The 113784-nt window shown below is 72.8% G+C and carries 96 protein-coding genes and 1 pseudogene (2 of these 97 only partly in view); 50 read left to right on the forward strand and 47 right to left on the reverse strand.

Annotation, left to right across the window (positions count from 1 at the left end; all coding sequences use genetic code 11):
• Positions 1–1317, reverse strand: partial view of a HelD family protein gene (locus ACQPZG_RS19265; protein WP_433546968.1) — the 5' portion only. 870 nt of this gene lie to the left of the window's left edge; 1317 of the gene's 2187 nt are visible here — the first part of the coding sequence; the start codon lies at positions 1315–1317; its stop codon lies beyond the left edge, outside the window.
• 474 nt (positions 1318–1791) lie between these two features.
• Between ACQPZG_RS19265 and ACQPZG_RS19270 the strand changes: the two genes are divergently transcribed.
• Together ACQPZG_RS19270 and ACQPZG_RS19275 are read left to right on the forward strand one after the other, a co-directional pair.
• Positions 1792–2040: a hypothetical protein gene (locus tag ACQPZG_RS19270; RefSeq protein WP_433546969.1), complete on the forward strand. Its 249-nt coding sequence runs from the start codon at positions 1792–1794 to the stop codon at positions 2038–2040.
• An 811-nt stretch (positions 2041–2851) separates the two neighbouring features.
• Complete coding sequence (locus ACQPZG_RS19275) at positions 2852–4156, forward strand: glycosyltransferase 87 family protein (protein WP_433546970.1); 1305 nt, start codon at positions 2852–2854, stop codon at positions 4154–4156.
• 316 nt (positions 4157–4472) lie between these two features.
• Here ACQPZG_RS19275 and ACQPZG_RS19280 read toward each other — a convergent pair whose 3' ends face one another.
• A complete protein-coding gene (locus tag ACQPZG_RS19280) occupies positions 4473–6131 on the reverse strand; it encodes a DNA repair helicase XPB (protein ID WP_433546971.1) in 1659 nt (552 codons plus the stop codon).
• 120 nt (positions 6132–6251) lie between these two features.
• Between ACQPZG_RS19280 and ACQPZG_RS19285 the strand changes: the two genes are divergently transcribed.
• Positions 6252–6923, forward strand: coding sequence for a VanZ family protein (locus ACQPZG_RS19285; RefSeq protein ID WP_433546972.1), 672 nt, complete (start codon positions 6252–6254; stop codon positions 6921–6923).
• A 126-nt stretch (positions 6924–7049) separates the two neighbouring features.
• Here the strand turns inward: ACQPZG_RS19285 and ACQPZG_RS19290 are convergent, their stop codons facing one another.
• The gene (locus ACQPZG_RS19290; protein ID WP_433546973.1) at positions 7050–9926 is read right to left on the reverse strand and encodes a helicase-associated domain-containing protein; all 2877 of its coding nucleotides are present in this window, start codon (positions 9924–9926) and stop codon (positions 7050–7052) included.
• A gap of 208 nt (positions 9927–10134) precedes the next feature.
• On the opposite strand from ACQPZG_RS19290, the gene ACQPZG_RS19295 reads away from it, so the two are divergent.
• Positions 10135–11412, forward strand: a complete 1278-nt coding sequence (locus tag ACQPZG_RS19295) for a hypothetical protein (protein WP_433546974.1) — start codon at positions 10135–10137, stop codon at positions 11410–11412.
• A gap of 230 nt (positions 11413–11642) precedes the next feature.
• Here ACQPZG_RS19295 and ACQPZG_RS19300 read toward each other — a convergent pair whose 3' ends face one another.
• From ACQPZG_RS19300 to ACQPZG_RS19315, 4 genes are all read right to left on the reverse strand, one after another.
• On the reverse strand, positions 11643–12647 hold the full coding sequence (locus ACQPZG_RS19300; RefSeq protein ID WP_433546975.1) for an ABC transporter substrate-binding protein: 1005 nt from the start codon (positions 12645–12647) through the stop codon (positions 11643–11645).
• 212 nt (positions 12648–12859) lie between these two features.
• Positions 12860–13765, reverse strand: coding sequence for an ABC transporter ATP-binding protein (locus tag ACQPZG_RS19305; RefSeq protein ID WP_433546976.1), 906 nt, complete (start codon positions 13763–13765; stop codon positions 12860–12862).
• Complete coding sequence (locus ACQPZG_RS19310) at positions 13762–14853, reverse strand: FecCD family ABC transporter permease (protein ID WP_433546977.1); 1092 nt, start codon at positions 14851–14853, stop codon at positions 13762–13764. Before ACQPZG_RS19310 ends, ACQPZG_RS19305 begins: the two co-directional genes overlap by 4 nt.
• Positions 14850–15914, reverse strand: coding sequence for a FecCD family ABC transporter permease (locus tag ACQPZG_RS19315; protein WP_433546978.1), 1065 nt, complete (start codon positions 15912–15914; stop codon positions 14850–14852). Before ACQPZG_RS19315 ends, ACQPZG_RS19310 begins: the two co-directional genes overlap by 4 nt.
• Positions 15915–16221: 307 nt before the next feature.
• Between ACQPZG_RS19315 and ACQPZG_RS19320 the strand changes: the two genes are divergently transcribed.
• Positions 16222–16854, forward strand: a complete 633-nt coding sequence (locus tag ACQPZG_RS19320; RefSeq protein WP_433546979.1) for an HAD family hydrolase — start codon at positions 16222–16224, stop codon at positions 16852–16854.
• 112 nt (positions 16855–16966) lie between these two features.
• Here ACQPZG_RS19320 and ACQPZG_RS19325 read toward each other — a convergent pair whose 3' ends face one another.
• Together ACQPZG_RS19325 and ACQPZG_RS19330 are read right to left on the reverse strand one after the other, a co-directional pair.
• Positions 16967–17875, reverse strand: coding sequence for an SAM-dependent methyltransferase (locus ACQPZG_RS19325; RefSeq protein ID WP_433546980.1), 909 nt, complete (start codon positions 17873–17875; stop codon positions 16967–16969).
• A complete protein-coding gene (locus tag ACQPZG_RS19330; RefSeq protein ID WP_433546981.1) occupies positions 17872–19119 on the reverse strand; it encodes an FAD-dependent oxidoreductase in 1248 nt (415 codons plus the stop codon). The genes ACQPZG_RS19325 and ACQPZG_RS19330 overlap by 4 nt, the downstream gene beginning before the upstream one ends.
• A 276-nt stretch (positions 19120–19395) precedes the next feature.
• On the opposite strand from ACQPZG_RS19330, the gene ACQPZG_RS19335 reads away from it, so the two are divergent.
• The 7 genes from ACQPZG_RS19335 (at position 19396) to ACQPZG_RS19365 (ending at position 24812) form a co-directional block, all read left to right on the forward strand.
• Complete coding sequence (locus ACQPZG_RS19335) at positions 19396–19803, forward strand: SchA/CurD-like domain-containing protein (protein WP_433546982.1); 408 nt, start codon at positions 19396–19398, stop codon at positions 19801–19803.
• The gene (locus tag ACQPZG_RS19340; RefSeq protein ID WP_433546983.1) at positions 19800–20597 is read left to right on the forward strand and encodes an SDR family NAD(P)-dependent oxidoreductase; all 798 of its coding nucleotides are present in this window, start codon (positions 19800–19802) and stop codon (positions 20595–20597) included. The genes ACQPZG_RS19335 and ACQPZG_RS19340 overlap by 4 nt, the downstream gene beginning before the upstream one ends.
• Complete coding sequence (locus tag ACQPZG_RS19345) at positions 20594–20932, forward strand: antibiotic biosynthesis monooxygenase family protein (RefSeq protein WP_433546984.1); 339 nt, start codon at positions 20594–20596, stop codon at positions 20930–20932. The genes ACQPZG_RS19340 and ACQPZG_RS19345 overlap by 4 nt, the downstream gene beginning before the upstream one ends.
• Positions 20929–21180 (forward strand): acyl carrier protein, encoded by a 252-nt coding sequence (locus ACQPZG_RS19350; protein ID WP_433546985.1) that lies wholly within the window; start codon positions 20929–20931, stop codon positions 21178–21180. Before ACQPZG_RS19345 ends, ACQPZG_RS19350 begins: the two co-directional genes overlap by 4 nt.
• Before the next feature lie 175 nt (positions 21181–21355).
• Positions 21356–22258: a cupin domain-containing protein gene (locus tag ACQPZG_RS19355; RefSeq protein ID WP_433546986.1), complete on the forward strand. Its 903-nt coding sequence runs from the start codon at positions 21356–21358 to the stop codon at positions 22256–22258.
• Positions 22255–23568 (forward strand): beta-ketoacyl-[acyl-carrier-protein] synthase family protein, encoded by a 1314-nt coding sequence (locus tag ACQPZG_RS19360; RefSeq protein ID WP_433546987.1) that lies wholly within the window; start codon positions 22255–22257, stop codon positions 23566–23568. The genes ACQPZG_RS19355 and ACQPZG_RS19360 overlap by 4 nt, the downstream gene beginning before the upstream one ends.
• Positions 23565–24812: a beta-ketoacyl synthase N-terminal-like domain-containing protein gene (locus tag ACQPZG_RS19365; RefSeq protein ID WP_433546988.1), complete on the forward strand. Its 1248-nt coding sequence runs from the start codon at positions 23565–23567 to the stop codon at positions 24810–24812. Before ACQPZG_RS19360 ends, ACQPZG_RS19365 begins: the two co-directional genes overlap by 4 nt.
• Before the next feature lie 131 nt (positions 24813–24943).
• Here ACQPZG_RS19365 and ACQPZG_RS19370 read toward each other — a convergent pair whose 3' ends face one another.
• The 4 genes from ACQPZG_RS19370 to ACQPZG_RS19385 all read right to left on the reverse strand — a co-directional run bounded on the left by ACQPZG_RS19370 (position 24944) and on the right by ACQPZG_RS19385 (position 30808).
• Complete coding sequence (locus ACQPZG_RS19370; RefSeq protein ID WP_433546989.1) at positions 24944–25837, reverse strand: ABC transporter permease; 894 nt, start codon at positions 25835–25837, stop codon at positions 24944–24946.
• On the reverse strand, positions 25834–28452 hold the full coding sequence (locus ACQPZG_RS19375; protein ID WP_433546990.1) for an alpha/beta fold hydrolase: 2619 nt from the start codon (positions 28450–28452) through the stop codon (positions 25834–25836). Before ACQPZG_RS19375 ends, ACQPZG_RS19370 begins: the two co-directional genes overlap by 4 nt.
• Positions 28453–28601: 149 nt before the next feature.
• On the reverse strand, positions 28602–30107 hold the full coding sequence (locus ACQPZG_RS19380; protein WP_433546991.1) for a sensor histidine kinase: 1506 nt from the start codon (positions 30105–30107) through the stop codon (positions 28602–28604).
• The gene (locus ACQPZG_RS19385; protein ID WP_433546992.1) at positions 30104–30808 is read right to left on the reverse strand and encodes a response regulator transcription factor; all 705 of its coding nucleotides are present in this window, start codon (positions 30806–30808) and stop codon (positions 30104–30106) included. Before ACQPZG_RS19385 ends, ACQPZG_RS19380 begins: the two co-directional genes overlap by 4 nt.
• A 110-nt stretch (positions 30809–30918) precedes the next feature.
• On the opposite strand from ACQPZG_RS19385, the gene ACQPZG_RS19390 reads away from it, so the two are divergent.
• On the forward strand, positions 30919–33186 hold the full coding sequence (locus tag ACQPZG_RS19390) for an MMPL family transporter (protein WP_433546993.1): 2268 nt from the start codon (positions 30919–30921) through the stop codon (positions 33184–33186).
• A gap of 42 nt (positions 33187–33228) precedes the next feature.
• On the opposite strand, the gene ACQPZG_RS19395 is transcribed toward ACQPZG_RS19390, so the two are convergent.
• From ACQPZG_RS19395 to ACQPZG_RS19410, 4 genes are all read right to left on the reverse strand, one after another.
• Positions 33229–33567 (reverse strand): TcmI family type II polyketide cyclase, encoded by a 339-nt coding sequence (locus ACQPZG_RS19395; protein WP_433546994.1) that lies wholly within the window; start codon positions 33565–33567, stop codon positions 33229–33231.
• Positions 33568–33696: 129 nt separating this feature from the next.
• Complete coding sequence (locus ACQPZG_RS19400) at positions 33697–34356, reverse strand: response regulator (protein WP_433546995.1); 660 nt, start codon at positions 34354–34356, stop codon at positions 33697–33699.
• A 55-nt stretch (positions 34357–34411) separates the two neighbouring features.
• On the reverse strand, positions 34412–35101 hold the full coding sequence (locus tag ACQPZG_RS19405) for a sensor histidine kinase (protein ID WP_433546996.1): 690 nt from the start codon (positions 35099–35101) through the stop codon (positions 34412–34414).
• A gap of 391 nt (positions 35102–35492) precedes the next feature.
• Positions 35493–35759 carry a hypothetical protein gene (locus tag ACQPZG_RS19410; protein WP_433546997.1) on the reverse strand — a complete coding sequence of 89 codons (267 nt, stop codon included), beginning with the start codon at positions 35757–35759 and terminating at the stop codon, positions 35493–35495.
• A gap of 170 nt (positions 35760–35929) precedes the next feature.
• On the opposite strand from ACQPZG_RS19410, the gene ACQPZG_RS19415 reads away from it, so the two are divergent.
• Positions 35930–36313, forward strand: a complete 384-nt coding sequence (locus tag ACQPZG_RS19415) for a cold-shock protein (RefSeq protein ID WP_185029282.1) — start codon at positions 35930–35932, stop codon at positions 36311–36313.
• A 9-nt stretch (positions 36314–36322) separates the two neighbouring features.
• On the opposite strand, the gene ACQPZG_RS19420 is transcribed toward ACQPZG_RS19415, so the two are convergent.
• The 4 genes from ACQPZG_RS19420 to ACQPZG_RS19435 form a co-directional block, all read right to left on the reverse strand.
• Positions 36323–37174 carry a 1,4-dihydroxy-6-naphthoate synthase gene (locus ACQPZG_RS19420; protein ID WP_433546998.1) on the reverse strand — a complete coding sequence of 284 codons (852 nt, stop codon included), beginning with the start codon at positions 37172–37174 and terminating at the stop codon, positions 36323–36325.
• Positions 37161–37811, reverse strand: coding sequence for a futalosine hydrolase (locus ACQPZG_RS19425; RefSeq protein ID WP_433549468.1), 651 nt, complete (start codon positions 37809–37811; stop codon positions 37161–37163). Before ACQPZG_RS19425 ends, ACQPZG_RS19420 begins: the two co-directional genes overlap by 14 nt.
• 14 nt (positions 37812–37825) lie before the next feature.
• The gene (locus ACQPZG_RS19430) at positions 37826–38314 is read right to left on the reverse strand and encodes a DUF2771 domain-containing protein (RefSeq protein WP_433546999.1); all 489 of its coding nucleotides are present in this window, start codon (positions 38312–38314) and stop codon (positions 37826–37828) included.
• A 397-nt stretch (positions 38315–38711) separates the two neighbouring features.
• A complete protein-coding gene (locus tag ACQPZG_RS19435; protein ID WP_433547000.1) occupies positions 38712–40109 on the reverse strand; it encodes an MFS transporter in 1398 nt (465 codons plus the stop codon).
• A gap of 287 nt (positions 40110–40396) precedes the next feature.
• Here ACQPZG_RS19435 and ACQPZG_RS19440 point away from each other — a divergent pair, with 287 nt between their 5' ends.
• Both ACQPZG_RS19440 and ACQPZG_RS19445 read left to right on the forward strand, forming a co-directional pair.
• Complete coding sequence (locus ACQPZG_RS19440) at positions 40397–41359, forward strand: DUF3027 domain-containing protein (protein WP_433547001.1); 963 nt, start codon at positions 40397–40399, stop codon at positions 41357–41359.
• A 146-nt stretch (positions 41360–41505) separates the two neighbouring features.
• Positions 41506–44640, forward strand: a complete 3135-nt coding sequence (locus ACQPZG_RS19445) for a sacsin N-terminal ATP-binding-like domain-containing protein (RefSeq protein WP_433547002.1) — start codon at positions 41506–41508, stop codon at positions 44638–44640.
• 258 nt (positions 44641–44898) lie between these two features.
• Here ACQPZG_RS19445 and ACQPZG_RS19450 read toward each other — a convergent pair whose 3' ends face one another.
• Positions 44899–47322: an HAD-IC family P-type ATPase gene (locus tag ACQPZG_RS19450; RefSeq protein ID WP_433547003.1), complete on the reverse strand. Its 2424-nt coding sequence runs from the start codon at positions 47320–47322 to the stop codon at positions 44899–44901.
• 133 nt (positions 47323–47455) lie between these two features.
• A complete protein-coding gene (locus ACQPZG_RS19455; RefSeq protein ID WP_433547004.1) occupies positions 47456–47734 on the reverse strand; it encodes a DUF2530 domain-containing protein in 279 nt (92 codons plus the stop codon).
• Positions 47735–47936: 202 nt separating this feature from the next.
• Between ACQPZG_RS19455 and ACQPZG_RS19460 the strand changes: the two genes are divergently transcribed.
• Positions 47937–49406 (forward strand): NCS2 family permease, encoded by a 1470-nt coding sequence (locus tag ACQPZG_RS19460; protein ID WP_433547005.1) that lies wholly within the window; start codon positions 47937–47939, stop codon positions 49404–49406.
• A gap of 42 nt (positions 49407–49448) precedes the next feature.
• On the opposite strand, the gene ACQPZG_RS19465 is transcribed toward ACQPZG_RS19460, so the two are convergent.
• A complete protein-coding gene (locus ACQPZG_RS19465) occupies positions 49449–49646 on the reverse strand; it encodes a ribbon-helix-helix protein, CopG family (protein WP_185029263.1) in 198 nt (65 codons plus the stop codon).
• A 142-nt stretch (positions 49647–49788) separates the two neighbouring features.
• On the opposite strand from ACQPZG_RS19465, the gene ACQPZG_RS19470 reads away from it, so the two are divergent.
• Positions 49789–50226, forward strand: a complete 438-nt coding sequence (locus ACQPZG_RS19470; RefSeq protein WP_185029261.1) for a MarR family winged helix-turn-helix transcriptional regulator — start codon at positions 49789–49791, stop codon at positions 50224–50226.
• Between the two features lie 62 nt (positions 50227–50288).
• Complete coding sequence (locus tag ACQPZG_RS19475) at positions 50289–51626, forward strand: MFS transporter (RefSeq protein ID WP_433547006.1); 1338 nt, start codon at positions 50289–50291, stop codon at positions 51624–51626.
• A gap of 358 nt (positions 51627–51984) precedes the next feature.
• On the opposite strand, the gene ACQPZG_RS19480 is transcribed toward ACQPZG_RS19475, so the two are convergent.
• Both ACQPZG_RS19480 and ACQPZG_RS19485 read right to left on the reverse strand, forming a co-directional pair.
• The gene (locus ACQPZG_RS19480; RefSeq protein ID WP_433547007.1) at positions 51985–52983 is read right to left on the reverse strand and encodes an aldo/keto reductase; all 999 of its coding nucleotides are present in this window, start codon (positions 52981–52983) and stop codon (positions 51985–51987) included.
• A 74-nt stretch (positions 52984–53057) separates the two neighbouring features.
• Positions 53058–53384, reverse strand: a pseudogene (locus ACQPZG_RS19485) (MarR family winged helix-turn-helix transcriptional regulator); the annotation flags it as partial.
• Between the two features lie 104 nt (positions 53385–53488).
• Here ACQPZG_RS19485 and ACQPZG_RS19490 point away from each other — a divergent pair.
• On the forward strand, positions 53489–54649 hold the full coding sequence (locus ACQPZG_RS19490; protein ID WP_433547008.1) for an alpha/beta hydrolase family protein: 1161 nt from the start codon (positions 53489–53491) through the stop codon (positions 54647–54649).
• Positions 54650–55004: 355 nt separating this feature from the next.
• On the opposite strand, the gene ACQPZG_RS19495 is transcribed toward ACQPZG_RS19490, so the two are convergent.
• Entirely contained in the window at positions 55005–55502 is a 498-nt protein-coding gene (locus ACQPZG_RS19495) for a peptidylprolyl isomerase (protein WP_433547009.1), read from the reverse strand.
• A 369-nt stretch (positions 55503–55871) separates the two neighbouring features.
• Here ACQPZG_RS19495 and ACQPZG_RS19500 point away from each other — a divergent pair, with 369 nt between their 5' ends.
• Positions 55872–56147 carry a DUF6199 family natural product biosynthesis protein gene (locus ACQPZG_RS19500; protein WP_433547010.1) on the forward strand — a complete coding sequence of 92 codons (276 nt, stop codon included), beginning with the start codon at positions 55872–55874 and terminating at the stop codon, positions 56145–56147.
• A gap of 17 nt (positions 56148–56164) precedes the next feature.
• Here ACQPZG_RS19500 and ACQPZG_RS19505 read toward each other — a convergent pair whose 3' ends face one another.
• Positions 56165–56371: a hypothetical protein gene (locus ACQPZG_RS19505; protein WP_433547011.1), complete on the reverse strand. Its 207-nt coding sequence runs from the start codon at positions 56369–56371 to the stop codon at positions 56165–56167.
• On the reverse strand, positions 56358–57056 hold the full coding sequence (locus ACQPZG_RS19510) for a GDSL-type esterase/lipase family protein (protein ID WP_433547012.1): 699 nt from the start codon (positions 57054–57056) through the stop codon (positions 56358–56360). The genes ACQPZG_RS19505 and ACQPZG_RS19510 overlap by 14 nt, the downstream gene beginning before the upstream one ends.
• 59 nt (positions 57057–57115) lie before the next feature.
• Between ACQPZG_RS19510 and ACQPZG_RS19515 the strand changes: the two genes are divergently transcribed.
• Positions 57116–58132: a WD40 repeat domain-containing protein gene (locus tag ACQPZG_RS19515; protein WP_433547013.1), complete on the forward strand. Its 1017-nt coding sequence runs from the start codon at positions 57116–57118 to the stop codon at positions 58130–58132.
• Positions 58133–58456: 324 nt separating this feature from the next.
• Here the strand turns inward: ACQPZG_RS19515 and ACQPZG_RS19520 are convergent, their stop codons facing one another.
• Positions 58457–59299, reverse strand: a complete 843-nt coding sequence (locus ACQPZG_RS19520) for a TetR/AcrR family transcriptional regulator (protein WP_433547014.1) — start codon at positions 59297–59299, stop codon at positions 58457–58459.
• Between the two features lie 94 nt (positions 59300–59393).
• Between ACQPZG_RS19520 and ACQPZG_RS19525 the strand changes: the two genes are divergently transcribed.
• Both ACQPZG_RS19525 and ACQPZG_RS19530 read left to right on the forward strand, forming a co-directional pair.
• On the forward strand, positions 59394–60362 hold the full coding sequence (locus ACQPZG_RS19525; RefSeq protein WP_433547015.1) for an ATP-binding cassette domain-containing protein: 969 nt from the start codon (positions 59394–59396) through the stop codon (positions 60360–60362).
• Complete coding sequence (locus tag ACQPZG_RS19530) at positions 60359–61189, forward strand: ABC transporter permease (protein ID WP_433547016.1); 831 nt, start codon at positions 60359–60361, stop codon at positions 61187–61189. The genes ACQPZG_RS19525 and ACQPZG_RS19530 overlap by 4 nt, the downstream gene beginning before the upstream one ends.
• Positions 61190–61192: 3 nt before the next feature.
• On the opposite strand, the gene ACQPZG_RS19535 is transcribed toward ACQPZG_RS19530, so the two are convergent.
• From ACQPZG_RS19535 to ACQPZG_RS19570, 8 genes are all read right to left on the reverse strand, one after another.
• Positions 61193–61810, reverse strand: coding sequence for a Uma2 family endonuclease (locus tag ACQPZG_RS19535; RefSeq protein ID WP_433547017.1), 618 nt, complete (start codon positions 61808–61810; stop codon positions 61193–61195).
• A 160-nt stretch (positions 61811–61970) separates the two neighbouring features.
• Complete coding sequence (gene serC, locus ACQPZG_RS19540) at positions 61971–63089, reverse strand: phosphoserine transaminase (protein WP_433547018.1); 1119 nt, start codon at positions 63087–63089, stop codon at positions 61971–61973.
• Positions 63090–63196: 107 nt separating this feature from the next.
• Positions 63197–64510, reverse strand: coding sequence for a cytochrome P450 family protein (locus ACQPZG_RS19545; RefSeq protein ID WP_433547019.1), 1314 nt, complete (start codon positions 64508–64510; stop codon positions 63197–63199).
• A 187-nt stretch (positions 64511–64697) separates the two neighbouring features.
• Positions 64698–65981: a cytochrome P450 gene (locus tag ACQPZG_RS19550; protein ID WP_433547020.1), complete on the reverse strand. Its 1284-nt coding sequence runs from the start codon at positions 65979–65981 to the stop codon at positions 64698–64700.
• Positions 65978–66550 carry a GTP-binding protein gene (locus ACQPZG_RS19555; RefSeq protein WP_433549469.1) on the reverse strand — a complete coding sequence of 191 codons (573 nt, stop codon included), beginning with the start codon at positions 66548–66550 and terminating at the stop codon, positions 65978–65980. The genes ACQPZG_RS19550 and ACQPZG_RS19555 overlap by 4 nt, the downstream gene beginning before the upstream one ends.
• 79 nt (positions 66551–66629) lie before the next feature.
• Entirely contained in the window at positions 66630–67064 is a 435-nt protein-coding gene (locus ACQPZG_RS19560; protein WP_433547021.1) for a DUF742 domain-containing protein, read from the reverse strand.
• Positions 67061–67519 carry a roadblock/LC7 domain-containing protein gene (locus tag ACQPZG_RS19565; protein WP_433547022.1) on the reverse strand — a complete coding sequence of 153 codons (459 nt, stop codon included), beginning with the start codon at positions 67517–67519 and terminating at the stop codon, positions 67061–67063. Before ACQPZG_RS19565 ends, ACQPZG_RS19560 begins: the two co-directional genes overlap by 4 nt.
• Complete coding sequence (locus ACQPZG_RS19570; RefSeq protein ID WP_433547023.1) at positions 67516–69258, reverse strand: ATP-binding protein; 1743 nt, start codon at positions 69256–69258, stop codon at positions 67516–67518. The genes ACQPZG_RS19565 and ACQPZG_RS19570 overlap by 4 nt, the downstream gene beginning before the upstream one ends.
• Positions 69259–69464: 206 nt before the next feature.
• Here ACQPZG_RS19570 and ACQPZG_RS19575 point away from each other — a divergent pair, with 206 nt between their 5' ends.
• The 10 genes from ACQPZG_RS19575 (at position 69465) to ACQPZG_RS19620 (ending at position 84559) form a co-directional block, all read left to right on the forward strand.
• Positions 69465–72374, forward strand: a complete 2910-nt coding sequence (locus tag ACQPZG_RS19575; protein ID WP_433547024.1) for an FAD-binding and (Fe-S)-binding domain-containing protein — start codon at positions 69465–69467, stop codon at positions 72372–72374.
• Positions 72375–72837: 463 nt separating this feature from the next.
• The gene (locus tag ACQPZG_RS19580) at positions 72838–73785 is read left to right on the forward strand and encodes an EamA family transporter (RefSeq protein ID WP_433547025.1); all 948 of its coding nucleotides are present in this window, start codon (positions 72838–72840) and stop codon (positions 73783–73785) included.
• A gap of 85 nt (positions 73786–73870) precedes the next feature.
• Positions 73871–74665, forward strand: a complete 795-nt coding sequence (locus ACQPZG_RS19585) for a TIGR03084 family metal-binding protein (protein ID WP_433547026.1) — start codon at positions 73871–73873, stop codon at positions 74663–74665.
• The gene (locus tag ACQPZG_RS19590; protein WP_433547027.1) at positions 74662–76512 is read left to right on the forward strand and encodes an acyclic terpene utilization AtuA family protein; all 1851 of its coding nucleotides are present in this window, start codon (positions 74662–74664) and stop codon (positions 76510–76512) included. The genes ACQPZG_RS19585 and ACQPZG_RS19590 overlap by 4 nt, the downstream gene beginning before the upstream one ends.
• Positions 76509–78107, forward strand: a complete 1599-nt coding sequence (locus tag ACQPZG_RS19595; protein WP_433547028.1) for an acyl-CoA carboxylase subunit beta — start codon at positions 76509–76511, stop codon at positions 78105–78107. Before ACQPZG_RS19590 ends, ACQPZG_RS19595 begins: the two co-directional genes overlap by 4 nt.
• Positions 78108–78135: 28 nt before the next feature.
• Positions 78136–80103 carry a biotin carboxylase N-terminal domain-containing protein gene (locus ACQPZG_RS19600; RefSeq protein ID WP_433547029.1) on the forward strand — a complete coding sequence of 656 codons (1968 nt, stop codon included), beginning with the start codon at positions 78136–78138 and terminating at the stop codon, positions 80101–80103.
• Positions 80100–81263 carry an acyl-CoA dehydrogenase family protein gene (locus ACQPZG_RS19605; protein WP_433547030.1) on the forward strand — a complete coding sequence of 388 codons (1164 nt, stop codon included), beginning with the start codon at positions 80100–80102 and terminating at the stop codon, positions 81261–81263. The genes ACQPZG_RS19600 and ACQPZG_RS19605 overlap by 4 nt, the downstream gene beginning before the upstream one ends.
• A 409-nt stretch (positions 81264–81672) precedes the next feature.
• A complete protein-coding gene (locus ACQPZG_RS19610; RefSeq protein ID WP_433547031.1) occupies positions 81673–83247 on the forward strand; it encodes an AMP-binding protein in 1575 nt (524 codons plus the stop codon).
• Positions 83244–83987, forward strand: a complete 744-nt coding sequence (locus ACQPZG_RS19615) for an enoyl-CoA hydratase family protein (protein ID WP_433547032.1) — start codon at positions 83244–83246, stop codon at positions 83985–83987. Before ACQPZG_RS19610 ends, ACQPZG_RS19615 begins: the two co-directional genes overlap by 4 nt.
• Complete coding sequence (locus ACQPZG_RS19620) at positions 83975–84559, forward strand: TetR/AcrR family transcriptional regulator (RefSeq protein ID WP_433547033.1); 585 nt, start codon at positions 83975–83977, stop codon at positions 84557–84559. The genes ACQPZG_RS19615 and ACQPZG_RS19620 overlap by 13 nt, the downstream gene beginning before the upstream one ends.
• Before the next feature lie 218 nt (positions 84560–84777).
• Here the strand turns inward: ACQPZG_RS19620 and ACQPZG_RS19625 are convergent, their stop codons facing one another.
• Positions 84778–85878, reverse strand: coding sequence for a citrate synthase 2 (locus ACQPZG_RS19625; protein WP_433547034.1), 1101 nt, complete (start codon positions 85876–85878; stop codon positions 84778–84780).
• A 365-nt stretch (positions 85879–86243) separates the two neighbouring features.
• Here ACQPZG_RS19625 and pdxH point away from each other — a divergent pair, with 365 nt between their 5' ends.
• Both pdxH and ACQPZG_RS19635 read left to right on the forward strand, forming a co-directional pair.
• On the forward strand, positions 86244–86870 hold the full coding sequence (gene pdxH / locus ACQPZG_RS19630; protein WP_433549470.1) for a pyridoxamine 5'-phosphate oxidase: 627 nt from the start codon (positions 86244–86246) through the stop codon (positions 86868–86870).
• A 382-nt stretch (positions 86871–87252) separates the two neighbouring features.
• Positions 87253–88608, forward strand: coding sequence for a PAS domain-containing protein (locus ACQPZG_RS19635; RefSeq protein ID WP_433549471.1), 1356 nt, complete (start codon positions 87253–87255; stop codon positions 88606–88608).
• A gap of 317 nt (positions 88609–88925) precedes the next feature.
• On the opposite strand, the gene ACQPZG_RS19640 is transcribed toward ACQPZG_RS19635, so the two are convergent.
• Complete coding sequence (locus ACQPZG_RS19640; RefSeq protein ID WP_433547035.1) at positions 88926–89681, reverse strand: SIS domain-containing protein; 756 nt, start codon at positions 89679–89681, stop codon at positions 88926–88928.
• A 152-nt stretch (positions 89682–89833) separates the two neighbouring features.
• Between ACQPZG_RS19640 and ACQPZG_RS19645 the strand changes: the two genes are divergently transcribed.
• Together ACQPZG_RS19645 and ACQPZG_RS19650 are read left to right on the forward strand one after the other, a co-directional pair.
• On the forward strand, positions 89834–90526 hold the full coding sequence (locus ACQPZG_RS19645) for a metal-dependent transcriptional regulator (protein ID WP_433547036.1): 693 nt from the start codon (positions 89834–89836) through the stop codon (positions 90524–90526).
• Positions 90527–91363: 837 nt separating this feature from the next.
• A complete protein-coding gene (locus tag ACQPZG_RS19650) occupies positions 91364–92233 on the forward strand; it encodes an alpha/beta fold hydrolase (RefSeq protein WP_433547037.1) in 870 nt (289 codons plus the stop codon).
• Positions 92234–92539: 306 nt separating this feature from the next.
• Here the strand turns inward: ACQPZG_RS19650 and ACQPZG_RS19655 are convergent, their stop codons facing one another.
• From ACQPZG_RS19655 to ACQPZG_RS19665, 3 genes are read right to left on the reverse strand one after another with little or no spacing between them, the layout of a single operon-like run.
• Entirely contained in the window at positions 92540–94180 is a 1641-nt protein-coding gene (locus ACQPZG_RS19655) for a transporter (protein WP_433547038.1), read from the reverse strand.
• On the reverse strand, positions 94177–95019 hold the full coding sequence (locus tag ACQPZG_RS19660; RefSeq protein ID WP_433547039.1) for an ABC transporter ATP-binding protein: 843 nt from the start codon (positions 95017–95019) through the stop codon (positions 94177–94179). Before ACQPZG_RS19660 ends, ACQPZG_RS19655 begins: the two co-directional genes overlap by 4 nt.
• Positions 95020–95059: 40 nt before the next feature.
• Positions 95060–95758 (reverse strand): bifunctional DNA primase/polymerase, encoded by a 699-nt coding sequence (locus ACQPZG_RS19665; protein WP_433547040.1) that lies wholly within the window; start codon positions 95756–95758, stop codon positions 95060–95062.
• Between the two features lie 362 nt (positions 95759–96120).
• On the opposite strand from ACQPZG_RS19665, the gene ACQPZG_RS19670 reads away from it, so the two are divergent.
• The 4 genes from ACQPZG_RS19670 to purU all read left to right on the forward strand — a co-directional run bounded on the left by ACQPZG_RS19670 (position 96121) and on the right by purU (position 100827).
• Entirely contained in the window at positions 96121–97509 is a 1389-nt protein-coding gene (locus ACQPZG_RS19670) for a transcriptional regulator (RefSeq protein ID WP_433547041.1), read from the forward strand.
• 236 nt (positions 97510–97745) lie between these two features.
• Entirely contained in the window at positions 97746–99305 is a 1560-nt protein-coding gene (locus ACQPZG_RS19675) for a hypothetical protein (protein ID WP_433547042.1), read from the forward strand.
• 89 nt (positions 99306–99394) lie between these two features.
• Positions 99395–99910, forward strand: coding sequence for an SCO4402 family protein (locus ACQPZG_RS19680; protein WP_433547043.1), 516 nt, complete (start codon positions 99395–99397; stop codon positions 99908–99910).
• A gap of 29 nt (positions 99911–99939) precedes the next feature.
• A complete protein-coding gene (purU, locus tag ACQPZG_RS19685) occupies positions 99940–100827 on the forward strand; it encodes a formyltetrahydrofolate deformylase (protein WP_433547044.1) in 888 nt (295 codons plus the stop codon).
• A 22-nt stretch (positions 100828–100849) separates the two neighbouring features.
• Here purU and ACQPZG_RS19690 read toward each other — a convergent pair whose 3' ends face one another.
• Complete coding sequence (locus ACQPZG_RS19690) at positions 100850–102208, reverse strand: zf-HC2 domain-containing protein (protein WP_433547045.1); 1359 nt, start codon at positions 102206–102208, stop codon at positions 100850–100852.
• Positions 102205–102777, reverse strand: a complete 573-nt coding sequence (locus ACQPZG_RS19695; protein WP_433547046.1) for a sigma-70 family RNA polymerase sigma factor — start codon at positions 102775–102777, stop codon at positions 102205–102207. The genes ACQPZG_RS19690 and ACQPZG_RS19695 overlap by 4 nt, the downstream gene beginning before the upstream one ends.
• A gap of 276 nt (positions 102778–103053) precedes the next feature.
• Here ACQPZG_RS19695 and ACQPZG_RS19700 point away from each other — a divergent pair, with 276 nt between their 5' ends.
• Together ACQPZG_RS19700 and ACQPZG_RS19705 are read left to right on the forward strand one after the other, a co-directional pair.
• Positions 103054–103428 (forward strand): STAS domain-containing protein, encoded by a 375-nt coding sequence (locus tag ACQPZG_RS19700; protein WP_433547047.1) that lies wholly within the window; start codon positions 103054–103056, stop codon positions 103426–103428.
• Between the two features lie 126 nt (positions 103429–103554).
• Entirely contained in the window at positions 103555–104085 is a 531-nt protein-coding gene (locus tag ACQPZG_RS19705) for an EF-hand domain-containing protein (RefSeq protein ID WP_433547048.1), read from the forward strand.
• Positions 104086–104134: 49 nt separating this feature from the next.
• Here ACQPZG_RS19705 and ACQPZG_RS19710 read toward each other — a convergent pair whose 3' ends face one another.
• Positions 104135–105709, reverse strand: coding sequence for an AMP-binding protein (locus tag ACQPZG_RS19710; protein ID WP_433549472.1), 1575 nt, complete (start codon positions 105707–105709; stop codon positions 104135–104137).
• Between the two features lie 181 nt (positions 105710–105890).
• On the opposite strand from ACQPZG_RS19710, the gene ACQPZG_RS19715 reads away from it, so the two are divergent.
• The 4 genes from ACQPZG_RS19715 (at position 105891) to ACQPZG_RS19730 (ending at position 110262) form a co-directional block, all read left to right on the forward strand.
• On the forward strand, positions 105891–107096 hold the full coding sequence (locus ACQPZG_RS19715) for an amidohydrolase family protein (RefSeq protein WP_433547049.1): 1206 nt from the start codon (positions 105891–105893) through the stop codon (positions 107094–107096).
• Positions 107096–108238: an acyl-CoA dehydrogenase family protein gene (locus ACQPZG_RS19720; RefSeq protein WP_433547050.1), complete on the forward strand. Its 1143-nt coding sequence runs from the start codon at positions 107096–107098 to the stop codon at positions 108236–108238. Before ACQPZG_RS19715 ends, ACQPZG_RS19720 begins: the two co-directional genes overlap by 1 nt.
• A 10-nt stretch (positions 108239–108248) precedes the next feature.
• Positions 108249–109160: an acyl-CoA dehydrogenase family protein gene (locus tag ACQPZG_RS19725; protein ID WP_433547051.1), complete on the forward strand. Its 912-nt coding sequence runs from the start codon at positions 108249–108251 to the stop codon at positions 109158–109160.
• Positions 109161–109653: 493 nt separating this feature from the next.
• On the forward strand, positions 109654–110262 hold the full coding sequence (locus ACQPZG_RS19730; RefSeq protein WP_433547052.1) for an ATP-binding protein: 609 nt from the start codon (positions 109654–109656) through the stop codon (positions 110260–110262).
• Positions 110263–110520: 258 nt separating this feature from the next.
• On the opposite strand, the gene ACQPZG_RS19735 is transcribed toward ACQPZG_RS19730, so the two are convergent.
• On the reverse strand, positions 110521–111447 hold the full coding sequence (locus tag ACQPZG_RS19735) for a cyclase family protein (protein ID WP_433547053.1): 927 nt from the start codon (positions 111445–111447) through the stop codon (positions 110521–110523).
• 85 nt (positions 111448–111532) lie between these two features.
• Between ACQPZG_RS19735 and ACQPZG_RS19740 the strand changes: the two genes are divergently transcribed.
• Together ACQPZG_RS19740 and ACQPZG_RS19745 are read left to right on the forward strand one after the other, a co-directional pair.
• The gene (locus ACQPZG_RS19740; RefSeq protein ID WP_433549473.1) at positions 111533–112489 is read left to right on the forward strand and encodes an SDR family oxidoreductase; all 957 of its coding nucleotides are present in this window, start codon (positions 111533–111535) and stop codon (positions 112487–112489) included.
• A 291-nt stretch (positions 112490–112780) separates the two neighbouring features.
• Positions 112781–113784 carry the 5' portion of a Zn-dependent alcohol dehydrogenase gene (locus ACQPZG_RS19745; RefSeq protein ID WP_433547054.1) on the forward strand. It continues 49 nt past the right edge of the window, so 1004 of the gene's 1053 nt are visible here — the first part of the coding sequence; the start codon lies at positions 112781–112783; the stop codon falls past the right edge of the window.

Consider the following 113784-nt stretch of genomic DNA (forward strand, 5'->3'; position numbering starts at 1 on the left):
TAGGACCAGCTTCGCCGGGTCGACCGGCGGCCAGATCGCCTTGACCGCCTGCTTCACGGCCGGATTGCGGGCGACCGTGTCCTGCACGCGGTCGTCGGGGGCCTCGCCCGCCTCCTCCATCCGTACGAGGATCTGGTGGGCGATGCGGCGCGGCAGGGCCTCGCGGGCCGCACCGTAACGGATGTCGCGGGTCAGCAACTCACGGACGATCTCCTCCAGTTCGTACGCGGGAACACGCCAGCGGCGGGATCCGCGCACGACGACCACCGGTTCGGTCGGCATGGTCACGTGCGCCCGGACCGCACGGCGCAGCACCTCGGCCATCCGCGCGTCACCCTTGATCACCGACGTGGCGGCGGGCTCTTCGGTGGTGCGGATCTCGATGCCCGCGCCCGCCCCGCTGGTGACGAGGTCGTCCACCGTCGCCTGCTTCACTTCCCACTCGCCCAGGGCGGGGAGGACCTGCTCGATGTAGTGGAGGAACGACCTGTTCGGGCCGATGACGAGGGTGCCGGTGCGGGCCAGGCGCTCGCGGTGCGCGTAGAGGAGGTACGCAACCCGGTGCAGGCCGACGGCGGTCTTTCCGGTGCCGGGACCGCCCTGCACGCAGACCGAGCCGGCGAGTCCCGACCGTACGATCTCGTCCTGTTCGGGCTGGATCGTGGCGACGATGTCCCGCATCGGGCCGACGCGGGGGCGCTCGATCTCCGCCTGGAGGAGCTTGCTGGTCTGCTCGTTCTCGGTGGCGTCGGTGAGGTGCTCGTCCTCGTACGCGGTGAGCTCGCCGCCCGTGTAACCGAAGCGTCGACGCAGCCCGACGTCCTGCGGGTCCTTGCGGGAGGCGCGGTAGAAGGGCTGCGAGACGGGGGCGCGCCAGTCGATGACCATGGGGTCGCCGTGGGCGTCGTGCACGTGTCGGCGGCCGATGTAGAAGTTCTCCCCGGCGGAACCCTCGGTGAGATCGGCGCCGACCGTGTGCAGGTAGTCGAGGCGGCCGAAGAAGAGGGGAGTGTGGGAGAGGTCCGCGAGGGCCTTGATGCGGTCGTCGATCTGGGCGGTGAGGACGGCGGCGTTCACCCAGTTCGCGGTGACGTCTCTGATGTCGAGGTTCTCGACGTCCTCGCGCATGGCGCGGAGCGCGGAACGCGAGGCGGCGAGGTGAGCGCGTTCGCGGGCGAGGGGGTCGTCGGCGAGGTCACGGGTGTGAGGGGTGCTGGTGCTGGTGCTGGTGTCGGTGTTGGGGGGCGTGGGGGTGCGTGTAATGGCAGTGGTGCTGGACGTGGTGCTGGGGTCACTGTCGGGAACGTGCGCGGGCACGGCTTTGCCTCCGGCTGGGTACGCGGGCCGGGCGGCCGGGTTCCTTGCGGCGGCCGGGTCCTGCGCGCGGGGCGAGGACCGGGGCGGCCGGGTGTGCGGCACGGCTCGGCGGGGATCACGTGTGGCTGATCACGCGAATGGATCACGACTTGGCTGCCGCCCGGTTTCCGTCCGGACGGCGCGCTCCACGGAAGGGAGGCGGGCAGACGGGCGAGTGTAGCGGTGGGGAGGGCCGGTGGCGAACGGCTTTATCCCCGGGGCACGGTCGGGATCGGGATCGAGGTCCAGGTGGCGGGGGCGGGCGGGGTGGGGGTAACCCGTCAGCCTCTGGGGTGAGTTCGGGGAGCGGAGTCAGCCTGGGGGTGGAGGAGGAGGCGGGGGAGGCTCACCCCCGGGTCCGATGTGCGGAGGAGGGGCGGCGGACACCATGGAGGTATGAGTACAGCGACGTTCACCCCAGGTGCAGCGACAGGAATGGCAGGAGCCCGACCGACGGGCCACGGGCACTCCGGTGCCACTGCGGTCTCGGACACACCGCACCGCGCGTCCCGCGCGCTGCGCGCCGTCCGGATCTTCGTGGGCGCGGCCGTCGGCGTGGTCCTGCTCGGCGACTACGCGGAGGACTGGAAGGAAGAGAACCGGAACGCGGGCGACCGCACCGGCGAGGACTGGCGGTACGAACGCGACGCGTGGGCGGACGGCCGTATGCACACGGAGCGCTGAGCACCGCGCGACCGGAACCCCGCACGCGGACGCGCGTCACCGGGCGCCGTGCACGGCAGTGCGCGGGAACCGGAGCGATCACGCATGGGGCCGAGCGCGTGCCCTGAGTACGTGCGGCGGCCGAGCGCGTGCCCTGAGTACGTGCGGCGGCCGAAGACGTGCGGGCCGAGTACGTGCGGCCGAGTACGTGCGGCCGAAGACGTGCGGGCCGAGTACGTGCGGGCTGAGTGCGAGCCCTTGGGAGCGGACCGAGTACAGGCTTTCGGGAGCGGACGGAGTACTTGCCTTCGGGACCGGACCGAGTACTTGCCTTCGGGACCGGATCGACGATGGGCGTTCGGGGCCGGACCTGCTACGGGTCGGTGGAAACCGGGCCGAGTACCTGCCACCGGCGCCGGACCGCGACCGAGTACGCGTCGGCCGGATCGGACCGGACCCTGCACGCGCACGCCGCCTCCTTCACGCCCAGGTGTCAGCCGGGCCCTCCACGCGCACGCGCGGGCCGGACCCTGCCCGTCCACGCGCACGCGCGGGCCGGACGAGCTTGCTGCTGGGCGCGTCGGTGTCGAACTGGCCCTGCCCGTCCACGCGCGGCCCGCCTCCTGCCCGTCCACGCGCGAGCCGCCCCCGCCCCCGCCCCCTCCACGCGCGAGCCCGCCCCCCTCCACGCGCCAACCGCTCCCTGCCCGTCCACGCGCCTGTGGGAACCAACCCCCGCACGGCGCTCCCCGCCGGTGCGCCCTGCCTCGGGGGTGGCGCGAAGCGGAGCGGGCGTGGCCCGGCCGGGCGCGTGCCTCATAGGGTTGCCGTCGTGACGACAGACCGGACCGAGAACGCCCGCGCCGTTGACCGACCCGAGGAAGCGAGTCCCCGGGCCGCGCGCACCACGGGTGCGAGCCCCGGGACCGGAGGCAGCCGCCCCGCCCGCCCCCGCGCCCTCCTGGGCGCCTATGTCCTGCTCGTGCTGTCCGTGGCGGCGCTCACGGCCCTCTTCCTCGTGACCCGCATCCCGCTGGGCGACACCCTCGTCTACCGGGCCGAAGGACAGGCCGTCGTCGACGGGACGAGCCTGTACGACTTCGTGACGACGGAATGGAAGCTGCCCGCCACCTATCCGCCGTTCGCCGCGATCCTCTTCGTGCCGACGACCTGGGTGTCGGTCGTGGCCATGAAGGTCTGCTTCTTCGTCGGAAACATCGTCCTGCTCGCCGTCCTCGTACGGCTGTCGTGGCGGTTCGCCAAGCTGCCGCAGCGGCCCGAGCTGGTCCTCGTGGTGACGGCCGCCGCGATCTGGCTGGAGCCGGTCTTCCAGACGTTCGTGTTCGGCCAGATCAACCTCGCGCTGGCATGCCTGGTGCTGTGGGACCTCAACCGTCCCAAGGGCGCCCTGGGCAAGGGCATCGGGCTCGGCGTCGCCGCCGGGATCAAGCTCACCCCGGCGATCTTCATCGTGTACCTGCTGATCACGGGACGGGTGCGGAACGGCCTGACGGCGCTCGCCTCCTTCGTCGCCACCGTCGTGATCGGCATCCTCGTGCTGCCGTCCGCGAGCCTCGACTTCTGGACCCGGCGCATGTTCGAGACCGAGCGGGTCGGCAAGGTGTGGATCATCGACAACCAGTCCCTGCAAGGGATGATCGCGCGGGCGATGAACTCCATGGAGCCGGGGCTCGTGTGGTTCGGCTGCGCGGTGGTCGTCGGCCTGGCCGGGCTGTGGGTGGCCCGCAGGGCGGTCCGCGCCGGGCTGGAGGAGTGGGGCGTCGTGGCCGTCGCGCTCACGATGCTGCTGGTCTCGCCGATCAGCTGGTCGCACCACTGGGTGTGGTGCGTACCGCTGATCGCCCTGCTGTGTGCCGAGCGCCGCCACCGTGCGGCGGCCGTCCTCGTGGTTCTCTTCACCTGCCGCAGCTTCTGGGCGCTGCCCCATCAGGGCGACCTGGACGTGCAGCTGCCGTGGTGGCAGCAGCCGGGCCTCTCGCCGTACGCGATGGCGTCGCTCGTGCTGCTGGGGTGGCTGGCGTGGCGGCTGCGCGACGGCCGGCCGCAGGGGCCGACGGTGTACGGGGCCATGCCGGAGCCGAGGAAGTCCGCGTCGGAGGCACGCTCGGCGACGTGAGGGGGGAGGGCGGGCGGGGCGCGCGGCCCGCGCGTACGGCATACGATGCCGCCCCGGCGCGGTCCGCGCTTACGGTGCCGCCCCGGCGCGGACCGTGCGTACGGCGTACGGTGTCGCCTCGCCTCGCCTCGGCGCGGGCCCTCCTCGCTGGTCGCCGGGCGCCCGCCCCCGGACGCCGTGCCGGTCCCCGCCGCGTGGGACAGGCCCCCCCCAAGGCGCTGGTCCGGCGTGGGGCGGGCCCCCAGGGCGCTGGTCCGGCGTGGGACGGGCCCCCAGGGCGCTGGTCCGGCGAGGGACGGGCGTCCGGACGCGCTGGTCAGGACGGTTGGCGGCCGTCTCCCGCCAGCAGGTCGTCCGCGTCCACGATCCGGTACGCGTAGCCCTGCTCCGCCAGGAACCGCTGCCGGTGCGCGGCGAAGTCCTGGTCGATGGTGTCGCGGGCGACCACCGAGTAGAACCGCGCCTCGTGCCCGTCCGCCTTCGGCCGCAGTACCCGGCCCAGCCGCTGCGCCTCCTCCTGCCGCGACCCGAACGTCCCGGACACCTGGATCGCCACCGTCGCCTCGGGCAGGTCGATCGAGAAGTTGGCGACCTTCGAGACGACGAGAACGTTCAGCTCGCCCGTACGGAAGGCGTCGAAGAGCTTCTCGCGCTGCGAGTTCGGCGTCTCGCCCTTGATGACCGGCGCGTCCAGGTGTTCACCCAGCTCGTCCAGCTGGTCGATGTACTGGCCGATGACCAGGGTCTGCTCGCCCTTGTGCTTGGCGACCAGCGCCTCCGTCACCTTCCGCTTCGTCGCCGTCGTCGCGCAGAAGCGGTACTTCTCCTCCGCCTCGGCGGTCGCGTACGCGAGCCGCTCGGAGTCGGTGAGGTTGACCCGTACCTCCACGCAGTCCGCCGGGGCGATGTAGCCCTGCGCCTCGATCTCCTTCCACGGCGCGTCGAAACGCTTCGGCCCGATCAGCGAGAAGACGTCCGACTCCCGGCCGTCCTCGCGTACGAGGGTCGCGGTGAGCCCCAGCCGCCGCCGCGCCTGGAGATCGGCGGTGAACTTGAAGACGGGCGCGGGCAGCAGGTGCACCTCGTCGTAGATCACCAGACCCCAGTCGCGCGAGTCGAACAGCTCCAGGTGCGGGTAGACGCCCTTCCGGCGGGTCGTCAGCACCTGGTACGTGGCGATGGTGACCGGTCGGATCTCCTTCTTCGTCCCGCTGTACTCGCCGATCTCGTCCTCGGTCAGCGAGGTGCGCTTCACCAGCTCGTGCTTCCACTGGCGGGCCGAGACCGTATTGGTGACGAGGATCAGCGTCGTCGCCTTCGCCTCGGCCATGGCGCCCGCGCCGACCAGCGTCTTCCCGGCGCCGCAGGGGAGGACGACGACACCGGACCCGCCGTGCCAGAAGCCCTCCACGGCCTGCTTCTGGTACGGGCGCAGCGCCCAGCCGTCCTCGGCCAGTTCGATCGGGTGCGCCTCGCCGTCGACGTAACCGGCGAGGTCCTCGGCCGGCCAGCCCAGCTTCAGCAGCGTCTGCTTGATCTGCCCGCGCTCGGAGGGGTGCACGGCGACCGTGTCGGGGTCGATCCGCGCCCCGACCAGCGGCTGGACCTTCTTCGAGCGGAGGATCTCCTCCAGGACCGGCCGGTCGGTGGAGGTGAGGACGAGACCGTGCACCGGGTGCTTGGACAGGGTGAGGCGGCCGTAGCGCGCCATCGTCTCCGCGACGTCCACGAGCAGGGCGTGCGGCACCGGGTAGCGGGAGAACTCGACGAGCGCGTTCACCACCTGCTCGGCGTCGTGCCCGGCGGCCCGCGCGTTCCACAGGCCCAGCGGGGTCAGCCGGTAGGTGTGGATGTGCTCCGGCGCGCGCTCCAGTTCGGCGAACGGAGCGATGGCACGACGGCAGGCGCCCGCCTGGTCGTGATCGACCTCCAGGAGGAGCGTCTTGTCGCTTTGGACGATGAGGGGACCATTCAACGCCGTGAGTCCTTCCGCGCGCGGTCAAACCTCCAGTGTGCCGTACGTGCGCAAGCGCGCCCGGTGTGAGCCGGGCCGGCGGCGGGTGAGTGGGGCCGATGCCGGGGTAGACGACACGCCATGACTGCCGAGCGCGCGACCGCCGCAGAACCCGCCGAGTCCGCTCAACCCGCAGAGCCACCGCGCCCGTTACGGAGCTGGGTCCTGCTGCGCGGAGCCCTGATCGTGCTGGCGTTCCTCGTGATGATCGCCTTCTCCGTCGTCCTGGCGAAACTGACCCTGATGCCGTCACCCGCCTCCGAGGGCATCGTGCACAGCAACCTCAGGCCCGGGGCGTCGCTGCGGCAGTACGCGCAGGACTACACCTTCCTCGCCGCGTGCAAGCAGGTCGGCGGGAACATCGTGCTGGGCATGCCGTTCGGGGTGCTGCTGCCGGTGCTCGGGGCGCGCCGCTGGCGGTTCCTGCGCACGATGCTCGCCACGATCGCGGTGATCGTACTGGTCGAGCTGGCGCAGGGGGCGATCGTCACCGGCCGGGCCTTCGACGTCGACGACGTCATCATGAACGCGACCGGCGCGCTGATCGGGTACCTGGTGCTGGGGCGGCGTCTGGGCCGCGTGGTGCATCGGAAGCGGTACCGGGAGGTGCCGGTGCCGAAGGACGTGCCACCGGGAGAACCCGACCCGGCAACGGAGGGCCGGCCGGGCGCGGACGGCCGGCCGGCGGCGGTGGACGCGCCCTCTGCCGAGGCCCGGGGCCCGGCAACGAAGCGGGTCCTCTGGCGGAAGTGAGGCCGCGATGCGTGAGGGCTCCAAAGGTGAGCGCCGTGACGGCGGCCGAGGCTCCGGCGAGGCCGCCCAGGCCCACACCTTGCAGCACGCACGCGGGAGATTTCCACCCCGTCGGGGTGACGCGACTCACGCGCCGAGGTCGTCCGCCAGTTCCGCGACGCCCGTGATGCGGTGCAGCGGGTACGTCCTCACCTCGTCGGCGGTGTGGTCGTAGGCGGTGACGAAGCCGCCCTCGACGCGAACCGGCGCGATCACGCGCTGGCTCGCCGCGCCGTCCGCGTTGACATAGCCGATCCACAACGCCGAGCCGGTCATGGCGGCCGCCTGGACGGTGGCCAGGGTCTCCGCGGACGAGGTACGGGGCAGCGAGCCGGCGGACGCGGCGGTGGTCGTCTCGGCGGCCGGTTTGCGTACCGCGTTCGCGGCCATGTCTCCGGCCCGGATCGCGTGCAACGCCGCGCCGAGCAGCGTTTCGTCCGGTACCGGAGGGCCTTCCGGCACGGGGGCGGGGGCGGTTCGCGCCGGGGTGCGGCGGGCGTCCGCGCGCGTGATCAGCACATCGCCCGCGGCGGACTCGGCGGCGGGCGCGAAGCCCATCGTGCGCAGTCCGTCGAGGAGGGCGGCCGGTTCGGCGCGGGCGGCCAGCACGGTCGGCGCGAGCCGGCGCAGCCCGAAACCCGCGGATCGCTTGTCGGCCAGGATCTCGCCCAGCACGGTGTCGTCGTCGCAGCGCACGTACGAGGACGCCGAGCCGACCCGGAGGTGCCCGTGCCGACGGGCCACGTCGTCGATCAGGTAGCTGAGCGGCTGCGGCACCGGGGTGCGGCTGTGCGTGGCGAGGAAGGCGTGCAGGTCGGAGGCGGCCTGCCCGGAGTCCAGGGCGCGGCGGACCGACCCCGGGGTGAACCGGTAGACGGTCGCCCCGCCCTTGCTCTCCACGTCCGCCAGCACGGACAGCGTCTCGGCCAGCGGGCGCTGCAACGGTCCGGGGGCCACGGCGGTCAGGTCGGCCTGGAGGAGGACGTGGTCGAGGGGCTCGGGGATGAGAGGGGCCAGGAGGGCGGCGGCCCGCAGTGCGGAGGCGGCGGCCTCGGCCTGCGTGGGGGCGTGGTCCGCGTCCGGACCCGGGCCGGGGGCCGCCGTTCCGTCCAGGTTCGCCAGGGCCCGGCCGTGGGTCGACAGCGCGCCGCGACCCGTGACGCCGAGCAGTTCCGCCTCGTCGAGGGTCCACAGGGCCAGGCGGGTGCGGAGGTCGCCGGTGGTGCCGCGCTGCGGACGCTCCCAGTGCAGGCGGGCGAGGACGGCGCCCGGGTCGGGGGCGGTCCCCTCGGGAAGCGTGGCGAGGAGGGCCAGGACCCGGCGGCGTACCTCCGGGGCGGCCGAACGGTCGAGGTCGGGTCCGAGTGCGGAAAGCGTGCGGCCCTTCGCGTCCTGCCCGCCGACCAGCCCCGCCGTACGGGTGCCGCGCAGCCAGGTGGCGGCGAGGCGGGACCAGCGCTCCTGGGGCGGCAGACCGAGCCAGTCGTCGTACGCGGGAGTCGGGGCGTACCGCTCGTCGCTCTCGCCGTCGGAGGCCAGCAGCCCGGCCGCGTAGGCGAGTTCGAGCCAGAACGCGGCCGTCGGCTCCGGCAGGTCCATGGCGGACGCGGTGCGCTTCAGGTCGCGCACGCTGAGCCCGCCGGAACGCAGGACGGCCGGACCGCCCCTGTCCCAGTCCTTCAGCAGGTCCTCGACGGTCGACAGGGCGGTGAACGCCTGCCCGGCCGCCGTCAGGTCCACCATCTTCGGGGAGTGCGCCGACGTCGTGCCGAGCCGTGGAGGGTGGGGTTCCGGGGTGCGGTGGGCGCGGCCCGCCCGCAGGTGCAGGGCGACCTCCCGGGGGAGCACGACGGTCCGCGCGCTGGTCGGCAGCAGCAGCCCCCGGTCGCGCAGCCAGCGCACCGGAGGCGTCGGATCGGAGCTGACCTCGCCGTACGGCGGCCCCCACACCAGCCGGTCGAGCACGGCCAGCGCGTCCGTCGGGGCGGTGTTCAGCAGGGCGTCCATCCGCGACCGGTCGGTGAACAGCGAGGTCAGGCCGTGCACGGCGGACACCGGGTCGTGCGTGGTGGGCAGCCCGGCCGCCGCCAGGATCGCCTGGAGCCGGGTCGGCGACATTCCGGCGGTGGCCTCCGCCACGGTCGGGCCGAGACCGGTCGGGGAGGGGTGCGCCGTGGACGGCGCGAGCAGCTCGCGGGCGGTCCGTACGAGCCGCAGCCGGTCGTCCGCACCCCACAGCAGCGCCTGTTCGCGCAGCACGTGCACGGCGTGCGGCAGGGCCGCCTCGGTCTCCGGGTCGCCCTCGTCGCCGGTCATCAGGGCCCGGAGCGCGTCGTACGTCGCCGGGTCGGGGGCCACCGCCAGCGCTTCCGCGGCCTGGAGCGTGAAACGGTCCAGGCGCTCCAGGGCCCGTACGACGGAGGCCCTGGTACCGGCCCTGGTGGCGAGCAGCCCGAGGTCGCCGGGCACGGGGGAGAGCAGGTCCGGCCGGGCGCGCAGGAGAGCAGCGAGGGAGTCGTCGTCCCGGGTGCGGAGGGCCTCGGCGAGAGTACGAGGGGGCGTGGTGCCACTGCTGGGGGCGCGCGGGGGCGCGGAACGACCGGGCACGGCGCTGCCGGGCGTGCCGGTGTCCGTTGCGGTGCTGCCGGGTGCTGCGGCGCTGGGCGTGGCGCTGCCGGGCGTGCCGGTGTCCGCGGTGGTGCCGTCGGGTGCTGCGGCGTTGGGCGTAGTGCGGCCGGGTGTGCCGGTGTCCGCCGTCGTGCTGCCGGGCGCTGCGGTGTCCGCGGTGGTGCTGCCGGGTGCTTCGGTGTCGGCAGCGCTGATGCCGGGTGCCGTGGTGCCGGGCAGGCCGGCGGGCCGCTCGGCCGGAGTGCCTGACGGCTCCCTCGGCGTTCCGGCGGTCGTGCGGTCGGTGGTGTTTCCTTCGGGCACGTGCGCCTCCAGGTCGCGCTCGCTGGTCCCCATCCGCCCCACGTTAGCCCCTGCGCGGTCCCCTCCCTCGCGGCAGGCGCTAACGTCGGTCCGGGGCGGGACGGCAACTGCGTGTAGCCGCCGGTCACTTGCGGGGTACGCGAAACGACGACGCAGCCGCGGCGCAGCACGCACACGCAGCAGTGGAACGAAGCAAGCGAAGCAGCAGGGCAGAACAGAGCAAAGGGGACGGGCGGACGCCGTGGGGATCGAGAGCGACCAGTTGGTCTTCGACTATCTGAGCCGGGTCGGCGACCTCGCCCAGCAGCGACAGCTGAACTCCGGCGACCGGATGCGCCTCGTGTCCATGCTGCGCGGCGAGATCGACCGGCAGCGTGCCAAGGCCGTCGGCGGCCCGGACAGCGCGGCCGCCGTGCAGCGCATCCTCGGCCGCCTCGGCACGCCCGACGAGATCGTGGAGGCGGTGGGCGGCGGCGGTGTCGAGGCGGTGCTGTCCTCCCGTACGTCACGCAGGGTGCTGCCCAGGCAGCGCCGCACGTCGTGGACCGGAGGCGGAAGCGGAGGCGAGGGCGGGAGCGACGGTGCGGGCCGGGGCGGACGCGGGCCGGCGCGCGAGGCAGGCCGTGCGACGGAACGCGAGGGCCGCGAGGGGCCCGTGGGGTTCGACAAGGAATCGGTGGGGTCCGACGAAGGGCCGGGCGGCAGTGGATCGGGCGGCAAGGGGCCCTGGGGCGGCAAGGGGCCCTGGGGCGGCAAGGGGCCCGGGGGCGGCGGGTCCGGTGCACACGAGCCCGGGGACGGGGGTGGGCCGGGCGTCCCGTTCGTCCCCGGCCCGCACCTGGCGGGGATGGACGAACTCGGCCCGCACGAGGCCGAGGGCGCCGACGTCGAGTGGTGGCGTACGGACCCCGAGCCCTTCGGCGGTCTCGGCACCTCCGTACCCGGCTTCACCGGCGGAGTGGAGATCCCCGACATACTCAAGCCGCCGCCGAAGGACGAGGACGAAGGGGAGGAAGAGGGCGAGGAAGAGGGGGAGGACGGCGACGGCGGCGGGGCGGGCGGAGGCAGGGGGCGACGACGGTTTGTTCCGGACCGGTTCCGGCGGCGTACTCCCGTGGTGGAGGTCGTCGCGCCGGACGAGGCGGTGGTCGCCGGCCGGGGGCCGCTGATTCCGCCGGGAAGCTTCTTCCTGCTGGTGGCCGCGCTGCTGCTGGTCGTCGGGGCCGTCATGGGGAACCTGCTGGTGCTCGCGGGCGGCTGGTTCCTCGCGTACCTCTCGCGGAAGCTCACCCGTACGGAGGCGAAGTGGGCCGTGCTCGGGCTGCCGGGCCTGGTGGCGGTCGGCGGCGCGGTGTGGTTGTGGGGGCGCACCGAGGGGCGCTGGGGCACGCCGTTGTCCCTCCAGGCCGAGGGTGCGCTGGGGGACGCGCTGACGGGACTGTGGCCGGCGCTGCTGCGGACCGCGGCTGTCGCCTCGGCGCTGTACCTGGTGTGGCGGGCTCGGCGGCTCGGGCGATAGCGCCGAGGTGTGCGGCGTCCGGGGCTCGATGGTCCGGGGTGCGGTGGTCCGGGGTGCGGCGGCCGGGGGTCCGACGCCCGGGGGTCCGACGCCCGGGGGCCCGACGGCCCGGGGCGCGGCGGTCCGGGGTGCGGTGGTCCGGAGCCCGGCGGTCAGGGGTGCGGTGGTCCGGAGCCCGGCGGTCAGGGGTGCGGTGGTCCGGGGTCCGACGCCCCGGCCCCGTGCCGCCGCTACTCGGTGAGGTGGGCCTGGAGTTCGTCCAGGATCTTGTTAGCGGCGGTGTAGCCGATGCCCTGGATCCACAGCTGGTCGTCGACGCCGAAGACCTTGCCCGCCTTGACGGCCGGGATGTTCTTCCACAGCGCCGAGTTGAGGGTCCGGGTCTGCTTGGCCTTGGCCGGGTCGCCGTACGTGGTGTGGAAGACGACGTCGGCGCCCTCGCCCGCGAGGTCGATCTTCTCGGGGCTCACGTCGTACGAGAAGCCGTCCTTGGCCTTGTCGACGACAGGGGGGCGACCGAGGCCGACGTCGGCGAGGACGGTCGCGATGTAGTTCTTCCTGCCGTAGATGCGGATGTCCGCACCTTCCACGAAGCGCACCACGTTGACCCCGATCGCCGCGGCCCCGTCCTTGCCGCCGAGTGCCTCGGTCACCTTCGCGGCGTGCGCGGCGTACTCGTCGGTGACCTTCTTCGCCTCGGCCTGCTTGCCCAGGGCCTGGGCGTGCAGCTGGAAGTTCTCCTTCCAGGGGTAACCGGTGCCCTCCGTCATCACCGTCGGCGCGATGGCCTTCAACTCGCTGTACTTGTCCTCGTGGCGGACCTTGCTGGTGAGGATGAGGTCCGGCCTCAGCTCGGCGACCGCCTCCAGGTTGGGCGTCATCATCTCGCCGACGTCCTTTATCCCCGCGACCTCGTCCTTGGGCAGGTAGTTCAGGAAGCCGGACTCGACGTCGGCGTGCGTGGAGCCGACCGGCTTCACGCCGAGCGTGATCGCGGAGTCCAGCTCGGCGGTGTCCAGGACGACGACGCGCTTGGGGACGGCGGGAACCCGGACGTCGCCCATGGCGGTCTTCACCGTGCGTGTCCCGGAGGCGTCCCTCTCGCTCTTCGTACCGGAACCGGCGGAGTCACCGCCGCCGCACGAGGACAGCGCGAGTGCGCCGACGGCGGCGAGCGAGACGGCGGCTGCGCCCCGGCGGTGACGACGTGCGGTGGCCAGCGGTGCGTTGCTCATCAGGTGACTGCCTTTCGGGGAGGGAAGGCTTTCAAGGGGCGGGCTTCCGGGGCGGGAGACCCTCCGGTGGGGGAAGGCGCTCAGGGGACGGAGACCACGAGGGGACGGAGACCACGAGGGGACGGAGACCACGAGGAGGCGGAGACCACGAGGAGGCGGAGGTGACGAGGGGAAGGAGACGACGAGGGACGGAGGCCACGAGGAGGCGAAGGTCATCGGGGGGCGGAGGAAAAGGGCGCGCCCTCAACGGCAGCAACGGCATCAATGGCCTCTGCGGCTCCGCCGGTCCGGGGCCCTTCGCTCCCCGGCGTCCACGGCGCGCCCGGCACCACCAGCGGCGAGCCCGTCACCGGGTCCGGCACGACGACCGATTCCAGGCCGAACACCTCCCGTACGAGTTCCGCGGTGACGACCTCGTCCGGGGTGCCCTCTGCGACGACCAGCCCCTCCTTCATCGCGACCAGGTGGTCGGCGTACCGGGCCGCCTGGTTGAGGTCGTGGAGCACGACGACCACGGTGCGGCCCTGCTCACGGTTGAGCTGGCGGACCAGATCGAGCACCTCCACCTGATGGGAGATGTCGAGGTACGTCGTCGGCTCGTCGAGGAGCAGCAGCTCGGTCTCCTGGGCGAGTGCCATCGCGATCCACACGCGTTGCCGCTGACCGCCCGACAGCGCGTCCACCGGCCGCTCCGCCAGCGCCGCCACGTCCGTGCGCGCCATGGCGGCCGTGACGGCGCGCTCGTCGTCGGCGGACCACTGCTTCCACCATGCCTGATGGGGCTGCCGACCGCGCGAGACGAGGTCGGCGACGGTGATCGCCTCCGGTGCCACCGGGGTCTGGGGCAGCAGCCCGATCGACTGGGCGATCTTCTTCGTGGGGATGCGGGCCAGCTCCGCGCCGTCCAGGAGGACCGACCCGCCCTTCGGCTTCAGGAGCCTGCCCAGCGCGCGCAGCGTGGTCGACTTGCCGCAGGCGTTCGGGCCGACGATGACGGTGACCCGGCCGTCCGGAATCGCCAGGTCCAGTTCGTGGACGACGGTGCGGTCCTCGTACCCGAGGGTCAGCGAAGCCGCCCTCAGCCGCGTCACGGGCCCGGTCGTCGGGTCGGAACTCATGCCTTGCCTCCTGTACGCCCACGCATGATGAGCCAGATCAGATACGGGGCGCCCACGGCCGCCGTGAGCACGCCCACCGGCAGCTCGGTCGGCGAGAACAGCCTGCGGGCCAGCAGGTCCCCGGCCACCACGACCACCGCGCCGAGCAGCGCCGAGCACAACAGCGGGATCTGTGCGGTGCGCGTCAGCCGGCGGGCGATTTGCGGGGCCAGCAGCGCCACGAAGTCCACGGGCCCGGCCGCGCCCGTCGCCACCGACGCCAGGATCACGCCGAGCGCCACCAGCCCGAGCCGTACCCGGCCCAGCCGTACGCCGAGCGCCACCGCCGTGTCGTCGTCCATCGCGGCGGTGCGCTGCGCCCGCGCGGCCCACGCGACGCCCGGCAGCAGGACCACCAGCACCCAGCCCAGGGTGGCGGCCTCGTCCCAGCCGCGCCCGTTGAGCGAGCCGGTCATCCAGATCTGGGCCTGCTGGGCGACCAGGTAATCGCCCTTCGTCATAAACAGGTGGGTGACCGAGCGCAGGGCGATCGCGAAGCCGATGCCGATCAGCACGAACCGCGTCGCGTGCAGCCCGCCGCGCCAGGCGAAGACGTACACCAGGGCGGCGGCCAGGACGCCGCCGAGGACCGAGAGGTACGGCAGGACGTCGTACGACGTGATGCCGAAGATCATGGCGCCGACGGTCAGCGCGCTCGCACCCTGGCTGATGCCGATGATGTCGGGGCTGGCGAGCGGGTTGCGGGCGACGGTCTGGATGAGCGCCCCGGCGATGCCGAACGCGATGCCGACCAGCAGGCCGACGGTCATCCGGGGCAGGCGCAGGGTGCCGACGACGAGTTCGCTGCGGGACTCCTGGCCGAACAGGACGCGCAGGACCTCGCCCGGGGGCACGAACCGCTCCCCGACACAGAGGTACGCCACGCACACCGCCGCCAGCACCACCGCGAGCGCGGACGCGACGAGGGCGGCCCGGCGGTGCAGCAGGAACGACGCGCTCCCGGCCCGTACGAGCGCGTATCCGGCGGGACGGACGGGACCGGTGGGGCGGGAGGGGCGCGCGTCCTTGCCGAGGGTGGCCGTGCTCATGCCTGGACCGCCTTCCGTCGTACCAGCGCGACCAGGAAGGGCACGCCGATCAGCGCCGTCATCACCCCGGCCGGTACCTCGCTCGGCGGGAACAGCACCCGCCCGACGACGTCCGCCACCAACAGCATCACCGGACCGATCAGCGCAGCCATCGGCAGCACCCACCGGTGGTCGCTGCCGACGACCGCCCGCGCGAGGTGCGGCACCGCCAGGCCGATGAACGCGATCGGCCCGGCCGCCGCCACCGCCACCCCGGTCAGGACGGTCGCGCCGAGGCCGCCCACCACCCGTACGACCGCGACGTTCTGACCGAGGCCCCTGGCCACGTCCTCGCCGAGCGCGAGCGCGTCCAGACCGCGCGCCACCGACAGCACCAGCACCAGCCCGACCAGGAGGAACGGCCAGACCTGGGCGACGACGCCCATGTCACGGCCGGCCACCGAGCCGACGTTCCAGAAGCGGAACTCGTCCAGCGCGGCGGCCTTCGTCGTCAGCACCGCCATCGTCACCGACACCAGCAGCGCGTTGATCGCCGCGCCCGCCAGCGCGAGCTTGACCGGGGTCGCCCCGCCGCGCCCGCCGGACGCGATGGCGTACACCGCGACCGACGCCAGGGCTGCGCCCGCGAAGGCGAACCACACGTAGCCGTTCAGCGTGTGGACGCCCGCGAAGGCGATGGCGAGGACGACGCCGACCGAGGCGCCCTGGCTGATGCCGAGGATGCCCGGGTCGGCGATCGGGTTGCGGGTGATGCCCTGAAGCGCCGTTCCGGCGAGCGCGAGGGCCGCGCCCACCATGACGCCGATGACGGTCCTGGGCACCCGCATCTGACGTACGACCTCGGCGTCCGCGCCGGAGCCGCCGTGCAGCAGCGCGTCGAGCACGGCCGCGGGCGCCACGGTCCTCGCGCCCACCGCCAGGCTGAGCAGCACCGCCACCAGCAGCGCCGCGACGGCGACCGCCGTCCAGCCGAAACGGCGCGTCAGGGTCGCGCCCCGACCACGGGAGGAAGGCGGGGCCGGCCTGGCGGCGGGCGGGGCGGCGGTCGGCATCGGTCCCAATCCGGAGGCAAACAGGCAGGTGGAGCGAGCTGGAGATACGGCAGGTTAGGCGAGCCTAAGTGTACGGCCGGGGCGGGGACGCCGCCCCGGCAGCGGGAACCAGCCCGGGAAGCGCGGCCCCGGCGGGGGAAAGTGCCGCTCCGGCAGGCGGGGACGCTGCTCGGGCGGAGGGAAGTGCCGCCCCGGAAGACAGCGGAGGCGCGGCCCCGGCGGAGGGAAGTTGCGCCCCGGCATGCGGGAACGCCGCCCCGGCATGCGGGAACGCCGCCCCGGCAGACGGAAGTGCCGCCCCGGCACAATGGCAGCCATGACCGCGCACGCACACCTCGCCGTCGGGTTCGACCTCGACATGACCCTCATCGACTCCCGCCCCGGCATCCGGGCCGCCTACCGGCGGCTCTCCGCGGAGACCGGGGTGTGGATCGACGCCGACCTCGTCGTCACCCGGCTCGGCCCGCCGCTGGAGGACGAGATCGCCAACTGGTTCCCCGCCGCGCGCATCGGGGAGATCGCCGACCGATACCGGGCCCTCTACCCCGACTACGCCATCGCCCCCACCACCCCGCTGCCCGGCGCCCGCGAGGCCGTCGAAGCGGTACGGGCGGCGGGCGGCCGGACGGTCGTCGTCACCGGCAAGTGGCAGCCCAACGCCGAACTCCACCTCGCGCACCTGGGCATCGAGGTGGACGCCGTCATCGGCAACGTCTGGGCGGAGGGCAAGGCACTCGCACTGCGCGAGCACGGGGCGAGCGTCTACGTCGGCGACCACCTCGGCGACGTCCGCGGCGCCCGCGCGGCGGACGCACTCGCGGTCGCCGTGACGACGGGCCCGTACGGCGCGGAGGCACTGCGGGAGGCGGGCGCGGACGTGGTCCTGCCGGACCTCACGGCCTTCCCCACGTGGCTCGCGGGGCACGTGACGAAGACGGCAGCCGCCTGACGGCCGACGCCTTCGCGGGGCTCCGGGAGCGCGGGCGGGAGGCTCGGGCGACCCGGGCGGGGTCGGTTTCCTGGAAGGGGCGGACTGCCGTACGGGCCGACCGCCCGCTTGATCAGGCGGCCGGCTTGCGGACCGAGTCGACCAGCCACATCCGGGCGTCGCCGACCTGCCGGGGGTCGGTGAGCTCGGGGACCGGACGGCCGTGCCGGGCGGCCAGCTCGGTCTGCGGGGTTACCCGCGCCGTCCATCCGTGCCCGTCCAGCCAGGCCTGCGGGTTCTCCAGGGTGGCGTGCCAGGACGCGCCGACCTTGCGCAGCCGCTCGTGCACGGTGCGCAGTGGGGGCAGATCGGTGTACGCCTTGTTGACGTGTTCCAGGGCGAGCCTGCTGCCTGGCGCGGAAAGCGCGCCGATGCGCTCCACGAGCAGGTCGTTGTCAGCGGGTTCCAGGTACATCATCAGACCCTCCACCAGCCAGGCGGTCGGTTGCCCGGGGTCGAACCCGGCGGCGGTCAGCGTGGTGGGCCAGTCGTCGCGCAGATCCGCCCGCACCGCGGTCCGCTCGCAGGCCGGGCGGGCGCCCTGGACGCCCAGCACCGCATCCTTGAAGGCGCTCAACCCTGGCAGGTCGATCTCGAACAGCCGGAAGCCCTCCGGCCATTCGAGGCGGTAGGCCCTCGTGTCGAGCCCGGCCGCCAGGACCACCGCCTGACGGCAGCCCTCCCCCGCGGCCACTCGGAACCAGTCGTCGAAGAAGCGGGTGCGAAGCACGAAGTGGCCCTGGTTGAGGCGGCCCGCCTCGGTGACCTGGATCCAGCCGACCGCGTCGACGAAGGCTTGCGCGTACGGATCGGCGAACAGCCTGTCCGCACGGGCGTCCTCGGTGGCGCGGGCCTGGGCGATGATCACCGCCGTCCGGCTGACACCGCTGGTGGGACGGGCCTCGGAGGCGGCGGGCGCAATGGGGTGGAGTGGGGCGGACGCGGCGGGCTGCCGCGTCGGGCGGGAAGGGGCGCGGGTCATGGGCGGGCGTCCTCCGGGATCAGGTCAGTGTCCATGGTGAGTCGGTACGTCGCCCGGTAGACAGGGCGGTCGAAGGCCAGCCGCATGAAGGCGTCGCGCAGCAGGCACACCGTCGGGTTCTGCCAGCGGCTAAGTATCGCGTTGGCACGGGAGCGGCGGGCGATGCGGCGGGTACGGGCGATGCGCACGCGTTCGTACGAGGCCAGGGCGGCGGCCGGGTCGGCCAGGGCGGCATGTCCGGCCGGAGCTGCGGAAGCCAGACTCTGGGCAAGGACCACGGCCCCCTCGATCGCCTGGTTGGCGCCCTGGCCCAGGTTGAAGGTCACCGGCTGCGCGGCGTCGCCGACGAGGGTGACGCGCTCGGTGCTCCAGCGCGGTACCGGGTCCCGGTCGAAGATGTCCACGGGCTGCACGACGTCTTCGGGGGTCGCTTCGATCAGCGCCGGTACGGGGTCCGGCCAGTCGCCGAACTCCCTCAGCAGCGCCTCCCGTACGCCCAGACCCAAAGCGCTCGCACCGAGTCCGATCCGGTGGGCGACCCGGTCGCTGAGCACCGCGTCCCAGTACACGCAGGTGTCGTCGACCCGGTAGTGGACGAACCAGGTGCCCTCGCCGAAGGTGTTGACGAATACCCCCGGCGGCACCCGCTGCGGCGGAAGTTCGACCACGCCCTGACAGGCCGTCATGCCTGCGTACCGGGGCGGCGGTTCGTATGGCATGAGCTGCCGCCGTACGGTGGAACGCAGACCGTCCGCACCGATCAGTAGCGGCGTGCGCACCTCGCGGCCGTCCTCGAAGCGCACGCGCACGCCGTCGGCAGACTCGGTGAAGTCCGTGCAGCGCGCGCCCAGCCGGAGGTCGTCGCCGACGAGTTCGCTGAGCATGCGGTGCAGGGCCGGGCGGGACACCGTATACGCCGGGGCGTTGTGACGGCGGGCTCCGTCCGCGATGGACCAGTCGGCAAGGGCACCGGAGCGCCGAGAGCGGAACCGGTAGTGGAGCAGTTCCGTGCCCACCCCCTCCAGGTGTTTCTCCAGACCTGCGGCGCGCAGCGCGAGAACGGCGTTGTGCCAGATCACCAGCCCGTTGCCGGAGGCGGCGGTGCGCAGGGCGGGGGCCCGTTCGTAGGCCTTGGCGGGGATGCCAGCGGTACGCAGGGCCAGCACGGTGGTGAGCCCGGCGATGCCGCCGCCCAGGACGACCGCCTCGTCGGCCTCGCTGCCGTCACGGTGGGGGTCGGTCATCGCTGCTCCTTTCGCTTCGGGGTGGTGGCCGACGCTAGGCCCGGGGCCCGGTCGCGGTCTTCCCGCGCGAGGACGAACCCGTCGCCACCCGCACGGAGGAGAGACCGGTCCGGCCGGGGGAGGAGGTGTCGCCTCCGGGGGAGAACTCCTCCCCGGTGAGGAGAACGGATCTCGCCCGGTGGCTGGAAGACCCGCGCGGCGGTGGCCCGGCACATTGGCGGCAGCCGGCCCGTCGCCGGCCGTACTCCTCGACACCCCTCGACGAGAGGTTCCGCCATGCAGCGATTCGCGATCAGTTTCCAGGTGAAGCCGGGCACCGAGCAGGTGGTCAAGGACCTGCTCACTGACTACTCGCCGCCGGAATGGACCACCCCCGACGGGGCCCGTCTGCTGGGCACCTCGATCTTCATGAAGGACGGCCTGGTCGTTCGCATGATGGAGATAGACGGCAACCTGCCCCGGGTAATGGCGCACCTGGCCCGGCAGCCCGCCATCCAGGAACTGGAGCGCAAGCTCGACGAGTTCCTGGTCGAGCCGCGTGACCTGTCCACCCCGGCAGGCGCACGTGCCTTCTTCCAGAAGGCGATGATGGAACACGTCACCACCCGCGTCGCGCACTTCGACGACGTACGTTCCGGCGACGTGCACCCCGATGGCGCGGCCGCACAGGAGCGGACCGCGTGAGCTCCCCGCGCACCCTTCTGGTCACCGGCGCCACCGGTCGGCTGGGCGAGGCCACCGTTCGGGCGCTCGCCGAGCGCGGCGACCGGCTGATGCTCACCGGACGCGACGGCGGCAGGCTCGACGAGTTGGCGGCCCGCGTGACGCCGGGCGAGGGCCGGCTCGCCGTTCTGGCACTGGACGCGACCCGTCCGGACGGGGCCCAGCACGCTGCCGCCGAGGCGGTACGGCGGTTCGGCCGACTGGACGGGCTGGTGCATCTGGTCGGCAGCTTCGGCGTCGGACCGGTGATGCTCACCGACGTCACCGCGTACGAGGACCTGCTCCGGGCCAACTTCCTGTCCGCGGTGGTCGCCACCCAGGCGGTCCTGCCGCACCTCGGCGAGGGCGGTCGGCTCGTCTATTTCGGCACCCCGCTGGCCGACGAACCGCTGGCCGCGATGTCGGCGTACGCGGCGAGCAAGGCGGCCCTGGTGGCATGGATGAGGTCCATGGGGCACGAGGTGAAGAAGCGCGGCATCCACGCCAATGCGATCTCGCTGACCCTCGTGGAGACTCCGCAACTGCGCAAGGAGATGCCGCACGTCGACCCCTCCCTCACTGTCGAAGCCGATCTCGTGGGCCGCGCAGTGCGCTTCCTCACCGGGGACGACTCGGAGGGGATGTACGGCAGCGTGGTGCCTGTGGTCGGGAAGTTCGGCTTCACGTCCGCACTGACCGGAGGCCCGCCGCCGGACGTCGGCGGCCCCGGAGGACCCGGAGCGGGCGGCCCGGGAGCCGAAAGGCCCGGCCGGTGAGCGCGCCGGAGGCGCGCGTGGTCTTCCTGATCCGGGTGCCCGAGGCCCGGCGGCGGGACTTCCTCGACGCGTACGAACGGATCCGCTTCCTGGTCGCCGGAGGTGTGCCCGGCCACGTACAGGACCAGGTCTGCCAGTCGGCCACCGATCCCGAGCAGTGGCTGATCACCAGCGAGTGGCAGACACTCGCCGACTTCGAGGCGTGGGAAGCCACTCAGGACCACCGGAACCTGGTGAAACCCATGCGGGACTGCTTCACCGAGGCGCGTTCGCTGCGCTTCGTCATTCGTCATTCGACCCGGGCCACGGCCCGTACCCAGGAGGCGACGTCATGACCGTGCCCACCGACATCCGCATCGAACTCACCGTCATGCTCACTGGCGTGGGCCTCGACGCCGCCCTCGGCGAGAGCGCGTACGGCACAACCTTCGAGGCCCTCGGCCTGGACTCGCTGGCCCGCGTCGAGCTTGCCAGCCGCATCAAGTCCCACTACGGAATCGATATCGAGGACGAGATCACGCCGGAGAGCACCCCCGCCGACGTCGAGCGCCTCGTCGGGGGCCGCCTGGCCGCGACGGTCTGAGTACCGCCCTGCATCGCGCCCGCGGTGCCCCGCAGGCCCCGTCCGCGGTTCGTCCCGCGGGCCCGCAGCGCGACGCCATCCCGCAGACCCCGCAGCACCGCGCGCAACAACGCCCCGCGCAGCGCGCTTCGCACCGCCGCACCTCGTACAAGACCACCGAGACAAGGGCTACGTCATGATCGGTCACACCGACAACTCCATCGACATACAAGCGCCCGTCGGATTCGTCTGGGACCGGACGAACGACCTGGGCAGCTGGCCGGAGCTGTTCTCCGAGTACGCGAGCATCGACATCCTCGACGAGACCTCCTCGTCCTCCACTTTCCGGCTGACCATGCACCCCGACGAGCAGGGCCGGGTGTGGTCCTGGGTCTCCGAACGGCACTGGGACAAGGCCGCCCTGGTGGTGAAGGCCCGCAGGGTGGAGACCGGGCCGTTCGAGTTCATGAACATCACGTGGACATACGAGGCACTGGCCGCCGACCACACCCGGATGCGCTGGGTGCAGGACTTCCGGATGAAGCCGGACGCCCCGGTGGACACGGCGAGGATGACGGACCGTATCAACTCCAACAGCGCCGTGCAGATGCGGCGCATCAAGGAGAGGGTCGAGCGGGCCCGGCAGAACGTGGTGAGGATGGCCGATGTGCCCTCGAACACCAAGCGCGGCGGCGACTTGCGCACCTTGCTCGCGCCGTCGAACGCGGGCACCTCCGCCGGGTTTTGCGGCGCGGTCCGGCTGGCTCCCGGCGAGAGGGTCTCCGAGCACTACCACCCGTACTCCGAGGAGTACCTGTTCGTCGCGGCCGGTGAGTTGCGGGTCGACCTGGACGGCGTGCCGGTCACCGTGTGCGCCGAGGAGGCGCTGCACATCCCGCGCAACGTCCGCCACCGGCTGACCTGCACCGGGGACGAGAAGGCACTGGTCGTCTTCCAGATCGGGCCGCTCGCCCCGGAACCGCACCTGGGTCACGTGGACACCGAGCCCTACCCGGAGCCGGCTGCCGAGGGTGCCGCCGATCCCGCGTCCGCCGCCGTGACCACGGGTGCCGGATCCGAGCCGGTGGCTGCCCGATGACTGCGCCGCGCATCCGGCCCCGCCGCGCCGTCGTCACCGGCATCGGGGTGATCGCCCCCGGCGGCTCGGGCCGCGAGGAGTTCTGGCAGCGCATCACCGGCGGCAAGCCCGCGATCCGGACGATCAGCTGCTTCGACCCGGAGCCGTTCCGCTCGCGGATTGCTGCCGAGGCCGACTTCGATCCCGTACGGCACGGGCTCACCCCCCGGGAGATCCGGCGTACGGACAGGTTCGCCCAGTTCGCGCTGGCCTCGGCGGCAGAGGCCGTCGAGGACTCCGGCCTCGACCTGTCCGCCGCCGACACGGACACCGAGCGGATCGGCGTCAGCCTCGGCTCGGCGGTCGGCGCCTCCATCACGCTGGAGGAGGAGTACGTCGTCGCCAGCGACCACGGTCGCGAGTGGGAGGTGGACGCCGGGCACCTGATGCCCTTCCAGTACCAGGCGCTCGTCCCCTCCAGCGCCGCCGCCGAACTGGCCGTACGGTTCGGTGCGCAGGGCCCGGCAGCGGTGATCTCCACCGGTTGCACCTCGGGCATCGACGCCATCGGGCACGCGCTGCGGCTGATCGAGGACGACGAGGCCGACATGATGATCGCAGGGGCGTCCGACGCCCCCATCACGCCGATCACCGTGGCCTGCTTCGACGCCATCCGGGCCACCAGTCCACTCAACGACGCCCCCGAATTGGCCTCCCGCCCCTTCGACGCCGACCGCAAGGGCTTCGTGCTGGGCGAGGGATGCGCGGTGCTGATCCTGGAGGAACTGGAGCACGCGCGGGCCAGGGGAGCCCGGATCTACTGCGAGGCCACCGGATACGCGGCCCGCGCCAACGGCTTCCACATGACCGGGCTGCGCCCCGACGGGCTCGAACTCGGCGAAGCGATCAAGGACGTGATGAACCAGGCCGGGCTGAACACCGAGGACCTCGGGTACATCAGCGCGCACGGCTCCGGTACCCGGCAGAACGACCGGCACGAGACCGCCGCGTACAAGAGGGCACTTGGCGAGGAGGTGCGGCAGGTGCCGATCAGCTCCATCAAGTCGGTCATCGGCCACTCGCTCGGGGCGATCGGCTCGATCGAGATGGCCGCCTGCGCGCTGGCCATCGACCGGGGCGTGGTGCCGCCGACCGCGAACCTGCACATCCCGGACCCCGAGTGCGATCTCGACTACACGCCGGTGACGGCCAGGGAGACGACCGTGCGGCACGCGCTGTCGGTGGGCAGTGGCTTCGGCGGCTTCCAGTCGGCGATGGTGTTCTCGGCGCTGCCGGGCTCCACGCACTCGGACGGAGGCCGGGCGGCATGAGCGCACGGCGCGGTGTGATCACCGGGATCGGCGTCGTCGCGCCCACCGGTACGGGGGTGCGCACGCACTGGGAGAGCACCCTGCAACGGATCGGCCGGATCGTCCCGATCGAATCCTTCGACACCACGGGCCTGCCCTCGTCGCTGGCGGGTCAGGTCACAGGGTTCGACGAGAGCGCGCACGTCGACAGCAAACTGAGGGTGCAGACCGACCGGTGGACATGGCTGGCGCTCGCGGCCGGCCGGCTTGCCCTGGACGACGCGGAGCTGGACCCGGCCCGGTACGACCCGTTCGACCTGTCGGTGGTGACCGCGAGCTCCTCCGGCGGCAACGTCTTCGGCCAGCGGGAGATCCACAACTTGTGGAAGGAAGGTCCGCAGGCGGTCACCGCCTACCAGTCGATCGGCTGGTTCTACGCGGCCAGCAGCGGGCAACTCTCCATCCGTGACCAGCTCAAGGGTGCCTGCGGGGTGCTCGTCGCGGACGGCGCGGGCTCTCTCGACGCGCTCGCCCAGGCCCGCCGACTCATCGGCCGCGGCACCAAGGCGGTGCTCGTCGGCGGTACGGAGGCCCCGCTGTCCCCGTACGCGATGGCCTGCCAGGCAGGACGTGACACGCTCAGCGGCGACAAGGACCCGGCGACCGCCTACCGTCCGTTCGCGGCGGACGCACCTGGGCACGTGCTGGGCGAGGGCGGGGCGCTCGTGGTGCTGGAGGACGCCGAGTGGGCGGCCCGCCGGGGAGCGCCCGCCCCGTACGCCGACGTGCTCGGCACTGCCGCCACCCACGACGCACACCACCCGACCCGCCTGGCCGCCGACCACCGGCAGCTGGCCCGCGCGGTCCGCGAGGCGGTCCGGCGCGCCGGACTGACGCCGGACGACATCGATGCGGTCTTCGCGGACGCGGCGGGCGACCAGGCCGCCGACCGGCACGAGTGTGCGGCACTGGTCGAGGTCTTCGGCCGGCGCGGCGTGCCGGTCGCGGTCCCCAAGACGGCCACCGGCAGGCTCAATTCGGGCGGCGCCGCCCTCGACCTGTCCTGGGCGGCACTGGCGCTGGCGCACGACACGCTGCCGCCCTCGGTCAATTTGACGGCACGCGCCGACGACGAACTCGACGTGGTGACAGAGACCCGGGAGCGGGCCGGGCTGCGCGCCGTGCTGGTGGTGGCCAGGGGAGCGGGCGGCTTCAACTCGGCCGCCGTCCTCGGGCTTCCGGCGGAGGGACGGCGCACGGTCTGAGCGGTGCGAGCAGTGCGGGAGGGCCCGTGGGGCGTACGGCGAGAGACTGTCGTGCGGCCCACGGGCCTGTACCCGTACCGGGGTCTCGCCCGCGGGCCTTTGCCCTTGCGGGAGTTCTCAGGCCGTGAGGGTCAGGACACCACGTCCTTGCGGGCGAACCCCCGGAAGGCCAGCGCCAGGAACACCACCGTGTACGTCCCGGACAGCGCCAGTCCCTGGACCATCGCCGACCATTCGACTTCCGGGCGCAGCGCGTCCAGCCACGCGTACTGCCAGTGCGTCGGCAGGAAGTCCCGCACGCCGCCGAGCGCGGTCACCGCGTCCAGGATCGAGGAGACGACGGTCAGCCCGACCGCGCCACCGACCGCCCCGAGCGGTGCGTCCGTCACCGTGGAAAGCCAGAACCCGAGTGTGCCGACCGACAGCAGGCTGCCGTACACGTAGCCGGTGACCAGGGCCATCCGCCACAGCACCTCGGAGTCCGGCATGGTGCCGCCGCCCGGCAGCCGTACGCCGCTCCAGCCGTAGGCGGCGGCGCCGACGGCCAGGGCGACGGCGGCCAGCAGCAGCACGGTCGCCACACCGTAGACGAGCGCCACCACGAGCTTGCTGAACAGCAGCCGGGTGCGCGGCACGGGCGAGGCCAGCAGATAGCGCAGCGAGGACCAGCCCGCCTCCGAGGCCACGGTGTCGCCGCAGTACAGGGCGATCACCACGGGCAGCAGGAAGCTGACGGAGACGAAGAGCACGAATGCCGCGAAGTTCGCCCCGGACTCCGTCGCCACGCTCACCAGGGCCGGACTGCCGCCGTCCGGATCGCTCGGCGAGCCGCCGATCGCGAACGCGAGCAGCAGGAGCAGCGGCAGCGCGGCCACCAGGGCGAGCGTCACCAGGGTGCGCCGACGGCGGAATTGACGCAGCGCCTCGACCCGCAGGGGGAGGGTGGCGCGAGGCCGGAAGCCGGGAGCGGGCGCGGTCTCCGGAAGGCCGGTGGCTTTCGGCGCGGAAGGTGTCGTCGATGTCATCGGTTCTCTCCTCCGGTCAGGGTCAGGAACGCGTCCTCCAGATGGCCGCCGTCGCCGGCGATCTCGCCGACCGGGCCCGCGACGACCAATTCGCCACGGTCCATCACCACCAGGTGCGTGCAACACTGTTCGACCTCGGCGAGCAGGTGGCTGGAGACGACGACGGTGCGGCCGGTGGCGGCGTACCGGATGAGCACATCGCGCATCTCGCGGATCTGACCCGGGTCGAGACCGTTGGTCGGCTCGTCCAGCACCAGCAGGTCGGGCAGGCCGAGCATGGCCTGGGCGAGTGCGAGCCGTTGCCGCATGCCCTGCGAGTAGGTGCGCAACCGCCGGTCGAGCGCCTCACCGAGCGCGGCGACGTCGAGCGCCCGGTCGGTGTGCGCGTCGGCGGCGGGGCGGCCCGTGGCCCGCCAGTACAGGTCAAGGTTCTGCCGCCCGGTGAGGTGCGGCAGGAAGCCGGGCCCCTCGACGAACGAGCCGAGCCGGGACAGCACCGGAGCGCCCGGTCGCACCGGATGCCCGAAGATCCGCAACTCGCCGGAGTCGGGCCGCACCAGCCCCATCAGCATGCGCAGGGTGGTGGTCTTGCCCGCCCCGTTCGGGCCGAGCAGCCCCAGCACCTGGCCGCGCTCCACGGTGAACGACAGGCCCCGCACGGCCGGCCGGCCGCCGCCGCCCGGATATGCCTTGCCCAGGCCCTCGATCCGCAGCGGTACGTCGGCGAGCGCCGGGTCGGGTGCGGGCGTGGTCCCGAAGCGCCGCCGTCCGGTCACCAGCAGCACTACGGCCGCACCGAGCGCCACGAGCGGCAGCATCCAGGTCCAGGCGGGCACCGTGCCGGTTGTGCCGGGGGTCAGCGCGGCGACCGTGGGGACGGTCAGGGCTGCTGCCCGTACCCGGTGCACGGCGGGTGCGGCGGGGGAGGCGTACTGGAGGTCGGTGCTCGACACCACGACCCGCATCCGGTGCCCGGCCGCGAAGAGGTGGTCGACGGCGGGCAGCGCCAGGCGTACGGTGCTGCCGCTCGGCACCCGCACGGGAGCGACGAGTTGACCGGGCAGAGTCTGCCGGCCGTCGGGGGCGACGTCGTAGAGCTTGACGAACAGGACGGCGGGGGCGGGCGCGCGGCCGTCCGTGCGCACGGTCAGGTCCACCGAGGGCGCACCGGTGACGTGCAGCGGGGACTTCAGCGGCGTCCCTGTGAAGGCGATGTCCTGCCCCACGTGACCGTGGCCGCCGGCACCCCGCGGGCCGCCCGGGCCGCCGGTTCCCGCAGGTCCGCTCTGGCCGGAGGCCAGTTGGGCCAGCGCGCCGAGTCCCGGCAGCCCGGTGACGGTGGGCGGGCTGCCTCCCGCGGGGTTGATCAGGACGCGCTCGGAGCCATCACCGAGCGTGGTCCCGGTGCCGAACCCAGGGACGTGGCCCGGGGCGTTCCGCGCCCCGGAACCCGGGCTGGGCGTACCCGGCCGCCCCTGCCGTTCCTCGTTCACGAAGGTCATGCTCACCCGCTCAGTACCCTCCAGCCCGGGGTAGCGGGCGGTGCTCGCTCCGTGCAGTTCACGGTCGGCGCCGGGGCCCGCCGCGGTGGCACTGCGGCTCACCCGGAAGCCGGGCCCCCCGGAACCCGCATCCGTGTGTGCGCTCGCACCCTTGCCGGAAGCCCCGTCCGCGCCGCCCCTGAGGTGTGCGTCGAACCACGCCGCCGTACGGTCCGCGATCCGCGCGTCCTCGGTGTCGCCACCGTCGTGACCGCCCGCGATCCAGTCGACCGCGACCGAAGCGCCGTTCTTCGCGACCGCCGAGGCGGCGGCGTCCGCCTGGGCGAGCGGGAACAGTGAATCCCCCTGCCCCTGCACCAGGAGCGTCGGTACGGAGATGTGCTCCCCGTAGGCCGCTGGGCTGACCTTCCGCAGCAGCTCGCGGGTGCCGTCGTCCGCCCGGCCGGTCACCGCTGAGCGCCGGAACGCCTCGCACACCTCGGCGGTGAAACGCCCGCACAGTGGGTTGTGAGGGTCGGTCAGCCCCTGACCGAAGAAGACCCCGGCCCACATCTTCTTGAATACTCCTCGCGGGAACAGAGACTGCTCCAGGTCCCAGTACGTGAGCGAGGGGACCAGCGCATCGATCCGCCGGTCCGCCGCAGCCGCCAGCAGCGACACCGCGCCGCCGTACGAACCGCCCGCCATGCCGACGACCGGGTCGCGCGTGCCCTGGAGCAGCACTTCGGGCCGGGCCGCCAGCCAGTCCAGCAAATGGCCGGTGTCGGCCACCTCGCCGTCCGGCGCGTTCAGCCCGATCCGGCCGCCGGAAGCGCCGAACCCCCGCGCCGAGTAGGTGAGTACGGCGTATCCGGCTCGCGCGAGCCGCTCGGCGCGGTCCCGCTCGCTGTCTTTCGTACCGCCGAAACCGTGCGCGAGGACGACGGCCGGTCGCTTGCCGCCGCCGTCGGTCCGGTAGTACGAGGAGTCCAGTCGGACTCCGCCCGCACCGGTCAGCACGTGGTCCTGCCGCTGTACCGGGACCGGTCCCTCATCGGCGACGAGAGTCCAGGTCGTGGCGGAGGCCGCGCAGAGCAGGACAGCGAACACGAGAACCCAACGGGTCCGTGACATGCGCCACTTGTCAGGAAGTGCGGATGTCGAAAAGGGCATGACTGATCAACCACCTTTCGTCTGAGGGAGGTCAGGGGCGCCCGGCGCAGGGGCGTTCAGGGGGATTCAGGACCAGCGGACCATGGGAGAGCCGCGGAACGGGAGCAGAGTCAGTGGGCCACCGGCAGCCGCACCCGGAACGTCGCCCCCTCACCCGGTGCCGCATCGACCTCCACCGTCCCGCCGTGCGCTTCGACGACCGCCGCGACGATGGCGAGCCCGAGGCCCGAGCCCTCCTCGCGCGCGCCCTCGGGGCGTCCGGCCCTGGTGCGCGAGGGATCGGCGCGGAAGAAGCGCTCGAAAACCCGCGTCGCCTCCTGCGCGGTCAGTCCCGGGCCCCGGTCGGCGACCTCGACCACCGCCCGGTCGCCGTCCTGCCGTACCCGTACCCACGCGTCGGTGCCCGTCGGCGTGTGGTGGCGGACGTTGGACAGCAGGTTGGCCAGAACCTGCCGCAGCCGGTCGGCGTCGCCCAGGACGACCACGGCACCGTCCGCCGTCTCCAGCAGCAGGGGGTGACCCGGGGCGCGCACCCGGGCGTCGTCGACGGCCTCGGCGGCCAGCGCCGTCAGGTCGACCGGGTCCCGGGACAGCGGCGTTCCCCGGTCGAGCTTGGCCAGGACGAGCAGTTCCTCCACCAGTGAGCCCATCCGCCGGGCCTCCGACTCGATCCGGGACATCGCGTTGGCCAGGTCCTCCGGGCGCTCGGCGGCGCCCCGCCGGAACAGTTCCGCGTAGCCGCGCACGGTGGCCACCGGGGTGCGCAGCTCGTGCGAGGCGTCGGCGACGAAGCGGCGCAGCCGGTCCTCGGAGCGCTGCCGTTCCAGGGACGCCGACTCGATCCGGCCGAGCATCGCGTTCAGCGCCGCGCCCAGCCTGCCGACCTCGGTGCGCGGCCCGGCGGCCGGGATCCGGCGGGCCAGGTCGCCCTCACCGATGGCCGCCGCGGTGTCGGCGATCGACTCCAGGGGCCGCAGCCCGCGCCGTACCGCACGCCACGACAGCAGGGCCACGGCCAGCAGTGCCAACACCGCCGAGGTGCCCGCGACGACGGCGGTCCGCCGGACGAGTTCGTCCGCGCCGTCGGTGCGCATGCCGACCAGCAGGATGCCGTCCGGCAGCCGGGAGGCGTGCAGCAGCCAGTCGACGTCGTCGTCGGCGCTGTCCGGCACCCGGTCGAAGACGCCCCCTGCCGGAGAGCCCCCGTCGCGATCACCGGCGGTGGGCTCCCGGGGCCGGAGCGCGGCGGGCAGGGTGGCCGGCAGCTCGGGGTGGGTGTCGGCGGCCGAAGTCTGCTCCACCCGCCCGTCCTCGGTCCGGATCTGGAAGAACGAGGGGAGGTCGCCCTGCTCGGCGACGGCGTCCCAGACGGCGGCCAGCTGGCCCGCGCCGCCCCGGCCGATCGTCAGTTGGGCAGCCGGGCCGTCCCCGGCCCTCTTCGCGTCCCCGCTCACCGCCAGGTCGTCCCGCAGCCGCTGGGACGCCGCGGCCAGCACCTCGTCGCTCTGGTCCTGCCGCCAGTCCTGGAGCGCGCCGAAGGTCGCCCCGACGGACATCAGCATCCCGAGGGCGAGCAGTCCCACCAACACCAGCACCAGTCGGGCACGCAGGGTCATGGCTGCTCCCCCACGCCCTGGACCCGCAGCACGTACCCGATCCTGGGCACCGTCTGGATCAGCGCCGGCTCGTAGGCGTCGATCTTCCGGCGCAGGTAGGAGATGTACGTCTGGACCACCGCATCGCTTCCCCCGAAGTCGTACTCCCAGACGTGGTCCAGGATCTGACGCTTCGACAGCACCCGGCCGGCGTGCGCCACCAGATAGCGCAGCAGCTTGAACTCGGTGGGTGTGAGGTCCACCGGCACTCCGTGCCTGCGCACCTGGTGGGCCTCGTCGTCGATCTCCAGGTCGGCGAAGGTCAGCCTGCCGCGCTCCTGCGGCTGCGCGGTGCGCCGCAGTACCGCGCGGATCCTGGCGATCAGTTCCTCCAGGCTGAAGGGCTTCGTCACGTAGTCGTCGCCGCCGACGGTCAGCCCGGCGATCTTGTCCTCGGTGGCGTCGCGGGCCGTCAGGAAGACCACCGGCGCCCCGTATCCCGAGTGCCGCAGCCGGCGGGTGGCGTCGATGCCCGAGCCGTCGGGGAGCATCACGTCCATCACGATGAGGTCCGGACGGAAGGCTTCCACCTGGCGGGCGGCCTCCCCGCCGGTGCCCGCCGTGGCCGCCTCGAAGCCCTCGTAGCGCAGAGCGGTGGCGACGAGGTCGGCCAGGTAACTCTCGTCGTCGACGACCAGGACACGCAGCTTCGTTGGGTTCACGCACCAAGTGTTGCCCGGGAACGCCGAGTTCGGAGGGGTGTCCCGGCATTCACAGAGATCTCTCAGAGCGCTCCCCGAGGCACCGAAGAACTCTCTGCTGATCTGAGTGCATGGACACACTCTGCGACTTCGTCCTCGGACGGAAACGACTCGTACGGCTGCTCGTCGCCGTGCTGCTGCTGGCCGGCGGCGGCGCGGTCGCCCTGCTGATCCCGAACATGGACGAGCGCAACGCCTACCCCGGACTGCCGGGGTACGAGGCCAACCAGAAGATCGCCCAGACCTACGGGAACGGCGGCTACGAGCGCCCGTTCGTGCCCGTCGTCACCCTCCCCGAGGGGCAGCGCGCCGACGCCGCCGATACGACAGCAGCCCTCGGCCGGGCCTTCGACGCCGCCGCGGCGGAGGTCGGCGCGCGAGTCGCCTCGTACGCCCACACCAAGGATCCCGCGTTCGTCGGCAAGGACGGCCGCATCACCTTCGGTCTGGTCTACGGCGGCCCCGTCGAGCAGGGCGGCCTGCCGGGCAGCGCGCTCGGTGAAGCCCCCGTGCTCGGCCCGGTGATTGCCGACGCCATGCGCCCGGAACTGCCGCCGGGCTCCGACATCCAGGTCACCGGGCTCGACGCGCTGGCCACTGGCGAGGACGCGGGCGGCCTGAACGTGCCGGTGAAGCTGGTCGTCACGATCGGGGCGGCGATCGTGGTGCTGCTGTACGTGTTCCGCTCCGCGCTCGCCTTCGTACCGCTGCTGACGGCGCTGGTCGCGGTACCGGTGTCGTTTTTGGGGCTGCTCGCGGTGAGCCCGTTCATCGCGGTGCACGAGACGACCGTGATCATGCTGCCGCTGTTCGGGGTGGGCATCGCGATCGACTACGCGCTGATCCTGGTGACCCGCTGGCGGGAGGAGGAGGCCAAGGGGCATCACGGCGACGACGCGGTGCGCCGCGCCATGGCGACCTCCGGGCACGCGATCGTGTTCTCGGCGGGCGCGGTGGCGATCGGACTCGTCACCATGGTGCTGCTGCCGATTCCGCTGCTCCGCAGCCTGGGCATCGGCGGGATGATGGTCACCGCCGCGAGCGCCCTGGTCTCGCTGACCCTGCTGCCGCTCCTGCTCTCCTCGGCCGGACGCCGACTGGCGCGCCGCAAGGAGGCCGGGCGGCCGGTGCGCGCCGGGCTCGCCAGGGAGGCATCGGCGGGACGGTTCTGGACCGGGGTGGCCCGCAGGGTGGTGCGCTTCCGGTGGCTGACGGCGGCGCTGAGCGGGGCGGCGCTGCTGGCTCTGTCATTCGCCGCGACGGGACTGAACCTGTCCGTGCCGACCACCGACCGGCTTGCCGAGGCGGGACCCGGCAGGGGCGGGCTGACCGCGCTCACCGACGGCGGGATCCCGTCGGGTGTCCTCACGTCGTTCGACGTGTTCGTGCCCGCCGGCGCCGACCCGGCACGGGTCGCCGACACCCTCCGCGGCACCGAGGGGGTGTACGCGGTCGCCGCACCCGGGAGCGCGGAGTGGCACAAGGACGGCTCGACCCTGCTCACCGTGCTGCCGCGCGACGAAGGCGGCGCACCGGCGGGCGAGGACACCGTCACCCGGGTCGTCGAGCGGGTGCCCGACGGGGTGCTGGTCGGCGGGAACGTCACCCAGCAGATCGACTACGTCGACGTCACCTACAGCGCGTTCCCGTGGATGTTGGCCGCGCTGTCCCTGGTCACGTACGTGATGCTGGCGCGCGCCTTCCGCTCGCTGCTGCTGCCGCTCAAGGCGATCCTGCTCAACCTGCTGTCCCTGGGCGCGGTGCTCGGAGCGATGGTCGTGCTGTGGCAGTGGGGCTGGGGTACCGAGGCCCTGCTCGGCATCCGGCCGGACGGCTCCATCGGCACGTTCGTACCGGTGACGATCTTCGCGTTCCTGTACGGGCTGTCCATGGACTACGAGGTGTTCATTCTGGCCCGGATGCGCGAGGAGTACGACCGTACCGGGTCCACCCGGGCCGCGGTGATCAACGGCGTCGGCCGCACCGGACGGCTCGTGACCTGCGCCGCCCTGATCCTTTTCTGCTCCTTCGCCTCGATGGCCTCCGGCGGCGAACTCGACGTCTCCATCTTCGCGTCGGGCATCGCGCTGGGCATCCTGCTGGACGCCACCCTGGTGCGAGGACTGCTGGTGCCGGCGGCGGTCGCGATGATGGGCAAGTGGAACTGGTGGCTCCCGGCCCCGGCCGCCCGGTTGCTGCGGGTGGCGCCGTCACCGTTGCGGGAGGAGTCGGACTGGGACGAGGACGACGAGGACACGGACCGCGAAGCGCACCCGGACGGGCCGCGTACCGGTTCCCCGCAGGGACCGGCCGCCGTGCCCCTCGGGGAACGTCTGTGAGGTCCGGGGTCCCGGAGCGGCGGGAGACGGACGGCGTTTCGGTCAGCTCCCGGCGGGCCGGGACCACCGGTAGAAGGATGCCGCGGTGGCGTCCGCCGGGCTCCGCCAGGTCGCCGGGTCGTACGGTGCGACGAACGGTTCGAGGTCGGCGCACAGCGCCCGGAAGTCCTTTCGCGCCCGGGCCTCCGCCATCGCCCGGTCCGCAGGCCCTTCGAACTCCACGAGGTGGAAGTACAGGTCGTCCCGGTAGTGGAACAGCTCCCGGTGCGCCACCCCGAGAGCGGCAGGCAGCTCTCCGGCATCCGACGCCGCGAAGAGGGCGGCGACCTTCTCGGCCGCGTCCGGCGACATGCGCGCCACTATCAGGATCCGCTCGTTCATTCTCTTCTCCTGTGTTCTCGGCGCCGACGAATTGGGCGCGGAGTCAGAATAGAAAAGGAACGGAACTCTGTCTTCCCCCCGAAATAGGAACTGCCTCTCCCCCGCGCGGGGGAGGAGCCTGGGATTCCGTTAAAGCAGTCCGTTCTCGTATGCGTAAATGACCAGCTGTACTCGGTCCCGTACGTTCAGTTTCCGGTAGAGGTGCTGCACATGCGATTTTATGGTGCTTTCGCCGAGGGTGAGTTTTTCCGCTATCTCGGCGTTTCCGTAGCCCTGGACCAGCAACCGGAACACGTCCAGCTCGCGTCCGGTGAGCGTGCGCAGTTCCTTGGTGTCCCCGGAGGGCAGGGCGGGTCGCCGGACGAACTCGCGGATCAGCTGCCGGGTGGCCGACGAGGAGAGCAGCGCCCCGCCGTCGGCGACCTCACGCACCGCGTCGGCGAGCTGCCGGGGCGCCACGTCCTTGGTCAGGAATCCGCTGGCGCCCGCCCTGAGTGCGTCGAAGACGTTCTCGTCCTGGTCGTACATGGTAAGGATGACGACCTTGGGGGCGCCGTCGGCGCGGGTGCCGGAGCAGATGCGCTGGGTCGCCTCCAGGCCTCCCATTCGAGGCATGTTCACATCCATCAGGACGACGTCCGCGGCCGTCCGGCGCAGCCGTTCCAGCGCCTCGGCACCATGCGACGCCTCGCCAACGACGGCGATGTCGTCGAGCGGGGCGAACACTGCGTGCAGTCCCTGGCGGACCAGCGGCTGGTCGTCGACGATCAGTACCCGGATCGGTCTCATCTGCACTCCCGCGCTCCAGCGTTCCGGTGGCCGAGCGTTCTGGTGGCTCAGCGTTCTAGTGGCTGAGCGCCGGCTCGGTGCGGACCCGCGCTCCCGGCCTGCCGGGCAGGATGGCGGTGACACGCACCCCGCCGCCCCCGGGCAGTTCCCGGTAGTCGAGGGTGCCGCCCAGCTCTGCCGCCCGCCGACGCATGCCGGGCAGCCCCAGACCGCTGCTGGGTAGGACGACGGGGGAGCCGAACGGGGTTCCGTGATCGGGAACGACGCTGCCGGGCAGCGATGGGCGGCCGCGGTCGGTGATGCTCACTTCGAGCAGCTCGCCGAAACGGACCCGGACGTCGATCGGCCCCCCGCCGTGCTTGACGGCATTGCCGACGCTTTCCTGGACGATTCTGAGCGCCGCGTGCCGGGTGGAGGGCGGAAGCTCCGCCTCCGCTTCCATGTGGTCCAGGTTCATCGTGAGGTCGATGCCGGGGAGGTCGGCGGCCAGGTCCAGGGCCTGGACGGACAGCAGCGGGGCGGGCGCGGCCCGGCCCTCGGTGCGCGGTAGACAGCCCAGGGCCTTCCGGACGTCGCGCTGGGCCTCCACGGCGAGTTCCTCGATGGCTCGTACGGCGGTTGCCGACATCGGTGTCTGAGCGGCCAGATGCCGTGCGTGCAGGACGATGGCCAGCATGTGGTGGCCTGCGCCGTCATGGATTTCCCGGGCTATCCTGCGCCGTTCGCGCAACCGCTCCTGAGCCACCGCTTTTTCCAGGGTACGGCGTCTGGATGTTCCGTAAAGCAATGAACCGAGGGCCAGTGAGACTGAGACCAGCTCCAGGAGGAACACCTCCCGCGCTGATGTCAATAAGTTAAGAAAACCACTCACTGTTCGCTCCCCCCGGGGTCCCAGCTTCACACTTTCGAGTGACCTTAGCAGGACTCCATGGAAAGTAGGAGGAGAATCCAGGGCGAACCCTGAGTAACTCGTGGGAGAAACAAATTTAGGGTTGCACATTATGTAATTCGCGGTTCGCGGACGACAGGAGGTGCTTAGCGCGTCACACACCGCAGTCGTGTGCGGTCGAACGAGCCGCCCAGGGAGCGCGTCGTCGTCGGCAAAGGTGCAAACGATCTCCCGGCGCGGTGTCAGGTCAGGCGCCCCGGGCCGCGCGGCGTTGGGCGGCGATGGACTGGAGGACGCCCGCCGCCGCGATCGCGAACCCGACGCCCATCAGCATGCACACCGCGTACGCCACCGGCGGGAACGGATCCGTCTTCAGGAACAGCGGGGCGACCGTCACGAGCGTGGCGAGGGCGCCGACGAGGAAGACGATGCCGCCGATGCGCACCAGGCGGTCACCGGGGCCGTCCTGCGCGCCGTCGGTCACGGTCTCGTCCGTCTTGGTTTCGTAGCTCACCCGGCAAGGGTAGTTCCCTGCCCTGATGAGGAAGCATCCGGCGGCTCTTGTCAGTACGTCCCAGAGCATTAGCCTGGGGAGTGGCGGGTCACTGACGACCCGCTTGAGTGCTATCCGGAGCCGTTTTCGCGGCTTTCCGGACCCGACGAGTACGAGGACGAGGACAGACGGTGCCTACCGGCAAGGTCAAGTGGTTCAACGGCGAAAAGGGCTTCGGTTTCCTCTCGCGCGACGACGGCGGCGACGTCTTCGTGCACTCCTCGGTGCTCCCGGCCGGTGTCGAGAGCCTGAAGCCTGGCCAGCGTGTGGAGTTCGGCGTCGTCGCCGGTCAGCGCGGTGACCAGGCGCTGTCGGTCACGGTCCTGGACCCGGCCCCGTCGGTCGCCGCCGCCCAGCGCCGCAAGCCCGACGAGCTCGCCTCCATCGTCCAGGACCTGACGACGCTCCTGGAGAACATCACCCCGCAGCTTGAGCGCGGCCGCTACCCCGACAAGGCGGCGGGCGCGAAGATCGCGGGCCTGCTGCGTGCGGTGGCCGACCAGTTGGACGTGTAGCCGCCCGGTCTACGGGAAGGCCAGCGCGTCGCGGCCGAGGGGCGGAACGAGCCCCTCGGCCGCCGCCCGTTCCAGCAGCCCGCGCACGGCCGTGTACCCGTCCTCGCCGAGGTCCGCCGTGAACTCGTTGACGTACAGCCCGATGTGCTGGTCGGCGACGGCCGGGTCCATCTCCTGCGCGTGCTCCCGCACGTACGGCCGTGACGCCTCGGGCTCGTCCCACGCCATGCGTACGGAAGTCCGCGCAGCCGCCGCCAGTTCCCGCAGCCGTGCCTCGCCCAGCGACCGCTTCGCGATGATCGCACCCAGCGGGATGGGCAGCCCGGTGGCGGTCTCCCAGTGCTCGCCCATGTCGGCGAGCTTGTGCAGCCCGTAGTTCCGGTACGTGAAACGGGCCTCGTGGATGACCAGCCCGGCGTCCACCTCGCCGTCCCGTACCGCCGGCATGATCCGGTCGAATGGCATGACCACGACCTCGCCGACCCCGCCGGGCACGACGTCGGCAGCCCACAGCCGGAACAGCAGGTACGCCGTCGAGCGTTCGCTCGGCACCGCGACGGTCTTCCCGGTGAGGTCGGCGCCCGGCTCGCGGGTCAGCACGAGCGGCCCGCAGCCCCGGCCCAGCGCCCCGCCGCACGGCAGCAGCGCGTAGTCGTGCAGGACCCACGGCAGCACGGCGTACGACACCTTCAGTACGTCGAACTCGCCGCGCTCGGCCATGCCGTTGGTGACGTCGATGTCGGCGAAGGTGACGTCCAGGGCGGGCGCCCCGGGGACGCGGCCGTGCGCCCACGCGTCGAACACGAAGGTGTCGTTGGGGCAGGGGGAGTAGGCGATTCGTACGGCGTCAGCGGTGGTCATACGGGGTCCAACCCTCCAGTACGGGCCGCGTCTTCCCGAAGGCGTCGGTCAGTGCGGCCAGTGCGTCCCCGATCCGCCAGGCGTCGCGGTCGCGCGGCCCGACGGCGTTGGAGACGGCACGGATTTCGAGCACCGGCAGGCCGAACAGGGCGGCGGCCTCCGCCACCCCGAAGCCCTCCATCGCCTCGACGGCGGCCCGCGGGTGGCGGGTCCGCAGCTCGGCGGCGCGGGCGGCCGTGCCGGTGACGGTGGAGACGGTGAGGACCGTGCCGGTGGCGGCCCCGGTGGCGGCGGCGGTCTGCCGTACGAGAGCGGCCGGCGGCAGGTGCTCGACGGTGCCGAAGCCCAGGCCGGTGACCGGAACGTACCCGTCCGGGGTCTCGGCGCCGAGATCGGCGGCCACGATCGCGTCCGCGACGACGACCGACCCGAGAGGCGCGAGATCCGCGAAGCCGCCGCCGATGCCGGCGGAGACCACCAGGTCGTACCGGGCGGTCGCCAGCGCACGGGCGGTGGACGCGGCGGCAGCCGCGGGGCCCACGCCGCCCGCGAGCACCTCGTGTCCCCGACCCCCCGCGAACGCGCGCGTGACCGCGTCCCGCTCAGCGGGGACCGCGGTCACGACGAGGACGTTCACGGGGGACACGGGGGTCAGGAGGCCTTCTCCAGCTTGAAGCTCCACACACCGATGAGCTTCTTGCCGCCGGTCTCCACGATGCTGATCGTCAGCTCCTTCGGGGAGGGCTGGCCGTCCTGGGTGGCACCGAAGAAGGCGCTGCCGGGGAACGTGCGGTACGTCTTCTTGTACGGCTCGGGCTCGCCCTGGCGGCCGTTGACGAACAGGGTCCAGCCGTTCTCGGCGATCTCCGGGTCGACACCGAAGCGGACCTTGTCGTCCACCGCGATCTTGAGGGTCTCCGGTGCCTTCTTGTTGAGGCAGTCCGACATCGCCTTCTCGGCGATGCCCTTGGCGCCGTCGTCGTAGCAGACGGCCTCGGAGCTCACCGAGTCCGTGCCGACCGTCACGGTCGCGCGCGGCGTCGGCTTGTCGCAGGCGGAGAGGAGGAGCAGCCCGGCGGACGCGACACCCAGGGCGGCAGTGGTACGGCGGGCCTTGCCCGAGAACAGCGCAACGGTCATGCGCGAAGGCTATCGCCCAGAGGCGGGTTGGCTGCGCCGGGGGGTTTACGGGGGTGTTCGTGGCGTTCCGCCGGGGGAACGGAGAACGGAAACGGAGAGGAGGGGGCCCGGCCCCGCGGAAACGGAGGGAGAGCGGATCGGCTCTGTGGGAACGGGGGAGAGCGGTCCGGCCCTGTGGGAAGGGGTGGGAGGGCGGTCCGGCCCTGTGGGAACGGGTGGGCCAGGGGCCCGCACCGCTTCTGCGACGCCCGCGTTGCTTCCGTGACGCCGGTCCGCTTCCGTACACCCGTCCCGCTTCCGTGACGCCCGGCCCGCTTCTGCGACGCCGGGCCGGCTTCCACGACGCTCCGTCCCCCGTCCGCGACACCCGCCCCGCGCCCGTGACACCCCGCCCCGCCTACCGCACCCGTTTCCCCGGTGTCTTCCGTCCCGCGCCCACCAGCCCGCGCAGGGCCATCAGCAGGCCGACCGCCACCAGCGCCGCCCCCACGCTCATCCCCAGCCACGCCACCAGCGGCAGCGCGATGCCGATCGCGCCGCCCACCACCCACGCCACCTGGAGCAGGGTCTCCGAGCGGGCGAACGCCGAGTTGCGGACCGCTTCCGGCACGTCCCGCTGGATCAGCGCGTCCAGCGACAGCTTGCCCAGCGCCTGGCAGAGTCCTGCCGTGGCGCCCAGTGCGGCCACCAGGAAGCCGCTGAAGAAGGCGGCGGTGAGGGTCGACACCGCCAGGGCCACCCCCAGCACCGTCGCGATGATCAGTTCGGGGGCCCGCGACTTCAGCCACGCGCCGACCGCTGTCCCCACCGCGTTGCCGAGCCCCGCCGCGACGCCCACGATGCCGAGCGAGACGGCGGCGCTCCGCCCGTCCAGCGGGTGCTGGCGCAGCAGGAACGCCAGGAAGAAGATCAGGAAGCCGGACAGGGCGCGCAGCGCCGCGTTCGCCTGGAGGGCGTGCACGACGGAGGGGCCCACGTCCCGCAGGCCGCGTCCGGGCCGCTCGGGGGCCTCTTCCTCCCCCGGATGGTCGGAGGCCAGATGCGCGCGCCGCTCCCCCTTGGCGGAGTCGACCTTTCCGGGCATCGAGAACGCGAGAAAGGTGCCCGCGACGAAGACGAGGAAGGCTCCGTACAGCGGCCACGCCAGGCCGATCTGCTGCAGCCCCGCCCCGATCGGCGCAGCCGCCCCCGTCGCGAGCAGTCCGGCGAGGGTGACCCGGGAGTTCGCCTTGACCAGGGAGAAGCCAGACGGCAGCAGTCTCGGCACGACGGCGCTGCGGACCACCCCGTACGCCTTGGACGCCACGAGGACGCCCAGAGCGGCCGGGTACAGCTCGATGCCGCCCGTGGCCACCGCCCCCGACATGGCGAGCGCCAGTAACGCCCGCGCGAGCATCGCACCGGCCATCGCGGCCCGCCGCCCGTGCGGCAGCCGGTCCAGGAGCGGGCCGATGACGGGGGCGAGGAGGGTGAACGGGGCCATGGTGATCGCCAGGTACAGCGCCACCCGCCCGCGCGCCTCGTCCGTCGGTACGGAGAAGAAGACCGTCGACGCGAGGGCGATTGTGATCAATACGTCGCCCGCGCCGTTGACGGCATGCAGTTCGATGAGTTTTCCGAGGCCCGACTCGCCCGCGCCGTGGGCGTGCGTGGCCCGCCGGATACCGCGCGCCGTACCGGTGAACGGCAGGTGGAGGGCGTGACCGACCGCCCGACCCGCCTTGCGCAGCGGCCCAGTTGGGGCGGTCGAACGTGACGACGATCGTGCGGTGGTCACCCCGCAATAGTGCCCCAATGCCGCGGACGTACCACCCGACCCGAACCGGGATTCGGACGCGCAGGTGGGATGGGGGCGGCGGAGGGGGTAGCGTGCGTAGCGCGCCACCGGCGGTTGTTCTCGGCCGCGCGCCGCTCGGCGATCCCGCAGAATGGATCGCGGAAGGTGCGCCCGAGGCACGTAGGCAGATCGGGCGCGGACGTCGACGCGGCCCTTCGGTCCGCTCCGCCCGCAGCCCGTACATCCACCTGCATCGCTCCTCGGCAGGCGCACCCGTGATACGGCGTAGGAGAGAAGCGAGACCTGTGAGTGCTGCGACGACGAGAAGCCGTACGCCCGACCGCCTGTGCGCCGAGGCGGTAGACCTCGCGCGCGAGGCCGCCGAGGAGGCCGCGTTCCCCGGAGTGGTCGGTGAGCACGTCACTCTTTTCGCCGAGGGCGACCGGGTGGTCACCCACCTCTTCGAGGCGAAGGAGCCCGGTTACCGGGGCTGGCGCTGGGCGGTGACGGTCGCCCGTGCCTCCCGCGCGAAGGTCGTCACCCTCGACGAGGTGTGCCTGCTGCCCGGCCCCGACTCCCTCCAGGCCCCCGAATGGGTGCCGTGGAGCGAGCGGCTGCGCCCCGGCGACATGGGCCCCGGCGACCTGCTGCCCACCGAGGCGGAGGACCTCCGTCTGGAGCCCGGCTGGACGGGCGAGGACGCCCCGCCGCCGAACTCCCTGCTCTCCGAGGAGATGGAGCGGCAGGCGGCCAGGAGCCAGGCCGTGGAGTCCCGGGCGCTCGCCGACGTCGCCGAGGCCGAGGACGCGGAACTCACCGCTCCGATCGCCGCCACGCCCCCCGTGCGCGGCTCCATCGCCTCGGTCGCCGAAGAGCTCGGCATGCGCCGTGCCCGCGTCCTGTCCCGTTACGGCCTGCACCTCGCGGCCGACCGCTGGGACGAGGAGTACGGCGCGAACACCCCGATGGCCCAGGCGGCCCCCGCCACCTGCGTGTCCTGTGCGTTCCTCGTCCCGGTCTCCGGCTCGCTCGGCCAGGCCTTCGGCATCTGCGCCAACGAGTTCGGCCCGGCCGACGGTCACGTCGTATCCCTGTCGTACGGCTGCGGGGGCCACTCGGAGGCCGCCGTCATGCCCAAGACGCCCAAGCCGGTCGGCCCGGTGCACGACTCGATGGCCGTCGACGCGTTCCCGCTGCGGCCGGACCCGGAGGGCGGCTCGGTGCCGGACGCCGCGGACCCGGCGTCGGAGGACCTGGGTCACTCGTAGGCCCGGTGGGCGACTTCGTGTGCGTGACGTGACGATGCGTGGCGTTACCGGGGTGGCCGGGAGTGCGCCCCGCCCGCTCAGGGCAGGGGCAGTGGTCAGCCGCGCGGTACCTTGCACGCCGCAGACCACGACAGAGGAGCACCACCGTGAGCGTTCAGGAGAGGGACACCACCGGGGCTGACGAGGGCGCTCCCGGCGACCCGTTCGGGACCGCCCGGCTGCGGCGCGGGGTGCTCGACGCCTGGACCGCGACGCCCGCCCGGTTCCGCGAGGACGCGAACGCGGAGGAGGACCTGGCGCTCGGCGGCTACCGCGACCGTCTCGTCGTGGAACTGGCGCAGAACGCGGCGGACGCGGCGGGACGCGCGGGGGTGGCGGGGCGGCTGCGGCTGACCCTGCACCCGGCGACCGCCGACGCGCCGGCGGTACTGGCCGCCGCGAACACCGGGGCCCCGCTGGACGCCGCCGGGGCGGAGTCGCTGAGCACTCTGCGCGCCTCCGCCAAGCGCGAGGACACCGACACCGCCGTCGGACGTTTCGGCGTCGGCTTCGCGGCCGTCCTCGCGGTCAGCGACGAACCCGCCGTCCTCGGCCGGCACGGCGGGGTGCGTTGGTCCCTCGCCGAGGCGCGCGGGATGACGGTGGACGCCGCCCTGCGCAGCCCCGGCCTCGGCGACGAACTGCGCCGCCGGGACGGTCACGTGCCGCTGCTGCGGCTGCCGCTGCCCGCGGAGGGCACCGCGCCCGAGGGGTACGACACGGTGGTCGTGCTGCCGCTGCGGGACCCCGCGGCCGTGGCACTCGTCGAGCACCTGCTCGCCGCGATCGACGACGCGCTGCTGCTGACGCTGCCCGGCCTGGGCGAGGTCGTCGTCGACACCCCCGAGGGGGAGCGCGTACTGACCCGGTCCGTGGACGGGCCGTACGTGCACGTCCGGGACAGCGCCCACGGCACGACCCGCTGGCGCACCGCCGCCGCGTCCGGCGCCCTCACCCGCGACCTGCTCGCCGACCGCCCCGTCGAGGAACGCCTGCGCCCGCACTGGTCGCTCACCTGGGCGGTGCCCGTCGACGAGGACGGCTCGCCGCTGCCGCCCCGCACCGCGCGCGTCGTGCACGCCCCGACGCCCACCGACGAGCCGCTGGGCGTGCCGGCGCTGCTCATCGCGTCACTGCCGCTGGACACCACTCGCCGCCACCCCGCGCCGGGACCGCTCACCGACTTCCTCGTGGAGCGGGCGGCGGACGTCTACGCCGGGCTGCTCGGCGACTGGCAGCCGGTGTGCGTCGGCACCCTCGCCCTGGTCCCCGGCCCGCTCGGCAAGGGCGAGCTGGACGGGGCGCTGCGGGCAGCGGTCGTCGCCCGGCTGCCCCGGGTCCCGTTCCTGCTGCCCGCCGCGCCGACCGAGGACCAGCCCGCGCTGCGCCCGTTCGAGGCGGAGGTCGTGGAAGGAGCGGGGGACAAGACGGTACGGGTACTGGCGGAGGTGCTGCCGACGCTGCTGCCCGCCGGGCTGGAACGCCGGGCGGAGCTGCGCACGCTGGGCGTGGGACGGCTCCCGCTCGGCGACGCCATCGAACGGATCGCGGGCGCCGAACGGGCCCCCGGCTGGTGGCGGCGGCTGTACGAGTCGCTGGCCGGCGTCGACCCGGACCGCCTCGCCGGGCTGCCGGTGCCGCTCGCCGACGGACGGACCGTGGTCGGCCCGCGCCAGGTGCTGCTCCCGATGCCCGACACGTCCGCCGAGGCCGCCGAGCAACTCGCCCGGCTGGGTCTGCGGGTGGCCCACGCGGACGCCGCGCATCCCCTGCTGGAGAAGCTGGGCGCCCTGCCCGCCACCCCGCGCGCCGTCCTGACCACCCCCCAGGTGCGGGCGGCGGTCGCCGCCTCCCTCGACGGCACGGACATCTGGGACGAGGACGCGCTCGACGGCGACGAGCTGGTCGAGACGGTGCTGGCACTGGTGCGCGACGCGGACCTCGCCCCGGGCGACGAGCCCTGGCTGGGCGCGCTCGGTCTGCCCGACGAGGACGGGGAGCTGTCCCCGGCGTGCGAACTGGTGGTTCCCGGCTCGGCCTTCGCCTCCGTGATGCGCGAGGACGAACTCGCCCTGGTGGAACACGACCTGGCGGACAAGTGGGGAGAGGCGACGCTGGCCGCCGTCGGCGTGCTGGCCGGCTTCGCCCTCGTCCGGGCGACCGACGTCGTCCTCGACCCCGACGAGTTCGAACCCCGCGAGGGCGACTACCCGCAGCCGGACGACGCGGGACTGCTGGACGCCGTCGACGTGTGGTGCGAGGACGTGCTCGACCAGCTCCCCGACACCCCGGTGCCGCCGGTCGCGACGGAAATCGTCGCCGTACGGGACCTGGACCTCGTCGACGACGACAAGTGGCCGCAGGCCCTCGCCCTGCTCGCGCAGCCGCCGCTGCGGGACGCGCTGACCCAACAGGTGCGCGTTCTGCTGCCGGACGGTACGACGCGCTCCGTACGGCCGTACACGGCGTGGTGGCTGCGCGACCACCCGGTGCTCGACGGGCGCCGCCCCGCGGGTCTGCTCGCGGCGGGCGGGGACGCCCTGCTGGAGGGCCTGTACGACGAGGCGGACGCGACCGGGTTCGACGACGAACAGGTGCTGCGGGCGCTCGGCGTACGCACGACACTGACCTCGCTGCTCGCCGAGCCGGGCGGGGCGGCGGAACTGCTCGGACGGCTGACCGACCCCGAGGCGGACGTCACCGAGTCGCAACTGCACGCCCTGTACACGTCCCTGGCCGACCTCGATCCCGAGCAGGTCACCCTGCCGGAGGAGCTGCGGGTCGTCGTGGACGGCAGGCCGCAGGTCGTGGACGCGGCGGACGCGCTGATCGCCGACGCGCCGGACCTGCTGCCGCTGACCGGCGGACTGCCCCTGCTGCCGGTCGCCCCGGCCCGCGCGGCGGCACTCGCCGAACTCCTCCAGGTACGGAGGATCAGCGACACCGTCGAGGCTCAGGTGACCAGCCCGGGTACGGAACGGCAGGTGCCGTCGGAGGTACGGGTGCTGCTGGGTGCCGGCGTGCCCGCGACGTACGTCGAGCACGACGAACTCCACGCCGGGGGCGTGGAGCTGGACTGGCGTCGTACGGAGGACGGGACGATCCACGCCGCCACCCTGGAGGGGGTCGCGGCCGGACTCGCCTGGGCGGCGGGGCAGTGGCCGCGCCGCTTCGAGGTCGCGGCCTTCCTCGAAGCCCCGGAGCGCGCCGCGGAACTCGCCCGCAACCGCTGGTTCGACTGACCCTCCCGGCCGCCCCCTCCGCCGACGAACCCGCCCCCCTCACGCCCGCCCCCTCGGCCGGCGGGGCCGCCCTGCGTCAGCCTCTTGGGCGGCGGGGCCGCCCCCGGGGGCGGAACGGGCGGGCAAGGGGGCGGCCCCCCACCGGACGGTGCCGCCCCCCGGCTCCACGCCCCCTGCCGCGACGTACGGCCCCCACACCCCCGTGAGCCCACACCGCACAGCACGCACGCGCCCCGCCGTACACCTCCGCACCGATCCTCAGGCCGGCCACTTCCGCCCGACCCACCTCCACGCACCCTCCAGCAGCGCCGCCGCCGCCACCGCGATGCCCACGGCCGCCCACGGCATCGTCGTCCCCACCAGCCGCAGCGCGAAGAACTCCTGCAACCACGGCACCACGAGCACGATCAAAAAGCCCGTGCCCATCGCCGCGACGAGTCCGACCCGCCACCACGTGTACGGCCTGGCGATGATCGCCAGCACCCACATCGACACCAGGAAGAGCGTCAGCGTCGCCGCGCTGGTCTCCGCCTGGAGCGCCTCGGGACCGGAGTAGTGCGTCCGTGCCAGCAGGTACGTGGAGAACGTCGCCGTCGCCGCGATGACACCGCTGGGAATCGCGTACCGCATCACCCTGCGCACGAAGTGCGGCTTGGCCCGTTCCTTGTTGGGGGCGAGCGCCAGGAAGAAGGCGGGGACGCCGATCGTCAGCGTCGACAGCAGGGTCAGGTGCCGCGGCAGGAAGGGGTACTCGACCTGCGAGCAGACCACCAGGATGGCAAGCAGCACCGAGTAGACCGTCTTGGTCAGGAAGAGCGTCGCGACCCGGGTGATGTTCCCGATAACGCGGCGGCCCTCGGCGACCACCGAGGGCAGGGTGGCGAAGCTGTTGTTGAGGAGGACGATCTGGGCGACCGCCCGGGTGGCCTCCGACCCGGAACCCATCGAGACGCCGATGTCGGCGTCCTTCAGGGCGAGGACGTCGTTGACGCCGTCGCCCGTCATGGCCACCGTGTGCCCCTGCGACTGGAGGGCGGCGACCATGTCCCGCTTCTGCTGCGGGGTGACCCGTCCGAAGACGGCGTTCTCGTCGAGGACCTTCGCCATCTCGGCCCGGTCGGTCGGCAGCTGCCGCGCGTCGACGGTGTTCTCCGCGCCCGCCAGACCGAGCTTCCCGGCCACCGCGCCCACCGACACCGCGTTGTCGCCGGAGATGACCTTGGCGGCGACGTCCTGGTCGGCGAAGTACGCCAGGGTCTCCCCGGCGTCGGGCCGCAGCCGCTGTTCCAGGACGACCAGCGCGGTCGCGGTGGCGCCCGCCGCGACGTCCGGTCCGTCCAGCTCCGAGCCGGCCGTCCGGACCAGCAGCAGCACCCGCAGGCCCTGCGCGTTCAGCTCGTCGATCTCGGAGAGGGCCGGGTCGCCGGAGGGCAGGAGCACGTCGGGGGCGCCGAGCAGCCACGTCGAGTTCTCGCCCGTGCCCTCGCTGAAGGACGCCCCGCTGTACTTGCGGGCGGAGGAGAAGGGCAGCGACTGCAGGACCCGCCACCGGGCCTCGTCCGGGTAGGCGTCCTTGAGCGCCTGGAGACTGGCGTTGGGGCGCGGGTCGGACTCGCCGAGCGCGCCGAGCACCCGTCGCACGTACGCCTCGTCCGCGCCCCCCAGCGGACGCAGCTCCGTGACGTCCATGCCGCCCTCGGTCAGGGTGCCGGTCTTGTCGAGGCAGACCACGTCGACCCGGGCCAGGCCCTCGATCGCGGGGAGTTCCTGCACCAGGCACTGCTTGCGGCCGAGCCGGATGACGCCGATCGCGAAGGCGACCGAGGTGAGCAGGACCAGGCCCTCGGGAATCATCGGGACGATGCCGCCGACGGTCCTGGCCACCGAGTTCTTGAAGTCGTTGTCCTTGACGACCAGCTGGCTGAGGATCAGGCCCAGCGCGGTCGGGACCATCATCCACGTCACGTACTTGAGGATGGTGGAGATGCCGGAGCGCAGCTCGGAGTGGACGAGGGTGAAGCGGGACGCCTCCTCGGCGAGCTGCGCCGCGTACGCCTCCCGGCCGACCTTCGTGGCGGTGAAGGCGCCGCCGCCCGCCACCACGAACGACCCGGACATCATCACGTCGCCCGGCTTCTTCAGCACCGGGTCGGCCTCGCCGGTCAGCAGCGACTCGTCGACCTCCAGGTTGTCCGCCTCGGCGACCTCGCCGTCGACCACGACCTTGTCGCCGGGCCCGAGTTCGATGACGTCGCCCAGCACGATCTCCGAGGTGGAGATCGCGGCGGGCACGCCGTCCCGCCGTACGGTCGGCTTCGCCTCGCCGATGACCGCCAGCCCGTCGAGGGTCTTCTTGGCGCGCAGCTCCTGGATGATGCCGATCCCGGTGTTCGCGAGGATCACGAAGCCGAACAGGCTGTCCTGGATGGGCGCGACGAACAGCATGATGACCCAGAGCACGCCGATGATCGCGTTGAAACGGGTGAAGACGTTCGCCCGGACGATCTCCGCCGTGGAGCGCGAGCTGCGTACCGGGACGTCGTTGACCTCGCCCCGCGCGATCCGCTCCGCCACCTCGGCGGCGGTCAGCCCGCCGGCGCGCCCGGCCACCGGCCCTTCCGAGGCGGGAGGTTTCACCGGGTGTACGGGGTCGAGCTCCGCGCCCGCGTCAATGTGCGTCATGGCACCGACGGTACGGCCGGATGCGTGTGTTCACTCGCCGAAAGGCAGGATTTCAGGGCCACCGGGAGCAAGATCCGACCCGGGGACGACACGGGTGGGACGGTAGGCGTACGGGCGTCCCTGTTTTCGTGCGTTACGCAGCGGGGGGCGAGGTGCCTGCTGCCTGCTCCGCCGCGTGCCGCTTCAGCGCCGCGTCGCGACCGCGCACGTACCAAATGCCGATGAGTCCCAGGCCGGTGCCGGCCAGTGGCGTCCAGTACCACCAGATCAGATCCCGGTCGGCGAACCAGCCGTAGAACGCGGCCTGGGCGAGGAAGATCACGAACCAGATGACGGTGCCGCCGACGACGGTGCCGACGACGGGCCCCTCCAGGGGTTCGGGTGCCTCGTGCTTCGCAGTCCACTTCGCCATGGGCGTCAGTGTAGGCGGGGCGGCGCAGAGCGGTGCGGACAGCCCGGCAGGCCGTGTGCGCCATGGGTCTACGCGCGGAGATACCGATCTTCCTCCTATGCATTCATACTGAAACAGTCTTGGTTTGACTGGTTCCGTTCGTTTAAACCTCCAAGTCCGACCGGATTCTCTCCCCACTCCTTGTCTCCCCGTGAGGTCACGCATGCCCCCCGCCAGCTCCCCGGTGGACGCCGCCGAGCAGCCGCAGTCCGGCCCCCCGCAGTCGCAGCCGCAGGGGCCGGTCAACGGACTCGACCGGTTCTTCAAGATCACTGAGCGGGGTTCGACGGTCGCCCGCGAGCTGCGCGGCGGTCTCGCCACCTTCTTCGCGATGGCGTACATCATCGTGCTGAACCCGATCATCCTCGGCAGCGCCAAGGACATGTACGGGCATCAGCTCGACAACGGTCAGCTGGTGACCGCGACCGTCCTGACCGCCGCCCTGTCCACGCTCCTGATGGGCGTCATCGGCAACGCCCCGATCGCGCTCGCCGCCGGACTCGGCGTCAACACCGTCGTCGCCCTCCAGCTCGCCCCCCGGATGAGCTGGCCGGACGCGATGGGCATGGTCGTCCTCGCGGGTGTCGTCGTCATGCTGATGGTCGCCACCGGGCTGCGCGAGCGGGTGATGAACGCGGTGCCGCTCGGCCTGCGCAAGGGCATCGCGATCGGCATCGGCCTGTTCATCATGCTGATCGGACTCGTCGACTCCGGGTTCGTCTCCCGCATGCCGGACGCCGCGCACACCACCGTCCCCCTCCAGCTGGGCACCGGCGGCCACCTCAACGGCTGGCCCGTCCTGGTCTTCGTCCTGGGCGTGCTGCTCACCCTCGCCCTGATGACCCGCAAGGTGCCCGGCGCGATCCTGATCTCGATGGTCGTCATGACCGTCGTCGCGATGACCGTCCACGCGGTCGCGGACGTCAAGAGCTGGGGCCTGACGACGCCCGAGTGGCCCGGCAATCCGGTCGCCATGCCGGACTTCGGGCTGGTCGGCGAGGTCAGCCTGTTCGGCGGCTTCGAGAAGGTCGGCCTCCTCACCGGCGTCCTCTTCGTCTTCTCGGTGCTGCTGTCCTGCTTCTTCGACGCGATGGGCACGATCCTCGCGGTCGGCGACGAGGCGAAGCTGACCGACGCCCAGGGCAACCTGCCGGGCGTCAACAAGGTCCTGCTCGTGGACGGTCTCGCGGTCGCGGCGGGCGGCGGCACCTCTTCCTCGGCCACCACGTGCTTCGTGGAGTCCACCGCCGGTGTCGGCGAGGGCGCGCGCACCGGCCTCGCGAACATGGTCACCGGCGGTCTCTTCGCGGTCGGCCTGTTCCTGACCCCGCTGGTCACGATGGTCCCGTCGCAGGCGGCCACCCCCGCCCTGCTGGCCGTCGGCTTCCTGATCCTGTCCGGCTCGATCAGGGCCATCGACTGGAGCGACTACACGATCGCCGTCCCGGCGTTCCTCACGATGCTCATGATGCCGTTCACGTACTCGATCACCAACGGCATCGGCATCGGCTTCATCAGCTTCTGCGTGCTGCGGCTGGCGGCCGGGCGCGGACGCGAGGTGCCGGTGGCGATGTACGCCGTCTCGGCCGTCTTCGCCTTCTACTACCTGATGCCGGCGCTCGGCCTGACGTAGCCGCCGGGCGTCCTGGCTGCCGTGACCGTTCCGGCCGTTCGGCTAGGTCAGCCCGTAGAACTTCTCCGTCTCGTCGACCGCCGTCTTGAAGCGCTCGTCGAAGTCGTCGCGAATGAGCGTCCGGACCACGTAGTCCTGGACGCTCATTCCGCGTCTGGCGGCATGCTCGCGCAGACGGTCGAGGAGCTCGACGTCTATTCGCAGGCTGAGGACCGAGGATTCCGCCGCTGGTGGGGTCACGGTTCCAGGGTCCGGTCCGGCCGGGCGGAAGCGCGTTGCTTTCGGGCGCAGTCTCACTCGTTCGGGTGACTTCCGGCACCACCGCCCGGACCCCTGTGATTGCAGTGGTCTTTAGCATGGGTAATGAGTTACGCTAACAACCATGCCTGACCTGTCCCACGGCGACAACGCCGCCGCCGTGAACTCCCTCCGCTCCGCAGTCATGCTGCTGAGCCGTCGCCTCAAGCACCAGCGGGTCGACGAATCGCTGAGCCCCACCGAGATGTCGGTACTCGGCACCCTCGCCCGCTGCGGCAGCGCCACCCCCGGCGAACTGGCCCGCAAGGAGCACGTTCAGCCGCCGTCGATGACCCGCATCGTGGCACTGCTCGAAGCGAAGAGTCTGGTCAGACTGGAACCGCACCCCGACGACCGCCGCCAGAAGGTGGTACGCCAGACCGAGACCGCCGAGGCCATGCTCGAAGAGAGCCGCCGCAAGCGGAACGCCTGGCTGTCGCACGTCGTCGGCGGTCTGGACGAGGACGAGTGGGCGAAGCTGCGCGCTGCCGCCCCGGTCCTGGAGAAACTCGCCCACCTGTAGGAACTGCCCGGGGTGGGCCCCTGTCATCGACCCTCGCGCGCCGCCAAGGAGGCGAACTCATTTTGAGTACGGGAACCGGAGCAGACTCCGCCCCCGCACCGACCACCCCCAAGCAGACCATGTTCAGCTCGCTCAGGAACCGGAACTACCGGCTCTTCGCAAGCGGGCAAGTCGTTTCCAACACCGGCACCTGGATGCAGCGCATCGCCCAGGACTGGCTGGTCCTCTCGCTCACCGGCTCGGCGTCCGCCGTCGGCCTGACGATCGCCCTTCAGTTCCTGCCGATGCTGCTCTTCGGGCTGTACGGAGGCGTGCTCGCCGACCGTCTCCCGAAGCGCCCCCTGCTCCTGGCCACCCAGTCCGCGATGGGCCTCACCGGCCTCGCGCTCGCCGCCCTCACTCTGAGCGGACACGTCGAGGTCTGGCACGTCTACGCGACCGCCTTCGTGGGCGGTCTGGTGACCGTCGTCGACAACCCCGCCCGGCAGACCTTCGTCGCCGAAATGGTCGGCCCCGCCGACCTCCGCAACGCGGTCAGCCTCAACTCCGCCAACTTCCAGTCGGCGCGGCTGGTCGGCCCCGCGGTGGCGGGCGTGCTGATCACGGCCGTCGGAAGCGGCTACGCCTTCCTTCTCAACGGACTCTCCTTCCTCGCCCCGATCGCCGGCCTGCTGCTGATGCGCACGTCCGAACTCCACAAGGTGGAGCGGGCCCCGCGCGGCAAGGGCCAGCTGCGGGAGGGGCTGCGTTACGTCGCTGGCCGGCCCGAACTGATCTGGCCGATAGTTCTGGTGGGCTTCATCGGCACCTTCGGGTTCAACTTCCCGATCTGGCTCTCCGCCTTCACCGACGACGTCTTCCACGGGGACGCCGGCACGTACGGGCTGCTGAACACCCTGATGGCGGCGGGCTCCCTGGCGGGTGCGCTGCTGGCCGCCCGGCGGGGGACCTCACGGCTGCGGCTGCTGGTCGGCGCGGCGGTGCTCTTCGGCGTGCTGGAGGCGGTCACCGCCTTCGCCCCCTCGTTCTGGCTGTTCGCGGTGATGATGGTGCCGATCGGAATGTTCGGCCTGACGGTCAACGTCACGGCGAACTCCAGCGTGCAGATGGCCACGGATCCCGCGATGCGGGGGCGGGTCATGGCCCTCTTCATGATGGTGTTCACCGGCGGCACTCCCGTCGGGGCCCCGCTGCTCGGCTGGATCACGGACACCTACGGCGCCCGGATCGGGTTCGCGGCGGGCGGCGTGATCTCCGCGCTCGCGGCGGCGGGCGTCGGCGTCCTGCTGTGCCGGGTGGGCGGTCTGCGGCCGAAGCTGGACCTGCGCAGGGGGCACCAGCACCTTCAGCTGGTGCCGAGCGCACGGGGCCGCCGCCGCGAGCTGATCCCGGCGGCGTAACCGCCCGCCACCCCCCAGGTCGGCGGGCCGCCCTTCTCCCGGCCGCCCGAGGGGCCTGAAGCGGGGCCCGGGGGGCACGTGGCGTCGGGCGGGGGTGCACTGTCCGGTGGGGGGCCGCCCCCTTGCCCGCCCGTTCCGCCCCCGGGGGGCGGCCCCGCCGCCCAAGGGGGCTGCGGCGGGTGAGGGGGCGGGGAGGGGGCGGGGGTGTTCCGGTTAGGCTCGGGGGGTGAATCCGAAAATCCGTAACCAGATCATGGCCGGCGTCCTCGTCCTGATGTTCGTCGTCATCGCGGTGGCGTCCCTCACGGGCAACTGACGGCCCGCGCCCCCACCCGCACCCACGTCCCCCCTCCCGGGGCTACCAGGCGAACGCCTCCGGCGAAGGCCCCGGCCCGGGGAAGATCTCGTCGAGTTCCGTCAGCACCTCCGCCGGAAGCTCCAGTTCGATCGCGCGCAGCGCGGACGCGAGCTGGTCGGCCGTGCGCGGGCCGACGATCGGTCCGGTGACGCCCGGACGCGTCAGCAGCCAGGCCAGGGCCGCCTCGCCGGGCGCGATCCCGTGCTTGTCGAGCAGGTCCTCGTAACGCTGGACCTGCCCCCGCACGGCCGGGTCTGCCAGCATCTCGGCGGACCGGCCGGACGTCGAACGCGCCCCGCCGCCCTCGCGCTCCTTCCTGATCGCGCCGCCGAGCAGCCCGCCGTGCAGCGGCGACCACGGGATGATGCCGAGTCCGTACTCCTGGGCGGCCGGGACGACCTCCATCTCGGCGCGGCGCTCCGCCAGGTTGTACAGGCACTGCTCGCTGACCAGCCCGTACGAGCCGAGGCGTCGTGCGGTCTCGTTGGCACGGGCGATGTGCCAGCCGGCGAAGTTCGAGGAACCCGCGTACAGGATCTTGCCCTGCTGGACGAGTACGTCGACGGCCTGCCAGATCTCCTCGAAGGGGGTCGACCGGTCGACGTGGTGGAACTGGTACACGTCGATGTAGTCGGTCCCCAGCCGTCGCAGGCTGGCCTCCACCGAGCGGCGGATGTTGACCGCCGAGAGCTTGTCGTGGTTGGGCCACGGGTCCTCGCCGTCGCCCGCCATGTTGGCGTACACCTTCGTGCCGAGGACCACCTTGTCGCGCCGGCCGCCGCCCTGGGCGAACCACGACCCGATGATCTCTTCCGTACGGCCCTTGTTGTTGCCCCAGCCGTAGGCGTTCGCGGTGTCGAAGAAGTTGACGCCCGCCCCGAGGGCGGCGTCCATGATCGTGTGGCTGTCGGCCTCGTCGGTCTGCGGCCCGAAGTTCATCGTGCCGAGGACGAGACGGCTGACCTTGAGTCCGGTGCGTCCGAGCTGTGTGTACTTCATGACAGCCAAGCCAACGCCTTCGAGCGCGCTCGATGCAAGGGGGCGTGGCCTCCCGCGTGACCGCTCGGAAGGGCCTACCCGCCCAGCCAGCCCGCCGTGTCCAGCCGGAAGCGGTCCGCCGGAGGGACCACCGTGCGCAGGGCGGACTCCAGGTCCCGCACCCGCTCCGGGCCCAGCGTCCGGGCCCATTCGGAGCGGAGCGCGTCGAAGACGGCGGCCGAGCGGGTCAGGGCGTCGAGGCCGTGCGGGGTGAGGCGGACGAGCTTGCGGCGTGCGTCGGACGGATCGGGGGAGGCGGTGGCGTAACCGAGGGCGACGAGGCGGTCGGCGGTCTTGCCGGCGGCCTGTTTGGAGACGCCGAGGCGGCGGCCGAGTTCGCTGGCCGTGGTTCCGTTCGGCCCGTCCGACCGTCCCGTGGAACACGGGGCGCCCCCGAAAGAAGTAGGGGCGAGGACCTGACTTTCGGCAGGGGCGGAGAGGGGTCTGTTCCCCGTACGTTCGGGGCATGAACCGAAACCGGCGTCTCGTCGCCTCCGCAGCAGCTCTGGTCACCCTCGTCCTCGGCGCGTCCGCCGTCCCGACGGGTGCCGCCGCTGCCGTCGAACCGGGCCCGAAGGTGGCCTCCTCCGCGACTGCCCCACTGCGGCTCCCGGCCCCGACGGGTGCGTTCGCGGTCGGCCGCCAGGAACTTCACCTCGTCGACCGGAGCCGGACCGACGCCTGGGTGCCGTCCGCCGGGGCCCGCGAGCTGATGGTCTCCCTGTACTACCCGGCACGGCCGGGCACCGGGTCCGCCGTCTCCCCGTACCTGAAGGTGCAGGAGGCGCAGGCCCTGCTGGACGGGTTGGGGTACGCGAAAGTGATCGCCGCCGAGGAGCTCGCTGAAACGCAGGTCAACTCACGGGTACAGGCGCGGCCCTTGGGCGGCAAGCGCCCGCTCGTCCTGCTCTCGCCCGGGTTCACCCTGCACCGGGCCACGCTCACCGTCCTCGCCGAGGAGCTCGCAGGCCGGGGGTACGTGGTCGCGGTCATGGACCACGCCTACGAATCGTTCGGCACGGAGTTCCCCGGCGGGCGCACGCTCGGGTTGCACGCCCCGCTGACGAAGGACGTGCCCGAGGTGCGGGCCGCCGACGCCTCCTTCGTGATCGACCGGCTGCTCGACCGGCGCGGACCGTTCGCCGGGATCATCGACCGGCGGCGGATCGGCATGGGCGGGCACTCCATCGGCGGCAGCAGCTCCGCCGTCGCGATGGCGCGGGACTCGCGCATCAAGGCCGGGGTGAACATGGACGGCGGGTTCAAGGACGCGAATCCGGGCGCGGGGATGAACGGGCGGCCCTTCCTGCTGCTCGGCACCGAGGCCAACCTCCGCCCCGGCGCCGGCAGCCATGAGGAGTGGCTCAAGGCGTGGGCGGGGCTGGACGGCTGGAAGAGGTGGCTGGCGGTTGCCGAATCCGGGCACTTCTCCTTCAACGACGTCCCCGTGCTGGGTGGGCAACGGGGTCTGGTCAGCCCGCAGGCGCCCCTTCCCGGGAAGCGCGGCGCCGAGATCACCCGGGACTACGTCGGGGCCTTCTTCGACCGCCACCTCAAGGGCGAGCGGGAGCCCCTGCTGGACGGCCCCACGGCCGCGAACCCGGAGGTCTCCTTCCACCGGCCGTAAGCTCCCGCCGGACCGCCGGACCGCCGGACCGCCGGACCCGCCGGACCCGCCGGAAGCCGCCCGCCGAACCCGCCCCCACCCGCCCGTGTCCAGAGTGGGGCGGGAGCGGGAGCGGGAGCGGGAAGGGGAGGGGAGGGGAGGGGAGGGCAGGGGCGCGTCTCCCCGGCGAGCCCGCGGGAGACGGAGCCCACGAGTGACGAGCCCGCAGGAGACGAGCCGCGTGGGACGAGCCACGAGTGGCGAGCCGCGCGGGACGAGTACGGGGGAAGCGCGGGGGTGGCATGCCGCAAGGCCCGGCGTCACGGATCGCGTGACGCCGGGCCTTGCGGGTGGTGCGTGGTGCCGGAGCTGCTGCTCAGAGCTGGCCGGAGGACGCGATGGTGATCTTCGCGGAGGTGCGGCCGCTCTGCGAGCCCAGCGACTCGATCTTCTTGACGAGCTGCATGCTCTGCTCGTCGGCGACCTCGCCGAACACGACGTGCTTGCCGTCGAGCCAGCCGGTGACGATCGTCGTGATGAAGAACTGCGAGCCGTTGGTGTTCTTGCCCGCGTTGGCCATCGACAGCAGGCCCGGCTTGGTGTGCTTGAGCTGGAAGTTCTCGTCGGCGAACTTCTCGCCGTAGATGCTCTTGCCGCCGGTGCCGTCGCCGCGCGTGAAGTCGCCGCCCTGGAGCATGAAGTCCGGGATGACGCGGTGGAAGCCGGAACCGGCGTAGCCGAAGCCCTGCTCGCCCGTGCACAGGGCGCGGAAGTTCTCGACCGTCTTCGGGACGACGTCCTCGAAGAGGTTGAAGGTGATACGGCCCGCGGGCTCGTCGTTGATGGTGATGTCGAAGTACGTCTGGATTGCCATGGGGGCAATCCTGACACCTGGAGGGCGCGAGCGCCCAACCGGGCCATGGATGAGCGGGTCGGCACAGGGACGGCTGAAGGGCGGGCGGGGGATCGGGAGGGCTCCGTACGGAGGCTGCGGCGAGCGGGACCGCTGTCCGGGGGTGGGCGGGGGCGGCGTGGGAAACGTCTCGCTCGCTCGTGTCACCGAGGCATTCCGCGGAGTGGGAGCTGTACGGGGCGCGCGCTCCTCGGCGGGGATCGGTGCGTGACGGCGGCGCGGCCGGGGGCGGCCATCCCTCCGGTACCCGCTGAGCAACGGGACCTCAACTACCTTCCCTGGTCGAAGAGTTGCGCGCATGCCTGACGAGGGTCGGGGTAGCGGGCCGCCATGGGAGAACGGACGGTGGGGGACGTGGTGATGGCGGCGAACGACGGGTCCCCGCCCGTCGTGACCTGGGTGATCATGACGTTTCTGCTGGCGATGGGGCTGACGCAGACGTTCCGGCCGCAACTGCTGTGGCGCATGAACCGGTCGCTCCAGCGGCCCTTCGTGCAGAACGCGGACGCGTCCGAGCCGAACCGGGCGGGGTACGCGTTGCAGCGGGCGATCGGGGTGTTCTTCCTCGGCATGTGGGGGTACATGCTGTTCGTCGTTCTGACCTGACCGGAACGCCCCGATGCTCAGCGGCGGTGCGGGCCCGTCCGGTCCGGGTCGTCCTGTGCGGTGGGGAGGGGGCGGTAGCCCTCCGAGTAGTGGTTGGTCCAGCCGCAGACGCCGCAGGCGTAACGGCCGTCGAGACCCGCTATCTCCGTGCCGCAACGGCGGCAGTTGGTGTAGGTGATCTCGGGTGGGGCGGGGGTGATTCCCGGTGACTTACGCGAACTCATGATGGAGGGAGTATGCGCCACCCAGGTCCCACGCCTGGTGCATCGAGTCCGCGAAGGCCGCGGCGAGTTTGTGTTCCCCGGTCGGTCCGGGATGGGTGCCGTCGTACGTGTCGGTGCGGATGTCGTACGTGGGGTGGGGGGTGGCCAGGACGAGGGGGGAGCGTGCTTCGTCGCGGTCGGCGACCGTCTTGGCGAGGAGTTCGTTGAAGCGTGCGCACTCGGCGGCGAACGGGGCGTCGCGTTCGGCCCGGATGTTGGGGATGACGGGGTGGACGGCGATGCGGACGTACGGGTTCGCGGCGCGGGCCTCGGTGAGGAAGAGGTCGAGGTTGGCGGCGGTCTGCGTGGCGTTCGTATAGAAACCGAGGTCGATGAGGCCGAGGGAGACGAGCACGGTGTCCGCGCCGGACGCGGTGACGGCCGCACGGATCGCCGGGGCCATGTGCAGCCAGCCCTCCCCCCAGCCGGCGAGGTGGCGGCGGGCGGGAGCCGGGAAGTCCTCGGCGCCGTACGCGTGGGAGGTGGGGGCGGCGGACGCCGGGTCGTACAGCGCGCTGCGCGGGCCGACGATCCGGTACGCGCCGTGCAGGGTCGCTTCCAGGTGCTGCCACATGCGGTAGCGCCAGGTGAAGTCGCCGGGACAGCCGATGGTCATGGAGTCGCCGACGAAGAGGAAGCTGCGCATCCGATCATCATCGGGGATGCGGTGCGGGCGGTGCACCGTGATGCTGAACACTTGGGTTCATGCGCTCTTCTCGTACGTGTGTCGTCCTGGCCGCCGCAGCACTGGGGGCCGTTTCCGTGTCCGCGCCGGTCGCGCTCGCCGACGACGGCGAGGGGTTCACGATCAAGGATCTGCGGATCACGGAGTCCAGCGGGCTGGCGGCGAGCCGGGCGCATCCGGGCGTGTACTGGACGCACAACGACCAGGACGGGCCGTACGTCTACGCGGTCGACGGCAGGAGCGGCGAGACGGTCGCGCGGATCACCATGCGGGGGGTCGGGAAGCCGCGCGACATGGAAGCGATCTCGGTGGGGCCCGACGGCGCGGTGTACGTGGGGGACATCGGGGACAACCGGGGAGGCACGTGGAGTCACGTCTGGATCTACCGGTTCCCCGAGCCGAAGGTGCTGAAGGACCGGACGGTCGACGCGTCCCAGTACGTCGTGAAGTACGCGGACGGAGCGCGCGACGCGGAGGCGCTGATGGTGCATCCGACCACGGGGCGGGTCTACATCGGCAGCAAGGACCAGGGCGGGGGCGGCCTGTACGAGGGCCCGGCGCGGCTGTCGACGGAAGGGACGAACGTCTTCCGGAAGGTCGCGGACGTGCCGTGGGTGACGGACGGGGCGTTCTCCCCCGACGGGAGGGAACTCGTGCTGCGCTCCTACCTCGGGGCGGAGAGCTTCGCCTGGAAGGACGGGGGCCGCGGCCTCGGCGAGGGGCGGTCGCTGAACATCGGCTACCGGGGGCAGTCGGAGTCGGTGACGTTCGCCCTGGACGGCAAGTCCTTGCTGTTCGGCGCGGAGGGGGTGCGGAGCGCGGTGACGCGGCTGGCGGTGCAGGGGGCGCCGGGCAGCGGCGGCGCGGGGGCCTCCGGCGGCTCGTCGGGCAGCACCAGCCCCGGCCCGTCGGGCGGCCCCGACTCCGCCGCGGGCGGGCGGGGCCCGGCAGGGAACGGGGTGACCGCACTGGTGGTGATCGGAGCGGCGGTGCTGCTGTGGGCGGGACTGCGAGGCAGGCGGAAGCGGGGGGCGTAGGGACGGGAGTGCACGTCGGGTGGGGGGCCGCCTAGGAGGCTGGCGGACGTAGTGCGGTGGCCTGCCGCCCAACGGGGCGCGCGGGACGGGGAGCCCTCCAGCCCGTCCGGCGAGTAAGGACGCGCGGCGGAGCCGTGCAGGGGTCCGGGGCGTAGCCCCGTTCCCGGACCGCAACCAAGGCCGGGCCCTGCGGCGAGCAGTTACGGGAAGGGGCGGGGAGGGGCAAGCGCCGCAGGCAACCGCACCCCCATCCGCTCGCAGCGCGCGATCCGCTCCCGCCCGCGTCCCCTGCCCCGCGCCCGCCGCAAGCGTCCCGCCCCGCCCCTATCCCTCCTTCGCCCCTCTGCCCGCCACCCGTACCTCGAAGCCGTCCAGTATCCGCCCCAGCCCGAACTCGAAGTGGTCGAACTCGAAGGTGAAGGCGTCGTGCGCCAGTCCCGCCATCACCGGGTACTTCCCACTCGCCATGGCCCGTTCCAGGTAGGGCTGTTGGCCCTCCCAGAACGACTCGTGGTCGATCCCGGTCTCCTCCACCGCCTCCGTCGCCTCGACCTCCAGGCGGGCGATGCCGGTGGCGAAACTGTGGAGGGCGATGATGACCGAGATCAGCTCGGGGTCGGTGAAACCGGTCATGCCGCGCAGCCCGGCCAGGGACACCTCCAGACTGTGCAGGGACCGCGGGCCGAGCAGGGCCCGGCTCTGGTTGACCCGCAGCAGCCAGGGGTGGCGGCGGTGCAGGTCGAGGGTGCCCCTGGCGATGAGTGCGGCGGCCTCGCGCCAGTCCTTCGCCGCCCCCGGGTCGTGGAGTTCGACGCCCTCGCCCTGGACGTGGTCGAGCATCAGGTCGAGGAGTTCCGTCTTGCCGGGCACGTACCGGTAGAGCGACATCGTGCCGGTGCCGAGCTCGGTCGCGAGCCGGCGCATCGAGAGGGTGTCCAGGCCCTCCGCGTCGGCGATCCGGACGGCCGTCTCCACGATCCGGTCGAGCGACAGGCCCCGCTTCGGGCCCCGGGCCGGGCGTTCCCCCGTCCCCCAGAGGAGTTCGAGGCTGGGGCGGAGGTTCGCCTTCCGCGCCGCGGCGACCTCGTGCGTCCCTTCGGCGTCGCCGGTCGGCTCGGTCGCTCCCGACGTGTCGGTCCTGTCGGTCCTGCCGGTCCTGTCACTCATGGCGTCACCTTAGTTCCCGTCGGTTCGGCAAAACTGAGTACGCTGTACTCGAATTTGGGTACGCTGTACTCAGTTCGACGGGAAGGGGAACGTCGTGAGCGACGACGGGTATGCGGTGCACGCCGAGGGCCTCCGCAAGGTGTACGGCGGGAAGCCGGCGCTGGACGGCTTCGGCATGAGGATCCGCCGGGGCACGGTCCACGGTCTGCTGGGGCCGAACGGGGCGGGCAAGACCACGGCGGTACGGGCCCTGGCGACCCTGCTCACCCTGGACGGCGGCCGGGCGCGGGTCGCCGGGCTGGACGTGCAGCGGCAGGCGAGGAAGGTGCGGGAGCGGATCGGCCTGACCGGTCAGTACGCGGCCGTGGACGAGGTGCTGACGGGGCGGCAGAACCTGGAGATGTTCGGGCGGCTGTTCCACCTCGGAGGCCGGCGGGCCAAGGTGCGGGCCGGTGAGCTGCTGGAGCGGTTCGACCTCGTCGAGGCGGCGGACAAGGGCGCGGGCTCGTACAGCGGCGGCATGCGGCGGCGGCTCGACCTCGCCGCTTCCATGATCCTGGCTCCGGACGTGCTGTTCCTGGACGAACCGACGACGGGCCTCGACCCGCGCGGCCGGGGCGAGGTCTGGGAAGCGGTACGGAATCTGGTGGCCGGCGGCACGACCGTACTGCTGACCACGCAGTACCTGGAGGAGGCCGACCGGCTGGCCTCCCGGATCACCGTCATCGACCAGGGCCGGGCCATCGCCGAGGACACGCCCGACGGGCTGAAGAACCGGGTCGGCGGCGACCGTATCGAGGTCGTCGCGGAACAGTCGGCAGACCTTCCGGCGGTGCTGAAGGCGGTCGCCGCCGTGGCGGATGTCGCGCCGGAGTGCGTGGAGGCGGAACGCAGGGTGCACGGGCAGGTGGCCGACCGGGTCGCGGCGCTGACGGAGGTGGCGGCGGCCTTGCAGGACCAGGGGATCGCGGTGGAGGACATCGGGTTGCGCAGGCCGAGCCTGGACGACGTGTTCATGCGGCTGACCGGGCACCGTACGGAGAAGGCGGAGGTGGCGGCATGAGCGTCGTGGAACTTGGCCCGCGGAGCGGGGCGTCCGGCGGCCGGCTGCGCTGGGCGGTCGCCGACGGGTGGAACGTGGCTCGTCGCAGCCTCACCCACTACCAGCGCCAACCCTCGCTCATCCTGTGGCAGTTGGGTTTCCCGATCGTCTCCGTGCTGCTGTACGGCTTCGTCTTCGGGGCGGCCATGGTGGTACCGGGCGGGGGCGACTACAAGGAGTTCCTGATGCCGGGGATGTTCGCCTCGACGATGGCGTTCGGCTTCATGGCCACGACCATGTCGATGGTGAACGACGCGTCCAAGGGGGTCATCGACCGGTTCCGCTCGATGCCGATGTCGACGTCGGCGGTCGCGACGGGGCGCGGACTCGCCGACCTCGTCATCGCCGTGGCGGAGCTGACGATCCTGGCGGCGACGGCGCTGGCGATGGGCTGGCGGGCAGGCGGGAGCCTGCTGGAAACCCTGGGTGCGTTCGGCCTGCTCCTGCTGCTGCGGTTCAGTCTGATCTGGGTGGGGGTGTGGCTGGGACTGCTGATTCCCACGCCGGAGGGGGCGGGCGGGCTCTACGGGGTGGCGTTCCCGCTGACGATGATCTCGTCGATCTTCGTGGCGCCGTCGCTGATGCCGGACTGGCTCGGGACGATAGCGGCCTGGAACCCGGTGTCGTCGACGGTGACGGCGGCCCGTGAGCTGTTCGGCAACCCGGTGGCCAGCGGCGGGAGTTGGGTCGAGGAGAACGCACTGACGATGGCGGTGGTGTGGCCGCTGATCGTGACGGCGGCGTTCCTGCCGCTGGCGGTGCGCAGGTTCCAGGGGTTGAGCAGGTAGGGGTCAGTCGCGGGGCTTGCGGTGGCCTGCCTTGAGGATGTCGTCGACGTCGAGGGCGAGGCGGGCGCCGATGGACTCGGGGAGGGGCGCCTGCTGGCCGGAGGCGTAGACCTGGTGGTGGGCGTAGTCGCCGGCCACCGGGCCGGTCAGGACGTGGACCCGGTTGTGCTTGCGGTTGACGATCACGTAGACGGGGACGTTCGCGTCGGCGTAGGCGGCCACCTTGGCCTTCAGGTCCTGGTTGTAGTTGCTGGAGGTGACCTCCAGGACCAGGCGGAAGGCGACGGGGTCGTAGCAGTTGTTCTCGATGAGGTGGTCGTCGATGTCGGCGTCCGCCACGACGAGGTCGGGGATGACGTAGTCGTCTGTTCCGGTCGGCAGCCACAGGCCGACGCCCTGGAGAACCTTGGAATCCCTACTGTGCAGTCCCGCCGCGAGAAACGGAATCATGAGTTCCGTCAGCACGTTGGCGTGGGCGGCGTCCGGGGGCGGGGTCACGGTGAGGAGGCCTCCGATGATCTCGACGCGGTAGCCGGGAAGCTGCTCCATGAGGGCGTTCGCCTCTTCGAGCAGAGAATCCGGGCCGCCGTCACAGGGGTGCTCGACTGCTGCGGCAGACATTGCGGGCCTCCTGGTGGGCTGGTGTCGAGAGCATCATGGTAGGCCGGGACGATCCGATGTGTCCTGGACGGCGGTGTTCACTCCGGTGAGTGAACACCGAGGGCCCCGGCGCGCTGGTGCGTGCGCGTCGGGGCCCTCGGCTTCGTGCGGCGGGAAGTGCCTACAGCTGGCCGATCACGTAGTCGATGCAGGCGGTGAGTGCCTGTACGTCCGCCGGGTCGATCGCCGGGAACATCGCCACCCGCAGCTGGTTGCGGCCCAGCTTGCGGTACGGCTCGGTGTCGACGATGCCGTTCGCGCGCAGCACCTTGGCGATCGCCGCCGCGTCGATGCCGTCCGCGAAGTCGATCGTGCCGATGACCTGCGAGCGCTTCGCCGGGTCGGTGACGAACGGGGACGCGTACGCGGAGGTCTCCGCCCAGGAGTAGAGGGCGTCCGAGGAGGCCCCGGTGCGCTTGACCGCCCAGTCCAGGCCGCCCTGCTTGTTGAGCCAGGTCAGCTGCTCGTTCAGGAGGAAGAGCGTGGAGAGGGCGGGGGTGTTGTACGTCTGGTTCTTGAGCGAGTTGTCGATCGCGGTGGGGAGCGAGAAGAACTCCGGGACGTGCCGGCCGGACGCGTGGATGCGGGCCGCGCGCTCCAGGGCCGCCGGGGAGAACGCCGCCAGCCACAGGCCGCCGTCCGCCGCGAAGGACTTCTGCGGGGCGAAGTAGTAGACGTCGGTCTCGGTGATGTCGACAGGGAGACCGCCGGCGCCCGAGGTGGCGTCCACCAGGACCAGGGAGCCCTCGTCCGCGCCCGCCACCCGCTCGATGGGGGCGGCGACACCGGTGGAGGTCTCGTTGTGGGTGTACGCGTAGACGTCGACGCCCGCCTCCGCCTTCGGCTCCGGGTGGGTGCCCGGGTCGGAGGCGATCACGGTCGGGTCGGCCAGCCACGGGGCCTGCTTGGCGGCCTTCGCGAACTTCGACGAGAACTCGCCGAAGGACAGGTGCTGGGACTTGTTCTCGATCAGGCCGTGGGTGGCGACGTCCCAGAAGGCCGTCGAGCCGCCGTTGCCGAGGACGACCTCGTACCCCTCGGGGAGGGAGAACAGGTCGCGGATGCCGTCCCGTACCGAACCGACCAGGTTCTTGACGGGGGCCTGGCGGTGGGACGTACCCATGAGTGAAGTGCCGGTGGCGGCAAGGGCGTCGAGCGCCTCCGTCCGCACCTTGGAGGGGCCCGCGCCGAAACGGCCGTCGGCGGGCTTGATGTCAGCGGGAATCCGGATCTCAGCCACGAGCCGGAGCGTAGCCGCTTCCGGGGGGCGGATGGGACACCCGTCCGGCGGATGAGACGACTGCCACTCCGGCTCGTGCTGTGCGTTCCTCCGGGCGGAGGTGCTGGTCAGACCTGCTTGCCCAGCCGGACCGGGACGTCGACGAGATCGTTCTGGGTGACCACGGGCTTGTTGCGCAGCTCGGACGCGGGCACCGCGAGGGTCAGGTCCGGGAAGCGCGCGTACAGCGCGGGCAGGGCGACGGCGGCCTCCAGGCGGGACAGCGCGGCGCCGGGGCAGACGTGCGGGCCGTGGCCGAAGGCGATGTGCTTGACGCTGTCGCGGGTGATGTCGAAGTCCTCCGCGGTCTCGCCGTGCACCCGCTCGTCGCGGCCGATCGCGCCGAAGGAGACGATCAGCGCCTCGCCCTTGGGCAGGACGGTGTCGCCGACCGGGATGTCCTCGGTGGCGTACCGGAACAGGACGTGCGAGGTGGGGGTGGACCAGCGCAGGGTCTCCTCGACGACGTTCTCCCACGGAACCTCGCCGGAGAGGACCATGGCGCGCTGCTCCGGGTGGCTCTCCAGGCCGATGACGGCCTGGAGGAGCAGGCTGATCGTGGTCTCGTGACCGGCGATGATCATCACCTTGATGGTGTTGAGGAGTTCCTCCTCGGTGAGCCGGTCGCCCTCCTCGCCCGCCTGGAGGAGCGCGCTGGTCAGGTCGTCGGCGGGGTGGGCCCGCTTCTCCTCCAGCACGGCGGTGAAGACCTCGTCGATCTCCGCCATGATCCGGGGCATCTCGCCGGGCTCGGTCTCGCTGGAGAAGAACCGGTCGAAGACCTCCTTCATGCGCGGTCCGTCGACGCCCTCGACGCCCATCAGCGCGGTGACCACCTTCATGGGCAGCGGCTGGGCGAACTCGGCCTTCAGGTCGACGACTTCGTCGGCTCCGTGCGTGGCCAGGCCGTCCAGCAGGGTGTTCGTCAGGTCCTCGATGCTGCCGCGCAGCCGCTCCACCCGCCGCACGGTCAGCGCCTGCGCCACCAGGCTGCGCAGCCGGCGGTGCTCGGGGCCGTCGACGGTGAGCATCGAGCGGCCCGGGTTGGCGAGGCCGATCAGCGGCCAGTCCATCGGGATCTCGCCGCGCTGCCAGGCGTTCCAGTGGTCGATGTCCTTCACCAGGCGCGAATCGGTGAGGAGCTGGCGTGCCTCGGTGTGGTGGGTGACGGCGTAGCACCGCACGCCGCCGAGGAGCTCCACCTGCGCGAGGGGGCCGGCGGCGCGCAGCCGGGCGCCCTCGCCGACGAGGTCCCGGACGTACGGGTCCAGGACGATCGTCCCGGCGTCCGGGGCTCCGGTGGCCCCGGTGTACGGGCAGGACTGCGGGGCGGCGTCCGGGGTGGACGCGGCGGTCGTGTTCGTGTCCGGTGCGGTGGTCATCCGTGGCCTCCGTGGGCAGGTGTGGGCGTGGGCGCCGGTGAGGGCGTGAGCGTCACCGGGCGGGCATCGTCGGGTACGTGGGGGTCACCGTGGGGGGTCGGCGGGAGCGGGCGTCGTGGTGGGCGGGCGTCACCCGGGGTGTGGGGGCGCGGGCGTCACCCGGGGGTCGGCGGTGCGGGCGGGTCCGTCACAGGGCGAGCGCGGGTGTCGGCGTGAACGTCACCGGCAGCGCGGACAGGCCGCGCAGCCAGGGGGAGGGCCGGCGGACGAGCGCGTCGGCGGGGACGGCCAGGTCGATGTCCGGGAGCCGGTCGAGCAGGACCTCCACCGCGGTACGGGCGATGACCTCGGCGGTCTCCTGGGCGGGGAACGGGCAGCGGTGCTCGCCGTGGCCGAAGGAGAGGAACGCGTTGTTGCCGCCGGTCAGCACGGAGGCGTCCGTACGGACCTGGGGGTCGCCGTTGGCGGCTGCCAGGCCGAGCAGCAGGAGGTCTCCGGCGGCGACGGCCCGGCCGCCGAGGCGGGTGTCGCGGGCGGCCCAGCGGCCGGCCACGTTCTGGCTGGGGGTGTCCTCCCAGAGGACCTCGTTCATGGCTTCGGCGACGCTGTGCCGGCCGCCGGACAGGGAGGCCGTGAAGCGGTCGTCGGTGAGCATCAGACGCAGCGTGTTGCCGATCCAGTCGGCGGTCGGCTGGTGGCCCGCCGCCATCATCACCATCAGGTCCTGGAGGACGTCCTCGGTGTCGAAGCCGTCGGGGCCCGAGGCGTCGGCGTCGGCCAGCATCCGGGACGCCACGTCCTGGCCCGGCACCGTCCGCTTGGCGTCCAGGAGTTCGGTGACGGTGCGGACGACGTGCTGCTGGCCGGCGAGGGCGCGTTCCCGGCCGTCGATCATGTCGTTGAGCGCGGTGACGAGGCCCGGCCCCTGGGTGTCGGGGATGCCGTAGATCTTCGCCAGTACGCGGACGGGCAGCAGCATCGCGTACTGGCTGACGATGTCGGTCTCGCCCCGGGTGCAGAACGTGTCGATCAGGCCGTCCGCGAACTGCTCGGCGTACCGCTTGAGTTCGAAGGGATCGACGGCCTCCAGGGCGTCGCTGACCATCCGGGCGCGGCGGGTGTGGCGTTCGCCGACCGTGTAGAGGATCGACGGCTGCCGGCGGCCGATCATGGGGAGCAGCGGCCAGTCGGCGGGCACCCGCTCCCACTGGTTCCACAGTTCGGAGTCGCGGGAGAAGAGCACCGGGTCGGAGGTGACCTGGTGCAGTTCGCGGTAGCCGACGACCAGCCAGGCCGGGAGGCCGCCCGGCAGGGTGACCGGGACGACCGGGCCGTGCTCGCGGCGCATCTCGCGGTAGAGGGCGACCGGATCGGTCTGGAAGCGGGGCCCGGACAGGGGGACGGCCGTCTCGGCGAAGGCGTCCGCCTCGGACGGGGCGTGCGCCGGGCAGCCCGGGGGTGGTGTGGTCACTGGGCGCTCTCCCGGGCCGTGGTCGACAGTGCGTACAGGTGCTCGACGAGGGTGATCAGCACGTACTTGGCGGACGTGCGGTCACGGGCGTCGCAGGTGACCATCGGCACGTGGTCGGGCAGGTCGAGCGCCTCGCGGACCTGGGCGTCGGTGTGGTTGTCGTCGCCGAAGTCGTTGCGGGCGACGACGAACGGAGTGCCGTGGTGCTCCAGCCGGTCGATCGCGTACCAGGAGTCGGCGAGCCGGCGGGTGTCGACGAGGACGACCGCACCGAGAGTGCCGGAGAAGAGGCGGTCCCAGAGGAACCAGAAGCGTTCCTGGCCGGGCGCCCCGAACAGGTAGAGGACCGTGCGCGCGTCGACGGATATGCGGCCGAAGTCGAAGGCGACGGTGGTCGAGGACTTGGTGCTGACCTCGCTGAGGTCGTCGATGGCCTCGCCCGCGCGGGTCATCGTCTCCTCGGTGTTGAGGGGCCGGATCTCGCTGACGGAGCGGACCAGGGTGGTCTTGCCGACGCCGAAGCCGCCGACGATGACGATCTTGAGTCCGTTGTCGGCGGTGCGGGACAGGCGGGGGCCGCCCGTACGGTCCGGGGCCTGGCGGGGGGCCGGGACCTGTGCCTGCTCTTGTGCCTGACCGGTCGTCGCGTCAGAGGTTGCGGAGGCCAACGAGCACCTGCTCCAGGAGTTCGGGTTCGGGGAGTTGGGCGGATTCCGGGGCGGAACGCGGGTGACGGGCGCTGATGCGGCCCGTGTCGAGCAGGTCGGCGAGGAGGATGCGGGTGATGCCGACCGGCAGGCCGAGCTCGGCGGCGATCTCCACGACGGCGATCGGGTAGTCGCACATCCGCAGGATCGCCGCGTGCTCGGACTGCATGCCGGGCGTCGGGTCGCACTCCGCGACGACCAGCGTCACCAGGTCGAACGCGTCGGAGTGGGCGCGGCTGCGGCCCCCGGTGACGGTGTAGAGCCGGTCGGGGGAGTCGTCGCGGCCGGGGCGGGGGGCCTTGCGGTGCGCGGGTCGCCCCGGCTGCCCCGTGGAGGTCCTTCGGTCCGGTGCGCCCGGAGTGCCGGGCGCACTCATGCGGGAAGGGTGCTGTCGGCGTCCTTGCCCGTGGTGCCGCGTGCGGTGTGCGTGTCGCCGGTGCGCGGTTCGGCGCTCAGGTGCTCGCCGAGCTGCTCGATGAGTTCGCTCATGTTGTGGCCGATCAGGCCGACGTCGGAGTCCTCGTCGGCGACGACCGCGAGATGTGCGCCCGCGCCCGCCTCGACGATGAACAGGATGCCGCCGTAGAACTCGGCCATCGCCTGCCGCACTCCGCCGCTGCCGTCGCCGAACTCGATCGACGCGCCGTGCGTCAGGCTCTGGATGCCGGCGGCGATGGCGGCCAGCTGGTCGGCCTGGTCGACGGAGAGCTCGGGGGTGCGGCAGAGTTTCAGGCCGTCCCGGGACAGGACCAGGGCGTGCCGGGCGCCGGGGGTGCGTTCCAGCAGGCTCTCCAGCAGCCAGTTGAGCTTCTCGTCGGTGGTGGCGCTCATCGGTTGTCGTTGCCTTCCGGGTGCGGGGCGGTGCTGCGGGGGGTCTTCGGGGCGGGGTCCTGCGGGGCGTCCTGGTCCTGGCCCTGGACTGCCTTGCGGAACGTGCTGAAGCGGTTGGTCGCGGCCCGGCGTTCGGCGGGCCGCGAGGCGGGCCTGGCCGGTGCGTCCGGTCCCTGGGGGTGCGCGGCGGCCAGGGTCCGGCCGCGACGCCGCTGGGGCAGGCCGCTGTCGCCGAACCGGGGGAGGTTGCCGGTGGTGTCGGACGCGGTGGTCCGGGGTGCGGGAGGCTCGGTGGAGGCGGACCCGGAGGACTCGGCGGGGAGCGCGGCGCGGGCCCCGGCACGGGTCTCGGCGGGGAGCGCGGCGCGGGGCGCGGGCGGCTGCTCGGCGCGTGCGTGGTCGGGGAGGGCCTCCCGGTCCCGTACGGGGAGGGCCAGGTCGTCCCGGGCGGCAGGGGAGGCGAGGCCGTCGCGCACGGCGGGCAGGCCGTGGTCGCGGTCGTCGCGCACGGCAAAGTGGCCGCGGTCCTCGCGTACCGGCGGGAGGTCCTCCCGTACGGGAGCCGCCGGGAGGGGGGCGGGGGCCGCGTGCTCGCGCCCGGCGCCGGTCGTGGGCGCCGGAAGGCGGGTCGAGCCGGTGTCGTGCCGCGGGGCGGGGGTGCCGGGCTGCGGCTGCTGGGTGAGGAGTTCCTGCGGGAGCAGCATCAGTGCGCCGGTGCCGCCGCGGGCGGAGGGCCGGAAGGAGACCTTGAGGCCGTGCTTGCGGGCCAGGCAGCCGACGACCGCGAGGCCCAGCCGGGTGCCCGACAGGCCCGTCAGGTCGAGCGGTTCGGACGACGACACGGCGCGCTCGGCGCGGCGCAGCTGCACGTCGCTCATCACGAGTCCGCTGTCCTCGACGGTGATGATGAGGCCGGCCGGGACCTCCTCCACGTAGACGTGCACCTCGGCCGTGGGCGGCGAGAAGTTCGCCGCGTTGTCGAGGAGTTCGGCGAGTGCGTGCATGACGCCCTCGGCGGCGTGACCGGCGACCGCGGTCTGGCTCGTGGAGTGCAGCCGGACGCGCTGGTAGCCGTTGATGCGGCCCATCGCCCCGCGCAGCACGGACTCCATCACGATCGGTTTCGCCCACCGGCGGCCGGAGCGCGCGCCGGTCAGGATGGCGATGCTGTCCGCGAGACGTCCTGCCTGGGCGGTGCGGTGGTCCAGGTGCAGCAGGTCGGCGAGCACGTCCTCGTCCGCGTGCCGGTGCTCCATCTCGCGCAGGTCGGCGAGCATGCTCGTCGACAGCGCCTGCATGCGGCCCGCCGCGTTCGCGCACGCGGACATCGCCGCCGCGCGGGACGCCTCGCCGCGGCCGACCTCGGTGGCCAGCGCGGTGAGCAGGGCTCGCGCGTTGTCGTCGGCTGCCTCGCCCAGGGAACGGGTGGTCTCGGCGAGGGCGGTGCCGGTCGACTCGCCGGAGCGCAGCCGCCCGACGAGGCCGGGAACGGTCTCGTGGGCGAACCGGCGGGCGTCGTCGTCCCTGCGGGCGAGCGCGTCGCGCAGGGCGCGCACCTGCCCGCCGGCGTAGGTGGCGGCGGTGACGGCGGCGGTCAGCAGGACGGCCGCCAGGCCCCCGCCCCAGGCCAGCGGGGACCGCACCTGTTCGGGGGCGGCGAGCACCGCCCACAGGAGCAGCAGGCCGCTGAGGACCGCCGTGATCGACAGGGCGAGTGCGGACGCTCGACGCGTGGACATGGCGAGGGGCCTCTTGAGGGGGCGAGGGAGAAAGGTGCGGGGGAGGAGTGCGCAGGGGGGATCGGAAGCGGGAAATCCGCCAGAAGGCGTGCTCACTATAAGAGAGTTGATGATCAGTTGGGAAAGTTCTTGTTCGTATTCCCGATAAATGCGAGGGACAAGTCGTCCGACTTCGACCGATACACCGCACCGTGCATTCTGGTTTCATGGCTGAACAGCGGCGCGAGACGACCGAGTTGGCAACCGGACCCACCTCCGCCCTCGCGGCGGACCTCAGGGCGGCCGTCCGCGGAGAGGTGTCCTTCGACGCCGCAGCCCGCGCCCTGATGACGATGGACGCCTCCAACTACCGGCGGGTCCCGCTGGGCGTCGTCGCGCCGCGCGACCCCGACGACGTCGCCGCCGCCCTCGCCGTCTGCCGGGCCCACGGCGTGCCCGTCGTCCCGCGCGGCGGCGGCACCTCCCTCGCGGGCCAGGCGACCGGCACGGGCGTCGTCCTGGACACCACGCGGCACCTGCGGCAGATCCTCGACCTCGACCCCGGCTCCCGTACGGCGCTGGTCCGCCCCGGCGTCGTGCTCGACGACCTGCGGGCGGCGGCGGCCCCGCACGGGCTCACCTTCGGCCCCGACCCGTCCACCCACAGCCGCTGCACCCTCGGCGGCATGATCGGGAACAACTCCTGCGGAGCGCATTCGGTCGCCTGGGGCACCACCGCCGACCAGGTGCGCACACTGAATGTCCTGACATACGGCGGCGAGGAACTGCATCTGTCGCGCGGCGGCTGGGACAGCGTGCCCGCAGCGCTGCGGCCGGGCCTGCGGCCCCTCGTCGAGCAGAGCCTCGCCCTGCTGCGGACGGGATTCCCCGCACTTCCGCGCCGCATCTCCGGGTACGCGCTCGACGCACTCCTCCCGGAGAACGGCGTCGACCTCGCCCGCGCCTTCTGCGGCAGCGAAGGCACCCTCGGCGTCGTCACCGAAGCCGTCGTCTCGCTGGTGGCGGCGCCACGCGCGCGTGCCCTCGCCGTACTGGGCTATCCGGACGAGAGCGCCGCGGCCGAGGCGGCGTGCGGCGTCCTCGCGCACGGGCCGCTGACGGTGGAGGGCATGGCCGCCGATCTCGTACCGGAGCAGCAGCGGGCACTGCTGCCGCGCGGCGCGGCCTGGCTGTTCGTCGAGACGGGCGGGGACAGCCCGGCCGAGGCGCGGGCACGGGCCCAGGAGATCGTCCGGGGCTGTTCGGACGCGGTGGACGGCGTGGTGATCGCGGACGCGGCGGGACAGCGTGCCCTGTGGCGCGTCCGGGAGGACGCCAGCGGGACGGCGACCCGGATGCCGGACGGCGCAAGCACCTCCCGGCCGGCCGGGACGGGCGCCGGGACGGGCGACGGGAGCGGCGTCGGGAGCGGCGTCGGGCTCGGGGGCGAGGCGTGGCCGGGGTGGGAGGACTGCGCGGTGCCGCCCGCCCGGCTCGGGGCGTACCTGCGCGACTTCCGGGCGCTGCTCACCGCCCACGGGCTGCGCGGGACGCCGTACGGGCACTTCGGCGACGGCTGCATCCACGTGCGCATCGACTTCGACTTCCTGAGCGCCGAGGGGGTCGGCCGGTTCCGGCGCTTCTCGGAGGAGCTCGCGGACGTGGTCGTCGCCCACGGCGGCTCGCTGTCCGGCGAGCACGGCGACGGGCAGGCGCGCGCCGAACTGCTCCCGAAGATGTACGGGGAGGAACTGGTCGCCCTGTTCGGCGCGTACAAGGACGTCTGGGACCCGGCGGCCGGCATGAACCCCGGCATGCTCGCCCGGCCCGCCCGCCTCGACGAGAACCTCCGCTTCGCGGTCCTGCCGAAGCGTCCCGTCACGGACGTCGCCTTCGGCTACCCGCACGACGGAGGCGACTTCTCGGCCGCCGTACGCCGCTGCGTGGGCGTCGCCAAGTGCCGTACGGAGGAGACCGGGACGGGGGTGATGTGCCCTTCGTACCGGGTGACCGGCGAGGAGCGGCACTCCACGCGCGGGCGGGCGCGCCTGCTGCACGAGATGCTCGCCGGCGAGGTCGTCACCCGGGGGTGGCGGTCACCGGAGGTGAAGGACGCACTCGACCTGTGCCTGTCCTGCAAGGGGTGCCGCAGCGACTGCCCGGTGGGCGTCGACATGGCCACCTACAAGGCGGAGTTCCTGCACCACCACTACGCGGGGCGGCTGCGCCCGGCCTCGCACTACGCGCTGGGGCGGCTGCCGCAGTGGCTGCGCCTGGCGTCCCCGCTCGCCGGACCGCTCAACGCCGCGGCGGGCGTGGGGGTGCTGGCGGCGGTCGCCAAACGGGCCGCCGGGATCGCTCCGGAACGTGCTGTCCCGCCGCTCGCACGGGAGCGCTTCCGCACGTGGGCGCGCCACCGGCCCCGCACCCCGCTGCCCCTCTCCGCGCCCGCCGTCACCCTCTGGCCGGACACCTTCACCGAGCACCTCACCCCGTCGGTGGGCATCGCGGCGGTACGGGTCCTGGAAGCGGCCGGCCTGCGGGTGGGCCTCCCCGCGACGGGCCTGTGCTGCGGTCTGACGTACGTCTCGACGGGACAGCTGGACCGGGCCAGGACGGTGCTGCGGCGCACGGTGCGGTCGGTGCCGCTCGACCGCCCGCTGGTCGTACTCGAACCGAGCTGTGCGGCGGCCCTGAAGAGCGACCTGCCGGAGCTGCTGGGCGACGACCCGCGCGCCGCGCGCCTCGCCGCGAAGGTCAGGACGTTCGCACAGGCCCTGGAGGAGTGCGCGCCCGACTGGCGGCCCCCCGTGCTGAACCGGCCGGTGGCGGGCCAGACCCACTGCCACCAGCACGCGGTGCTGGGCGACGCGGCGGAACGCCGGCTGCGCGAGCGGGCCGGGCTGGCGGGACAGCTGTCCGGGGGCTGCTGCGGCCTGGCGGGGAACTTCGGCTTCGAGAGGGGGCACTACGAGGTGTCCCGCGCGTGCGCGGAGGAACAGTTGCTGCCGGCGGTACGGGAGCTGGCGGACGGGGGCGAGGTGCTGGCGGACGGGTACTCGTGCCGGACGCAGCTGGAGCAGCTGGAGGGAGTCCGGGCCCGGCACCTCGCGGAGGTGCTGGCGGAGGGCTTGTGACGGCTGCGGTCGGGTGGTGCGGGGCGGATCCGGGCGGGCGGTGCGGTGCGGGGCGGTGCGGGGCGGATCCCAGAGGCCGGTGCGGGGCGGAGTCGGTCGGCCGGTGCAGGGAGTGTCCGGTCGGCCGGTGCGGGGCGGGTCCCGGCGGCCGGTGCGGCGCGGGTCTGGTGGGCGGCGCGGCGCGGCTGCGGTCGGCCGGTGCGGGGCGGGTCCGGTCGGGCAGTGCGGGTCGGATTCGGGCGGTGCGGGTCGGATTCGGGCGGTGCGGTGCGGCTGCGGTCGGCCGGTGCGGTGCGGATCCCGGCAGCCGGTGCGGCGCGTATCCGGGCGGCCGGTGCGGCGCGGATTCGGTCGGGCGGCGGCTGCGCGCAGCACGCGGCATCCACATACTGGAATGCGCGGACCGTGCCATGCCCCCGTGCCATCATGGAAGTACAGTCCATTGAGCGCGAGGTGCACCACAGTGAACGAGGTCGAGCCCCGGGCCCAGCCCGTCCCCGCCCCCCTCATCGACGCGGAGGCGGGCGCCGCCGCAGGCGCGGCCCGGGGTCGCGGCCGGGCGAACGGCCTGGGTCCGGTGGCCCTGGTCGTCGCGGGCGGCCTCTCCGTCCAGTTCGGGTCCGCCCTCGCCGTCCTGATCATGCCCAGGACCGGCGCCCTCGGCGTCGTCAGTCTCCGGCTGGCCGTCGCCGCCGTCGTGATGCTGCTGGTGTGCAGGCCCCGCGTCCGCGGCTACAGCCGCCGCGACTGGGGCACGATCCTCGCCTTCGGTCTGGCCATGGGCGGCATGAACACGCTCTTCTACCAGGCCAGTGACCGCATCCCGCTGGGCGCCGCCGTCACCCTCGAAGTGCTCGGCCCGCTCGCGCTGTCCGTCCTCGCGTCCCGGCAGTGGATCAGTGTGCTGTGGGCGGGGCTGGCGCTCGGCGGGGTGGGACTGCTCGGTGCCGCAGGGTTCGGCGGGCTCGACCCGGTCGGGGCCGCGTTCGCGCTCTCCGCGGGCGCCTGCTGGGCCGCGTACATCGTCTTCAGTGCGAAGACCGGCCGCCGCTTCCCGCAGGCCGACGGCCTCGCCCTCGCGATGGCCGTGGCCGCCCTGCTCAGCCTGCCCCTGGGAGTGGTCGAGGCGGGCACCCGGCTGCTCGACCCGGTCACGCTCGCCCTGGGGGCGGCCGTCGCGCTGATGTCCTCCGTGCTCCCGTACACGCTCGAACTGATCGCCCTGCGCCGGATGCCCGCGCCGACCTTCGCCGTGCTGATGAGCCTGGAGCCCGCCATCGCCGCCGGTGCGGGATTCCTGATCCTGCACCAGGCCCTCTCCCTCGTCGACGCGCTGGCGATCGCCCTGGTCATCGGGGCGAGCGTGGGCGCGGTACGCAGCCAGAGCCGCCGCAAGGCGGCCCCTGCCTAGCGGGCGGCAATCCAAGCACGCTTGCTTGTTTCTCCGGGCGGTGCCATGCTCCGGGCACGCAGTTTCGCCCCGAGGGGAGCGCCACGTGTCCGAACTCGACGCCGTACTAAGCGACTTGCGCGACGAGAACGCGGAACTCGACAGCCGGGTGGGGGCCTTGACGGACGCTCAATGGCGTCTGCCGACGCCCGCGGCCGGCTGGACGATCGCCCACCAGATCGCCCACCTCGCCTGGACCGACGCCGTCGCCCTGCTCGCCGCCACCGACCCGGACGCCTTCGGCGCCGAGGCCGCGAAGGCGGAGGCCGATCCGCACGGCTTCGTCGACGAGGGCGCGGCGGAGGGCGCCGCTCTGCCGCCCGCCGAACTGCTCGGCCGCTGGCGTGCCGGACGCGACCGCCTGGGGGAGGTGCTGCGCACCGCCCCGGCCGGGGCCCGCTTCCCCTGGTACGGGCCGCCGATGGGCGTCGCCTCGATGGCCACCGCCCGCCTCATGGAGACCTGGGCGCACGGCCAGGACATCGCCGACGCGCTCGGCCTGCGACGCGAACCGACCGCCCGGCTGCGCCAGGTGGCCCGGATCGGGGTGCGGGCACGGGACTACGCGTACGCCGTACGGGGGCTGACCGCGCCCGCCGAGGAGTTCCGGGTCGAGCTGAGGGGACCGGGCGGCGAGTTGTGGGCGTACGGACCCGAGGACGCCGCCCAGCGCGTCACGGGACCCGCACTCGACTTCTGCCTGCTGGCCACCCACCGCGCCCACCGCGACGACCTGGCGCTGCGGGCCGAGGGCCCGGACGCGGACAGGTGGCTGGACATCGCCCAGGCCTTCGCCGGGCCGCCGGGGGAGGGGCGCGAACCGACGGGGTCGGCGGGATGAGCGGGCGGGGGCGGCCCGACGGCGCGGGCGGCGACGGGCAGGGTGCGGCCGAAACCGCGGGCGGCGACGGGCAGGGGAGAGCGGCCGACGGCTCGGGCGGCGACGGGCAGGGGGGAGCGGCCGAAGCCGCCGGTGCGGCCGGTGTCCGGCCGCGGGACGTCCTCCGCATCGGCAACGCCTCCGGCTTCTACGGCGACCGCTTCGACGCGCTCCGCGAGATGCTCACCGGCGGCCGGCTCGACGTCCTCACCGGCGACTACCTCGCCGAGCTGACCATGCTGATCCTCGGCCGCGACCGTCTCAAGGACCCCTCCCTGGGGTACGCCAAGACCTTTCTGCGCCAGCTGGAGGAGGGCCTCGGCCTCGCCCACGAGCGCGGCGTGAAGCTCGTCGCCAACGCGGGCGGACTCAACCCCTCCGGACTCGCGGCAGCGATACGGGAGCTGGCCGACAGGTTGGGGATTCCGGTCAAGGTCGGTCACGTACAGGGGGACGACCTGATCGGAAACGGTCAGTGGCCCACGGGGACGCTCACCGCCAACGCCTACCTCGGCGGCGCCGGGATCACCGCCTGCCTCGACGCCGGCGCGGACGTCGTCGTGACCGGCCGGGTGACGGACGCCGCGCTGGTCACCGGGCCCGCCGCGCACTGGTTCGGCTGGCCCCCCGACGCCTGGGACGCGCTCGCGGGCGCGGTCGTCGCCGGGCACGTCCTGGAGTGCGGGACGCAGGCCACCGGCGGCAACTACTCCTTCTTCGGCGCGCACGACGTACGCCGCCCCGGCTTCCCCCTCGCGGAGATCCATGCCGACGGCTCGTCCGTCGTCACCAAGCACCCCGGCACGGGCGGAGTGGTCGACACCGGCACCGTCACCGCCCAGCTCCTCTACGAGACGGGCGGGGCGCGCTACGCGGGGCCCGACGTCACGGCCCGGCTGGACACCGTGCGGCTGACGCGGGACGGGCCCGACCGGGTGCGGATCAGCGGCGTACGGGGCGAGGAGCCGCCGCCCTGCCTCAAGGTCGGGCTCACCCGGCTCGGCGGCTGGCGCAACGAGGTCGTCTTCGTCCTCACCGGCCTGAACGTCGAGGAGAAGGCGGCGCTGGTGCGGGAACAGGTCGAGGACGCGTTCGCCACGGCGGGCAGGCGCCCCGCCGAGGTGCGCTGGGAGCTGGCCCGCACCGACCGTGCGGACGCCGACAGCGAGGAGTGCGCGAGCGCGCTGCTGCGGCTCGTCGTGCGCGACACGGACGGCGAGCGGGTCGGCCGTGCGGTGAGCGGCGCGGCCGTCGAGCTGGCGCTCGGCAGCTACCCCGGCTTCCACGTCACCGCGCCGCCAGGCAGGGGCGCCCCGTACGGGGTCTTCGAGGCCCGCTCCGTGGACGCCGGAGACGTGCGGCACACGGCGGTGCTGCCGGACGGCGGCACGCGGCCGGTGCCCCCGCCGGTACGGACCCGCCCGCTCGCCGAGGTACCCGAACCGGACCTTCCGCGACCGCTTCCCGCCGGTCTGCCCCTGCGCCGCGCACCCCTCGGACTGGTCGCCGGAGCCCGCAGCGGCGACAAGGGCGGCGACGCCAACGTGGGCGTGTGGGTGCGGACCGACGACGCCTGGCGGTGGCTGGCCCACGAACTGACCGTCCAGCGCTTCCGCGCCCTCCTGCCGGAGACGGCGGCCCTGCACGTCACCCGCACCGTCCTGCCCCGCCTGCGCGCCCTCAACTTCACCGTCGCGGGACTCCTCGGCGAGGGAGTCGCCGCCCAGGCGCGCTTCGACCCGCAGGCCAAGGCGGTCGGCGAATGGCTGCGCTCCCGCCACCTCGACATCCCGGAGGTCCTCCTGTGACCGTGCTCGCCTCCGCGCTCGACACCACGAGCCCCGAGTACGCCGCCCACCGCGCCGCCATGCTCGCCAAGCTGGACGAGCTCGACGAGGCGCACGCGAAGGCCCTCGCCGGAGGAGGGGAGAAGTACCTCGAACGGCACCGGGCGCGCGGCAAGCTGCTCGTCCGGGAACGCGTCGAGCTGCTGCTCGACCCGGACACCCCGTTCCTGGAACTGTCGCCGCTCGCCGCCTGGGGGAGCGACTACCCGGTGGGCGCTTCCCTGGTGACCGGCATCGGCGTCGTCGAGGGCGTCGAGTGCCTGATCACCGCCAACGACCCGACCGTACGCGGCGGCGCCTCCAACCCCTGGACGCTGAAGAAGGCCCTGCGGGCCCACCGGATCGCGTACGAGAACCGGCTCCCGGTGATCAGCCTCGTCGAGTCCGGGGGAGCCGACCTGCCCTCCCAGAAGGAGATCTTCATCCCCGGCGGGGCGCTCTTCCGCGACCTCACGCGCCTGTCCGCCGCCGGAATCCCGACGATCGCCGTCGTGTTCGGCAACTCGACCGCCGGGGGCGCCTACGTCCCCGGGATGTCGGACCACACGGTGATGATCAAGGAGCGGTCGAAGGTCTTCCTCGGCGGCCCGCCCCTGGTGAAGATGGCCACCGGCGAGGAGAGCGACGACGAGTCGCTGGGCGGCGCCCGGATGCACGCGCGGGTGTCGGGTCTCGCCGACCACTACGCGGTCGACGAGCCGGACGCGCTGCGCCAGGCCCGCCGCATCGTCGCGCGCCTCAACCGGCGCAAGGCGCACCCGGACCCCCCGACGGCCCGGCCGCCCCGGTACGACGCGCAGGAGCTGGCGGGAATCGTCCCCGGCGACCTCAAGACGCCCTTCGACCCCCGCGAGGTGATCGCCCGTCTCGTCGACGACTCCGACTTCGACGAGTTCAAGGCGCTGTACGGGACGAGTCTGGTCACCGGCTGGGCCGCCCTGCACGGCTATCCCGTCGGCATCCTCGCCAACGCGCAGGGGGTGCTGTTCAGCGCGGAGTCGCAGAAGGCCGCCCAGTTCATCCAGCTCGCCAACCAGCGCGACATCCCCCTGGTCTTCCTGCACAACACCACCGGCTACATGGTCGGCAAGGAGTACGAGCAGGGCGGCATCATCAAGCACGGCGCGATGATGATCAACGCGGTCTCGAACTCCACGGTGCCGCACCTGTCGGTCCTGATGGGCGCCTCCTACGGGGCCGGGCACTACGGCATGTGCGGGCGCGCCTACGACCCGCGCTTCCTGTTCGCCTGGCCCAGCGCCAAGTCCGCCGTGATGGGCCCCCAGCAGCTCGCGGGCGTCCTGTCGATCGTCGCCCGCGCCTCCGCCGCCGCCAAGGGACGGCCGTACGACGACGAGGCGGACGCCGCTCTGCGCGCCATGGTGGAGCAGCAGATCGAGTCGGAGTCCCTGCCGATGTTCCTGTCCGGCCGGCTGTACGACGACGGAGTCATCGACCCGCGCGACACCCGCACCGTCCTCGGCCTGTGCCTGTCCGCGATCCACACCGCCCCCGTCGAGGGCGTGCGCGGCGGCTTCGGCGTCTTCCGGATGTGAGAGGCCCCCGATGATCCCGGAGAACCCAGTGATTTCCTCCCTGCTCGTCGCCAACCGCGGCGAAATAGCGTGCCGCGTCTTCCGCACCTGCGCCGAACTCGGCATCGCCACCGTCGCCGTGCACTCCGACGCGGACGCCGACTCGCTCCACGCGCGCGTGGCGGACGCGACGGTACGGCTGCCGGGCGCCGCTCCCGCCGACACCTACCTGCGCGGCGACCTGATCGTGAAGGCGGCCCTGGCGGCCGGCGCGGACGCCGTGCACCCGGGGTACGGCTTCCTGTCGGAGAACGCCGGCTTCGCCCGCGCCGTGCGCGACGCCGGACTGATCTGGGTGGGGCCGCCGCCCGAGGCCATCGAGGCGATGGCGTCCAAGACGCGGGCGAAGGCGCTGATGGCGAAGGCGGGGGTGCCACTGCTGGCCCCCGTCGACCCGGCCGCGGCGACCGCGGCGGACCTGCCGCTGCTCCTCAAGGCGGCGGCAGGCGGCGGCGGACGCGGCATGCGCGTCGTACGCGAACTGTCCGATCTCCCGCGCGAGGTGACCGCGGCAGCCGCCGAGGCCCGGTCCGCCTTCGGCGACGGCGAGGTCTTCGCCGAGCCGTACGTGGAGCGCGGCCGTCACATCGAGGTGCAGGTGCTCGCCGACGCGCACGGCGCCGTCCGGGCGCTCGGCACCCGCGACTGCTCGCTCCAGCGCCGCCACCAGAAGGTGATCGAGGAAGCCCCCGCCCCCGGGCTGCCCGACGAACTCCGGGCTTCCCTGCACGACGCCGCCACCGCCGCGGCGCGCGCCGTCGGGTACGTCGGCGCGGGCACCGTCGAGTTCCTGCTCGACGCGGACGGCCGCGCCTACTTCCTGGAGATGAACACCCGCCTCCAGGTCGAACACCCCGTCACCGAGGCCGTGTTCGGCATCGACCTGGTGGCCCTCCAGCTCCTGATCGCCGAAGGACAGCCCCTTCCCGACGCCCCTGCGCAGCCGCGCGGACACGCCGTCGAGGCCCGCCTGTACGCCGAGGACCCCGCCCAGGACTGGCAGCCGCAGACCGGACCGCTGTACGCCCTGGACGTCCCCGAGGGGCCCGGCCTGCGGCTCGACAGCGGCTACGGGAGCGGCGACCTGGTCGGCGTCCACTACGACCCCCTGCTGGCCAAGGTGATCGCCTGGGCGCCCACCCGTGCCGCCGCCGTCCGCAGACTCGCCCACGCGCTCGTACGCGCCCGCGTGCACGGCCCCGTCACCAACCGGGATCTCCTCGTACGGTCGCTGCTGCACCCCGAATTCATGTCAGGACAACAGGACACCGGGTTCTACGACCGGCACCTCCCCGACCTGACCCGGGAGCGGCCCGGCGCCCCACTCGCCGCCGTCGCGGCGGCCCTCGCGGACGCCGCCCGCCGGGAGGGCCGCTTCGGCGGGGGCTGGCGCAACGTGCCCTCGCAGCCGCAGCGCAAGACGTACGGCGCGCACGAGGTGCGCTACCGGCGCGGACGCGACGGCGGCTACGCCGTCGAGGGCGTCGACCTGGTCGTCTCCGTCACCCCGCACGAGGTCGTCCTCGAAACGGACGGGGTGCGGCTGCGCCACCACGTGGCGGTGCACGGCGACCGCGTGTACGTCGACACCCCCGCCGGCTCCCACACCCTGCGCGCGGCGCCCCGTTTCCCCGACCCCACGGCCCGCACGGCCCCGGGCTCCCTGTTCGCCCCCATGCCGGGGACGGTCGTACGCGTCGCCGAGGGGCTGGCGGAGGGGGCGCGGGTGACGGAGGGACAGCCCCTGCTGTGGCTGGAGGCGATGAAGATGGAGCACAAGGTCTCCGCGCCCGCCGCCGGCACGCTCACCGCACTCCACGCCGCCCCCGGCCGCCAGGTCGAGGTCGGCGCCCTGCTCGCCGTCGTGCAGGAAGCCGTCGCACACGAAGCCGTCGCACAGGAAGCAGTCGTTCAGGAAGCCGCCGTACAGAAAGCACAGGAGGAACCGGAAGCATGAACGCCACTGTCGTCGAGACCGAGGAACACCGGGCGCTGCGCGCCGCCGTCGCCGCGCTCGGCAAGCGCTACGGACGGGACTACTTCGCCCAGGTCGTCGCCGCCGGAAAACACCCCGACGAGCTGTGGGCGGACGCCGCCGAGCTCGGCTACCTCGGCGTGAACCTCCCCGAGGAGTACGGCGGCGGGGGCGGCGGCATCTCCGAACTCTGCGTCGTCCTGGAGGAGCTGGGGGCGGCGGGCTGCCCGCTGCTCATGATGATCGTCTCGCCCGCCATCTGCGGCACCGTCATCGCCCGCTTCGGCACCGGGCAACAGAAGTCCGCCTGGCTGCCCGGACTCGCCGACGGCCGACTCACCATGGCCTTCGGCATCACCGAGCCCGACGCCGGTTCCAACTCCCACCGCATCACCACCACCGCCCGCCGCGACGGCGACGGCTGGGTGCTGACCGGGCGCAAGGTGTTCGTCTCCGGCGTCGACATCGCCGACGCCACCCTGATCGTCGGACGCACCGAGGACGCGCGCACGGGCAAGCTGAAACCGTGCCTGTTCATCGTCCCGCGTGACGCCCCGGGCTTCGGACGTTCCCGGATCGACATGGAACTCCAGGCTCCGGAGAAGCAGTTCGAACTCGTCCTCGACGACGTGCGGCTGCCCGCCGAAGCCCTCGTCGGCGACGAGGACGCCGGACTCCTCCAGCTCTTCGCCGGGCTCAACCCCGAGCGCATCATGACCGCCGCGTTCGCCGTCGGGATGGGGCGCTACGCCCTCACGAGGGCGGTGGAGTACGCCAAGGAGCGCACCGTCTGGCAGTCGCCCATCGGAGCCCACCAGGCCATCGCCCACCCCCTCGCGCAGGCGCACATCGAACTGGAACTGGCCCGCCTCATGATGGCCAAGGCCGCCGCCCTCTACGACGCGGGCGACGACGCGGGCGCGGGGGAGGCCGCCAACATGGCGAAGTACGCGGCGGCCGAGGCATGCGTGAAGACGGTCGACCAGGCGGTCCACACCCTGGGCGGCAACGGTCTCACCCGCGAGTACGGGCTCGCCGCGATGATCGTCGCCTCCCGGGTCGCCCGCATCGCCCCCGTCAGCCGGGAAATGATCCTGAATTTCGTGTCCCATCAGTCCCTGGGTCTCCCCAAATCGTACTGACAGCACGCATCCTGACCCTCCGCACCCGTACCGACCGGCACCACGCCCCGACCGGCCCAGCACCCCGTACCGACCGGCCCAGCACCCCCGCCCCGGACCGCGCAGCGCCACCGCGTCGCACCGGCACAGCGCACCCGCACCTGCACAGCGCACCCGCACCTGCACAGCGCACCCGCACCTGCACAGCGCACCCGCACCTGCACAGCGCACCCGCACCTGCACAGCGCACTCGCACAGCGCCACCACGTCGCACCCGTAGAGCGCCACCACGTCACCGGCACAGCGCACCCCGCACAGCGCACCCGTACGCGCACATGCACAGCGCACAGCGCACCCGCACAGCGCACCCGCACGCGTCGCACTGTCACGTCACGCCGTCGCACCACCGCGTCGAAGGGGATCGTCCATCATGGTGTTCCACAGCGAGTACGCCGATACAGCCGACATCGACCTGCCCGTCCACGAGGCGGTCCTCGGGCACGCCGCCGAGTACGGCGAGACCCCCGCCCTCGTCGACGGGACGGACGGCACCACGCTCAGCTACGCGCAACTCGACGCCTTCCACCGCAGGATCGCCGCCGCCCTGGCCGCGTCCGGCCTGCGCAAGGGCGACGTCCTCGCCCTGCACAGCCCCAACACGATCGCCTACCCGACGGTGTTCTTCGCCGCCACGCGCGCGGGGGCGTCGGTGACCACCGTGCACCCGCTGTCCACGCCGGAGGAGTTCGCCAAGCAGCTGCGCGACTCGTCCGCCCGCTGGATCGTCACCGTCTCGCCGCTCCTGGACACCGCCCGCCGGGCCGCCGCGCTCGCCGGCGGCATCGAGGAGGTACTGGTCTGCGACAGCGCGCCCGGCCACCGCTCCGTACTCGACCTGCTGACCTCCACGGACCCCGAACCGCAGGTCGACATCGACCCCCGTACGGACGTCGCCGCACTGCCGTACTCCTCCGGCACCACCGGCGTCCCCAAGGGCGTCATGCTCACCCACCACAGCATCGCCACCAACATGGCGCAGCTGCGCCCGTTCATCCCGATGAAGCCGGGGGACCGGGTGCTGGCGGTGCTGCCGTTCTTCCACATCTACGGGCTGACCGCGCTCATCAACATCCCGCTGTCGAACGGCGCGACCGTCGTCACCCTGCCGCGCTTCGACCTGGAGCAGTACTTGAAGGCGATCCAGGACGAACGCATCAACGCCCTCTTCGTCGCCCCGCCGATCGTCCTCGCCCTCGCCAAGCACCCCGCCGTCGACCGCTACGACCTCTCGTCGGTCGAGTACGTCGTCAGCGCCGCGGCCCCGCTCGACGCCGCCCTCGCGAAGGCCTGTGCCGACCGCCTGGGGCTGCCCGCGGTCCTCCAGGCGTACGGGATGACCGAACTCTCGCCCGGCACGCACGTGGTGCCGCGGAGCGCCGAGAACCCGCCGCCGGGCACCGTCGGCAAGCTCCTGCCGCGCACCGAGATGCGCATCCTGTCCCTGCACGACCCCGGCAAGGACCTGGGCGTCGGCGAGGAGGGCGAGATCGCCATCCGGGGCCCGCAGCGCATGAAGGGCTACCTCGGCCGCCCCGACGAGACGGACGCGATGATCGACGCCGACGGGTGGCTGCACACCGGCGACGTGGGCCGCGTCGACGCGGACGGCTGGCTGTACGTGGTCGACCGCGTGAAGGAGCTGATCAAGTACAAGGGCTACCAGGTGGCCCCCGCGGAACTCGAAGCCCTCCTGCTCACCCACGACGGCATCGCGGATGCGGCCGTGATCGGGGTACACGACGCGGACGGCAACGAGGTCCCCAAGGCGTACGTCGTACGGCAGCCGCACGCCGCCGACCTCACCGAGGCGGATGTCCTGACATACGTCGCCGAGCGCGTCGCGCCGTACAAGAAGGTGCGACGCGTCGAATTCACCGACGGAGTGCCCCGTGCGGCCTCCGGCAAGATCCTGCGGCGGGAGCTGCGAGAAAGGGAACGTGCATGACACGCCAAGCCCTGGTCCCCACCACCCACGAGCGCGGCATCACCACCCTCACCCTCGACTCACCGGCCAACCGCAACGCCCTCTCGGTCTCCCTCGTCGACGAGCTGGGGCGGGCGCTGGAGCGGTACGGCAAGGACCCGTCGGTACGGGCGGTGGTGCTCACCCACACCGGCAACACGTTCTGCGCGGGCGCCGACCTGAAGGCGCCCGCCGGGCCGTACGCGTTCGTCGCCCTGCTGCGGCAGATCGCGGAACTGCCCAAACCGGTGCTGGGCCGCGTCGACGGGCACGCGCGCGCGGGCGGCCTGGGGCTGCTCGGGGTCTGCGACATGGCGTTCGCGACGCTCTCCTCGGACTTCGCGTTCTCCGAGGTGCGGATCGGGGTCGCGCCCGCCCTGATATCCCTCCCCCTGCTGCCCCGCCTCGATCCCCGTGCCGCGTCCCGCTACTTCCTCACCGGCGAGGTGTTCGCCGGGACGCGCGCCCAGGAGATCGGCCTCCTCACGGAGGCCGCGCCCGACGTGGACGTCGCGCTGGCCCCCGTGCTGGAGGCGCTGCGCAGGGCGTCCCCGCAGGGGCTGGCGGAGGCGAAGCGGCTGCTGACGGCCGGTATGCGGGACGCTTTCGACCGGGACGCGGAAGACCTGGTACAACGCTCGGCAGCGCTGTTCGCGTCCGCCGAGGCGCGCGAGGGCGTGACCGCGCACCTCGAACGACGGGACCCCGCATGGCTGCAGTGACCGCCCCCAAGCAGGACCGCAGCCGTGCCACTCGGCAGCGCCTGCTGGAGGCCGCCGTGGCCTGCCTCGCCGAACGCGGCTGGGCGGGCTCCACGGTGTCGGTCGTGGCGGAGAGGGCGGGAGTGTCCCGGGGAGCGGCCCAGCACCACTTCCCGACCCGTGAGGACCTCTTCACCGCGGCCGTCGAGTACGTCGCCGAAGAACGCTCCACCGCGCTGCGCGCCCTGCCCCGCCGCGACACGGCGGCGGTGGTCGGCGCGATGGTCGACCTCTACACGGGCCCGCTGTTCCGGGCCGCCCTGCACCTGTGGGTCGCCGCCTCCAACGAGGAGCAGCTGCGACGCCGGGTCACCGAGCTGGAGGCTCGCTTCGGCCGCGAGTCGCACCGCATGGCCGTCGAGCTGCTGCACGCGGACGAGTCACGCCCCGGGGTCCGGGAGATCGTCCAGGGCTTCCTCGACATGGCCCGCGGTCTGGGCCTCGCCAATCTCCTCACGGACGACACGGCCCGCCGCCACAAGGTCGTCGCCCAGTGGTCCCAGCTGCTCGAAAAAGCCCTGACGCCACCGTAGAGCCCCCTCGGGCGGCCGGGCCACTCACCTCCGGCAGCCCGGTAGCCCGCTTGGGCGGCGGGGCCGCCCCCGGGGGCGGAACGGGCGGGCAAGGGGGCGGCCCCACCGGACGGTGCACCCCCGGCCCCACGCCCCCGGACACCCACGGGCACTTGCCCCCGGCTGCACCCGCGGCCCGCCGACCGCCCCCGACCCCGCCCCGCACGCCGCCAGGCCCCTCACCCCACGATGTCCCCGAACCCCGACACCTCACGAGGGTCCCGGCTCCCCGGCCCCACGTACCGCGCCGACGGCCGCACCAGACGCCCCGTCCGCTTCTGCTCCAGGATGTGCGCCGACCAGCCGGCCGTGCGGGCACAGGTGAACATCGACGTGAACATGTGCGCCGGAACCTCCGCGAAGTCCAGCACGATGGCCGCCCAGAACTCCACGTTCGTCGCCAGCACCCGGTCCGGGCGGCGCGCGTGCAGCTCCTCCAGGGCCGCCTTCTCCAGTGCCTCCGCGACCTCGAAGCGCGGTGCCGCCAGCTCTCGCGCGGTCCGCCGCAGGACGCGCGCACGCGGGTCCTCGGCGCGGTACACCCGGTGGCCGAAGCCCATCAGGCGCTCGCCCTTGTCGAGGGCTTGGCGCACGTACGCGCGCGCGTCCCCGGTGCGCTCGATCTCCTCGATCATGCCGAGGACGCGGGACGGCGCGCCACCGTGCAGCGGACCCGACATCGCGCCCACCGCACCCGACAGGGCCGCGGCGACGTCCGCACCGGTGGAGGCGATCACGCGCGCGGTGAACGTGGAGGCGTTCATGCCGTGCTCGGCCGCCGACGTCCAGTACGCGTCGACCGCCTTGACGTGCTTGGGGTCCGGCTCGCCGCGCCAACGGATCATGAAGCGCTCGACCACCGAGTCCGCCTTGTCGATCTCGCTCTGCGGCACCATCGGCAGCCCCTGGCCGCGTGCCGACTGGGCGACGTACGACAGCGCCATCACGGCGGCGCGGGCGAGGTTGTCGCGGGCGGTGGACTCGTCGATGTCCAGCAGCGGTTTCAGACCCCATACGGGGGCGAGCATCGCCAGCGCCGACTGCACGTCGACCCGGATGTCACCGGAGTGCACCGGGATCGGGAAGGGTTCGGCGGGCGGCAGACCGGGGTTGAACGCGCCGTCGACCAGCAGGCCCCACACGTTCCCGAAGGAGACGTGCCCGACCAGGTCCTCGATGTCGACGCCCCGGTAGCGGAGGGCGCCGCCCTCCTTGTCCGGTTCGGCGATCTCCGTTTCGAAGGCGACGACTCCCTCAAGTCCGGGTACGAAGTCGGACATCAGGCGGCTCCTCAGGATGCGTGTGCGGGAAGCGACGGGAGGCAGGAACGATACCCCTGCTGTAAGGAAGCGACAGCGGCCCCACCCGGGATTTTGGCGGGTTCCGCCGATGCGGGGAAGCGTGAGAACAGGCACACTCACGGACCCACTTGCGGGAGGGTTAACCGGAGTTGGCGGTGGGAAGAATGGGGCTGCATCCAGGGCGGGCGCCCCTGCGCACCCCTCCGGGGGGACGGCGCGGCCTGCGGCAGGATGGCCCCGTGCCGAACACACTTCCCGAACCCGACGGGTCCGCCATCGACGCCGCCCACGCCGCCGTCGCCCGTGCCGCCGAGGCGGCCGACACCGACATCGACCCCGCCGTCATGCGCGAGCAGTACCGCGCCGAACCGTTCACCGAGGATTCGCTGGCGCCCTCGCCGATGGGACAGTTCGCCCGCTGGTTCCAGCAGGCCGTCACCGGCGGCCTGCACGAACCGAACGCCATGGTCGTCTCCACCGCCACCCCCGACGGCCGCCCCAGCTCCCGTACGGTCCTGCTCAAGGCGTACGACGGCCGGGGCTTCGTCTTCTACACCAACTACCGCTCCCGCAAGGGCGCCGAGCTCGCCGGAAACCGGTACGTCTCGCTGCTCTTCCCCTGGCACCAGATCGCCCGCCAGGTCATCGTCACCGGCACCGCCGAACGCGTCTCCCGCGCCGAGACCGCCGCCTACTTCCGCACCCGCCCGCACGGCTCGCAGCTCGGCGCCTGGGCCAGCGAACAGTCCAGGCCCGTCGGCTCGCGCGAGGAGCTCACCGCCGCGTACGCCGCCCTGGAGGAGCGCTACCCGGAGGGAGAGAAGGTGCCGGTCCCGCCGCACTGGGGCGGCTTCCGGGTCGTGCCGGAGGCGGTGGAGTTCTGGCAGGGGCAGGAGAACCGGATGCACGACCGGCTGCGGTACGTCAGGACGCGGGACGGCGCGTGGTCGGTGGAGCGGCTGAACCCGTAGGCGCGGGTGCGGAACGACGTGCGCGACGCCGTACGACCCGTGGCACGCAGAACCCCGCGGGCTCGGGTTCCCTCCGAGGAGGAAGCCGGCCGGACGTACCGGCGAGCCCGCGGGGCGGTGACTGCTGGGGATTGGGAACCGGCTGCGCCGGCACCGCACTGAGTGCGACAACGGGCAACTAGCCCGCAGCCACCTCACGAGTCCGGAAAGAAATCACTTCCGAATCACCTCCTTTCAGTGTGCGCACCAGCCTAGGAGCGCCTTGTGGGGCCTTCAACTGATTTTCCCGAACGGGATGTGTGCTGCGTCACGTTCGAGTTGAATGACCATGCGTGGAGCTGAGGTGAACAGCAGCGCGGAGGAAAGACCTGCGGGGGTGCCGGTGAGTGCTTCGCTGAGCAGTGGGACGACGGAACCGAGTGCGGACAGGCCGCCGCCGGGTGCGGAACTGCTCGCCGCACTCCTGGACGGCATGGATGCCGCCCTGTGCGCCTTCGACGCCGACGGCACCGTCACCCACTGGAACCGTGAGGCCGAGCGCATCCTCGGCTGGAGCGCGGGGGACGCCGTGGGTCGGCGCGGCCTGGCGGGCTGGGCGGTGCGCAGCGCGGACGCCGAGGAGGTCCAGCGACGGCTGATGTCGGCGATGCGCGGCGGCGGGCGCCAGGTCCACGAGTTCGCCCTGCTGCGCAAGGACGGCGGCCGGGTCCTGGTCCGGATGCAGTCGGCGGCCGTGCCGGGCGCGGACGGACGGCCGGCCGGGGTCTACGGCGCGTTCGGCGAGGTGCACGCCCAGATCGACCTGGAGCGGGCCATCGCCCTGAGCGAGGTCCTCTTCGAGGACGCCTCCTGGGGCGTGGTCCTGCTCGACGTCGACCTGCGCCCCACCGTCGTCAACGTGCACGCCGCCCGCTCCCTGGGCGGCGGCCGTACGACGCTCCTGGGCCGTCCGCTCGGCGAGACGGTGGTCCAGGGCGTGGACGAACTGGAGGGCGCCCTCCAGCACGTCCTCGCCGAGGGCAGCCCGCCCGCCCCGGTCGACCTGTGGGTGACGCTGCGCACCGCCGAGGGCGAGCGGCGGCGCTGCTGGCGCAGCGGCTTCCTGCGGCTGGCCTCCCCGCTCGCCCAGGAGCCGGTGCCGCTCGGCGTGGGCTGGCTCTTCCAGGACGTCACGGAGGCGAAGACGGCCGAACAGGAGGCGGCCAGACTGCGCTTCCGGGCGAACCAGTTGCACCGTGCGGCGCGAGCCGCCGCCGAGTGCGAGGACCCGATGGAGGCCGCGTTCGCCCACCTCGACTTCGGCCTCGCGGGCTTCGCCGACCACGCCCTCGTGGACGTGCTGGCGGGCGAGCGCCTCGTACGGGTCGCCGCCACGCCCTCCGGCGAGCCGGGGCCGTGCTGCCCGGAGAACGCGGGTGCGGGCATTCCGGTGCGGTACGGGGAGGGCCACCCCGCCTTCCAGGCGCTGGACCGGGTCGGTGCGGTGCGGGCGAGCGCGGGAGTGCGCGAAGCCGCCGTGTGGGCGGCCGAGCGGCAGTGGCCGAAGGACACCGTCCACGCGCTCTGCACGGTGCTGCGCAGCCGGGGCCGCACACTGGGCGCGGTGACCTTCCTGCGCGGTCCTGGACGCCCCGCCTTCGAGCGCCCGGACGCGATGTACGCGGAGAGCATCGCGGTGCGGGTCGCTGCTTCGGTCGACCTGGCCCGAGCGCTCACGGGCCCGGCGGACGCGCCCTGAGCATGCGTGACGGGCACGGCGGACGCACGCCGAACACGCGGTCACGGAGACGGCGCACGTGCGCCGAGCATGCGTGACCGGCACGGCGGACGCACGCTCAGCCCGCGTACGGAACGCGCGCGTCGGCCCGCGTACCGGGCTCGCGCACTGACGACGCCGTAGTGGGCGTGCCCGGAGCGGTACCGCGGGCCCCCGGTACCGGCATGCGGGTGCCCGGTACCGGTTGCGTATGCCCGGTACCGGTGTGCGCGAGCTCGGCACCGTGGTGCGCGTGCTCGGCACCGTGGTGCGCTCGCTGGGTGGAGGGGTGTACGCGCTCAGTGCCGGAAGAAGATCCGGTCCCCGTACTCGCTCATCACGCGTCCGTTCCACTCGTGTCCGCCGTCCACGTTCCCCGAGCGCAGCAGCGGCGGTTCGACGCCGCGGGCCACGAGTTCGCCGGCCGCGGCGGCCATGACCGCCTGCATCAGGGCGGTGGTGACCACGGTGGAGGCGGGGGCGAAGGGCGCGCCGACGCCGTCCGCGGTCAGCTCGGCGTCACCCACGGCGATCTTGCTGTCGAGCACGATGTCGCAGTGGTCCTTGAGGAAACTGCCCGACTTGTGACGCGACCTGGTGCCCTCCGCGTACGCCACGGACGTCACGCCGATCACCTTCAGCCCCAGGGCCCGCGCGTTCATCGCCATCTCGACGGGCAGCGCGTTGCGCCCGGACAGGGAGATGACGACGAGTACGTCGCCGGGTTTGGCGGGGCTGCTGTCCAGGACCGCGCCCGCCAGGCCGTCGACGCGTTCCAGGGCGGAGCCCAGGGTGGCGGGCATGACGTCCACGCCGACGACGCCGGGGACGGCGAGCAGATTCATCAGGGCGAGGCCGCCGGCCCGGTAGACGACGTCCTGCGCGGCCAGTGAGGAGTGGCCCGCGCCGAAGGCGAAGAGCCGGCCGCCGGCGGCCACGGTGTCGGCGATCGCGGCGCCCGCCGCGGCGATGGACTCCGACTCCTCGTCCTGCACCTTGTGCAGCAGTCCGATCGCGGCGTCGAAGAACTGGCCGGCCAGTTTGTTCTCGCTCATCGCAGCACGGTGCGGTCTGGACCAGGGGCCTGTCAATACCGCCTCGCACCGGTGCGGCACGGTTGTCAGTGGGATGCGTCAGAATTGGTCCAGGGCCTGCGCAGGGCGACTGAGCGCACGACGATTTTCTGCCACAGCATCGAGGGGCACACATGTCCGGACTGATCGACACCACGGAGATGTATCTCCGCACCATCCTCGAACTTGAGGAGGAGGGCGTCGTCCCCATGCGCGCCCGTATCGCCGAGCGCCTGGACCAGAGCGGGCCGACCGTCAGTCAGACGGTGGCGCGCATGGAGCGCGACGGACTGGTGACGGTCGCGGGCGACCGCCACCTGGAGTTCACCGAGGAGGGCCGCAGGCTCGCCACCCGCGTGATGCGCAAGCACCGCCTGGCCGAGTGCCTCCTCGTCGACGTGATCGGCCTGGAGTGGGAGCAGGTGCACGCGGAAGCGTGCCGCTGGGAGCACGTGATGAGCGAGGCGGTCGAGCGCCGGGTGCTCGAACTGCTCCGCCACCCCACCGAGTCCCCGTACGGCAACCCCATCCCGGGCCTGGAGGAGCTGGGCGAGAAGGCCGAGGCCGACCCGTTCCTGAACGACGGGATGGTCAGTCTGAGCGAGCTGGCGCCGGGCCCTGAGGGCAAGACCGTCGTCGTACGGCGGATCGGCGAGCCCATCCAGACCGACGCCCAGCTGATGTACACGCTGCGTCGCGCGGGCGTGCAGCCCGGCTCGGTGGTCAGCGTGACCGAGTCGCCGGGCGGCGTACTGGTGGGCAGCAGCGGAGAGGCCGCGGAGCTGGACACGGAGACGGCGTCGCACGTCTTCGTCGCCAAGCCCTGACCCGACCCGAGCCCGCCCGAGGTCCTGCACCCCGCGCCCGGACCGGGTCCTGAACCGAGCCCGGACCAGGTCCTGAATCGAGCCGAGCCCGCACCCGGTCCTCAACCGACCCGAGCCCGGACCTGGTCCTGGTCCTGAACCGAGCCGAGCCGAGCCCGCACCAGGTCCTCGACTGACCCGAGCCCGCACCGGATCCTGAACCGAGCCCGCATCACGCCCGGAACCGAGCCCCCACCGGGCCCAGGCCCGAGGTCGGTCGTCGGGGCCTGGAATCCACCGCCCGCACGGGTGCGACCGTCAGCAAGGTCAACTCCCCGGCACTGCCGGGGAGTTGACCCCCACTTTCGCACCGGAATGCCAGCGGCCGGACGGATCGCGTGCCACGCTGTGTCTGCGGCGCACGAACCGGGGCACACATCGTGAATGAGGGCTGCCGGTCGGGCCCGCAGCGCGGCCGGGGAGGAGGCGGGGGATGAGCCCGTCGTACGTAGCGCACACGGCGTCGCGGAAGGCGCCGTACGAAGAGGGCCCCGGCGCCCTGAGGCGCCGGGGCCTGTCCTCCCCTGCGTCGACCTGGAGCCCCGAGCTCCCTAGGTCGACTCCCGCGGACCGTCTTCCCCGAGCGGCCCGCCTCCCGCAGAAGATCTCCCCTCGGCAGCGCGAGCCAATCCTTGAGCGTTGTCACTCGAAAGTGGGGTCTTGCGTGCCGGACCCGCCTTTTCGAATGAGAGTTCGATAACTTGAGTGTCGTAGCGGTTGTGGAGAGAGCGGGCAGAGCAGGCAACGAAGACGGTCCCGAACCGGAACGACCGGAAGCAGAAGGGGGTGCCAGGCCATATGGTGCGGCGCATCGATGTGACCGGAGCAGACGGCGTACGCCTCGCCGCCTGGGAGTTCGCCGACCCGCCCAAGGACGGCGGTGAGCCGGAGGGGTCTTCCGGCGTCCTTTTGCTGCACGGCCTGATGGGCCGCTCCTCGCACTGGGCGGAGACGGCCCGATGGCTCAGCGAGCGGCACCGGGCGGTCGCCCTCGACCAGCGCGGCCACGGTCGCAGCGAGAAACCGGCGGACGGGCCCTTCACGCGCGAGGCGTACGTCGCCGACGCGGAGGCGGCGGTCGAGCAGCTGGGCCTGGGCCCTGTGACCCTGATCGGCCACTCGATGGGCGCACTGACCGCCTGGCAGCTCGCCGCCAAACGGCCGGACCTGGTGCGGGCGCTTGTCGTCTGCGACATGCGGGCCTCGGCACTCGGGGCCGCCTCCCAGCGGGAGTGGGAGGACTGGTTCAAGGCGTGGCCGGTGCCCTTCGCCACGCTCGCGGACGTACGGAAGTGGTTCGGCGAGGACGACCCGTGGGTGGAGCGGCCCTCCCCGGCGCGCGGCGAGTTCTTCGCCGAGGTGATGGCGGAACGGTCGGACGGCTGGCGTCCGGTCTTCTCGCGCCGCCAGATGCTGCTGTCCCGGGCGACGTGGGTGTACGAGGCGCACTGGGACGAGCTGTCCCAGGTGCAGTGCCCGACGCTGGTCGTACGCGGTCTGGACGGTGAGCTGGGAAGGGCCGAGGCGCAGGAGATGGTGCGGGTGCTGCCGAAGGGGAGGTACGCGGAGGTGGTCGAAGCGGGCCACCTGGTCCACTACGACCAGCCGGAAGGCTGGCGCACCGCCATCGAACCCTTCCTGGAGGAAACCCTCACCCCCCTCCGCTGACCCCGCCCCCAAGCCCGACAGCCCCCTCGGACGCCGCGACCCCCTACGTCAGCCCCCTTGGGCGGCGGGGCCGCCTACGTCAGCCCCCTTGGGCGGCGGGGCCGCCTACGTCAGCCCCCTTGGGCGGCGGGGCCGCCCCCCGGGGGCGGGACGGGCGGGCAAGGGGGCGGCCCCCCACCGGAGGTGCACCCGCCCCGCGCCGTCCGCCCGCCGTACGCCCCGCCCCCCGCCGTACGCCCCGCGCCGCACGCCCGCCCCGCGCCCCTCCACCCCCGTACCCCCCAGGCACAAGGCCCCCGCCCCGCCCTACCCCTTGCTCACCGCCCCCAGAATCTCCGGCAACCGCCGAGCCGTCCCCGGCGCCGCCGCCTTCAGGCCGACCCACGCCGCCAGCGCCCCGTACACCGTCCCGACCGGCAGCAGGATCCAGGTCGCGTGCCCCGCCACGTGCAGCCACACCGTCAGCGCGATCAGCGGCGCGCACAGCACCATCGACACCACCACGCCCGCGACCAGCGACATCCACGCCAGCGACCCCTGTCCGGGGGCCACGGTCTTGCTGCCCTCGCTGGGCACCGAGTACGGGTAGCGCATGGAGGCCACCATGCCGGCCGCCAGCAGCGCCCCCAGCAGGGCGAACGCCAGCCCCAGCACCTCGGGCAGCGTGCGCCAGTCGCCGACGACCGCCGCCGTCACGCACGTCACGAGCAGCGTGTACGGGATGGTGATCGCCAGCAGCGCCAGCAGCCGCGCCCGCAGCTCCTCGTACGCGTCCCGGGTCGTCGAGATCGACGTCGCGACCATCCAGAACGCCGACGTGTCCGTCCCGAACTGGTTGAAGGTGAGCATGCCGAGCATCCCCGTCGCGATGCACGCGAGGTACACCGACCCCGTGCCCTGGAGGGCGTTGAAGACCGGGATGATCAGCCCGATCGCCAGCGAGGTGATCCAGGCGCCCTTCGTCTTGGGGTCGCGCCAGATGTACCGCAGGACCCGCTGCACGGTGGCCCCGGTACGCCCGTCCGGCAGCAGCCGCGACAGCGGCCCCGCCTTGGACTCCTTGCGCGAGGGTCCTGACGACGCCTGGAGGGTCGACCCGTCGGGCTCCGTCATCAGCTTGACGAGCCCGCGCTCCCACACCCACAGCAGCAGCACCAGGGCCGCCACGGCGAGCAGCAGCTGGCAGACACCGCGCCCGTACGCCCCCTCGCTCACCGAGTGCACCGCGCCGACCGCCGAGGCCGGCGGAATCCACTGCACGACCTCGGTGACCGGGTCGAGCACCGACAGGTCGCCGGACCTGGCCAGTCGCTGCCAGCCGAAGTTGACGACCTGGATGCCCACGGCGATGACGAGCCCGCTCAGCACCGCCAGGTCCCGGCCCCGTCGACTGGTCAGCAGCCGTACGTTCAGGGTCGCGACGGTACGGGCGAGGGCCACGCAGGTAAGGACGGTCAGCACGGCGCCGAGCAGCGCCGTCACCGCCCCCGCGAACCCGTGCGCCACGGCGATCACCGAACCCACCACCAGGCAGACGGTGAACAGCGGCCCTATGCCCACCAGCGACGCCACCAGTAGCGCCCGCACCAGGGGCCGGGGCCGCAACGGGAGCATCACCAGCCGCGAAGGGTCGAGCGTCTCGTCGCCGCTCGGGAAGAACAGCGGCATGAACGTCCAGCCGAGCGCGAGGACGAGCGTGATCAGCAGCGTGAAGGCCGGGGCGAACTCCGTCCCGCGCAGCAGGATCAGCCCCAACAACTGCGCCGCGGAGAACAGCACCACCAGCACGAAGGAGGCGATGAAGGCGGCGGTGCGCCCGGACGACTGCCGCAGCCCGTTCTTCAGGAGCGCCAGCTTCAGCCGTACGAACAGGGGCGTCAGCCCCGAGGAAACAGCGTCGGCGGGACCGGCGGAGCCGGCCGGGGCGACCACGGTGTCGGCACTCATCGTCCCGCCCCGCCGCCCAGCCAGTCCAGGCTCTCCCCGGCGTCGCGTCCCTGCGCCCCCACCAGCTCCAGGAACGCGCTCTGGAGGGTCGGCGCGTCGCCGCGCACCTGCGCCAGCGTGCCCTGGGCGCGGATGCGGCCCGCGGCCATCACCGCCACCCAGTCGCACAGCGACTCCACCAGCTCCATGACGTGGCTGGAGAAGATCACGGTGGCGCCCGACGCGGTGTAGCGCTCCAGCACGCCCCGGATGGTCTGCGCCGACACCGGGTCGACGCCTTCGAACGGCTCGTCCAGGAAGAGGACTTGCGGGTTGTGGAGCAGGGCGGCGGCGAGACCGATCTTCTTGCGCATGCCCGTCGAGTAGTCGACGACGAGTTTGTGCTGGGAGCCCGCCAGGTCCAGTACGTCCAGGAGCTGGGTCGCCCGCTTGTCGACCTCGGCGCCGGGGAGCCCCCGCAACCGGCCGCTGTAGGCGAGCAGTTCGCGTCCCGACAGCCGCTCGAACAGGCGGAGGCCCTCGGGCAGCACGCCGATGCGCGACTTGACCCGCACCGGGTCGCGCCACACGTCGTGGCCGCCGATCTCCACGGTGCCCTGATCGGGACGCAGCAGCCCCGTCACCATGGACAGGGTGGTGGTCTTGCCGGCGCCGTTCGGCCCGACCAGGCCGATGAACTTTCCCGCGGGCAGTTCGAGATCGATCCCGGCGACGGCGACCTGCTCGCCGAATCGTTTCCACAGCCCCTGAACCCGTACCGCGGCGGGCGGCGCCGTGTGCGCCTCGCCCGCCTGCCCGGACTGTTCGGTCGGCCCGTGGTCGAATGCTTGGTCAGGCATGACGCGTTGCCTTTCGTGGTCCCCGTATGACGGGCCCACCCTATGTTCGAGCGCGCCCCCGCGCAGTAGCCGCTTCCCGCCCGCACGCGTACGCGAGGGGGTTGATCAGCTCCTCGGCGTCCGGCAGCCACCGGTTCGCCGGGGTGGGACGGCGGGCCCACTGCACGGCGCCCATGCCTCCCATGCGGGTCGGCGGGGCCGCCACGTAGTCGCCCTCGCCGCGCGAGACCAGGTCGAGGGCGTTCGGTGCCCAGCCCAGCTTCCGTACCAGGTCCGGAATCTTCGCGCCCGCGCCCGGCAGCACGAAGAAGAGGAGCCGGCGGTCGGGGGTGCTGGTCACCGGGCCGAGGGCGAGGTCCATGCGCTCCATCCTGGCCAGCGCCAGGAAACCGGCCGTCTCGGGCACGTCGAGGGCGTCGAAGGTGCGGCCGGTGGGCAGCAGGATCGAGGCCCCGGGCGTCTTCTGCCACATCCTGCGCGCCGCCACCGCACTGCCCGTCGCCTGCGTCGCCCAGTCGTCGCCGGTGGGGTGCGCGCCGGGGGCGGTGCACGTCACGTCGCCGCACGAGCAGCGCTCGACCCCCTCCCGCGCCTCCAGCCAGGTGCCGGGGACCACGTCCCAGTGCCGTTCTTCCGCGTATCGCACGGCGCTGTCGAGCAGCTGATCTCGTCGCTGCTGAGGGATCCGGTCTGCGTCCGTGACGTCCGTGACTCCGATGGTCTCTTCCACGAACAACACAACTACGCCTGCCAACTCCGGTTACGGGCGTGGCCTGCCGGGACGTGGCGCAACGATCCTGCATGCGGGGCGCATGGGTGCACGGGCGGGGGCGCGCAGGTGGGTCCGGGGCGGTGGGCGGGAAGCCACACCTGTGGAAGCCCGGAACCAGCCGGAACCACCCGCCGCTCCCCGGAAGTACAGGGCCGTATCAGGAAGTTCACGACGGTACGCGGAAGTACCGGAAAAACCTCCGTGTTCCGGCATGTGCGCGCATCACCGTAGATGTCTCGCATTCTTTGCATATCCGCAGGGCATTGATCTCCGCACGGAATCCGCAGGGATTCACCAGGAGTTCCCAGCGCCCGCACCAGGGGGTACACATGGCAGCCAGGCCGCTCGTCGCTCGTCAGCCGAACGAACGTCTCCAGGCGCTCATCCAGGAGGCCGGCTGCTCCAACGCCGGCCTGGCCCGCCGGGTCAACATGTGCGGCGCCGAGCACGGCCTCGACCTGCGCTACGACAAGACGTCGGTCGCGCGGTGGCTGCGCGGCCAGCAGCCCCGGGGGCGGGCCCCGGGCATCATCGCGGAGGCCCTGGGCCGCAAACTGGGGCGCACGGTCACCATCGACGAGATCGGCATGGCCAACGGCAAGAACCTGGCGTCCGGCATCGGGCTCCAGTTCTCGCCGACCGTCCTGGGCGCGATCGAGCAGGTCTGCGAGCTGTGGCGCAGCGACGTGGGTCGCCGGGACTTCCTGTCCGGTTCCTCCGTGGCGTCGTCGGCACTGGTGGAGCCGAGCAGGGACTGGCTGATCACGGGCGCGGACCACCAGGTGGCACGGCATGCCGGATCGCGGGTGGGGGCGAGCGACGTGCAGGCGGTACGGGCGACGACGGAGGCGCTGGTGGCCCTGGACCACAAGTTCGGCGCGGGGCACGTGCGGCCGATCGTCGTGCACTACCTCAACAGCGTCGTCTCCGGGCTGCTGTCCGGGTCCTACCGGGAGGCCGTCGGCCGGGAACTGTTCGCCGCGGTCGCCAGGCTGACCGAGCTGGCCGGATACATGGCCGTCGACACGGGGCAGCCGGGGCTCGCCCAGCGCTACTACATCCAGGCACTGCGGCTCGCCCAGGCGGCGGGGGACCGGGGGTACGGAGGGTACGTACTGGCCGCCTCCATGAGCCACCTCGCCGCCCAGCTCGGGAACCCGCGCGAGATCGCCCAGTTGGCGAGGGCCGCGCAGGAGGGCGCGAGGGGACGGGTCACGCCCCGTACGGAGGCGATGTTCTACGCGGCGGAGGCGCGCGGCCACGCGCTGCTGGGCGACGAGAGGACCTGCCAGACGGTGGCGGGGAAGGCGCAGTCGGCGATGGAGCGGGCGCACGACGCGGGCGACACGGGGGACGACCCGGTGTGGATCGCGCACTTCGACCAGGCGTACCTCGCCGACGAACTCGCGCACTGCCACCGCGACTTGGGGCAGGCGCAGGCGGCGGCGCGCAGGGCGCAGGAGAGCCTGTCCGGACATCCGGACAGCCGGGTGCGCCGACGGGCCATCGGCCTCGTGCTGCTCGCCTCCGCGCAGGTGCAGCAGCGCGAGGTGGAACAGGCCTGTCACACGGGCACGCGTGCGGCCGAGCTCCTGGGAACGCTGCGGTCGAACCGGGGGGCGGAGTACCTGGAGGACTTGCAGCAGCGTCTCGACCCGTACCGCGACGAGCCCTCGGTACGGGAGTTCGGGGCGCGGATGGAGATGCAGGCAGCGTGAGGCGTCGTACGAACACCCCCTGAGCAGCGTCAACGGCCGACGGTGCGGGACGGCGTACGAGGTCGGGCGGGGTGCCGGTGACCAGCGACCACGGGCGCGTGGCAGCGGGGCGGATTCACCCGGTAGCGTGAACCGGTGATTCCGTCCCTCGCCCTCGCGGCGAGGAACCCCGGTACCGATGGCAGGAGCCCCCGTTGACGCAGAGCGAACAGGGTGATGAGCCGCAGCATCCCGCTGTGCGCCCCGCACACGAGGGTGCAGGGCTGCCCCCGGCGCAGCAGTACCCGCAGCAGGCGCAGCAACAGCCCTACGCACCGCAGCAGTACGACCCGCGGCAGTACCAGCAGCAGTGGCCGGCCGCGCCGGGCGGGATGCCGGGCGAGGCCCCCGGACAGGGAGCCGACGGGGCGACGCCGTCCCAGGGGCGGGGCTGGGACCAGTCGTGGGGGGCGGACGCCCAGGACACCCGGAGCCCCCGGAGTTTCCCGGAGCCCCAACAGCCCTCCGCGCCGCAGCAGATGACGGGCTGGCAGCCGATGCCTCAGCCGCCCCTGGCCCAGCCGCACGCACAGCCGTCGGCGCCGCAGCAGCCCGCCTGGGACATGCCCGCGCCCGGCGGGGACGCGGACGCCACCCAGTTCATCCCGCCCGTGCCGCAGGGCCCCGGGGCGCTCCCGCCGGAGCACCCGATGACGCACCCCTCCGGCCTCGGAGACCGCACGGCCGCGGCGGACCAGTCCGGTTACGGGGCTGCCGGCCACGGAAGCCACGCCGGGAGCGCCGGACCCCTCGACGGAACCCAGTTCCTCGGACAGCAGGCGCTCCAGCCGCCCGCCGGGTCGGACGCCGACGCCACGCAGTACCTGCCGCCGGTGCCCGCCGACGCCGCGTACGCGCCGCGTCCCGAGGCGCCGTTGCGGCCGGGCGCGCCCGGGGAGCGCCAGCCGCCCGCCGAGTTCGACAGCCTCTTCCGTCCGTCCGCCCCCCGGGCCGCCGCCGAGGAGCCGGACGCACCCGCCTCCACGCAGCAGATGCCGCGCTTCCTGCCGCCCCGGCAGCAGGAGGCCGAGCAGGAGGAGGCGCGCTACCAGCAGTACCAGCAGCCCGGCCACGGACAGGGCGGTTACGGGCCCGGCGGTGATCCCGCGCCCGGTCGGCGCAAGGTCGGCGCGGTGCCGATGATCGCCGCCGTGGTGATCGGGTGCTCGGTGCTCGGCCTGGGCATCAGCGCGCTGGCCAGTTCGGGCGGCGACACGGACGCCAAGGGGGACGACGCCACGACGGTGGCGTCCGGCAGTTCGCTGCCCGCGACGCCCGCCGACAAGGCCGCGGACCCCGCCGAGGCGCAGGCCCAGGCGCTGGAGAAGCTCCTGGAGACCAGCAACGACAGCCGTTCCACGGTCATCAACGCCGTCGACTCCATCAGCAGGTGCGAGAAGCTCGACAAGGCGGCGTCCGACCTGCGCGGCGCGGCCACCCAGCGGCGCGGCCTGGTGAACCGGCTGGAAGCCCTCACGGTGGACAAGCTGCCCGAGCACGCGGCACTGACCGAGGCGCTCAACAGGGCGTGGCAGGCGTCCGCGGCGGCCGACGACCACTACGCGGCATGGGCCGACCGGGTCGCCGGCGGCAAGCAGCGCTTCTGCCCGAACGGCAAGGCGCAGGCCACCGGCGCACGCCAGCTGGGCGACCGGGAGAGCGGCAAGGCGTCCCGGGCGAAGAAGGAGGCGGTGGTGCTGTGGAACTCGATCGCCGGGAAGTACGGGCTGACCCGGCACCAGGCGACGGACCTGTGAGCAAGCGCACGCGCGCGTGCCGCGGCCGACGGGCGGGTCGCCGGTGCGGTGACGGGGGAATCGTGGGGGCTTGTCCGGACTGAATTCGCATGCCCGTACGATCGGCAACCGTGCAAGCTTCTGCGAACCCTTCCCGTCGCGGCCGTCGCTCCACCACCATGGGCGGCATGCCGCTGAATGACATGCCGTGGTGGCGCTGGCGCACTCAGGTGCGTTCCGCGCTGCACATGCTCTCCGACCCCGTCTTCCACCAGGAGTGCTGGCTGGCCGGTCTCGACGGGTACGGGGACATCACCGATGCCGTGTACCGCCTCGTCGAGGACACCTGGCTGGACAACTGGTCCGCCGAGAAGTACGTCGGGTCCATATTCCGGGATCCGGACGAGGCGGCCCTCGTGGACGCCGCCGTGCTCCGGGTCCTGCGGATCATGCACGAGGTCGGCGCGGACGCCCCCGTACCGGCCTATCTGGCGCACCCCCTGTGGCCGGAGGCGGTCCGGGCGGCGCGGGAGGCGCACGTACGGATGGCGACGAGCGACGGGGACGACCCGGACACCGCGCCGCGCTCCCTGGACGTCATCCGCATTCTGACCACTCCCGCCTGATCTGGGCGGATGTGCGATCCTCTGGGGTCATGAGCGACCCCAAGGCCGGCTCCCCGGCCACCCCCGCCACCGACCACTACGTCCTGACCCTCTCCTGCCCGGACAAGCAGGGCATCGTGCACGCCGTGTCCAGTTACCTCTTCATGACCGGCTGCAACATCGAGGACAGCAGGCAGTTCGGGGACCACGACACGGGGCTGTTCTTCATGCGGGTCGCGTTCTCGGCGCAGGACCCGGTGTCGGTGGACAAGCTGCGGGCCAGTTTCGCCGCGATCGGGGACGCGTTCCGGATGGACTGGCAGATCCACCGGGCCGCGGACCGGATGCGGATCGTGCTCATGGTCAGCAAGTTCGGCCACTGCCTCAACGACCTGCTGTTCCGCTCGCGGATCGGTGCGCTGCCGGTGGAGATCGCCGCCGTCGTCTCCAACCACCCGGACTTCCGCGAACTGGTCGCCTCGTACGACATCCCCTTCCACCACATCCCCGTGACGAAGGACACCAAGGCGACCGCCGAGCAGCAGGTGCTCGACCTGGTCGAGGCGGAGCGGGTGGAACTGGTCGTGCTCGCCCGCTACATGCAGGTCCTCTCCGACCACCTGTGCAAGCAGCTCAGCGGCCGGATCATCAACATCCACCACTCCTTCCTGCCGAGCTTCAAGGGCGCCAAGCCCTACCACCAGGCGCACGCGCGCGGCGTGAAGCTGATCGGCGCGACCGCGCACTACGTGACGGCCGACCTCGACGAGGGCCCGATCATCGAGCAGGAGGTCGAGCGGGTCGGCCACGAGGTCACGCCCGAGCAGCTGGTGGCCATCGGCCGCGACGTCGAGTGCCAGGCACTGGCGCGCGCGGTGAAGTGGCACAGCGAGCACCGGGTGCTGCTCAACGGGCACCGTACGGTCGTCTTCGCCTAGCGCGGCCGGCGTGCGCGGGGCCTCACAGCCGTGACAGCGACGCCGCCGCGAACAGCACGTCCCGCACCGCCGCCCGGTCGCCGAGCTGGCCCGCCGCCGCTTCCTGGGGCGAGACGTGTCCGGCGGCCAGCTGGCAGAACTCGACGCCGTCCAGCGCGATGTGCGCCACCTTGCGGTCCGCGGAGCCGACGGCGGCGGGGGAGTCCAGCGGGATCCACCAGTCGCCGCCCCCGGGCCCCTCGACCTCCAGGTGCAGGGTGCGGCCGGGTGAGCCCGCCGTGACGAGCGACTGCGCGGGCGCGGCGAGTCCGGCCCGGCGGCGGGCGGCGAGCGTGCCGGGGAGCAGCCGGGCGGCCAGGTCGATCAGCTTGTGCAGGTGGGCGCCGGTCGGCGGCTCGTACGGGTAGTCCACGGCCCGCGCGATGTCGTCGGCGTGCACCCAGCACTCGAAGGCCCGCTCCAGCAGCGCGTCTTCGAGGGGCAGGGTGAAGGCGCCGTAGGAGACGTCCAGTTCCGCGGCCCCGCCGCCCGCGAAGGACACCGTGCGCAGCAGGGTGTGGCTCTGTTCGCGCCACGGGCCGCGGACGGTGAGGGTGGGCGGCTGCCGGGCGCTCAGCCAGTACGTCTCCGTGCGGCTGGTGGGGTCCCCGTCACCGGCCGCGTCGAGGGGGTCGTCGAGACCGAGGGCCGCGGCCACGAGTCCGTCGACCGTCATGAGGTGGCCGATGACCGAGGCGACGGTCGCCTTGCGCCGGACCTGCCGTTCCTCCTCGAACCAGCGCAACTGCACGGGGGCGTGCCATTCGCCGGGGTCGATGTCCGACAGCAGGGCGTCCAGGCGGGCCGTCTCGGTGTCGTAGGGCTGCGCCCAGGCGGGCACCGGGACGCGGGGCGGGCGGCGGCTGAGGCAGGTGGCCAGGACGCGGGAGCGGAGCTGCGGGTCGAGGTCGAGTCCGCGCTCGGTCTGGAGCAGGCCGACCGCGTCCCGCAGCCGCACCGCCTCCTCCGCGCAGGAGCCGCAGTCGGTGAGGTGCTCCTCGACGGCGAGGGTCTCCTCGGGGGAACAGGCGGCCAGCGCCCAGGCGCCGAGGAGGGACTTGAGGATGCGGTGCGGGTCGACGACTCCGCCGCCACCGCCTTCCGGGCCGACGACGGGCTCGTCCCGTACGGCGAACCCGTCCTGCTGGGCGGGCCGGTCCCGTACGGAAGGCTCGTCCTGTGCGGTGGGCCCTCCCCGTACGGCAGGCTCTTCCCGTCCGGCCGGCTCCTCCCGTACGGCAGGCTCGTCCCGTACCGCCGGGTCCTGCCGTACGGGCGGCTCGTCCGGGGTCGTGGGGTGTGCCGGGCGGCCCGTGGCCGTCGTTTCCGGGGTGCCGTTCACCGGGCGCTCCCGTACTCCCGGCCGCCGGTGCCGCGGGCCGCGTGCGCGGTCGAGAGCAGTTGCAGGCCCAGCCGCAGCCTGCGGCGCGCCTCGTCCTCGGTGACGCCCAGCCGATGGGCGGTCTGCCGGTAGTCGAAGCGTTTGAAGTACGCGAGTTCCAGGGCCTCCCGCAGGGGAGCCGGCATCGACGTGACGATGTAGTCCGCGCGGGCCACGGCCGCCGCCCGGTCCACCTTCAGCTCCAGTTCCTCGGCCGCGCCCTCGCCGTCCGCGAGCGCCGCCGACTCCGACTGCCGCAGCCGGTGCACAGCGCGGCGGTTGGTGAGCCGGGCTATCCAGGCACGCATGGAGCCTTCCTTCGGGTCGTAGGCGTGCGGGTTCTCCCAGACGTGACCGAAGACGTCCCGGGTGATCTGGTCGGCGGCGTCCTCGTCGTCCAGCACCCGGTGCGCCAGGCTGTGCACCAGGGACGCGAACCGGTCGTACAGCTCTCCGAGTGCCGCTGCCTCGCCCCGTGCCAGCCGCTGCTGCATCCTGCGGTCCCAGCGCGGAGGTGCGTCCTTCGCCATCCGGTTCCCCTCCCCGTGCGACACCGCCGTACGGGCGACCCGTACGACATCCCCGTCACCGCCCCGTGCCCCTGCTCCTTCGAATGTAGTGCGCGGACCGGACGGCGCATGCCCCATTGTGGCAAGTGCGTACCGTCCGCGGTCCTGGACGGCAGCGATCCGGTCACGGCGCACCTCCTGCCGACGTGGCGCACAGGAAGGCGGTGTTTCATGGAGGGGCGGTAGGGAAGCCGCGTTGAGGAAGGACTACTTCCGGTTAGGCGAAAGGTCCGACGCGTGACGCTGAAGGTGAAAGAGGCCGAGCACGGCGGCTGGGCCGTGCTGCACATCTCCGGCGAACTGGACCTGGTGACCTCGCCCGCCGTCCGCCAGCACGTGCACCACGCCGTCGCGGACGGCCGGCACCGGGTCGTGCTGGACCTGACGGACGTGCTGTTCTGCGACTCCAGCGGGGTCGGCGTGCTGATCGCCGCCCGTCGGCTGATGCGTTCCTGCCAGGGCAGCCTGCGGCTGATCCTCCCGGCGCGCGGCGCGGTCGACGGCAGCCACGTCAACCGGGTCCTCGCCGCCCTCGGCGTGCGGCGTCTGTTCGAGGTGTTCCCTGACGTGCAGACGGCCGTGGACGACTCGGCGCAGTCCCTGTCCGCCTGAACCCCGGCGAGCGCCCGCCCCGGGCGCGCGTTCCGCGTCGTCGGCCTGGTGTCCGAGGTCCCCTCTCCGGGATGATTTCCGCACACCACCTGCCTCGTTCCACCCCCAGCACGTACCCTCGCCTGCATGGACAGCGCAGAGTACGAGCGCAAGACAGCGGCCCGTTTCGCCTCCTTCGACCAGGACGGCAACGGCTACATCGACCGCGAGGACTTCAGTGCCGCGGCCGCCGCCATTCTTGCCGAGTTCGACACCACCGCCCGCTGCGACAAGGGGCAGGCCCTCTACAGCGGCGCCGAGGCGTTCTGGCAGGGCATGGCCGGAATCGCCGACGTGGACGGTGACCAGCGGGTGACCCGCGGCGAGTTCGTGACGGGCGCGGTCAAGCGCCTGCGCGACAACCCCCAGCGGTTCGCCGAGATCGCCCGCCCCTTCCTGCGGTCGGCGATCGAGATCGCGGCGTCGGCGGACGACGAGGGGGACGGGCTCACCGTCCGGTCGGCCACCAGACTGCTGCGGGTCCTGGGCGCGGACGAGCAGGTCGCCGAGCGGGTGGCCGCCGCCCTGGACGCGGACGGTGACGGCCGCATCACCGAGGAGGAGACCATGAACGCCTTCGCCGTGTACTACACGCTGGACGGCCCGGACCTGCGGTAACGCTGCCGCCCGGGGCAGGGCGCCTCGTGCCGTGCGGGAGCGGTCCGGCTCAGCCGCCGAACCGCTCCCTCAGCCGGTACTTGAGCACCTTGCGCAGCGTCTCGTTCCTCGGCATCGCGTCGACCACCTCCAGCCGCTCGGGCAGCTTGTACGCGGCCAGTCCGGCCCCGCGCAGGTACGCCACGACGTCCGGCAGCGTCAGCTCCCCGTCCGGCCCGCGCAGTTCGACCACGGCGCACACCTGCTCCCCGCACGTCTCGTCGGGCAGTCCGATCACCGCCGCCTCGGCGACCGCGGGGTGGGCGTGCAGCAGGTCCTCGATCTCCTTCGCGGAGACGTTCTCGCCCTTGCGGATGATGACGTCCTTGAGCCGCCCGGTCAGCACCAGGTGCCCCGACGCCGTCAGGTGCCCCAGGTCGCCGGTGAGCAGGTACCCGTCCTGGTCGAATGCGCCGGCCGCGCCCGAAGCCTCCGCCCCCAAATATCCCTGGCAGACCGCCTCTCCGCGCAGCCGTATCTCGCCGTCGACCCCGGGCGGCACGGGCCGGCCCCCGGGATCGGTGACGCGGACCGACATGCCCTCCGGGGGCCGGCCCTCCGTGGTGGCCAGGTGGTGCGGGGTGTCGTCCGGCGAGTTCATCGTGATCATGGGCACCTCGGTCATCCCGTACCCGTGGGTGAGGGCGCACCCCAACTCCCGTACGACGGCGTGGTACAGCTCCGGCGGTTTCGGCGCGCCTCCGCCCGCGAGCAGCCGGAGCGTGGGGATCACCGGCCGGCCCGGCTGTTTGCGCTGTTCGGCCAGGAACATCGAGTAGAACGCCGTGGAGCCGCCCGCCACGGTCACCCGGTGGCGGCGATATTCGGCCAAAGACTCCGGCAGCCGGAAGTGCTCGAAGAGGACCGCGGGAAAGCCGTACAGCAGCAGCATCACCAGGTAGTCGGGGCCGCCGATGTGCGCGTACGGGAAGGCGATCGACCCGACGTCGTCCGCGCGCAGCCGCAGCGCGTGCGCCAGGCACGACCCGCCCGCCAGGAGGGACCGGTCGGTGTGCAGCACGCCGCGGGGAGCGGCGGTCGTCCCCGACGTCCAGTAGATCCACCGTACGGACGTGCCGTCGGCCGGAGCGGGCGGCAGCAGCCCGGGATCCGCGTCCGGCAGGGCGTCGTACACGTCGAGCACGAGGAGGGTGCGGGGCAGGTCCGGTGCGAGGCGGTGGGCCATCGCGGCGTGGTCGAAACCCCGCCGGTGACCGGGCACCGCGAAGCAGTCGGCCCCGGCCTCGCGCAGCGCGAAGCCCACTTCGCGGTCGCGGAGGAAGGGGATCAGGGGCGACTGCACGGCCCCCAGGCGGGCCAGTGCGAGGGAGAGGAGCACCGTCTCGATCCGGGTCGGCAACTGCCACGCGACCACGCTCCCGGCCCTCACCCCCCGCTCGTACAGTCCGGCGGCGGCCCGCTCGGCACGGGTGCGCAGCGCGCCGAAGGTGAGGGTGCGTTCCCCCTGGAGGAGCACCGGCCGGTCGGGGGTGAGCGCGGCCCGGCGCACCACCAGCTCCCAGAGGGTGCGGGACGTGCCGAGGGTGCGCGGGGTCTCCGGGGGCGGGGCGCCCGGGTGCGGCACGTACGGGGGCGGGGTGTGCGGTGCGCTCACGGGCTTCCCCTTCGACTGCCGACGCGACCTGACGGCCAGTCAGATCCACGGCCGAGGGTAGGGCGGCGCGCCTTGTCGGTCCAGGGGTGCGCCGCTAGCCTCGGTTCTGACGGGTCATCAGATACAAGGACCACCCGAAAGGGAACGCCGGATGGAACTGCCCCGGATCATCAGCGTCGACGACCACGTGATCGAGCCCCCGCACCTGTTCTCCACCTGGCTCCCCGCGAAGTACCGCGCCCGCGGCCCGCAGCCCCTCACCGCGGGAATCGGCGAACTGGCCTACCGGGGCGGCAAGTACGTCATCACCATGGACCCGGAGGGGCCGCCGACCGACTGGTGGGTCTACGAGGACCTCAAGTTCCCGTACAAGCGCAACATCGCCGCCGTCGGCTTCGACCGCGACGAGATGACCCTTGAGGGCATCACCCGCGCCGAGATGCGCAAGGGCTGCTGGGACCCGGCCGAACGCCTCAAGGACATGGACCTCAACCACGTCGAGGGCTCGCTGTGCTTCCCCACCTTCCCGCGCTTCTGCGGCCAGACCTTCGCCGAGGCGCACGACAAGGAGGTCGCGCTGGCCTGCGTGCGCGCGTACAACGACTGGATGGTCGAGGAGTGGTGCGGCGACAGCGGCGGCAGGCTGATCCCCCTGTGCCTCGTCCCCCTCTGGGACATCGGCCTCGCGGTGGCCGAGATCCGGCGCAACGCGGCACGCGGGGTGCGCGCCGTGACCTTCTCCGAGATCCCCACCCACCTCGGGCTCCCCTCCATCCACTCCGGTTACTGGGACCCCTTCTTCGCGGTGTGCGAGGAGACGCAGACGGTCGTCAACATGCACATCGGCAGCAGCTCCCAGATGCCCGCCGCTTCCCCCGACGCCCCGCCCGCCGTCCAGGCCGCCCTGTCCTTCAACAACGCGATGGCCTCGATGATGGACTTCCTCTTCTCCGGGGTCCTGGTGAGGTTCCCGCAGCTCAGACTCGCCTACAGCGAGGGCCAGATGGGCTGGATACCGTACGCGCTGGAACGCGCCGACGACGTGTGGGAGGAGCACCGCGCCTGGGGCGGCGTCAAGGACCTGATCCCCGAACCGCCCTCCACCTACTACTACCGGCAGATCTTCTGCTGCTTCTTCCGCGACAAGCACGGCATCGCCTCGCTCGACGTCGTCGGCCGCGACAACGCCACCTTCGAGACCGACTACCCGCACGTCGACTCGACCTTCCCGCACACCAAGGAGGTCGCCCTCGACCACGTCAGGGGCCTCGACGACGAGACGGTCCACAAGCTGATGCGCGGCAACGCCATCCGGATGCTCGGCCTCGACCTGGACAAGGAGCGGCGAGCCGGCTGATGGACCTCACGTACACGCCCCAGGAGGAGCGGTTCCGGGCGGAGCTGCGCAGCTGGCTGGCGCGCGTCCTGCCCTCGCTGCCGGAGCGGCCCGACCCGCTCGACTGGCCCGCCAGACGCGCGTACGACACCGGCTGGCAGCGGATGCTGCACGACGCCGGGTACGCCGGCCTCCCGCACACGGCGACCCCCACCCAGCACCTCATCTTCCTGGAGGAGACCGAACGTGCCGGCGCCCCCTACGTCGGCGCCAACTTCGTCGGGCTGCTGCACGCGGGCCCCACGATCGCCGCCGAGGGAACCCCCGAGCAGCGGGCCCGCTGGCTGCCGCCGATCCTGCGCGGCGACGAGGTGTGGTGCCAGGGCTTCAGCGAACCCGAGGCCGGCTCCGACCTGGCGTCCCTGCGCACCCGGGCGGTCCGCGACGGCGACCACTACGTGGTCACTGGCTCCAAGACCTGGACCTCGCACGCCGAGGTCGCCGACTGGTGCGAGCTCCTGGTCCGCACCGCGCCCGTCGCCCCGGGCACGCCGAAGCACAAGGGCATCAGCTGGCTCGCGCTGCCGATGGACGCACCAGGGGTGACCGTACGGCCGCTGCGCACGCTCGCCGGCACCGCCGAGTTCGCCGAGGTGTTCCTCGACGAGGTGCGCGTCCCCGTCGGCAACCGCGTCGGCGCGGAGAACGACGGCTGGCGCGTCACCCTGGTCACCCTCTCCTTCGAACGCGGCACCGCCTTCGCCGGCGAGGTCGTCGCCTGCCGCCGCACGCTCGCCGCCCTCGCCCGGACGGCCCGCGCGAACGGCCGCTGGGACGACCCGGTGCTGCGCCGCCGGCTGGGCCGGCTGCACGCGGACCTCACCGTCCTGTGGCGGCTCGTCCAGTGGAACGTCAGTGCGGCCCAGCACACCGGCGGCGTCCCCGGCGCGGGCGGCTCCGTCTTCAAGCTGCGCTACTCGCACGCCCGCCAGGAGCTGTACGACACGGCCGCCGAGGTCCTGGGCCCCGGGTCGCTGGACCTCGACCACGAGTGGGCCGCCGACCGCCTGACCTCCCTCTCGTACACCATCGCCGCGGGCACCTCCCAGATCCAGCGGAACATCGTCGCCGAGCGCCTCCTCGGCCTCCCGAAGGGCCGGTGAAGCGACTCCCGTGGACTTCCGGCCGACCGACGACCAGCGCGCCCTGCGAGCAGGGGCACGGGAACTGCTCGACCGGCGCTTCGACCGCGAGGCACTGCGCGCCGCCGCCGGCCGCGGCGGACGTCTGGACCGGTCCCTGTGGCGCGCGCTCGGTGCAGCGGGCTTCTTCGCGCTGCGCCTGCCCGAAGCGGAGGGCGGGGCCGGCCTGGGCCTGGCCGAAGCGGTCCTGCTCTTCGAGGAGGCGGGCCGCGCGCTGCTGCCCGGCCCCCTGGTGGACACCCATCTCGCGGCCGGGGAGGTGAAGGGGGCCGCGGAGGGGGAGGCGGTGGTCACCGCCCCGTACGGGCCGCTGGTGGCCCACCTCGCGGACGCGGACGTCGTACGGGGCGTGGACCCGCCCGGACGGGCGGACGCCCGGCCGATCCGCTCGGTGGACCCGCTCACCCCGCTGCACCGCCTGCCGCCGGACGTCCGAAGCCCCGCACCCCCGGAGCCGGAGGCGGTCCTCCTCACCGCCGCCGAACAGTGCGGAAGTGCGGGCCGCACGGTCGACCTCGCGGTCCAACACGCTCGCACACGGACACAGTTCGGGCAGCCGGTCGGCGCATTCCAAGCAGTGCAGCACCTGTGCGCCGGGATGCTGGTGCGGGCCGAGCTCGCCCGGACCGCCGTGTACGCCGCAGCCGTCACCGGGGCGCACGCCGAGATCACGGCCGCGAAGCTGCTCGCCGACGAAGCGGCGCAGGACAACGCCCGCGACTGCCTCCAGGTGTGCGGCGGCACGGGCTTCACCTGGGAGTCCGACGTACACCTGCACCTGAAGCGAGCATGGGTGCGGGCCGGGCGGGGGCCGACGAGGGCGCGGGCGGAGGAGGAGCTGGCGGCCGATCTGCTCGCCGGCGCGGACCGGTGGGACGGCTGAGGACCACCACGACGGGCCCGCTGATCAGGTGTGATCGGCCGCTTCGGGAGCAACCGGACCAAACGGAACGGCGGTTCGGTCCGGTGGGCAAAGGTAGCGGCAGAAGAGGTCACCCTGCGTCGATATCGGGTTGTGTCCTTCTCAGGAGTCGTCACGGGCAGGAGTCGGGCCCCGGCTCGGGTACGCTCCGCAGATGCGAGTGGTGGTGGAGCGGGGTCTTCCCGGTGCGGTCTGTATGGCGGCTCCGGACCGGGCGACGCGCTGCGAGAGCACCGCTGCTCGCGTCGGACGGTCGCGCCACAAGCGCTCACGTTCGACTCTCCGCAGCGTGCGTCGCACAGTATGCAGGACGCGTACTCCTTCGCGCTGGAATATGCCTGAAGCGCTTGTTGCGGTGACGATGCGTCAACCATGCTGTCTCGCAAGGGAATCACGTTCCGTGACCCTGAGGAGACACGAGGCGTTGTGTCCGCCGGTTCGGATGGTGTGAGCGGTGCAGGTGCTTCAGATGCAGTTGGAGGTCGGGGCCGACCCCGCGGAGGTGGGGCGGGCCCGTAGATGGGCGCGGTCCCGGCTGGCCGGGGCAGGCATAGCGGTCGACGAGTCGCTCGCCGAGACGCTGATCCTGCTCATTTCCGAGCTGGTGACCAACGCGGTCGTGCACACGGGCTGTCCTGCCGTGCTGCGGATGCTCTTCCCCGGGGACGAGGCGGACGCGGCCGACGGCGACTCCGGTTCCGTCCGTGCGGAGCCGGGGGCGGGCCCGGCGCCCTGTCCGGGCCCGGGTGCCGGCTCCGGTCCGGTTCCGGCAGCAGGGGCCGGACCGGAGGCGGTGTCCTGCGGCGGCACGGTGCGGGTGGAGGTCGCGGACGTCAGCGCGTGCCCGCCCCGGCCGCGGCACGCCGAGGGTGACGACACCAACGGGCGCGGCCTGGAACTGGTCGACGGACTCGCCGACCGGTGGGGCTGGCAGGTCGAGGGCGCAGGCAAACGGATCTGGTGCGAGGTGGACCGTCGGACCGAGCCTGCCGGAGGGGCGCTCGCGGACCACCCCGAGGCCGGGCTGTACGAGCCGTCGTGCGCCGTCACCCACCTGGCGTGACGGGCACGGCGCCGACCCGGTGTTGACGCGGGGTGGCGGCCTGATCACCCTGGGGTGAGCGATTCGCCGCGAGGGGACGCCGAGGTACGACCCGGTTCCCGGACGGCCGGCGTAACCCGGCCCTCGGCGAAGGCGGGTCGGTAGGAGCGGTGGGCCGTCGCACTGGCGCGACGGCCTCCGTCAGCGATCGTAACGGACCGGTCGCGTCGGCCCCCGCCGACGGATGCCGATCGCTCCGGTACGGATTCCGGCTCCTGTCTAGAGGATCGCGACCGGCGCGACCGGCGTCCCCGTGCCGCCGACGAACGGCTCCGGCATCGCCGACAGCAGGAACGCGTACCGCCGCTCCTGCGCGCAGACCTCCGACAGCTCCTCCAGGTTCCAGTTCTGGCCCTGGAGCATGCCCATCTCGACCAGGTGCAGGGCGTGCACCGGCAGCCAGAGGTCCTCGATCTCCGGCGGGACGATTTCGAAGGTGAGGGTGTCGTTCGCGACGGCGGCGGCCTCGCGGGCGTGGAACCACTCGGGCGTCCGGACGGAGAGGCCGGGCGACGGGTATCCGTACGCGTGCTTGTCCCCGCCCAGGTACACCCGCATCTGCCCGGTCCGCACGAGCACCACATCGCCCGAGCGGACCCTGACCGAGGCGAACTCCTCGGCGGCTTCCAGGTCGTGGGGCGTCACGGCATGGCCGCCCGGCAGCCGGTCGACCCCGTGCGCCCGTGCCACGTCCAGCAGCACCGCGCGCGAGACGACGTGCCGGACCTTGTCGATGCCGCTGAACGCGGCGCGGGCGTGCGCGGTGACGGTGTCCGCGGACCGGCCGTTGTAGATCTTCCCCGAGTGCGAGGCGTGCGTGAGGGCGTCCCAGTGGGTGGCCGCCTGGAGCCCCATGGTCACGACGTCGTCGCTGGTGGCGACGGTGCCGGGGCCGAACAGCTCCTGGTTGATCTGCACCATCGAGTGCAGCGGGTTCACCCGTCCCGGAATCATGCCCGTCTGGACGCCGTCCTGCTGGAGGGGCAGCGCCAGCGGGACGCGCCGGCCGCTGCGGACGGTGCGGGCGGCCTCCCGTACGACCTCGTCCGTGACGAGGTTGAGCGTCCCGATCTCGTCGTCGGTGCCCCAACGCCCCCAGTTGTTCACGCGCTTGGCGATGTCGTGGAACTCGGCGGGCAGCGTCATGACGAAGCCTCCTGGGGCTTGTGCCGGGGCGGCGCACGGGCCGTAAAATCTAACGGTCCGTCAGAAACCTTGGGAAGGCGTGATGATGGGGAACTTCTTGGCCGGCAAGGTCATAGCGGTGACCGGCGCGGGGCGCGGGATCGGACGGGCGGTGGCGACGGCGTGCGCGGCGGAGGGCGCACGGGTGATCGTCAACGACTACGGGGTGTCGACGACGGGCGCGCGGCCGACGAGCGAGGTCGCCCGGGAGGTGGTCGAGCAGATCGAGTCGGGCGGCGGAGAGGCGGTCGCCGTCGCCGACGACATCTCCACCATGGCGGGCGGCCAGCGGGTCGTCGACGTCGCGCAGACCGCCTTCGGGCGTCTCGACGGAGTCGTCTGCGTGGCCGGGATCCTGCGCGAGCGCATGCTGTTCAACATGTCCGAGGAGGAGTGGGACGCGGTCGTCGCCACCCACCTCAAGGGCACCTTCACCGTCTTCCGCGCGGCGTCGTCCGTGATGCGCGCCCAGGGTTCCGGGACCCTGATCGGCTTCACCAGCGGCAATCACCAGGGCAGCGTCTCGCAGGCGAACTACAGCGCCGCCAAGGGCGGCATCATCTCGCTCGTCCGCAGCGCGGCGCTCGGCCTGCACAAGTACGGGGTCACGGCGAACGCGGTGGCGCCGGTGGCACGTACCCGCATGTCGGCGGACGTCCCCATGGAGCTCAAGGAGATCGGCGAGCCGGAGGACGTCGCCGCCCTCGTCGTCTACCTCCTGTCCGAGCACGCCCGCGCGAACGGCATCACCGGGCAGGTCTACACGGTGGCCGGCCCGAAGATCGCGGTCTGGGCCCAGCCGAGGGAACTGCGGGCTGCGTACGCGCAGGCGGGCTCCTGGACCCCGGAGACCCTCGCCGACTTCCTGCCGGGGACGGTGGGCATGGACCCGATGCCGATGCTGGCGCGCCTGGAGGAGATGCGCGAGGCAGCCGGCCGGGGCGCCCGCCCGAACGCGGGAAGCGCACGGGGCCCGGCAGGCTCACGGGAAGAGGACCGATAACCCGCGACCCGCCGTCCAAGAGCCCGGAGGCAGCAGGCCGCCGGCAGCACTCACCCACCCACCCACCTGCCCGCACCGCCCGCACCGTACCGCCCGCACCGTACCGCCCGCACCGCCCGCACTGCACCGCCCGCACCGCCCGCACTGCACCGCCCGCACCGCCCGCACTGCACCGCCCGCACCGCCCGCACTGCACCGCCCGCACCGCCCGCACTGCACCGCCCGCACCGCCCGCACTGCACCGCCCGCACCGCACCGCCCGCACCGCACGCATCCACCGAGGGAGCCCCCATGCGCGGCGTCATCTTCGACGGCACACACCCGCAGGTCGTCGACGACCTGGACCTCCGGCCCCCGGCCCCCGGCGAGGTCCAGGTCGCGGTCGCCGCCGCCGGCCTCTGCCACAGCGACCTCTCCGTCCTGGACGGCACCATCCCCTTCCCCACACCCCTGGTCCTGGGCCACGAGGGCGCCGGTGTGGTCGAAGCCGTCGGCGAGGGCGTCGCGCACGTCGCCCCCGGCGACCACGTGGCCCTCTCCACCCTGGCCGCCTGCGGCGCCTGCCCCCAGTGCGACCGGGGCCGCCCCACGATGTGCCGCAAGGCCATCGGCATGCCCGGCCGGCCGTTCTCGCGCGCAGGCGCCCCCCTCCACCAGTTCGCCGCCAGCTCCTCCTTCGCGGAACGCACGCTGGTGAAGGCCGTCCAGGCGGTCAGGATCCCGCCGGACGTCCCCCTGGCCTCCGCCGCGCTCCTGGGCTGCGCGGTGGTCACGGGCGTCGGCGCGGTCCTCAATCGTGCCAGGGTCGCCCTCGGCGAGAGCGTCGTCGTGCTGGGCGCCGGCGGCATCGGCCTCAACGTCATCCAGGGCGCCCGTATCGCCGGTGCCTCCACGATCGTCGCCGTCGACACCAACCCCGCCAAGGAGGGCGCCGCGCGGCTCTTCGGCGCGACCCACTTCCTGCCTTCCGCGGACGCCGTGCGCGACGGCGTCCTGCCCAGCGGCGCCGACCACGTCTTCGAATGCGTCGGCCGGACCGAGCTCGTCCGCAAGGCCGTCGACCTCCTCGACCGACACGGCCAGGCCGTGCTCCTCGGTGTGACGGCCCCGGCCGAGGAGGCGACGTTCCTGCCCGCCGCGATGTTCCTGGACAAGTCCATACTCGGCTGCCGCTACGGTTCGTCCCGCCCGCAGCGGGACATCCCCCTGTACGCGGAGCTGTACCTCCGGGGGCGGTTGCTGCTCGACGAGTTGGTGACCGGGACGTACCCGGTGGAGGACTTCGCGAAGGCGGC

The sequence above is a fragment of the Streptomyces sp. CA-294286 genome, from assembly GCF_050947155.1.
Lineage (GTDB): Bacteria > Actinomycetota > Actinomycetes > Streptomycetales > Streptomycetaceae > Streptomyces.

Excerpts from the sequence above, each read along its gene's own strand:
- ACQPZG_RS19655 (WP_433547038.1), bottom strand. The coding sequence starts at position 94,180 with ATGAGTGCCGACACCGTGGTCGCCCCGGCCGGCTCCGCCGGTCCCGCC.
- ACQPZG_RS19495 (WP_433547009.1), bottom strand. The coding sequence starts at position 55,502 with ATGGCAATCCAGACGTACTTCGACATCACCATCAACGACGAGCCCGCG.
- ACQPZG_RS19615 (WP_433547032.1), top strand. The coding sequence starts at position 83,244 with ATGACACGCCAAGCCCTGGTCCCCACCACCCACGAGCGCGGCATCACC.
- ACQPZG_RS19605 (WP_433547030.1), top strand. The coding sequence starts at position 80,100 with ATGAACGCCACTGTCGTCGAGACCGAGGAACACCGGGCGCTGCGCGCC.
- ACQPZG_RS19350 (WP_433546985.1), top strand. The coding sequence starts at position 20,929 with ATGACCGTGCCCACCGACATCCGCATCGAACTCACCGTCATGCTCACT.
- ACQPZG_RS19505 (WP_433547011.1), bottom strand. The coding sequence starts at position 56,371 with ATGAGTTCGCGTAAGTCACCGGGAATCACCCCCGCCCCACCCGAGATC.
- ACQPZG_RS19460 (WP_433547005.1), top strand. The coding sequence starts at position 47,937 with ATGCCCCCCGCCAGCTCCCCGGTGGACGCCGCCGAGCAGCCGCAGTCC.
- ACQPZG_RS19560 (WP_433547021.1), bottom strand. The coding sequence starts at position 67,064 with ATGAGTGCGCCCGGCACTCCGGGCGCACCGGACCGAAGGACCTCCACG.
- ACQPZG_RS19430 (WP_433546999.1), bottom strand. The coding sequence starts at position 38,314 with ATGACCGTTGCGCTGTTCTCGGGCAAGGCCCGCCGTACCACTGCCGCC.
- ACQPZG_RS19520 (WP_433547014.1), bottom strand. The coding sequence starts at position 59,299 with ATGAGTGACAGGACCGGCAGGACCGACAGGACCGACACGTCGGGAGCG.
- ACQPZG_RS19490 (WP_433547008.1), top strand. The coding sequence starts at position 53,489 with ATGAACCGAAACCGGCGTCTCGTCGCCTCCGCAGCAGCTCTGGTCACC.
- ACQPZG_RS19645 (WP_433547036.1), top strand. The coding sequence starts at position 89,834 with ATGTCCGGACTGATCGACACCACGGAGATGTATCTCCGCACCATCCTC.
- ACQPZG_RS19335 (WP_433546982.1), top strand. The coding sequence starts at position 19,396 with ATGCAGCGATTCGCGATCAGTTTCCAGGTGAAGCCGGGCACCGAGCAG.
- ACQPZG_RS19325 (WP_433546980.1), bottom strand. The coding sequence starts at position 17,875 with ATGACCCGCGCCCCTTCCCGCCCGACGCGGCAGCCCGCCGCGTCCGCC.
- ACQPZG_RS19290 (WP_433546973.1), bottom strand. The coding sequence starts at position 9,926 with ATGGGGACCAGCGAGCGCGACCTGGAGGCGCACGTGCCCGAAGGAAAC.
- ACQPZG_RS19370 (WP_433546989.1), bottom strand. The coding sequence starts at position 25,837 with ATGACATCGACGACACCTTCCGCGCCGAAAGCCACCGGCCTTCCGGAG.
- ACQPZG_RS19740 (WP_433549473.1), top strand. The coding sequence starts at position 111,533 with ATGGGGAACTTCTTGGCCGGCAAGGTCATAGCGGTGACCGGCGCGGGG.
- ACQPZG_RS19390 (WP_433546993.1), top strand. The coding sequence starts at position 30,919 with ATGGACACACTCTGCGACTTCGTCCTCGGACGGAAACGACTCGTACGG.
- pdxH (WP_433549470.1), top strand. The coding sequence starts at position 86,244 with ATGCGCGAGCAGTACCGCGCCGAACCGTTCACCGAGGATTCGCTGGCG.
- ACQPZG_RS19575 (WP_433547024.1), top strand. The coding sequence starts at position 69,465 with ATGGCTGAACAGCGGCGCGAGACGACCGAGTTGGCAACCGGACCCACC.
- ACQPZG_RS19360 (WP_433546987.1), top strand. The coding sequence starts at position 22,255 with ATGACTGCGCCGCGCATCCGGCCCCGCCGCGCCGTCGTCACCGGCATC.
- ACQPZG_RS19680 (WP_433547043.1), top strand. The coding sequence starts at position 99,395 with ATGCCCGTACGATCGGCAACCGTGCAAGCTTCTGCGAACCCTTCCCGT.
- ACQPZG_RS19500 (WP_433547010.1), top strand. The coding sequence starts at position 55,872 with ATGGGAGAACGGACGGTGGGGGACGTGGTGATGGCGGCGAACGACGGG.
- ACQPZG_RS19320 (WP_433546979.1), top strand. The coding sequence starts at position 16,222 with ATGACCGCGCACGCACACCTCGCCGTCGGGTTCGACCTCGACATGACC.
- ACQPZG_RS19625 (WP_433547034.1), bottom strand. The coding sequence starts at position 85,878 with ATGTCCGACTTCGTACCCGGACTTGAGGGAGTCGTCGCCTTCGAAACG.
- ACQPZG_RS19570 (WP_433547023.1), bottom strand. The coding sequence starts at position 69,258 with ATGTCCACGCGTCGAGCGTCCGCACTCGCCCTGTCGATCACGGCGGTC.
- ACQPZG_RS19455 (WP_433547004.1), bottom strand. The coding sequence starts at position 47,734 with ATGGCGAAGTGGACTGCGAAGCACGAGGCACCCGAACCCCTGGAGGGG.
- ACQPZG_RS19400 (WP_433546995.1), bottom strand. The coding sequence starts at position 34,356 with ATGAGACCGATCCGGGTACTGATCGTCGACGACCAGCCGCTGGTCCGC.
- ACQPZG_RS19270 (WP_433546969.1), top strand. The coding sequence starts at position 1,792 with ATGGCAGGAGCCCGACCGACGGGCCACGGGCACTCCGGTGCCACTGCG.
- ACQPZG_RS19305 (WP_433546976.1), bottom strand. The coding sequence starts at position 13,765 with ATGAGTTCCGACCCGACGACCGGGCCCGTGACGCGGCTGAGGGCGGCT.
- ACQPZG_RS19590 (WP_433547027.1), top strand. The coding sequence starts at position 74,662 with ATGAGCGGGCGGGGGCGGCCCGACGGCGCGGGCGGCGACGGGCAGGGT.
- ACQPZG_RS19705 (WP_433547048.1), top strand. The coding sequence starts at position 103,555 with ATGGACAGCGCAGAGTACGAGCGCAAGACAGCGGCCCGTTTCGCCTCC.
- ACQPZG_RS19565 (WP_433547022.1), bottom strand. The coding sequence starts at position 67,519 with ATGAGCGCCACCACCGACGAGAAGCTCAACTGGCTGCTGGAGAGCCTG.
- ACQPZG_RS19610 (WP_433547031.1), top strand. The coding sequence starts at position 81,673 with ATGGTGTTCCACAGCGAGTACGCCGATACAGCCGACATCGACCTGCCC.
- ACQPZG_RS19365 (WP_433546988.1), top strand. The coding sequence starts at position 23,565 with ATGAGCGCACGGCGCGGTGTGATCACCGGGATCGGCGTCGTCGCGCCC.
- ACQPZG_RS19375 (WP_433546990.1), bottom strand. The coding sequence starts at position 28,452 with ATGTCACGGACCCGTTGGGTTCTCGTGTTCGCTGTCCTGCTCTGCGCG.
- ACQPZG_RS19310 (WP_433546977.1), bottom strand. The coding sequence starts at position 14,853 with ATGAGCACGGCCACCCTCGGCAAGGACGCGCGCCCCTCCCGCCCCACC.
- ACQPZG_RS19300 (WP_433546975.1), bottom strand. The coding sequence starts at position 12,647 with ATGAGCAACGCACCGCTGGCCACCGCACGTCGTCACCGCCGGGGCGCA.
- ACQPZG_RS19660 (WP_433547039.1), bottom strand. The coding sequence starts at position 95,019 with ATGCCTGACCAAGCATTCGACCACGGGCCGACCGAACAGTCCGGGCAG.
- ACQPZG_RS19450 (WP_433547003.1), bottom strand. The coding sequence starts at position 47,322 with ATGACGCACATTGACGCGGGCGCGGAGCTCGACCCCGTACACCCGGTG.
- ACQPZG_RS19620 (WP_433547033.1), top strand. The coding sequence starts at position 83,975 with ATGGCTGCAGTGACCGCCCCCAAGCAGGACCGCAGCCGTGCCACTCGG.
- ACQPZG_RS19420 (WP_433546998.1), bottom strand. The coding sequence starts at position 37,174 with ATGACCACCGCTGACGCCGTACGAATCGCCTACTCCCCCTGCCCCAAC.
- ACQPZG_RS19720 (WP_433547050.1), top strand. The coding sequence starts at position 107,096 with ATGGACCTCACGTACACGCCCCAGGAGGAGCGGTTCCGGGCGGAGCTG.
- ACQPZG_RS19480 (WP_433547007.1), bottom strand. The coding sequence starts at position 52,983 with ATGAAGTACACACAGCTCGGACGCACCGGACTCAAGGTCAGCCGTCTC.
- ACQPZG_RS19355 (WP_433546986.1), top strand. The coding sequence starts at position 21,356 with ATGATCGGTCACACCGACAACTCCATCGACATACAAGCGCCCGTCGGA.
- ACQPZG_RS19515 (WP_433547013.1), top strand. The coding sequence starts at position 57,116 with ATGCGCTCTTCTCGTACGTGTGTCGTCCTGGCCGCCGCAGCACTGGGG.
- ACQPZG_RS19510 (WP_433547012.1), bottom strand. The coding sequence starts at position 57,056 with ATGCGCAGCTTCCTCTTCGTCGGCGACTCCATGACCATCGGCTGTCCC.
- ACQPZG_RS19640 (WP_433547035.1), bottom strand. The coding sequence starts at position 89,681 with ATGAGCGAGAACAAACTGGCCGGCCAGTTCTTCGACGCCGCGATCGGA.
- ACQPZG_RS19715 (WP_433547049.1), top strand. The coding sequence starts at position 105,891 with ATGGAACTGCCCCGGATCATCAGCGTCGACGACCACGTGATCGAGCCC.
- ACQPZG_RS19535 (WP_433547017.1), bottom strand. The coding sequence starts at position 61,810 with ATGTCTGCCGCAGCAGTCGAGCACCCCTGTGACGGCGGCCCGGATTCT.
- ACQPZG_RS19650 (WP_433547037.1), top strand. The coding sequence starts at position 91,364 with ATGGTGCGGCGCATCGATGTGACCGGAGCAGACGGCGTACGCCTCGCC.
- purU (WP_433547044.1), top strand. The coding sequence starts at position 99,940 with ATGAGCGACCCCAAGGCCGGCTCCCCGGCCACCCCCGCCACCGACCAC.
- ACQPZG_RS19545 (WP_433547019.1), bottom strand. The coding sequence starts at position 64,510 with ATGACCACCGCACCGGACACGAACACGACCGCCGCGTCCACCCCGGAC.
- ACQPZG_RS19395 (WP_433546994.1), bottom strand. The coding sequence starts at position 33,567 with ATGAACGAGCGGATCCTGATAGTGGCGCGCATGTCGCCGGACGCGGCC.
- ACQPZG_RS19330 (WP_433546981.1), bottom strand. The coding sequence starts at position 19,119 with ATGACCGACCCCCACCGTGACGGCAGCGAGGCCGACGAGGCGGTCGTC.
- ACQPZG_RS19695 (WP_433547046.1), bottom strand. The coding sequence starts at position 102,777 with ATGGCGAAGGACGCACCTCCGCGCTGGGACCGCAGGATGCAGCAGCGG.
- ACQPZG_RS19380 (WP_433546991.1), bottom strand. The coding sequence starts at position 30,107 with ATGACCCTGCGTGCCCGACTGGTGCTGGTGTTGGTGGGACTGCTCGCC.
- ACQPZG_RS19530 (WP_433547016.1), top strand. The coding sequence starts at position 60,359 with ATGAGCGTCGTGGAACTTGGCCCGCGGAGCGGGGCGTCCGGCGGCCGG.
- ACQPZG_RS19470 (WP_185029261.1), top strand. The coding sequence starts at position 49,789 with ATGCCTGACCTGTCCCACGGCGACAACGCCGCCGCCGTGAACTCCCTC.
- ACQPZG_RS19285 (WP_433546972.1), top strand. The coding sequence starts at position 6,252 with ATGACTGCCGAGCGCGCGACCGCCGCAGAACCCGCCGAGTCCGCTCAA.
- ACQPZG_RS19670 (WP_433547041.1), top strand. The coding sequence starts at position 96,121 with ATGGCAGCCAGGCCGCTCGTCGCTCGTCAGCCGAACGAACGTCTCCAG.
- ACQPZG_RS19735 (WP_433547053.1), bottom strand. The coding sequence starts at position 111,447 with ATGACGCTGCCCGCCGAGTTCCACGACATCGCCAAGCGCGTGAACAAC.